The following is a 114,315-nucleotide window of genomic DNA, read 5'->3' as shown; positions in this document are numbered from 1 at the left end:
AGAACACCACCACGAGGACGCGCAGCGCATCGAGCTCCTCCGCGTATGGGGGCAGATCGCGCCGCGCGAGAAGGAATTCTTCAGAAAAGACGGGAGCCGCGTTCCCGTTCTCATCGGCTCCGCCGCGCTGCCGGGATCCCATGACGAATGGGTCTCCTACGTCCTCGACCTGACAGAACGCAAACGGGCGGAAGCCGAAGCGCGCGAGAGCGAGCGGCGCTATCAGAGAATGCAGCTTGAGTTGGCGCACGCGAATCGGGTCGCCACTATGGGACAGCTCACCTCCTCCATTGCCCATGAGGTCAACCAGCCCATCTGCGCCATTGCCATCAACGCGGGGGCGGCGCTGAGCTGGCTCGCCCGGAAGGCACCCGATATCGAGAACGCGCGGATATCAATACGGCAAATCGCCGATGACGCGCATCGCAGCGGTGAAGTGATCGGCCGGATTCGTGAACTCTTCCAAAAAGCTCCGCCGCGAAAGGAGCATGTGGATCTCAACGAGGTGATACGGGAAGTGCTCGTTCTAACCCAAAGCGAAGCGCTGAAAACCGGGACTTCGGTGAGGCTTCAACTTGCAGAGGCTCTGCCGCTGATCGAGGGTGATCGCGTGCAGTTGCAGCAGGTTCTGCTCAACCTCGTTGTCAACGCAATTCAGGCCATGACCATCGACGGGACAAGAGACTTGCTCATCACTACCGCCGCGACCGACACAAACATCGTGCTTGTCCGAGTCGCTGATTCCGGGGCAGGCCTCGATCCACAGACGCGCGAGCATGTTTTCGATCCGTATTACACTACCAAGCCTGACGGCTTGGGCATGGGACTTGCGATCTGCCGTTCAATCATTGAGGCCCACTATGGACGTTTGTGGGCAAGCGACAACCAACCTCGCGGGGCCGTGTTTCAGTTCACGTTGCCGGTTCAGCAAACGGCGACCCATTTGTAATTTTTTTGGCAAGGCGACACGGCTGGGCATCTACCCCCGGCTTAAGGGGCGATGTCGTTCTCATCCTTAGCCCTCGCCTCCGCTCCGGCTATCATGAGCTTGGCGGGGCCTTCTCGGCCCCGATTTGCTGTCGATGGCGTCCTCGGTCTACAGGCAGCAGGTCCGGCAGCTATGATCTGCTGTCCGTCAGTGCGCCGACAAATGAATCACGTTCCATGACGCCGGGCTTAGATGCGCTCGTAGCCGGCCACCTTCGATGGCACTCTCCTGTAACGGCGCCGGCTTCACCCGTTCCGGCGCGTTCTTCGTATTTGTCGCCTGGAGATCGTCGTGGCGCAATTCAATCGCCTGGGAAACAGCGACATGGCCAAACCCACGTGCCTCGACGTTCACCTCCATCTCTTGCTTCAGGTCCCGGTTGAGCAAGAAAAGCGAAAGACTGCCGTCCTCTCCTGCAACTGCCGCGACCTTCAAATACTGCACGTTGGACACCTGGAAGGTTAGCTCTTGCACACCTCGAGGATCATAGTAGGACGAATCGTAGCTGTCGCACTCAACCTGCGTGCGTAAAACCCTGCCGCGGCCGAAGCGGCTCATATGAGCGAAAGGAAAGAAGATGGTCTGGCGCCACGCTCCTCCGCCGGTCTCGGTCATGATCGGCGCGATGACGTTGACGAGTTGCGCGAGGCAGGCGACCCTGATCCGATCGGCGTGATTGAGCAAGGAAATGCAGGCACCGCCAAAGGCGAGTGCGTCCTCCATCGTGTAGATTTCCTCGAGGATCGGCGGCGCAACCGGCCAGCCCTCCTTCACCCGGTCGGCCCGGCTGCGGCGCGTTCGATACCAGACGTTCCATTCATCGAAGCTCAGCATGAGACGCTTGTTGGAGCGCCGCTTGGCCGCCACCGCATCGGCCAAGGCGACGACCTCATCGATGAAGCGGTCCATCAGGTCGGGGCTCGCGAGAAACGATGCCGTGTCCTGCCTGTAGTTGTTGAGATAGGTATGGAGCGAAATGTAGTCGACGTGATCGAAGGTGTGCTCGAGGACAGTATCCTCCCACTGGCCGAAGGTCGGCATGTTGCGCCCCGACGAACCGCATGCCGCAAGCTCGATGGTCGGATCCACCCAGCGCATCATCTTGGCCGCTTCGCTGGCGACCGCACCGTAGGCGGCGGCGCTCTTGTGCTCCATCTGCCAAGGTCCGTCCATCTCGTTGCCGAGGCACCACAGCTTGATGTCATGCGGCTGGTCCCAGCCGTGCTTGCGGCGCAGCTCCGACCAGGCCGTTCCGCCCGGATGGTTGCAGTATTCGACCAGGCTGCGGGCCGCGTCGCCGCCGCGGGTGCCGAGATTGACCGCCATCATCGGTGCGACGGCGGCGGCCTTGCACCAGTCCATGAACTCGTTGGTGCCGAAGCTGTTCGGTTCCGTGCTGAACCAGGCGAGGTCGAGGCGCGCCGGTCTCGCCTCCAGCGGCCCGACGCCGTCCTCCCAATTGTATCCCGACACGAAATTGCCGCCGGGATATCGAATAAGCGTCGGGCCAAGCTCCTTCACCAGCGCGAGCACGTCCTTCCGAAAGCCCTTCTCGTCCGCGGTCGGATGGCCGGGCTCGTAGATGCCGCCATAGACGCACCGGCCCAAATGTTCGATGAATGCACCGAACAGACGAGGATCGGTGTGACCGATGGCGAAGTCGCGGTCGATCAGAACTCTAGCTTTCCTCATGCTCTTCTCTCGGGTGCTCCGGGACTGGTGAGATCGTTCGTGCTGAGAGATACGTCTGCCGCGGCATCGGCGGCCTCAGGTAATAGCACGGCTTCACGCAATTGGCGCGTATAGGGATGCTGCGGCGCCTTCAGGACCGTTCTCGCATCGCCGATTTCCACAACGCTGCCCTTCTGCATGATCATGATGCGGTCGCTGATGTAGTAGGCTGTAGCCAAATCATGCGTGACATAGATGATCGATATCCCAAGATCGTCCCGCAGCGTCTTGAATAGATTGACGATGGATATGCGCAGCGACGCATCGATCATGGACACCGGCTCATCCGCGACAATCAGTTTCGGCTCGGCCAGAAGTGCCCGGGCGATTGCGATCCTCTGAAGCTGTCCGCCGGACAGCTCGTGCGGGTATCGATGGCGCACCTCCTTGAGCGAGAGTCCGACTTTGTGCAGCGCGTCATCAACGGTCGTCTCGGTTGCCCCCTCGCCGGCCTCACCGGAAAACCGGCGCCGCGTCACGAACAGATATCGATCGAGCCGCTTCAGCGGGTTGAAGGACTCAAACGGATTCTGAAAGATCGGCTGCACCTTGTGCATAAAGGCCATGCGACCCGCGGCATTTCGAATAGCAGCGAGGTCGATGCCGTCGAGCATCAATTTGCCGCTGGTCGGCGTTTCGATGTTCAGGATCATCCTGGCAAGCGTCGTCTTGCCGCTGCCGGATTCGCCGATGATCGCAAAGATCTCCGGTCGCCAGGTGGCAAGCTGGAAGCTCACCTGGTTCACCGCAGCAATCTTGTGCCTCGACAATAGCCCTCCCCGGACGAAGGTCTTGCTGACCCGGGAAATGTCGAGGAGCAGATCGTTCATGCTCGGCTGCCCTGATTGATGGCAAAGCAGGCAACGCGATGCCGGGTATCGGCCTCCAGCATGTCGGGGACCTGGCGCTTGCAGATCTCGCTGGCGAGCGGGCAGCGCGGATGGAAGCGGCATCCAGGCGGCGGATCGGCCAGATTTGGCGGGGAGCCGCCAAGTCCCTCGCGGGGCGCGTCATCGCCGATGCGCGGAAGGCTCGAAATGAGATGCCTGGTGTAAGGGTGAAGTGGATTGCGGAAAATCTCCGCGGTTGCGGCCTCTTCCACGAGACGCCCGGCATACATGATGGCGAGGCGATCAGTGATGTGCGCGTGCACGCCCATGTCGTGGGTGACGAACAGGACCGACGAGCCGGTCTCCCGCTGAATGCCCCGGATCATGCCGAGCACCTCCTTTTGCACCACCACATCCAGTGCGGTCGTGGGCTCGTCGGCAATGATGAAATCAGGACGGCAAATCGTCGCGAGCGCAAGCGTGGCGCGTTGACGCATGCCGCCTGAGAGCTCATGCGGAAAGGCCGCCAGCACCGAAGGGTCGAGCCTGACCCGCGCCAGATGGGCGACTACCTGCTGCTCAAACTGCTTCCGGCTACCGCCGATATGCGGATACGCGAAATCGACGAATGCCGATTCGACGCGGCGAACCGGGTTCAGCACATTCATCGATCCCTGCATGATATAGGACAGATGCCGCCAGCGAATTCGCGCCACATCCGCTGGCGGCGCGCGGTGCAATCCGCCATAGCCGGGCAGGAATGCAAACTCCACGCTGCCGCCTACGATCTCGAGCGGCGGTCTGATCGCTCCTGCGATGCTCTTGATCAGCGTGGTCTTGCCGGAGCTGGACTCTCCGGCAAGCCCATAGATCTCGTCACGACGTACAGCGAAGCTGACGCCATCGACCGCTTTGACGCCGCGCCTGACACCGGAGTGGCTGGTCCGGTAATGGGCCTTGAGGTCGCGAACCCAAAGAATCGGTTGGGCGTCTTCGGGCACGTGCGGCTGCTGAACGATGGCGCGCATCACGAGGCCTCTCCGACGCTCCAGAGGCGGCTTCGCGGATCGATGTAGGCGTTCGCCGATACCGCGAGCAGGAAGAGCCCGATAAACGCCATGATCACCGCGATGGTCGGGAAGGCGATCCACCACCAGACTCCCGCCACCATTGCGGTGTGCTGGTTGGCCCAATAGATCATGCCGCCGATCGTCGGCGTGTTGATGTCGGTAAAGCCGAGCACCGCAAGCGTCACCTCAAGCCCGATCGACCACACCATGTTGTTCATGGTCGTAGAGAACACGATCGGCATGACATAGGGCAGATGCTCCTGAGTGAGGATCTGCCATGTTCCCATACCGGAAAAAAGGCTGGTCTGGGTGAATTCGCGCACCTTCAGGCTCATGACCACGGAACGGATCAACCGGGCATCATAGGCCCAACCGAAGCAGGCCATGATCAGCGCCAGCATCAGCCAGGAGATGCGGTCGCGCATCACGAAATAGAACAGCACCAGGATCGGCAGCAGAGGAATGACGATGAAAGTATCATTCACCGACATCAGGGCGCGACCGATCCACCCGCCCTTGTAGCCGCTTATGAGTCCGATCGTGAGGGCAAACAGGCGGCTGATCAGCGCCACCGTGCATCCGAACAACAACGTATTTCGGATGGCAAAGCTCAGTTGCCAGAACACGTCCTGGCCGCGCGATGTCGTGCCGAACCAGTAGGTCAGCGACGGCGGCATATCGGGCGGCACTACATACACGCTTTCCGGCGGATAGGGCGAGAAGCACGCCAGCATGGACAGCAGCAGAACGAAGGCGAGCAGCACGGCCCCGATCCGGAATTCAGGGCTGTAGCGCAGCAGGTCGCGCAGGAGGACGGCCATCAGCTGACCTTCACCCTCGGATCGAGCAGCGGATAGAGAAGATCGATGGCGAGCACTCCGATCGACACGCCGAGGATCGAGATGCTGGTGACGCCGAGGACCAGGCCGTAATCTCCGGCATAGACGGCGTCGACCAGGAGCGAGCCGAGACCGGGATAGCCGAACACCTTCTCGGTGATCACGGCGCCGTTGAAGATTCCGCCCAGCGACATGGCGAGCCCCGTCACCTGTGGCACGAGCGCGTTACGCATCACGTAGGTTGTCAGGATGCGCCAGGATCTCACGCCGGCAAGTTCAGCGTAGACGACGAAGTCCTCGGCCAGGATATTGGATACCAGCGAGCGCATGCCGAGGAACCAGCTCCCCACGCCGATCAGGATCAGAGAGAGCGCCGGCAGGATCGCGTGCTGCAGGACGCTCAGAACGAATTCAGGCGTCCATGTCTGGGACAGGTTCATCGCCGCTCCGCCGGTGATCGGAAGCACCGGCCAAAGGAAGCCGAACACGATCAGCAACAGCATCGCCAGAATATAGTATGGGATCGGATGGAGGCCCATGGCGATCACCCCCATCAGCTTCAGACTGCGGCTCTGCCTGTAGTAACCGGCAAGCCCGCCCAGCAGGTTTCCGAGCCCCCAGGCGACGATGGTCGAAACCGCAAGGAGTCCCGCGGTCCAGGGCAGCGCACGTCCGATGAGGGTACCGACGGGAGTCGGAAACGCCGACATCGAGGGACCGAAATCGGCGCGCAGGATCCGGTTCCAGAACAGCAGGTATTGCTCAACGGGCGTGCCGCTGAGACCATAGAGCTCGCGCAAGGAGTTGCGCATCTGCTCGATCGCCCCGGGCGCGGTGTTGCCGAAGGAGGTCACCGCCGAGATCGACTGCTCGACGGGATCAATCGGCGAAGCATGGGTGACGACATAAGCGATATTGATGCCGATGAAGACGACCAGCAGAAACTGGCCGAACCGCCGGCCCACATAGGCGAGGTATCCGCTCATGGGTGCACCAGGGATGTTCGCCAAAGTCGTCCGGCCAGATGCGGCAAATGCGGTCGCTTTTGTGTCATCGCATCCTAACTTGCGGGCTTCAGCCTGACGAACATGTAGCGCGAATTGCCCCAGTTCGGCACCGGATTGGTGTAGGGATTCTCCGAGGTCGGAAAGCCGGTCCAGTAGGTCTGGTCCATTGCGGTGAATACGTTGTAAGCCATCAGCGGTATGGTGGGCATCTCCTTCGCGGCGAGCTTGACGTACTCCTTGCCGAGCTCGATAGATTGCGGATCATCGAAGCCGACCGTCCGGATCTGCTCGATGATCTTGTCGAGCGCGGGATTGGACCAGCGCTGCCAGTTGCGGAGCGGCTGCGGCTTGCCCGGCTCGGCGACGAACTGCGAATGCCAGCTGTCGAGGAAGTAGGACAAGTCCTGGTGGCCGCCCCAGGTTTCGACGCTCCATCCGATGAAGGTGTCGAAATCGCCGGCCGCCCGTCGCGTGGGCAGCGTCCCCTGCGCGACATCGATCTTGGCGTCGATACCCGCCTGCTTCCAGAGCTGCACGATCATCGTTCCGGCGCGGGTCATCACCGGACGCAAATCGCCTTCGACCATGACGCGGACGCTGAACGGCTTGCCGTCGGGCGTCATCCAGCTGCCGCCCCGCTTGCTGAAGCCGGCCTTTTCCAGCAGCTCCTGCGCGGCCTGCGGATCGGTCTTCCACCAGCCCCTGCCGAACGCCTTGGCAATCTCCGCAGGATCGGATGGGATCTGCTCGCCCATGGACGGCCGCAGCATATCGGCAATCTGCTTTCCGATCGTGGGATCGTAGGGCTTGATCCTGCGCTTCCCGGTATCGACCTCGAAGGCCTTGAGCCACTCCTCCATCGGCTCATGATAGGTTGCCGGATGCGTTCCGGTCGGCGGCACCCCGATCGCCGATATCGTGGCGGCGCCGCGATAGGCCGCCATCGCCACGGCCTTGATGTCGATCAACAGCGCCAGAGCCCATCGCACATCCGGATTCCTGAAATTCTCATTCTGGGTGTTGAAGATCACGGCCGGAAGAGTTGGATCGGGGTGACCATAGGGAAAGCCCTTGAACCACGCGCGCGTCGCCTTGCTCTGCTTCGCCAGGGCAAACATGCCTTCCGGCGCAATATCGTGGATCACGTCGAGCTCGTGATTAAGCTGCGCGATCACCCGCTTCTCGGGCGGGCCGGGATCGACATAGGCGAGGTATTTCGGACCGGGCTTGCCGAAGCGCGCCAGCGTGGTGCGCTGCCAGTCGTCCCGGAGCTGCCAAATGTACCATTTGCCTTCCGGATCGTAGCTGTGCAGCACGTAGGCCCCGAGTGAGATCGGCTTGTTGAAATCGAATTTGACGGGATCGTCGACCTTGTCGAAGACGTGCTTGGGCAGGATCCACACCGCCCCCCAGCGCACCGTGAAATTGGCGTGGAAGCGCGAATTCGGCTTCTTGAGCTTGAACACAACTGTATGGGCGTCCGGTGCATCAACGGATGCGACGTTGCTCGCCAGCACCGCACTGAAGCGCATGGCCGGATTTTTGATCTGCGTAGTCACCGTCGAGACGACATCGTCGGCGGTGAATTCGACCCCGTCGCTCCAGAAGATGCCGCTGCGAAGCCTGACCGTCATTTCGGTAAAGTCGGCGTTGTATTGCGGCTTGTCGGCAGCCAGCGAATTGTCCCAGACACCGTCGAGGCCGCGCTCGGGATCGATGTACCAGAGCGTATCGAGCGCGACCTGCTGCAGTCCGTTCGACTGCGATCCGGCATTGATTGCCCAGATGTTGAACCAGCCCGCGTTCTTGACGGTTCCTTCCGGGTTTTCCAGGATCAGCAAATCCCTTCTCGGGATGTTTTGCGGAATGCCCTGCGCATGGCTCGGCGCCCCCAGCGGGACCAGCAGCGAGCCGAGCGCGCACGCAACCAGCACCAATGCACGAACGCAACGCATCATGTCCTCTCGGCGCAGCTTGTCCCGACGCTTGTTTTGGCGCGATGCTAGAGGCGCCAAAACCGTTGAACAACAAAAATCTTGAGCCGCGGGGAAGACGGGGAGGACGCGATTTGAAACCTCCTTCGCCGCATTGGCGTTCCTCTCTGGGCGTGGCCTCCGTCGCCGCGCCCGATGGCGGCAATGAATGGCATCGGAAAGATGGCTCGCGTTCTGATCGGCACCTCGGGGTGGCACTATGCATCGTGGCGAGGCCCGTTCTTTCCCGAGGGTCTGCCGTTGAAGGAGCAGCTTCGCTACTACGCCGGTCAGTTCGAGACCACTGAGCTGAACGGCGTCTTCTATCGCACCCCCACGCCGGAGGCTGTCAAAGCGTGGCGGGAGCAGTCCGGGCGCGACTTCGTCTTCGCGTGGAAGGCTTCCAAGTTCATCACCCATTGGAAGCGCCTGTCCGATCGATCCGTCAACAGCCTCGCGCTTCTGGAGGAGCGCATCGCGTTGCTGCGTGGCAAGGCGGGACCGATCCTGTTTCAACTGCCGCCGCAATTCGAGGCGAACGCCGAGCGCCTGGCCGCCTTCTTCAAGCTGTTGCCGAAGAAGCGCCGCTACAGTTTCGAATTTCGTCATCCGAGCTGGTATCAGCCGCGCATCATCAGAATGCTGGCCGAGGAAAACATCTCGCTGTGCCTGTCGGACCATCACGACGCGCCGGCTCCCTGGACGCGCACGGCGGACTTCGTCTACGTCCGCGGCCATGGCCCGAGCGGGCGCTACCACGGTCACTACCGGCGACCGGCGCTTGCGCAATGGGCGCGGCGCATCCGGTCCTGGAAGCGGCAGGGCTGCGACGTCTACGTGTATTTCGACAACGACCAGAAGAGCGCCGCGCCGGCCGATGCGCTGGAGTTGAAAGGGCTGCTGTCACGATCGGCCTAGGGCCGACGACTTGGCCTGCGATCGCCATCACGTCTTCACTTCGGAACCGGATCCGAGAGCCCTGCCCCCGGGTCTTCGAGCCGTCCGCTTCTGGCGAGCTTCACGGCGTGGCCCAGCACGCGGGCCGTATTCGTTACCTCCGCTCGAAATTCACCGTCCTCGTCCAGCGCCTGGTGCGATGTGGCGTAGGGCTCCATGTAGCCGACATAGCCGTCGAGCTCGGCGAAGCGGCCGGCCGAGATCAGCTGCATGTCCGTCAGCCAATCGGACAGGGTTCGGCGAACGCCCTCGGCGCCGACGCTGTCGCCATGAACGATCAGGCCGAAGTGTCGGCCCGCGAGATGGCGCGGATAGGACCAGCCCTTCAGCTCCAGCGCCTTGGCCTCACTGGCCTTCTTGCCGTGCGTCGATGTCGGATCGGGATTGCCGCCGTCGGCGCAGACCAGGCGATCCATCATCGCCTTGAGTCCGCCCGGCACGTGATACCAGTTCACCGGCGTCACGATCAGGATGCCGTGCGCGGCTACCCACAGCGGGTAGATTTCGTTCATCCAGTCCGCGCCCTGCCCAAGCGAATAGTTCGGATAGCAGCTGCACGGCCAGTGACAGAGCGGCATGGCGGTGGCAACGCAGGACTTGCAGGGATGGATATTCCTGCCGAACTCCGAGGTCAGCCTGGAGAGATCGAGGATATCGACAGCGAATCCCATTTCGGTGAAGACGGGCTCGGCAAGCTTCACGATGCGCCAGGTCTTGGACATCTCGCCGGGACAGGTGTGCTCGCTGCGAGCCGAGCCGTTGACGATCAGGATGCGCGGCGTCTCGCTGGCGTCGTCATGTCGCCGCTGCGCTTCCAGAATCGCGGCGCGCGCATCGAGCCAGTCGACGGCGATCTCGTAGCTCGGATCGGCAAAGCCAGGTCCGGCCTTCCGAGTCAGCGGAGCCTTGCGCGAATGGCTGTAGGCGTCCCAGGCCGCGGCGACGATTGCGTCGAGCTCGCGCTTCAGCGGTGCGAAGGCAGGATCGATGAACTGGCGCTTGTAGCGGCTTTCGAAGGCCTCGCGCGACAGCTTGACGGGCGGCATCCCCTTGCGAATGTCCGGTTCCGTCATGGCGTCTCCTGCTGCGATGGCTGGATGATTGCAATCAACGAGAGGCTGAGCCGCCGGTTCCGATGCGGATGATGCACGCGGTAGAGGCTCCCAGGGCTTCACTTCAAGCCGGCACGGCGAGGTCTCCGCAAAAATATCGAAAACAACCCCATGCAAAGGAGTCCGATGGACGCCCGATGACGAATTACGGATTTCACGAAATCATTTGACACGTCGGGCAAATCACTGGCATAATGCCATCATTGCAGCGCATGGGTCGGCCCTTGCACCGGCGCGCGAATTCTCATGAAAAAGCCTAGACGTGAAGCTGGATCCCGCGATCAGGCACTTGCGAGACGGCTTCGAACTTGGCGATGCGCTGGTCCAGGCGCCACAGCTCGATGCGATAGAAGCTCACTAGCTCCTGGGCCTTGCGCTTGGCATCCTCCTCGCCGTCGCAGACGAGATTGATGCAACCGAAGACGCGGCCGTCGGGATCAATCTGGAATGCCCGGTAGTGTTTCATGATCTGCCCTCTCCTTGCCAGCGCTTGCGCACGGCCGGGGCGGTCAACCAATCGGTCAGATTGGAAGCCACTTCGTCCTGCTTCGCACGGCGCAGCAACATCTCTCGCTCCTTGCCGGCCGGAAGACGACGGGCACGTTGGCGGGCCTGTTCGGCCGAGATCTGCAAACGCTCCTGAAGCGAATGCGTCTGTTTGGTTCGATTACGCTTTCCGGTCATCTTCTGCATTCACGGATGATCATGCTCGAAGGGTGTCGGCCCCGGCCGGAGGCTCAACCGCCGGGGCCGATCACCTAGCCGCACCGGGGGCGGCCCGGTGCAGGAGCCGTTCGCAAGTTTCGGAGCGGAACCGAGTTCCGGCATTTCCATAGGTTAAGGTCGAGGCGATTGTTGCTGCCGCCACGTGAGGTGCTGAATTGCGATGCAACGAGGGGCGCACGCCCGCTGTTATCGCCCGCGCGGGCGCGTGCTCGAGCGCCGACTATTTGCGGCGATACAGATGCAGATAGCTCGGCGAGAACAGCGCCGCGTCCTTGAGCGCGTCGAGATCGCTGATGGTCAGCGTTCGCTCACGCAGCACGATCAGACCGGCGGCGCGCAACTCCTGCACGGTGCGATTGAGATGAACCACCGAAAGGCCGGTGGCGTCGGCCAGATCCATCTGGGTTACCGGCATGATGCAGGAATTGCCGTCGACCAATCCAACCGGGCGCAGCCGCTCGAAAATCTCGCAGAACAGATGCGCCACGCGTTCCAGCGCGACACGGCGGCCGAGATTGATGGCCCATTCTCGCTGGATCGCGCCGTTCAAGAGCGTCTCGCACCAGAACGCCTCCGCGAGCGAGCGGTCGCTCGCGACCAGGCTCTCGAAGCGCGCACGCCTGATTTCGGTATAGACCACCGGCGTCAGGGTCGCGATCGAGTGATCCATCACCGCCAGAAGGAACGCATGCGCGTCGCAGGTCTCGCCGGGAAAGATGAAGTTCACGATCTGGCGTCGCCCGTCCTCGAGCGTCTTGTAACGGCAGAGCCATCCGGACAGCACGATGCGGACGCTGTCGACGGGGTCACCCTCGGAGATCAGGTCCTCACCCGATCCGGCGCGCTGCAGCCCTTCGAGAACGGCGTGCTCCAACGATGAGGACGCTTCAGCAGACAACGGCCGCAGCGCATTCAGGCGGCGGATGACCGGATCAGTCACGCTTCGATCGAGAGTAGATACAGGCATTAGCTAGCGTCCCCCCCCCCGGCGTATGGAACGTGCGCTTGCTCAAGGGGATGATGATCGTGCATTGCAGCCCCGAACCGGTGAAGGCCATCGTCGTCTGGCCCTTGAATTCGAACGCCAGCGTGCGCTCCAGAAGCTCCGTGCCAAAACCCTTTCGCGGCGGCGGCGTAACCTGCGGCCCGCCCCGCTCGCGCCATTCGAAAACCAGCTCCGGCGGATCGGCGGTCTCATCGAAGCGCCAGGAGATTTCTATCCGCCCCGTGGGGCGGCTCAAAGCGCCGTATTTCAGGGCATTGGTCGCGAGCTCGTGGATGGCGAGCGCAAAGGTTTCCGCGGCTTTGGGCTGGAGGCGCGCCTTGGGGCCGGAGACCTGCACCTGCTCGCCTTCACGGGCGTTGTAGGCCAAAAGCTCCTCGACCACGAGATATTCGAGATCGACGCCGCCTTCGGGATCGCGGGTCACCAGCGCCTGTGTGCGCGCGAAGGCGTTCAACCGGCCGTCGAGATGGAAGGCATATTCCTCGACGGTGCCGCTCGATTCCGCCGAGCGGCGGGCGATCGAGCGCACGACCCCGAGCGTGTTGCGGACGCGATGCTGAAGTTCGGCGAGCAGCAGGCGCTGACGCTCTTCGGCGCGGGTGATCGCGGTGACGTCGATGAAGGTGACGACCACGCCGGCGATGAAATTGTCGATGCTGCGATAGGGCAGGATGCGCACGATATAGCGGGTGCCGCTGTCCGGCGCGGTCAGCTCGCGCTCGAGGGTTGCCAGGGTCCGCAGCACGCGGCGCACATCGTCATAGAGCTCCTCGATCGGGATGCGGGCCTTGATGTGACCGATCGGTCGGCCGACGTCTGTTTCGACCAGATGCAGGACCTGTGTGATCGCGGGCGTAAAATTCATCACCCTCAGGTCGTTGTCGAGGAACATGGTCGCGATCTGGGTGCTCTCGAGGAAATTCTTCAGGTCGCTGGTGGCACGGGTCAGCTCCTGAACGCGATGCGCCAGCTCGCCATTGACGGTGGTCAGCTCCTCGTTGACCGACTGCAACTCCTCGCGCGAGGTCTCGAGCTCCTCATTGGCCGATTGCAACTCTTCGTTCAGCGACTGGTATTCCTCGTTGGAGGATTTCAGCTCCTCGTTGGTGCTCTCGAGCTCCTCGATGGTCGCCTGCAACCGCTCTCGGGTTGCTCGCAGCTCGCTTTCCAGCCGCTCGACGTGCTCGGTACGCACCAGCGCATTGGGGGTGCTCTGATTGACATCGATCACCCCGAGGGGGCCGTCCTTGAACAGGACGACGAAATTGCGATGACCACCGGCGCCCTCCTGGATCGGCTCGACGGTGATGTCGACGAGCACGCGGTGGCCGTTCAGTCCGAGCTGCACCTGTTCGGCATGGGCGGCCTCGTTGGTCTCCGCGGCGCGGCTGAGCGCGGTGCGCAACTCGAGCCTGAGATCGCGATGCACGAGCTGGAGCAGATCGAGCGAGGCGGTCCCCGCCGTCGGCTCGATGTAGCGGCCGGTGCGCCCCGAAAAATGCAGGATCTGGAAATTGTCGTCGGTGATGACATAGGCGGGCGCGTAGCGCTCCGCGATGCGCTGGGCGCGGCGCTCGAGCCCAACGTCGGAGCCGAACGAGCGCACCGGCGGCACTTCGACCGGCGCCCTGCCCGCCGAGGTCGTGATCGGAAACTCCGGGGGCAGCCGCGTTCCGGTTTCGAGCTTCTTGAAGATGCGGGCGCGGCGGTCGACCGGCGCGAACAGCTTCGGGTGCCGCGTGACGTTCTCGGAATTGCCGAGAAAGAGGTAACGGTCCGGCAACAGCGCGAAATGGAACAGCGGGATCACCCGGTTCTGCAATTCGGCATTGAGATAGATGAGGAGGTTGCGGCAGGAGACGAGGTCAAGCTTGGAGAACGGAGCGTCCTTGATGACGTTGTGCTGCGAGAAGATGCACATCTCGCGCAATTCCTTCACCACGCAATAGGTGTCGCCCTCGCGCACGAACCAGCGCGCCAGCCGCTCGCTCGTCATGTCCGCCTCGATATTGGTGCGGTAGCGGCCAACGCGTGCGGCCGCCAGCGCACGACCGTCGATGTCGGTCGCGAAGATCTGGACCTGCGGCGCGGAATCCAGCCGCGCCATATGCTCGCGCAAGAGGATGCCGATCGAGTAGGCCTCCTCGCCGGTGGCGCAGCCGAGTACCCAAACGCGAACCTGCTGGCCCACGCCCTTGCCTTCGAAGAGCTTCGGGATGATCTGGTTCTCCAGCACCTCGAACTCGCGCTTGTCGCGGAAGAACTCGGTGACGCCGATCAGGAGATCGTTGAAGAGATGCCGGGCCTCGTCCTTGTCGTTCCTAAGGAAATCGACGTAGGCCGGAATCTCGTCGATCTGGACCACCTGCATCCGCCGCTGCACGCGGCGGAGAAAGGTGTTCTGCTTGTAGCCGTGGAAATCATTGCCGGTCTTGGTGCGCAGGATGTCGGCGATGCGCGAGAGCGAGGTCGCGGCCGCGGCCAGCACCTCGTCGAAGCCTTGCTTCTCCTCGAGGCGCCGCAGATGGCGGGCATAGACCTGGATGTGCTCGGGGATATCCTCCGGCGGCAGCACGTAGTCGGCGATGGAAGCTGGCGTGTTGCCGTCGAGCAGCTGCTCGGACTCGGGCCTGGCTGTCTTTTCAGCGATGGCCAGACCACCGTGGTCCTTGAGCGTGGCGGTGCCGAGCGTGCCGTCGCCGCCGGTGCCGGCCAGGATCACGCCGATGGATTGCTCGGCGCGCTCTTCGGCGAGCGACACCAGGAAACTGTCGATCGTGGCGCGCTCGCCGGGTGCCTGCTCGGCCTTGCGGATTGCGAAGCGATCGCCCTGGATGGTGGTGATCATCGCCGGCGGGCACAGGTAGATCGTACCTCCCTCGATTGTCCCGGTGTCACCGATGTCGGCGACCTTGGCGCCGTTGGAGCCGCGCACGACCTCGCGCAGCCGGGCCTTGTCGAAGGCCTCGTGATGTTGAAGCGCCAGCACGATGGCCTGATCCTCCGCCACGGTCAGCTTGGCAAAGAAACGCTCGATGCTCTCGAGGGCGCCAGGCGATGCGCCCACGCCGATGATCAGCGGGGCCCTGACTTGACGCTCTCCCTCGACCGGCTGGTCGCCGACTTCATTCATGGCTTTGGTAGCTCTCATTGGCTGGCCGGGAGCAACGGGCGCCCGGCCCCTGCAAATAGCAGAAACCGATCTTACCCCAACAGCTCAAAGGCAGAAATGTCGTCTGCGCCGTTCAATCCCGCAGCGCAAGCGTTGTCGGGCTCCAAGGGGGCATACTCGCCCTATGGCGCTGGAACTCACGATGCAAATATCCGAAGAACTGACGGCCTTGATCAAGCGGGCCGAGGGCGCCACCGCTACCACCCGCCGGCCGCTCGACGAGAGCGACCGCTGACGCCGCAGAGTCGTGTGTGCGCGGAATTCAGAAAACCGCGGGTCAGCGTCCCCCTGGCGACGCCGGATCCACCTGCTCCCTGAGATAGATGACGCGCTGCTCGATCAGGGTACGGTGGCGCTCCCACTCGACCAGGGTCTGCTGGAGGAGCTCGACCAGCCGTTCCGCCTGTCGCGTATCGTGGCCGTCGGTCCTGAGTTCACGTACCAGGTCCTCCTGGTTGCGGAGCCGCAGCCAGCCTTCCTCGATATCCCGATCGGCCTTGACGAGAAGGCGCTGCTCGGCGTTGAGCTGCTCGGTACGTTCGGCGAGGGAGAGGGCCATCGCGGTTCAAGCCTCCCGTTTGCGGACCGGAGGAGCAAGTGATTGTAGCACGACGCGCCGGATCATATCGGCATATTCGCGATATTCGGCAGCCCGCGTCTCGTACATTTCGGCGACCGCAGGCCGGCCGTTGCGCCTGCCGTCGCGAGCCATGCGCTGCACCAGCTCCGCGCGTTCCTCGATGATGCGCAGCGCAACCCGCAAGGCTTCGTCGACGCGCCCCTCCTGCTCCTTGGCGAGGGTATCGGCGGTGTAGGCATGTCCGACCTGGCAGCGGAAACGCATCGGGCGTGATCCTTTGACCTCGGACAGGACGCCACCACAACCAGGGCAGGTCAGCGCGACGGGATCGGCCAGCGCGACGAGGCTGTCGCTCCCGATCCGGTCACCGGCCGCAATCTCGACCTCGAGCTTGATTTCCGGCGGGATTGGCAACGTCGCCCCCGGAGGTTCCCTGACGAGATCGGACAGCACGTCCCCCATGGTCGCGCCGGGCACGCAGAGATCGATGGTAGTCGCCTCGAGAGCGCGCCTTGGCATTTCGTCGGCGATGGCGTCGGACGGATCCTGCACCACGGTCGTCCCGCCGCAGCGCTTGATCGCATTGAGGCCGGCCGCGCCATCGGACAACAGGCCGCTCAGGAGAACGCCGATCACGCGCGGACCGTGGTGCAGCGCTGCCGAACGGAACAGCGCATCGATCGCCGGCCGCACCATGTTTTCTCGCGGACCGCGCCCCAGCAGGCTCCCCGGCTTATGTTCCTATAGGCTTGGAGGAGCGCTGGAGGCGCCATGTCCGCATCGTCCACGTTGTCTCGTCAACCCGCGCCGCTGGCGGGCCGCCGCATCCTCGTGGTCGAGGACGAGTATTTTCTCGCCGATGACATCGGCAAGACGCTTCGTGCGCTCGGTGCCGATGTCGCGGGACCGGTGGGTCACATCGAGGATGCAGTCAAGATTTTGCACGACGGCGGCATTCTGGATGCCGCCGTGCTGGACGTGAACATCCGTGCCGAGATGATATTCCCCATCGCCCGTGAGCTGAGGACACGCCAAGTGCCATTCGTGTTCACCACGGGCTACGACAAGATCTCCATCAGTTCCGAATTCCAGGACGTGCTGCTCCTGGAGAAGCCGATCGATCTTGCGGCGATGGCCCGGAAGCTGGCTGCACTGATCGCCGATCCGCGGATCTGACACGCAACAGCGCGTGGTCTCTTGCGCCGCCGATCGTCACGAGATGAAGAGACATTGGATGATCCACGCACCCAACCACGCGCTCGACACGAAGCTGCTGGCGACGTCATGCGAGCTGGTTCGCAACGCGCTCGCGCTGCTGCGCAACAGTGAGTGCCCTGCGCCTGCGCCATGAGCTGGGACGCCCCGCACTTCCGCACAGCGAAGGTCAGCCGTCCGGACGTAACGCCGGGCCGGCGCGCTCACAGCAAGTTGACAGTTAGAGCAACAGTTAGAGCAGATGAGCGAAGGCCAGCCAAGCGGTCACCGCAAGGCACAGCGCCGCGGCGAAATAAGGTAGCGCGACGCGCAAGACGACCTCCCGCCCTCTCAGCTCAGTATCATCCAGACAATCGCGCCCGTCATCACGAGAAAACCCGTGATGGCCGTCGCGACAAAGGCCTGTTCCACGCGATCCATAGCCATGGCAGCCCCCTTTTCCAGCCGCACCAGTGTGATGGGAAGGGATGTCTTGCGCATTAGGGTATGTGAATCGACCGCTTCGACTTATGTCCGCAGATGTGAGCCAGCTAAGGCCGCGCCGCAGGAGTTGCGGCGATGCGGCGCCACGATTTCAACTATTCACGCCAAAATCTCGCCAGTTCCTCGGCCGTCACCAGATCCACCTGACCGTGGAAGCGATTGCGGTACATCGTCATGAGCGCATCGTGGCCGACGTCCGAGGAACTGCACAAAGCGTCCTCCACGATGACGACCCTGAAGCCAAGGTCCACCGCGCTCAGGACGCTCGACAAGACGCAAACGTCGGTTTCCGCGCCCGTGACGACCACCGTACCGACCCGCTTTTCGACCAGCAGGCCTGCCAAGCGGGGGTTGCTGAATGCCGAATAGGCCGGCTTGTCGATCACGTGCGCCGGAGGAACGAGCCGGGCCAGAGCCGGCACCAGATCGAGGCCGGACGGCGGCATCCGGGCGCGCGTCGCCTCTCTCCAGCGGCGAAAATAGTGCTGCCAATGTCCGGGACGATCTTCCGGATTCTCAGGCGTGATGAAGCGTGAAAAGACCGTTCGCGCCCTGTAGCGCGAAGCGATCCCGGCGATCGCAGGTAAAACCCTTTCCATCCAGGGCGTCGCCCAAAGCCCGCCGGGAGCGAAGATCTTCTGCATATCGATGCAGAGGTGAACGGCATCGCGAATCTCGGCGATCTCCGACCTGTCGTGCCTCATCGTCCTCCACCGTCGGCGTCACGCGATTGCAATGAACTGCCGACGATGTGGTTCCGTTTCGGCTCCATTTCAGGAGGGCGGTGCCGATGATCTATCTCGTCTTGCGCGCAAAGAAGTTCTGGAATGCCGCGAGCGCTTCGGGCGTGCGCATGCGCTCCGCAAAAAAATGGTTCTCCTGTCCGATCCGCCGCTCGATCTCGTCCGTCGGAGGCTTCAGGAGCTTGCGCGAAATTGCGACGGCGTCGGCCGGCAGTGCACAGATTTCCCGTGCCACCTTCTGGGCCTCGACCAAGGCGTGCCCGGGCGCCACGATCTGGTTGACGAGACCAGCCTCCCTCGCGTCCTCCACGCTCATCTCGCGGCCCATGACCAGCATCGCAAACGCGCGCTGATGCCCGACCATGTGCGGCACGAGCAGGCTGGTGGCGCCATCGGGCACCAGGCCGTAGTGGATATAGGGCGAGGAGAAGGTCGTCGTCGTGCTCGCGATCACGTAGTCGCAGTGAACCACCATCGTCATGCCGATGCCGATCGCGATGCCGTCGACCGCGGCAATGATCGGCTTGTTGTTGTTGACCAGCGCCTGAAGAAAAATCACGGAATTGCGCGGCCGCGCGCCATCGTCGGCTTCGGTCGCGGCTTTCAGGAAGTCGCCGATGTCGTTGCCGGCCGTGAAGACACCCGAACGGCCAGTCAGGATCAGACAGCGGATCGCGGGATTGGATTGTGCGGCGTTGATGGCGTCGCTCATCGCCAGGTACATGTCCTGCGTGAGCGTGTTCTTCTTCTCGGGACGCCGCATCGTGATGGTGCGGGTGGCGCCGTCGTCGGTGACGATGATGTGCTCGGCCATGGCTTCCCTCGCATCATGAGCGAATGAATCCGAATCGCAGCGGCCCAGTTCCCTGTCTTCGGACAGCCTCGCACACGGCAAGCCAAAGCAAAGCGAAAAATCGTTAAAACGAGACCGCGCGCGCTGCCAGAATGAAGCGCCTTTGGTCCGCTAAGTTATTGAAATCATTGGAGCGGGTGAAGGGAATCGAACCCTCGTATTCAGCTTGGAAGGCTGCTGCTCTACCATTGAGCTACACCCGCGTCGGGGATCACCTAACACGGCGCGCGGGGCGCCTCAACCGTCCAGACCCCGCCTTTTGGGCGTTGCGAACAGGTCCTGTCCCGTCCCGCGCCGCCCGTATCAGGATGCAGCGGCCCGCACCTCCTCCGCGCTGCCGCGACGGCCGGCCATCCCCGCGGCGAGCAGAAGCGCGGCGCGGCTGGCGCCAGTGGACGCGATCCCCTGGCCTGCGATGTCGTAGGCAGTGCCGTGCGCGGGCGTGCAGATCGGAAACGGAAAGCCGCCGAGCAGGGTCACGCCGCGATCGAAGCCCATCAGCTTCATCGCGATCTGCCCCTGGTCGTGATACATCGTCAGCACCGCATCGAAGGCGCCGTTCTTCGCGCGCAGAAACACGGTGTCGGCCGGGAACGGCCCTTCGGCGGCGAGCCCATCGCGCTGGCCGGCTTCGACCGCGGGCGCGATGATGTCGATCTCCTCGCGTCCGAAATTGCCGCCGTCGCCGGCGTGCGGATTGAGACCGGCGACCGCAATGCGCGGCCGCGCAAAGCCGGCGTTGCGCATGCAGCTGTCGGTCAGCTTCAGCGCACGATGGATGCGCTCGCAGGACAATCGCGCGGCGACGTCCTTCAGTGGGATATGCGAAGTGACCCGCGCATTCCAGAGCTCGCCCAGCACGTTGAACTCGCTGGCCGCGGACTTGAGCCCGGCGACCTCGGCGGAGAACGCGATCTCGTCGTCGTAGTCGGCGCGCGCAAGCCGCATCGCCTGCTTGTTGAACGGGGTGAAGCAAACGGCATCGACGCGGCCGTCGCGACCAAGCTCGAGCGCGTGGCGGTAGTTCGCCAGCGCGAAGGTGCCGCCGGCAAGGCCCGCAACGCCGCGTTCAACCTCCGCGGGATCGAGATGGCCGAGATCGACAAACAGCGCGTCGGCCCCCGCAGCGCGAAGGTCAGTCCCCTGCTGCACCGTCGTCAGCTCTGGAGCAACGCCGGCGACGCGCGCGCCTTCGTCGAAAATGCGGCGGTCGCCGATCACGACGAGCCGGGCACGGGCGCGGATGTCGTCGAGCGCAACGAGCTTGGCGGTCAGCTCCGGGCTGATGCCGGCGGGGTCTCCCATTGCGAGAGCAATGAGCGGCTTTGCGGTCATATGATCACCTTCTCCTGGCTTGTCGTCTCGGCGGCTGATGACGTGGGCTTGCGCCGCGTGAGCTGCAGCACAAGCGGAAGCAGCAACAGCGCGATGCCGGCCACCACCAGGCACGTGACCAGCCGGTTGGCAAAGAAGATTCCGAGCGATCCCTTGGACATCAGCATCGACTGCCGGAACGCGTCCTCCGCCTTGTCGCCGATGACGATCGCGAGCACCAGCGGAGCCAAGGGATAGAACAGCTTCTTGAAGAGATAGCCGACGATGCCGAAGCCGAGCATCATGACCACGTCGAGATAGGAGTTCGATACCGAGTAGGCGCCGACGACGCAGATGATCACGATCAGCGGCGCGATCACGACGAAGGGAATCCGCATCAGGGCGGCGAACACCGGCACGGTGAACAGTACCAGCGCGACGGCGACGATGTTGCCGACATACATCGAGGCGATCAGGCCCCAGACGAAATCCTTCTGGTCGACGAACAGCATCGGGCCGGGATTGAGCCCCCAGATCATCAGGCCGCCCATCATCACGGCCGCGGTGGCCGAGCCGGGAATGCCGAGCGAGAGCATCGGCAACAGTGCGCTGGTGCCGGCGGCGTGATCGGCGGTCTCCGGCGAGATGATGCCTTCGACCTCGCCGGTACCGAAGTGACGGCCACGGCGCGAGAAGCGCCGGGCGATGCCGTAGCTCATGAAGGACGCCGCGGTCGGACCGCCCGGCGTGATTCCCATCCAGCATCCGATCGCAGCACTGCGCAGCAGCGCAATACCATGCCGCGGCAGCCGCGCCACCGCGCGAAACACCTCGCCCCAATCGATCTTGGAAGAGACTGCGCGGGCATGAACCTCCTCTTCGACCGCGACCAGGAGCTCGCCGATGCCGAACAGGCCCATCACCGCAACCACGAAGCTCACGCCCTTGACGAGTTCGTCGACACCCATGGTGAGGCGCACGCTGCCCGAGACGGTATCGATGCCGATCGCGGCGATCGCAAAGCCGATCGCCAGCGCCACGACGGTCTTGATCGGCGCCGCACCGCCCATGCCGACGAAGCTCGCAAAGGCGAGGAAATAGACCGCGAAATATTCCGGCGGCCCGAAGGCGAGCGCGACCTGCGCCACCCATGAGGCGAGAAAGGTGATCAGGATGACGCCGACCAGCGCACCGAACGCGGCCGAGCCGAAGGCGGTGGCGAGCGCCGTCGTGGGCCGGCCGTCGCGCGCCATCGGATAACCGTCGAAGGTGGTTGCGACCGACGACGGCTCCCCGGGGATGTTGAACAGGATCGAGGTGACGGAGCCGCCGAACAGCGCGCCCCAATACATGCTTGAAAGCAGGATGATGGCGGATACCGGTTGCATGCCGAAGGTCAGCGGCAAGAGCAGCGACACGCCGTTCGGCGCGCCGAGCCCCGGCAGCACGCCGACGAGAATGCCGAGCAGCACGCCGATCACCATCAGCACCAGATGCGGCACCGTGACCGCGATGGTGAAGCCGTGCAGGAGTTCCCCGAGATTGTCCATCGTCCTCTCCGTCAGAACCCGAACGCCGTGGCGAGCGCGCCGTGCGGCAGCGTCACCTGGAACATGCGCTCGAACACCGCGTAGAGCGCCAGCGATGTCGTCGCCGCCATGGCGAGCGCACGCGGCGCGGACTGATGTCTGGGGATCGCGAGCACCGCGAAGATATAAGCAGCCGAGGCGAGATACATCCCGAGCAGCGGGATCACCGCAACGAAAATCGCGGCCGGCACGAACAGGCTTGCGAGCCGGCGCAGCTCGGTCGGTGTGATCGCGACGGGAACGCTCGCGAGCGTCACGCCCGGCAGCGCGCCACGCGCGAGATTGTAGAGGCTGCCGAGGACGATGATGATTCCGGTCAGGAACGGGAACGTGCCGGCGTCCACGCCCGCGCTCGACCATCCGATGCCGTTGTCGAGGCTGGAGACGACCACCGCGACGCCAAAGCTGCCGGTGAGGATAGCGGTCGACACTTCGAGAGCCCGGCGCGATATCATCGATGTCTTCTCTTCGGCGCGAGACGCATCATGCTTCGATGCCTCACTTGATGAGCCAGCCCTGCTCGCTCGCAACCTGCTTGAGGTGTTCCAGATCCTCCCTGATGAACCTGTCGAAGTCCGCGCCGGTCAGGAAGGTGTCGACCTGGGAGGTCTTCTCGATGTAATCCTTCCATTCCGCCGTCGCCTGCACCTTCTTCATGAGGTCGACATAGAACGCGGCCTGGTCCGGCGTGACCTTGCCGGGCAGCCAGACCGTGCGCGGCTGCTCATACTGCTTGATGTCGAGGCCCTGCTCGACGCAGGTCGGAACGTCGCTCCAGCCTTCGGTCGCTGTGATCTTCGGGCCCTGCGGCAGCCGCTTCGGGCTGAAGGCGCAGAGCGGGCGCTGCGTTCCGCCGCGCCATTGCCCGAGGCTTTCGCTGGGATTGTTGACGTGGGAATCGATGTGCCCGCCGGCGAGCTGCACAGCGGCCTCGGCGCCGCTCTTGAAGGGGATATAAGTCAGTTTGACATGACCGGCCTTCTCGATCATGCGGGTCAACACCTCGTCGGTGTCCTTCGACTGCGCGCCCCCCATCTTGAATTCGTTCGATGCCGCCGCCTTCAGATAGTCGCCCGCCGTCTTGTAGGGCGCATCCTGTTTGACCCAGAGCAAGAACTCGTCCTGCGCCATGGCCGCGATCGGCGTGAGATCGGTGTAGTTGAAGGCAACCTTGGAGACGAGCGGCTGTTGCCAGGCGTTCGACGTGCCGAAGATGACCTTGTAGGGATCGCCTGCGGAGGCCTTGCCATAGACATAGCCTTCGGCGCCGCTGCCGCCGCCCTTGTTGACGACGACGATCGGCTGCTCCGTCAACTTGTATTTGGTGATGATGTTCTGCACCGCGCGCGCCAGATTGTCGGTGCCGCCACCCGGCCCGGCCGTGGCGACGAACTCGATCGGCTTCTGCGGTTGCCAAGCCGCAAACGCCGGCATCGTGCCGGCGAGGACGACCGCGGCTGCGGAAAGCAGAAGTGTTGACGTGCTACGCATGAAGTCCTCCAGCTGATTTTTGTTTTTTGTCTGTTGTTCTTGTCCGTCGTATCGACGCCCGGTCAGGCGACTCGTTCCTCGCGCTGCGTGGACGCCGAAACAATTGCGCCCTGCTTTTCGAGCGCTTCGATCTGCGCTTCATCGAAGCCGTATTCCAGCAGCACCTCGCGCGTATGCTCGCCATAGACGGGGGCGCCGGAACGAACCCCGCCGGGCGTCTCGGAGAATTTGACGGGCAGCCCGATGGTCTTCACGGGACCGAGCGTCGAATGCTCGACCTCGACGACCATCTCGCGCGCCAGCGTCTGCGGATCGCTCAAGGCCTCCAGCATGTCGTGCACGGGTCCGCACGGCACGCCCTTCTCATCCAGCGCCGCGAGCCAATGCGCCCGCGTCCTGGTGCGGAAACGCTCGCTCAAGACCGCCTCGAGCTCCTTCAGATGCGCCATGCGATCGGCGCCGGTGATGAAGCGCGGATCGGCGGCGAGTTCGCTCGCGCCGAGCGCCTCCAGCATCAACAGCCAATGCTTCTTGTTGGCGCCGCCAACCACGAGCCAGCCGTCCGAAGCTTCAAAGGCCTGATAGGGCGCGTTGAGCGGATGCGCCGAGCCCATCGCGCGCGGCGACGTACCCGCGGCCAGCGCGATCGTCGATTGCCAATAGGTCTGCACCAGGGCTGCTTCATAGAGCGAGGTCTCGACCCACTGCCCTTCGCCGGTCTTCAGGCGATGCGCGTACGCCGCAAGGATGCCCATGCTCGCGAGCAGGCCGGCGGTGATATCGGACAGCGGCGGGCCGCATTTCACCGGCGGACCGTCGGGACGCTCGCCCGTAAAACTCATGATGCCGCTCATCGCCTGCGCGACGAGATCGAAGCCACGACGGTGCTTGTAAGGGCCGGTGCGGCCAAAGCCCGACAGCGAGCAATAGATCAGCGATGGAAACTCCCTGTGCAATTCCTCGTAGCCGAAGCCGAGGCGCTCCATCGCGCCCGGCGCGAAATTCTCGACCAGCACGTCCGCGCTTGCGATCAGCCGTCGCAGCACCTCCTTGCCGCCGGCAGTCTTCAGATCCAGCACGATGCCGCGCTTGTTGCGGTTCATCATCAGGAAGGAGGCGGCCTCCTCGCCGATCTTCGGCGGTACCGAATGGCGGGTGTCATCGCCGTTCGGCCATTTCTCGATCTTGATGACGTCGGCGCCCATGTCGGCGAGCATCAAGGTGCAGGTCGGCCCGGCCATGACATGGGTGAGATCGATGACCCTGAGGCCGGCAAGCGGTCCCGTGGGGCGAGCGGTGGCGTGCGATTGGTCCTTCTTCATCGGCTCGTCCTATTGGCCGCGCCATTGCGGGGCGCGCTTGTTGAGGAAAGCATCGAGCCCTTCGCGAAAATCCTGGCTCGTGTAGCACGTCAGAATGAGGTCTTCGCCCTCCTCCCGCGTCAGCCGCCTTTGCAGGCGGGCCACCGCCTGCTTGGTCGCATTCAGCGTCAGCGGCGCGTGGCTGGCGACGAGGCGGGCGACCTCGTCGACACGCTTGTCGAGTGCCGCAACGTCCTCAACGACCTCGCTGAGCAGGCCGACGCTTGCGGCCTCGGCGGCGTCAACGAGGCGCGCGGTGAAGATCAGATCCTTGACGCGCGCGGCCCCAATGAGCGCGGTGAGACGGCTGACATTCGACATCGACAGGCAATTGCCGAGCGTCCGCGCGATGGGAAATCCGATACGCGCGCTCGTCGTGCCGATGCGCAGATCGCAGGCCGCGGCGATCCCCGCCCCTCCGCCGGTGCAGAAGCCGTTGATCGCCGCGATCGTCGGTACCCGGCATTGCTCGAGCGTGGTGAGCACGCGATCGATCCGGTTCTCGTAGTCGAGCGCGTCCTGCGGTGTCCTGAATTCACGGAACTGATTGATGTCCGTGCCCGAGGCGAAGGCCTTGTCGCCCGCACCGCGCAGCACCAGAACCTTGAGGGAATGATCGCTGCTGGCCTGTTCGCAAATGGCGGCGAGCCGCTCATACATGGCGAAGGTGAAGGCATTGCGCGCCTGCGGGCGGTTGAAAGTGATCCGCCCGATGCCGTCCTCACGATCGAAAACGAGGTCTTCCGCCTCCGCGACCTGTCGGTCCATTTCCTCACGTCCCCTCTGTTTTTTGCATTTTTGAATGCAAAATTTTGGATTTTCAAGCTGGAACTTCCATGCTTGGGGCTATAAACTCATTTTTGCATGCAAAATCGAGCCTTGTCCCATGCTTCATGAGGACGTCGTCAGCCGCATCCGCGCCATCCTGCTCGACGGCGAAATCCCGCCGGGCGCACGGATTCCCGAGCGCGAGCTGTGCGAGCGGCTCCAGATCTCGCGCACGCCGCTGCGCGAGGCGCTCAAGGTGCTCGCCGCCGAAGGCCTCGTGCAATTGCTGCCCCATCGCGGCTCGCGCGCGGCCAAGCTGACCGACAAGGACATGCGCGACCTCTTCGAGGTCTGCCAGGGCCTCGAGGCGCTTGCCGGCGAACTCGCCTGCGAGCGCATTACGGAGGACGAGATCGAGGAGATTGCCGCCGCGCAAACCGCGATGGCGCAGCACTATCGCGACGGCGATCTAATCCAGTATTACCGCTGCAATCGCGCCATCCACGAAGCGATCGTCACCGCCGCCGGCAATCCCGTGCTCGCAAGCCTCTACAATTCAGTGACGGCGCGCATTCGCCGCGCCCGCTACGTCACGCCGATGACGCCGCTGCGCTGGGCCCTCGCCGTCAGGGAGCACGAAGCGATCCTCAATGCCTTGCAGCGGCGCGACGGCACTGGCCTCTCCCACATCCTGCGCGCTCACCTGCGCCACAAGCGCGAGGAGGTCTTGCAGGCCGGATTTGCCGAAACGGATGGCGCGGCTCTCGCCGCAGTGGACGACGGCCACGACTGACCACGCGCGACGAGATCATCAGAGGCGGAGATTTATTCCAGAACGGTGGCAAAAATTCCGCCCCTTAACAGCCGCGCGATCTCGACCTATATTGAATCTCCCGAAACCAACGAAAGGAGGTGATCCAGTGTCTTATCTCAAGCGCTGTCACCTCGCTGGGATCGCCCGCTAGGCTTTGACGTGAAGCCTGGCAACGGGGCGCTCTCAGCCCTGGACCAGCGAGACAACAGATCGGGCGCGACGGGGTCTTTCCCGCCGCGCCTTTGTCTTTCTTGCGCACATCCTGGTCTTTTGCGCTACCCGCACGATCACTACGGCAGGTTGCCGGTCAGCACGTCGCGGACCTTTTGCGACAGCTCCGACTTCCGGTACGGTTTTCTCAACAGCGCCACGCCGGGATCGAGATGACCCTCATGCACGATGGCGTCGTCGGTATAGCCCGAGGTGTAGAGCACCCTCACATTCGGACGGCGCTCGCGGATCGCCTCGGCCAAATCGCGTCCGTTCATGCCGCCGGGCATGATGATGTCGGTGAACAAGAGATCGAACTTGACGTCCTGCCCCACGAGCGCGAGCGCGGCCGCACCATCGCCGGCAACCAGCGTCCGATAGCCGAGACTGCCGAGCTGGGCGATCACATAGCCCTGCACCAGCGGGTCGTCCTCGACAACCAGAATCGTCTCGTGCCCGCGCGCCAGGCTGGGCGCGACCACGGGTCCGGCCTGGCTCGCCGTCCGGCCGATCGAGCGCGGCAGGAATAGTCTCACAACCGTGCCGCGACCTTCCTCGCTCTCGATCACGACCGTGCCGCCGGTCTGCTTGGCGAAGCCGTAGACCATGCTGAGCCCGAGCCCAGTGCCGCGGCCGACGCCCTTGGTGGTGAAGAACGGCTCGAACACGCGGTCGCGGATGTCGGCGGGGATGCCATGGCCGGTATCGGCCACTGCGATCATCACGAACTCGCCCGGCTCCATCTCGCGATCGCCGGACTCGCCCGCGCCGTCGAGCACGCGATTGGCGGTCTGAAGCGTGAGCTTGCCGCCGCCCGGCATGGCGTCACGCGCGTTGACGGCGAGATTGACGATCGCCGAGGAAAGCTGTGACGGATCGGCCATCGCGAACCACGCATCGTCGGCGAGCTCGGCGTCGATCTCGATGTGCTCGCCGAGGATCGGCTTGAGCAGACGCGCGGTCTCGACCACGAGGCCGTTGACGTCGATCTCCCGCGGGTCGAGCGGCTGGCGCCGCGCGAAGGTCAGGAGCTGATTGGTGATCTCGGCGCCGCGCGTCGCCGCGTCGTCGATCAGCTGCGCGATAGCGGCAAGCTGCGGCTTGTCGCTGAGGCCCTCCTGAAGGATCTCGATGGTTCCAGTGATGACCGTCAGCACGTTGTTGAAATCATGCGCGACGCCGCCGGTGAGCTGGCCGATCGCGTCCATCTTCTGCGATTGCCGCAGCCGCTCCTCGGTCTCGTGCTGGTCGGTGAGGTCGGTGGTCGAGCCGCGATAGCCCAGGAAGCGGCCGTCAGCGTCGAACACCGGCCGGCCGTTGACGCTGAAGTGTCTGATACGTCCGGCGGCATCGCGGCCGCGATACTCGAACTTGCGGAACGGCTCATGGCGCTCCAGTGCCGCCATGTGGTCGCGCCATTTCTGCGGCTCGGTCTCCAGATCGACTGCACCATCAGGACGCCGCCTGCCGATTGCGCGATCGGGCTGCACCCCGAAGGCGCCCGCGCGATCCGAAATGTAGGTGAATACGTGATCCGGCCCAGTCTCCCAGAACCAGTCGGACGCCGTTTCCGCATAATCGCGGAAACGCTGCTCGCTGCGCCGCGCATCGGCCTCGGCATGGCGCCGGACCTGGAGATCGCGCTCGAGATTGGAATTGGCGAGCCGCAGATCGCCATACGCTCGCTGCAGGTTCGAGCTCATGGCGTTGAATGCGTCGATCACCTTGTCGAGCTCGTCGATCTCGTGCGACGGTCCGCGCTCCAGGTGCAACGGCGGCTGCGGCCGCATCAGCGTGTATTTGCTCACGAACTCGGCGATGGCGACGAGGTGCCTGGTCACCAGCAGATGGAACATGTAGATGATGAAGAGGGAGACGAGAAACGTCTTGGCCGCCTGGCTTGCCAGGATGATCAGGGCTCGGTTCACCAATTGCTTGTAGACATCGGTCAGCGTCGCCTCGACATGCAGCGTGCCGATCCTGTGCTTCTCGCCTTGCGTGACGTAGTCGATGGGATAGTCGCGCGCCACCACCGAGCGGCCGCCGCTGTCGCCGACCGCAACGCGCATCGGCTCTGGACGATCGGCGAATTCGCGAATCTCGACGGCCTGAATGTCGGGCAGCCGAAGAATGCCGTTGAGCTGCAGCTCGAGCTGGTTCCTGTCGAGACTCCACAGGCTCTCGCCGAGGCTGCCGAGATAGCTGCGGCCGATCTCGTTGAGTCGCGTCTCGATGAGACCGACCTCGCGGTCGTAGTCCAGATAGAGCTGAAGCGTAGTCAGCGTCAGCGTCACGATCGAGGAGAACAGGAGCACGGCGGCGAGCAGGCGCAGACCGATGCCGCTGCGAAACCAGGAGAAGACGCGCGGCAGCGGAGCACCGATCGGCACCCCGATTCGCGGCAGATCCTCATTCGCAGCCGCCGGCGCTATCGCGCGGCAGCGATTGGGATCGTGCTTACCTGCGTTTCCCATGCACCACTCCCCCGAGATGGCGGCAAATCCTGCGTCGACCCGCGGTGGCCTTCCGCAGTTCGACAGTTCAGCCTCCCCTGGAAGACCAGACCCGCTCGCGCAGCCTCCCTGCCATTTCCTGGACGATTCATCGTCTGTGGGGGTCAATTTTTACGCCCAGCCGCAGGAGGCCCGCACAAATTAGCACCGTGCGTGCTAAAATGACATCAGTGAAAGTGCGGAGTCGCGTTCCGGTCGGCCGATGGCCGCCGTGATTCGCGGGGGCACAATCACCATCCGCGGTAGATCGTACCGATTCCTGAATCCAGTGGTAGCAGAGGTGAGCGGGAGACGCGTCATGTGGCGGATAGGTCTTGTCGGCGCGCTGCTGCTGCTGTTCGCCCACCCGTCGCAGGCCCAGTCCGTCATCCGGCTGGCGCGGATCGCCAACATCCCCGACCAGTATGTCGGCGGCGAGATGCTGCGCGTGGTCTATGCGCGGCTGAACATCAAGCTCGAATTCGAGGACGTGCCCGGCAAACGGGCGCTCGCGCTCTCGAGCGCAGGCGAGATCGATGGCGAGATTCAGCGCATCGGAACGCTCTCCAATGACTATCCGACGCTGGTCCGCGTCACGCCCGCGATCAACTACATCGAGCCAGCGGTGTTCGCGACCAAGTTTCGTTTTGACGTCGCCGGCTGGGATTCGATCAAGGACTACAGCGTCGGCATCGTGCGTGGAGTCGGCTCCTCGGAGAACGGCACGCGTGGATTTGGCCGCGTCACTGCGACCACGAACCTGGAGAGCTTGATCCGGATGCTGGACGCCGACCGCTTCGACCTGATCGTCACCGACCTGTTCAGCGGCCTCGTCGCGGTGCGCAAGCTGAACCTCCAGGCGCGGGTCCATCCGCTTTCGCCACCGCTCGAGCGGATCGACATCTACCACTATCTGCACGAGCGCCACCGCGACCTCGTGCCGAAGGTCGGAACGGTGATCGAGGAGATGACTGCAAGCGGCGAGCTCGCCAGATTGCGCGAGCAGCTCGTCAAGCAGGTCCTGAGCGAGTCCTGACCGCTGAGGACACTTGAAGCGCGCGATACCGCTCGTGCACCGCGACTGGCATGCCGACGACCTAGGCGAGCGCCGCCTGGCAGGAATAGTTGCCAGCGAGCACGGTGAACATGCCAGGCCGGACAATCGGGCTTCAGGACGATTTCGTTGCCCGCGCGATCACGCAATATTTCCTGATCGGCGATTGTCGTATTCATCGGCCGTCATACGTCCTAGAACCGGCAAAGATGCAAACAAGTGAGGTGACGATGCTCTACGCCATCCTGGCCTATCACGTGGAAAGCGAGGTCATGTCCTGGACGAATGAGGAGGATGCCGCCGTCATGGCGAAGCTTCGCGAGGTCCAAGACCCATTGAAAGCCAAAGGACATTTCGGGCCGGCGGCACGGCTCGACGAGACCAGGAAGGCGCGCACGCTGCGCGGCCCCGGCGCGGGCGTGGTTCTGGACGGGCCCTTTGCCGAAACCAAGGAGCAGCTGCTCGGTTTCTACATCATGGATTTCCCCGATGAAGCCGGCGCCATCGCCGCCGCGCGGAATCTGCGCGAGGCCAATCCGAGTGCCGTCTACGAGATCCGTCCGATCAAGCTTTTCGTGCCGGCCGATGGGTTTGGTGCGACAGGGGCGGAGAGTTGAGCGAGCAGGCCGCCTCTATGCGCCGCTGACTGTCGGCGCGCCGGCGAGGCGGCGGATCAGAAGTGCCCCGAAAGCGAGAAACCAGACATAGGTAGCGTATTGCGGCACGACCGCCGCCACCGCCGTGCCCGGCAGGAATACGACGAGCGGAAACAGCGCCGTACCGAATTCATGGCGCCAGCCGCCGAACACCAGCCACCACGCCGATCGTGACGTCGGTCATCTGCGCACCCCTCTCGGGACTGGAACTTTGGTCCCGACCTGTCCCCTAAATCCTAAAGCGCGCCCCGTCCAGCCGCATTGCAGATCGCCGCGGGATCGCGGAATCTGCGGCTTTCACCGGGGCGATTCGTGGCGGCTGCGACATATCTGGACACGCTGAATGCCGAGCAGCGCCGCGCCGTCGAGCATGGCGTGGCTGATGGCAGCACCGTCGGCGGCCCCCTCCTCGTCATTGCCGGAGCCGGCTCCGGCAAGACCAACACGCTCGCCCACCGGGTCGCGCATCTGATCGTCGCGGGCACCGACCCGCGCCGGATCCTGCTGATGACGTTTTCGCGCCGCGCCGCCGCCGAGATGGCGGCCCGCGTGGAGCGTATCGCCAGAAAAGTGCTGGGCGAGAACAACGCCGCGATCATGCGCGACGCCTTGAGCTGGGCCGGCACCTTCCACGGCATCGGCGCGCGGCTCCTGCGCGAGTATGCCGAGCGGATCGGCGTCGATCCCGCCTTCACCATCCACGACCGCGAGGATTCTGCCGATCTGATGAATCTGGTCCGGCACGACTGCGGATTGTCGCGGACCGAAAGCCGCTTTCCCGCGAAGGGCACCTGCCTGTCAATCTATTCGCGCTGCGTCAATGCCGAGATGGAGATCGAGAAGGTGCTCGGCCAGCATTATCCGTGGTGCGCGGGCTGGGCTTCCGAACTGAAGCGGCTGTTTGCGGCCTATGTCGAGGCCAAGCAGACGCAGCACGTGCTCGACTATGATGACCTCCTGCTCTACTGGGCGCAGATGATGAGCGACGCGCTGATCGCCGAGGAGATCGGCGGCCGCTTCGATCACGTGCTGGTCGACGAATACCAGGACACCAACCGCCTGCAATCCACGATCCTTCTGGCGCTGAAGCCGGAAGGCCGCGGCCTCACCGTGGTCGGCGACGATGCGCAGTCGATCTATTCCTTCCGCGCCGCCACCGTACGCAACATCCTCGAGTTCCCGCAAAGTTTTTCGCCGCGGGCCGAGATCATTACGCTGGACCGCAACTACCGCTCGACGCAAGCAGTGCTGGCGGCCGCCAATGGCGTGATCGGCCTTGCCCGTGAGCGCTTCACCAAGAATCTCTGGACCGACCGCACCTCTTCGCACAAGCCGCAGCTCGTCGCCGCGCGCGACGAGGCCGAGCAGGCGCGCTACATCGTCGAGCAGGTCCTGGCCAATCGCGAACAGGGCTCGCGGCTCAAGCATCAGGCGGTGCTGTTCCGCACTTCCTCGCACTCGGGCCCGCTGGAAATCGAGTTGACCCGCCGCAACATCCCCTTCGTCAAGTTCGGCGGGCTGAAGTTCCTCGACGCCGCGCACGTCAAGGACATGCTGGCGCTGCTGCGCTTCATCGAGAACCCGCGCGACCGCGTCGCGGGCTTTCGCATCCTGCATCTGTTGCCCGGTGTGGGACCTGCAACCGCGCAGCGCGTGCTCGACTACATGGCGGAGAGCCCCTCGCCGCTTGCCGCGCTCTGCAAGCTTCCCGCGCCGCCGCGCACCGGCGACGACTGGACCGCCTTCATCCGCACGGTCGAGAACCTCAGTTATTCCGAATGGCCGGCCGATCTCGAGCGCGCGCGCCTCTGGTACGAGCCACATCTCGATCGCATCCACGAGGATGCCGAGACGCGCCGCGCCGATCTCGTGCAGCTCGAGCAGATCGCGAGCGGCTATGTCTCGCGCGAAAAATTCCTCACCGAGCTCACGCTCGATCCGCCGGATGCGACGTCCGACCAGGCCGGCGTTCCCCTGCTCGACGAGGACTATCTGATCCTCTCCACCATCCACTCCGCCAAGGGCCAGGAGTGGAAGTCGGTGTTCCTGCTCAACGTCGTCGACGGCTGCATGCCGTCCGACCTCGGCGCCGGCACGAGCGCTGAGCTCGAGGAGGAGCGCCGCCTGCTTTACGTCGCGATGACCCGTGCCAAGGACGACTTGCATTTGATCGTGCCGCAGCGTTTTTTCACCCACGGTCAGGCTGCCTCGGGCGACCGGCATGTCTATGCCTCGCGCACCCGCTTCATTCCGGAAGCACTGGTGCCGCTGTTCGAGCGGACGACCTGGCCGAAGGCAGAAGCCGGTACGGCACGGACCGCGGCGCAGGGGCCGAAGATCGATATCGGAGCCAGGATGCGGGGCATGTGGCGCTAGTGCGGGACACGCGCACGAAGCCGCACGAATTCCAAGGGAGCATGGAGATGACGACAGCAGGAAGGAACGCGATCAAGGCGGAGCTCGACGCGCTGCGGAAGCTCGCACGCGAAGTGATCCAGACGACGAAGGGCAAGAGGCCCCTTCCCGTCAAGGACCAGCGCACCCTGCGCCAGCAGCAGAAGAGGGCAGTCGACGCCATCGTCGCCGAAATCAAGGAGTTGAAGCAGTTGAAGCGCCGCGTTCTCCAGGCGCGCGCCCCCGAGGCCATGATGGAAAAATTCGTGCCTTGATGCGAGCGCTTCGGCACCAGCGCAACGAAACCGTGCCCGCGCAGCGATGGCTGCGTGAGACCCTGGTCGGGATGTTCGCGAAGACAGATTGAGCGAACCGGGCGTCGGCACGATGAAGAATCGGAAACCGTGCATTTCCGGAAAGCAGTCTTGTGATAGCGCGGCCGGCGACTAGATGACCGGCTTCTCCCCACAGAGACCTGATCAATGACTGCACCGCTCGAATTCGGACTGGATACTTTTGGCGACGTCACCAAGGACGCAAGCGGCACGCCGCTGCCGCACGCGCAGGTGATCCGCAACGTCGTCGAGGAGGCGGTGCTGGCGGACGAGCTCGGCATCGACTTCATCGGCCTCGGCGAGCATCACCGCGCCGATTTCGTGATCTCATCGCCGGAAGTCGCGCTCGCGGCGATCGCGGCCCGCACCAAGCGCATCCATCTCGGATCCGCCGTGACGGTGCTCTCCTCGGACGACCCCATCCGCGTGTTCCAGCGCTTTGCGACGCTGGACGCGCTTTCGAACGGTCGCGCCGAGGTGATCCTCGGGCGCGGCTCGTTCACGGAATCCTTCCCGCTGTTCGGCTTCGACCTGCGCCGTTACGAGGAGTTGTTCGAGGAAAAGCTCGACCTGTTCACCGCACTTCTGTCCCAGAAGCCGGTGACCTGGGAAGGCAAGCTGCGACCGCCGCTGAAGAACCAGCTCGTCTATCCGCCGGTCGAGCACGGCCAACTCAAGACCTGGATCGGCGTCGGGGGCAGCCCGGAATCGGTGGTGCGCGCCGCGCATTACGATCTGCCCTTGATGCTCGCGATCATCGGCGGCGATCCCAAGCGCTTTTCGCCCTACGTCGATCTCTATCACCGCGCCTACAAGGAATTCGACCGCGCGGTGAAGCCGATCGGAGTGCATTCGCCTGGCTACGTCGCCGAGACCGACGCGCAGGCGCGCGAGGAGCTGTGGGCGGACTACAAGACCATGCGCGATCGCATCGGCAGGGAGCGCGGCTGGCCGCCAATGGGCCGCGACGAGTTCGTGCACGAGGCCGATCACGGCTCGCTCTATGTCGGCTCGCCCGAGACGGTCGCGCGCAAGATCGCCGCGACCGCGAAGGCGCTCGGCATCTCGCGCTTCCAGCTCAAATATTCCGCGGGTCCCCTGCCCCATGACAAGCTGATGCGAAGCATCGAGCTCTACGGCAGCAGGGTGATCCCGATGGTGAGCGAGATGATGGCTGGGGACTGACCCTCAGCCCTTGAGCGCGGTGACGACGACCTCGATCAGGGCGCTGCCACCGAGATCGGCGACACCAACCGTGGCGCGCGTCGGCAGATTGTCGCCAAAGAACTCGGTCCAGACCGCATCCATCTCCTTCTTCTTGGAAAGATCGGTCACGAAGATCGAGGCGCTGACGACGCGCGACGCATCGGTCCCCGCCTCCCTCAGATAGCCTGCGATCTTGCCGAGGATGTTGCGGGTCTGCTCGGCCATCGACACGCTGGTGTCGTCGGCGATCGTGCCGCCGACGAAGACGAAGCCGTTGGCCTCCACGGCGCGGTGCATGATCGGCGTGCGGATGTTGCGGGTGATGGTCATGACGTCCTCTTGTTCGTTCTAAAGTGTGATGAGATTAAGTACGATCAGTCGCATGGGGACACCTCTCCCCAGCAGGGAGAGGTGAATCTCGGCATCGATTCAACCATTCATCCAGCTTTGGGGGTGGAGGAACGGAAACGGTCGATGCTGAGATCGCCGATCCGGGTCTGTGTGCCGCCACCCACGATCAACTCCGCCATGACGGCGCCGGCGCCGGGGCCGAGCTGGAAGCCATGCAGTGAGAAGCCGAACTGGTGATAGAGCCCGGCATGGCGGCCGCTCGGACCCAGCACGGGCAGATCATCCTTTGTCTTCGCCTCGATACCGGCCCAGGCGCGCATGATGGTGGCGTCGCGCATGACCGGAAACAGCTCGAACACGGTGCCGGCGCTGATCGCAAGGCTCTGCCAGTCCAGCACCGTCTCGTTGCGGTCCTGGTCCGCCGTTGCCAGATGGCCGCCGCCGATCAGCACGGTGCCGTTCTTGAACTGCTTGAAGGACAGCTTGCGGCCGCGCAGGATCACCACGGGATCGATGAAATGCGGCACGCGCGAGGTGATCATCAGCATCGGCGCCACCGTATCGACCGGCACCGGCTCGCCGAGCGCGGCGGCGATGCGCCCCGCCCACGCGCCGGCGGCGTTGACCAGCACGGGTGCGGCATAGGTGTCGGCGCCGACATCGACGCGCCAAAGAGCGCCCTCGCGGCGCACATTGCTTGCCGCCACGCCCTCGCGGACCGTGGCGCCGAGCTGCTCCGCCTTGCGCCGGAACGCCGTCGTCGTCTGGGCGGGATTGGCGGCTCCATCGCGGCGCGAGACCACGCCGCCGGGACAGGTGTCAGCCACCGCAGGCACCAGCCGCCGCAGCTCTGCGCCGTCGATCAGCTCCTCATGGGTGAAGCCCAGCGCGTTCAGCTCGGCGACGCGCGCGCGGTATGCCGCAAGCTCGGTCTCGTCCTCCGCGACCAGAACCTGGCCGTGACTCTCAAAGCTGCAATCATCGTCGAGCAGCTCTTCGATCCGCTCCCAGATCCCCATCGAGCGGATCGAGAGCGGGATCTCGGCGACGTCACGCGCGAGCTGGCGCACGCCGCCGGCATTGACGCCGGAGGCGTGGCGGCCGGCATAGTCCTTCTCGATCAGCACCGGCTTCATGCCGGCGAGCGACAGGTGCAGCGCCGTCGAGCATCCGTGGATGCCGCCACCCACGATGATGGCATCCGCAAGCCTGGTCATCCGCGCACCACCGCCTTGACGTCGTCTTCCGTCTTCGGCATCGCCGCGAGCTCGGCCAGCGTGATCGGCTTCACCGGTGCGCGCAGCCGGTAGTAGCCGATCTCCTGCGGGGTCTTGCCCCGCGCCTCGGCCATCAGCTCGGTGACGGTGAGACCGCACAGGCGACCCTGGCAGGGGCCCATGCCCGTGCGGCGATAGGCCTTGAGTTGGTTCGGACCCGTCGCGCCGATCGCGACGGCATCGACGATATCCCTGGCCGTCACCTCCTCGCAGCGGCAGACGATGGTGTCATCCGCGGGAATGCGGAATTGCCGCGCCGGGCGGAACAGCGTGTCGAGGAAGGCGCGGCCGCGCTCGGCCTGCGCCAACGCGGCCTTGAGCGTAGTCATCGACGTGAGCTTCGCAGCAGCCGCGGGCGAAAGCGCCTCGAGGGCGGCGCGCGCGGCGATCCGGCCGCGAACCACCGCGGCGTTTGCGCCGCCGATACCGGCGCCGTCACCGGCAATCGCGATGCCCTCGATCGACGAGCCGCCATCGCCGTCGAGCACCGGCGACCAGCAGAGTTGCAGATCATCCCAGCGATGCTCGATGCCCGCCGCCATCGCGAGATTGACGTTGGGCACGACGCCCTGATGCAACAGAAGAAGGTCCGCAGGGATCGCCTCGCGACGGCTGCCTGCGACATAGCTCACGCTGGCGAGCTGCCCCTCGCCGGTCGCGGCAAGCTCGGTGACACCAGTCGTGACCGGCACCTTCGCCTTCACCTCGCGCATCATCGCAAGGCCCTTCGTAAAGTAACGCGACGTCACGAAGGCGAAGGCGTGCGGCAACGCGGCAAGATAGTTCTTGCGCTCGGTCGTATCGAGAATGCGATCGATGCGGCCCCCGAGGCGCAGGATCTGCGCCGCGAGCAGCCACAGCAGCGGCCCCTGCCCCGCGATGACAGTGCGTCCGTCGGGAACCAACGCCGACGATTTCAGCATGGTCTGCGCAGCGCCCGCGGTCATCACGCCCGGCAGCGTCCAGCCCGGAATCGGGAACGGCCGCTCCAGCGCGCCGGTCGCTAGGATCACGCGCCGCGCCTTGACGAAGGCTGACGCGCCACCGACAGAAATCCCGATCTCGAGATGACGATCGAGGCTCCAGACCGTCGCGCGGTGGATGATCTCGGCCTTGCTCGCTCGCACCTCGCCCACGAGATCGGCGCCCGCCCAATAGTCGGCGCCGAGCTGGTCGCGCGCCGTCACGGGCGTCGACGCAATCGCGCGCCAGACCTGACCGCCGGGGCCCGGGTTCTCGTCGAGAAGCAGCGTCGACAGGCCGGCTGCCGACGCGGTCGCCGTTGCGGCAAGACCTGCGGGCCCTGCCCCGATCACAACGACGTCGTAGGCGTCGCGCTGAGGAGCCGCGTTCATCGGCCGATCTCCCTCTTGCCTTTCTGGATTTCGATCTGCATACCCGCGGCGACCGGCACCAGGCAGCCCTGGCGGTTGCCGACGCCGTCGATGGTGACGAGGCACTCGAAGCACACGCCCATCATGCAATAGGGCAGCCGCGGCGCGCCGCTGACCGCGGTCGCCCGCCGCACGTCGCGCCCCGAGGCAAGCAGTGCGGTGGATACGGTGTCGCCCTCGCGCGCCTCGACGGCAACGCCGTCGACGAAGATCTGCAACGATGGACGCTTGTCCTGATCGGATCGTCTGAACATTGGATGCCTCTTGGCTCCTTCTTGAATGTCGCTAATAGCCGCTGTTGTTCGCTGCGCCCTCGCTTCCGAAGCGGCGCGCCGAGAACGCGCCGACCAGTTCCGGCTCGAGCGCACCGCTTGCGACCATGCGCGCGATTTCGAAAGCGTGGTTGGAAGCGAGCGTCACGCCGGAATGGCAGCAGGCGACGAAGGCGCCGGGATGCGTCTCAGACTGGTCATAGATCGGGAAGCCGTCCTGCGGCATGACGCGGATGCCGGCCCAGCTCCTGACCACGTTGAGCCGCCCCAGATGCGGAAACATCCGCAGCGCGCGGTCCGCCATCACCGCGCTGATCGGATGCTTCAGCGCACGATCGTCGAGCTCGTCCTCCTTGCTGTCGCCAATCATCACCGTGCCCTCGTCGGTCTGGCGGATCGTCGTCAGGGGATGCGGCAGGAACGGCATGGTGCGTTCGGTCACCACGATCTGGCCGCGCGTCGGCCCCATCGGCGCAAAGAGGCCGACCATCGGCGCGAGCGTCTGGTTGGCATTGCCCGCCGCGAGCACAACCTTGTGGGCACGGATCTCGCCCTGCGGCGTCATCAGGCGGAATCCGCCGCCGCTCCTTGTGATCGCCGAAACGGGCCGCTCCGGAAAATAGCCGACGCCGAATGCCTTGAAGCCGGTATGGAACGCGCGGAAGGTGCGCAGCGAATTGACGTGGCCGTCGAATGGACAGAAGCTGCCGCCGGACACCTCCGGCCCAATCAGCGGCAGCATCTTCCTCACCTCGGATGCCCTTAGCATCTCCATCCTGTAGTCGGCCGCGCCGACCTGGTTATGCATGCGCGTGACGAGCTGGGTGCGCTGCTCGTACTCATCCTCACCGAGCGTCAGATGAAAGCCGCCGTTCTGCTGGAGGCAGACGTCGAGGCCGGTCTGGTCCTTCAGCTCGGCGGCGAGGCCGGGCCAGGCCTGCGATGCGCGCACGGTCCATACGGTATAGGCGGGCATGCCGAGCCCCTTGCTCTGCACCCACACCAGCGCAAAGTTCGCGCGCGAGGCGCGCTTGGCGATGTCGCCCTCGTCGAGCACGGCAACGCGCTTGCCGAGCCGTCCGAGCCCCCAGGCAATGGCGGAGCCGAGCAGTCCGCCGCCAACGACGGCGACGTCATAGTCCCTGTGCATGCCTTCTCCTATCGCCCGGGATCGCCTTTGCCGGCGAGCACGCGATCGAGCCCGTAGAAGCGGTCGAGCAGGATCAGGGCAGTCATTGTGATTGCGATGACGCTCGCCGAGACTGATGTCACGAGCGGATCGATGTTGTCCTGGATGTAGAGGAACATCCTGACTGGCAGCGTTTCCGTGCCGGGTGCGGCCAGAAAGACGGTCATGGTCAAGTCGTCGAAGGACTGAATGAAGGCGAGTGCCCAACCGCTGATCACGCCGGGCAGGATCAGCGGCAGGGTCACGCGGCGGAATAGGGTGAAGCCGCCGGCGCCGAGCGAGACCGCAGCCATCTCGATCGAGCGGTCCATGCCGGTCGCAGCCGCGAGCGTCAGGCGGAGCGCGAAGGGAAACACGACGATGACATGCGCGATCAGCAGCGCCGCGAACGTGCCGCCGAACCCGAGCGAGGTGAAGAAGCGCAGGAAGGCGATGCCGAGCACCACATGCGGAATCATCAAAGGCGACAGGAACAGCGCCGCGAGCACATCGCGGCCGGCGAACCTGTAGCGCGCAATCGCGAGCGCCGCCGGCACCGCGAACAGCAGCGCGACAAAGGACGACACCATGCCGAGCCCGAGGCTGACCCAGAAAGCGTGCACGAATTCGGGATAGCTCGCGATCGTCCTGAACCAGCGCAGCGAGAAGCCGTTGATCGGCAGCGACAGAAAACCCTCTGGCGTGAAGGCGACCAGGCAGACCACCACGATCGGCGCCAGCATGAAGACGACGAAGAGCGCGTGGAAGGTGAGCGCGAGCGGGCCGTTCGTCCTCATCGGAACACCTCGGCATAGCGACGCTCGATCAGCGCATTGCTGCCGACGACGATCAGCACCAGCGCGAGCAGCAGCAGCACGGCGACCGCCGCACCAAGCGGCCAGTTCAGCGTGTTGAGGAACTCGTCATAGGCGAGCGTCGCCGCGACCTTCAGCCTGCGGCCGCCGATGATCGCGGGCGTTGCGAACGCGCTCGCCGACAGCGAGAACACGATGATCGCACCCGACAGCACGCCGGGCATGATCTGCGGCAGGATGATGCGGCGGATGATGGTGAAGGCGCCGGCGCCGAGCGACATCGCGGCGTTCTCGATCTGCGGGTCGACACGCTGCAGCGCGGCCCAGACCGACAGCACCATGAACGGCATCATGACATGCGCGAGCGCAACAACCATACCGGTCTCGGTGAACATGAAGGGTAAGGGCGAACGGATCAGGCCGAGCGACATCAACAGCTTGTTGACGAGGCCGTTGTTGCCGCCGAACAGCAGCGCCCAGCCGAGCGTCCGCGCCACCACCGAGATCAGGAGGGGCCCAAGGATCAGGAGCAGAAAGAAGCCCCTCCAGCGTCCGCTCATGCGGTTCAGGATATAGGCCTCGGGCGCCCCGAGCACCGCGGTGATCAGCGTTGCCAGCAGCGCGATGCGGAACGTCCGCCAGAACATCTCGGCGTAATAAGGATCACTGGCGATCTCCCGCCAGTTTTTGAGGATGAAGACCGGCTCGATGCCCTTGTACTGTCCCCAGTCGTGAAACGAGAGCATTATGGTCATGAGAAGCGGGATCACCAGGACGCCGACGAACAGCATCAAGGCAGGCAGCGTCAGCGCCCAGGACGCGCGCGTCTCGGTAGATTGGGGCGATGTATCGGCGGCCGCGGTCATGCAGCGCCTCCGCTCGCGCGCAGGCTCATGTCCTCCACGCGCCATGCAAGACGGACCGCCTCGCCTTCTGCAGGCTGCGGCGTGCCGTCATTCTGCCGGATCACGATTGCCGGTCCGCACTCGGTCTCGCATTGGAACAGCCAGTGATTGCCCTGGAAAATCCGCGTGACGATTTTCGCAGCAAGCCCAGCGTCAGCAAAGCTGATCCGCTCGGGGCGGAGACTGATCGTCACCGGACCGGTCACGCCGACCGGCGCCGGCGCGTGCCAGGAGCCCGCGACCAGCCGCGCAGGCTGGGCCGACCGGTCGATCGTCGCGGCGAAATCGTTGGTCTTGCCGAGGAACTGCGACACGAAGGCGGAGGCCGGCCGTTCATAGGTCTGTTGCGGCGTGCCGATCTGCTCGATCTTGCCCTGGCTCATCACAACGATGCGGTCGGACAGCGACATCGCCTCGTTCTGATCGTGGGTGACGAGAATCGTGGTGGTGCCGATGGTGCGCTGGATCTGGCGCAGCTCGATCTGCATCTCCTCGCGCAGCTTGGCATCGAGGTTCGACAGGGGCTCGTCGAGCAGCAGCACGCTCGGCTGGATCACCAGCGCGCGCGCCAGCGCCACGCGCTGCTGCTGTCCGCCCGACATGCGCCGCGGATAGCGCTCCTCCAAGCCCTTGAGACCAACCATTGCCAGCGCCGCGCGGACCCGCTCCGCGCGTTTGTCCCTGGGCACGCTTCGCATCTCCAGACCAAAGGCGACGTTCTCGGCTGCGGTCATGTGCGGAAACAGCGCGTAGCTCTGGAACACGATGCCGAGGCCGCGTTTCGCCGGATGCACCTTTATCATATCGCGGCCCTCGAGCCGGATCGCGCCGCGCGACGGCTCGAGAAAGCCCGCGATCATCTGCAGCGTCGTGGTCTTGCCACAACCGGAGGGGCCGAGGAACGAGATGAACTCGCCCCTCTCCACCGCCAGGCTGAAATTGTCGACGACGGTTTGCGGGCCGAACTGCTTGCCGACGCGATCGAGCTCAAGGAAGGACATCGCGCTAGCGCTCGACCTCGCGATTCCACCGCTTGGTCCACTCCTCGCGCTTCTCGTTGATGACGGTCCAATCGGGGTTATACAGCTTTGCCGCGCGTTCGCCGATCGGCGCCATCTTGCCGAGCTCCGGCGGAACGACGAGCGATTTCAATACCGGGCCGTAGCCGTAATCCTTCAACATCACGAGCTGGATTTTTGGATCGAGCAGCATCTTGATAAAACTTCCCGCAAGCGGCGAAGCGTTGGGCTTGGCGATCGGACAGGCGGTGGTCAGAAGCGTGGCCGCCCCTTCCTTGGGATAGACGAAGTCGACGGGGAAGCCGGTGTTGGCAAAGCTCTGCACGCGGCCCGTGCCCCACACCGCGATGACGGCCTGGCCGGACTGGAACAGCTCGGTCATCTTGCCCGGCGACGGCTCATAGGCAAGCACGTTCGGATTGATGTCGTTCTTGAAGATCTTGAAGCCCGCATCGACATTGGCCTCGCCGCCGCCATTCATCTTGGCGAGCATCACCAGCGCCTCAAGGCCGTAGGTGTTGTTGATCGGCGGGATGACGAGCTGCTTTGCATATTTCGGATCTTTCAGATCGTCCCACGAGGTCGGCGGCGCCCAACCCTTCTCCGCAAACACCTTGGTGTTGTACATCAACCCGGTCGCGACGAGACCGATCGCCACCGCGCGATCGTCCTTGAAGCGCGCGGCGTCATAGAGATCGGCCGGCAGGCCATCGAGCTTGCCGCAGAAGCCAAGCTGGATCGCCTGGTACATCGGACCGTCGTCGACGATCGCGACGTCGATCTGCTGATTGCCCTTCTGCGCCTGGAGTTTTGCCAGCGTGTCGGTGGAGTTGCCAGCGACGTATTCGACCTTGACGCCGTTCTCCTTCTCGAAACCGGGGATCACCTCGTCGCGGATCGTCTTCTCGAACGAGCCGCCATAGCCGGCGACATAGAGCGTCTTCTGCTGTGCCGAGACGATCGACGGCGCCGCGGCAAGCGCCGCAATGCTGACCGCTGTCAGAAGGCTGAGAGTCTTCATAAGGACCAATCTCCAATACCGGGATGAGGTGACGTGTCGACGATCAGACGGCCAAAGCGCACACGCGTTCCCCTTGGCGCAAATCCCCATCCGACCAGGGCTCCGGCCTCTGCTCTGCGGGATTTTGGCGGCAATCGGGGGATCTTGGCCCCGACCTGCCGGAAAAACGGGCTGACTCCAGCACTGATGAAAAAGATCTCAGAGCTCTACTTCCATCGTCCAATGAATAATGGCACCCTCTGCATGCCGAAATGTTATGAACAGAAAACGCGATGGCGCGGATCAATTCGCGGCAGGTGGAAGCCTTCCGCGCGATGATGCTGACCGGCAGTGTGACCGAGGCCGCAAAGCTGATGGCCGTGACGCAGCCGGCGGTCAGCCGTTTGCTCCGCGACTTCCAGGCGCTCTTGAAAATGGAGCTGTTCGAGCGGCGCGGCACCGGGCTGGTGCCGACCGCGGCCGCAATGGCGCTCTACACGGAAGTCGAGCGTTCCTTCGTCGGCCTCGAACGTATCACCTCCGCTGCCGAGGAGATCCGCGGCCGCCGCACCGGCTCACTGCGGATCGCAGCGCTCCCGGCGCTCGCGAACGGTTACCTGCCGCGGCTCGCCGGGCATTTCCTGAAAGAGCGCCCCAACCTCAACCTCGCCTTCTTCGGCGTGATCTCGCCGATCGTGGTCGACTGGGTGCTGAACAATCAGTGCGACATCGGCTTTGCCGAGGTGCCCATCGCCCATTCCGGCCTGCCGAGCCTGCGGCTGCCGGCGCTGGCGCGAGTTGCGGTGCTGCCGGCCGGACATCGTCTCGCAGACAAGGAAGTGCTGGAGCCGCGCGATTTCGAGGGCGAGACGTTCATATCGCTGTCGGCGGGATCTGCGAGCCGGCACCTCGTCGACCAGGTCTTCCACCGCAGCGACGTCCGCCGCGTGCTGCGCGTCGAGACCACGCTGTCGGAGATCATGTGCGGAATGGTGTCGTCGGGTCTTGGGGTCGCGATCTGCGATCCCTTCACCGCGCAGGAATTCGCAACCCGCGGCGTCATCGTGCGCCGCTTCCTGCCGCGCATCGACTTCGAATTTTCCGCCGTCTTTCCCGCCCAGCGCAGCCCCTCGCCGGTGGCGCTCGATCTGGTCGAGGCGCTACGGCGCGCATTGGGGGAGATGGAGGGGTAATCTGGGAGAGACGGGATGTGAGCTTCAGTCCGTCTTCGCTTTCGCTGCGCTCCAGCTCCGCCGGACACGCTTCGCCCTGACAGGCTATGCTCGGCTGCGCCACGCGTAGCCCGTCAGGGCGAAGCGTGGTGGCGCTCGATCTGGTCGAGGCGCTACGGCGCGCATTGGGGGAGATGGAGGGGTAATCTGGGAGAGACGGGATGTGAGCTTCAGTCCGTCTTCGCTTTCGCTGCGCTCCAGCTCCGCCGGACACGCTTCGCCCTGACAGGCTATGCTCGGCTGCGCCACGCGTAGCCCGTCAGGGCGAAGCGTGGTGGGGGAGGCAGGACTCGAACCTGCGAAGCCATGAGGCGGCTGATTTACAGTCAGATTTTTCCCATAGCGCCCCCGGACAAATCAGGACACCCACACACTACTTTTCTCTCATATTTCTTGAATTTCAGTCATTTGTCTGGCATTGTCGCTGACAAAGGGTAACAGTAACAGACGGCGGGTAACCGTTACCCGGCTGTTACCCCGAGGGAGACTGATTATGACAAAAGCCCTCAGTGACAAGCGGCTGGAAGCGCTTGAGAAGGCGGCAGCGCCGGCCTCACGGCAGGAGATTCCAGACGGCCTGCTTCCTGGCCTCTACCTCGTACGCCAACCGTCCAAGGCCTTAAGCTGGGCCGTGCGATACCGGAACGCCGGTAAGACACGCAAGGTGACGATCGGTCCCTACCCCGCGATCGGCCTCAAGGCCGCACGCGAACTCGGCGGCAAGGCCTTGCGGGCGGCAGCCGAGGGGCGCGACCCGGCGCGTGAGAAGCAGGACGCCAAGGCCGAGGCCAAGCGGCAGGCGGCCGAGGAGAAGCGCGCCGAGCGCGATCTCTTCGAGAACGTAGCAGCCGAGTTCATGAAGCGGCACGCGGTGAAGAATACCCGCGAAGGCAGCTTCCTCGAGACCGCGCGAATCCTCGGCATGAAGCGAACCGATGCAGGCGAGTGGGAGGAAACCGGCAATGGCGTGATCGCCGAGTGGAAGGGCCGGAAGGTGCAGGACATTACCCGGCGCGACGTCGTCATCATGGTAGACGCGATCGTCGACCGCGGCGCGCCTGTGATGGCAAACCGGACGTTGGCCGCGGTGCGCAAGCTATTTAACTGGTGCGTCGGACGCGACGTGATCAACGCGTCGCCAGCCACATTGATCGAGCCACCCGCCAAGGAGGACAGCCGTCGACGCGTCCTAAGCGACGACGAGCTCCGCCTCATCTGGAACGCCGCCGACACCGACGGGTGGCCGTTCGGTCCGATCGTCCAGCTGATGCTGCTCACCGGTCAGCGCGAGAACGAGATCGCGCGCATGCGCTGGAACGAGCTGGATCTCGACAACGCAGTTTGGACGCTGCCAGCGAACCGCACGAAGAACGATGAGCCGCACACGGTGCCGCTCTCCGACGCTGTCGTGTCGATTATCAAGGCGTTGCCGAAGATCAAATCTAAGGATGACTTCGTGTTCGTCGGTCGTCACGGCAAGGCGCCGACCGCGTTCTCGCATGCCAAGGTCAGGATCGACGATGCAGTTACGACAGCCAACAACGGCAAGGAAGTTCCGGCGTGGGTGTTCCACGATCTTAGGCGCACCATGGTGTCCGGTATGGCGCGGCTTGGCATCGCCCTGCCTGTGATCGAGAAGGTCATCAATCACAAGTCTGGAACGTTCCGCGGCGTCGTTAGTGTGTATCAACATCACGATTTCGCGGCGGAAAAGCGTACCGCCCTCACCGCCTGGGCTTCGCATGTTGATGGCATCATGTCCGGCAAGGCGCCGGCATCCAACGTCGTGCCGATGCGGGAGCGCGCGTGATGTACGAGTTGGAGGATCAATGGATAGAGGCATTTCAGGCCCTGCCCAACACGAAACCACTAGTCGACATGCTCCGAAACAGGTCTATGCCGATGCCGTTTGGCGCGCGCGATCAACTGGCCGAGATGATCTCACCAGGGAAGCCGGCGCTTGAGCCGTTCGTTTTTGAGCTAAAGCCGAACAAGGACTACGACATCGGAAAGATGTTGGAAAAGCTCGAGGTAGCGTACCTTTATGGTGCAGCGCGAGCAGATGGCGAGAAGTCGCAGCAGGCCGCCGATGAGGTTGGGCATGAATACGCGCGTCTAGATGGACGCACCGTGTACCGCTGGCTCCAAGTGGTGAAGGAATTTGGGCGCCGGCTGCGGGGGAACTAGTACTGACAGCAGGAAGGCATTTTGCGTGTCAGTGACACACGCGCCTACCTGACGGTATCTCTGGCGTGTCTCAACCGACTAGCGCCGTCAAACAACGTCAATGGCGCTCAGTCAACACCAAAATGGAGAGCGCCAACATGGCATTAATCCCTACCCGGCAGGTCGCCGCGCGGTACAACGTGACATTGCGTTCGATCGACCGCTGGATCCGTGATCCCGAACTCGGATTTCCGAAGCCGATCCAGATCAATACCCGAAACTATTTCGACGAGGTCGAGCTCGACGACTTCGACCGTCAGCGCGCGCTCGCTCGCAACAACAAAGTGTCGGGGATCGCTTGAGCCATGGCCCTCCCCATATGCGCGGGGCCCGATCACCACTGCGATGGTGATGGGCCCCAGATAGTTGATCGGCTTCCCGGCGCGATCGATCCCACAAGTAGTCGCAAATTTCGGCGTGCGCAAGCCCGCGATCGGCACCGTTCAGCTGTGCACGAAGCAGGCCACATCGTCATCGCACAGTGGCGCTGGGGCCCCTGTCGCCAAGCTCTGATTACGACGTCTCGACAGCTAATCCATGACGCGCGGAGGTACCTGTGACAGCCTCCGTTCTCATTAAGGGCGCGTTGTTTCGCTCGCCGGAATCCAAAATCTCGGCGGGCGGCAAGCGCTATGCGCGCGCGACCCTCAAGGTGAAGGCCGCAGCCGATGATGGTGTTGAGTGGTGGTCGATCATGGTGTTCGGCGACACCGCCGCCGAGCAGCTACTCGATCTTCGTGACGGCGATCATCTCGCCGCTCAAGGCCAACTCCGGACCGAGCTCTACCAAGGCAAGGTCCGGTACACCTGCTTCGCCGACCAGATCTTGCCGCTCCGGATGAAGAAGAAGCGCAAGGAAAAGCCGGAGCCGTCGAAGCCAGGTCCCGTGTCGGCCGATGCCGATCTCAACGACGCAATTCCGTTCTGAGGGGCAACGATGAGCGACACGGAGGATGACGACGACTGCCCATGGGACGAAAACTTCGAGCCGTTGCCGGACGCCGAGGCGCCGTCGATCGAGCCGGCGGATGTCGACCTGGACGTCGACCTTGGCGACGGTCAGCATGAAAAGCCTCACAAGCCGCTGCAGCTAGACTTGGCGCCGTATGCTTTCCCGGACCCTGCATCGATCCCGCCGAGACAGTGGCTCTACGGCCGCCACTACATTCGCGGCGTCGTCGGCGCGAGCATAGGAGCACCCGGGCGCGCCAAGAGCACGGCGGTGCTCACCGAGATCATCAGCATGGCGGTTGGCCGCGACCTGATGAGCGGCGAGACCCTGCCGTCAGGACCACTACGTGCCGCGTACCTCAACGGCGAGGAGACCCAGGACGAGCTCGACCGCCGGGTCGCGGCCATCTGCCAGCGGTTCGGCATCACGCCGAGCGACTGCCACGACCGGTTGTGGGTGATCTCGACCCGAAACAGATCGATCCGCATCGCCGTCAGTGACGACCGCGGCAATGCCGTGGTCGCCCAGAAGGTTGTCGACACTCTCAGGAGCCTGTGCGACGACAACATGATCGACGTGCTCGCGGTCGACCCCTTGATCTCATTCCATCGCATCAGGGAGTCCTCGAACGAGGCGATGGATCTGGTAGTTAAGGAGGCGTTCGGCCACATTGCCGGCGCGTCCCGCTCCGTCGAGCTGGTCCATCACACCAGGAAGCTCGGCCCCGGCGAGAGCATCTCTACCGTAGATGATGCCCGTGGCGCCTCGGCCATCCTCGGCGCCGTGAGGTCCGCCCGGACGTTCAATTTCATGACGCCGCCGGAGGCCGCCAAGCTCGGCATCAGCGACGACGAGCGCAGGAGGCACATCAAGATTGAGAACGGCAAGAGCAACCAGGGGCCGATCGGCGCTGCGCACTGGATCAAGATCGAGGTCGAGAAACTACCGAACGGCGACGATGTTGCGTGCTCCACCTTGTGGATTCCGCCGAACCCCTTCGATGGGGTCTCCGTCAGCGATATCGAGGTGGTACAAAAGGTGGTGCAAGGTGGAGCTTTCCGCGCCGACAGCCAGTCGCCCGAATGGCTTGGTTGGTGGATGGCTGAGAACCTGCCTCACCTCAACATCAAAACCCGCCACAGCGACAAGCCGCGCGACAAGGCCGAGGTCGCAAGGCTCAATTCAATCCTGAAAATATGGGAGAAGAACAAGGTCATCGCGATCGAGCCGCGCAAAGACGAGAAGCGCCGCGAGCGCCGCTTCTACATCGTCGGCGAGGCGATCAAGGTCGAGACTGCGACGCTCGAAGACGCAGCCTATGACGACTCATAAGGTGGAGCAAAAGGTGGAGCAAAGGTGGAGCGCTCCACCCCTCCAAAAGGCCGCTTTTTGCTCCACTGCTCCACTTGCTCCACCCTCTTATAGGGTGAGCAGGTGGGGCGGAGCAGCGGCCCCGCTGTTTTGGAAGCGCCGCCGAGCACACGCGAGTGGCGCGCGTGCCAACCTAGTCTTTTGGGGTGACAGGTCGGCGAACTGCGCCGTCGGCTTTCCTGATGTACTCGATGGCGTACCGGCGGCATGAAAAGGCGCCCGCCAATGCGATTGTTATGGCGGCGTAGTAGTGCAGTGCCTCGGATGACAGCGGCGACGCGTTCGCCGTCCTCTCGGAGTAGATCCAAACCCAGATCACTGGGATGAAAACACCCGTCAGGAAAAGTCCTACCGACAGGTTGTTCCAAAACGTGGCTCTAAGCTTCAATTCCTCAACGCCCATGTGCGCACCCTGGTGTCAAAAAATCACACAACATCAAAAAATCACACAACAACGTCCGATTTTTTCGCGCCTCCCTCTCACCTTCGCCACGTCCTCCTCGGACCGGCCGAACGGCGCCACCATCAGCCGTGCCTCTATCACAACCGTGCGAGCGACGCAGACAGGCACAGACACCTGATACCTTATCAGGAATCCAAGGCTTGATTCCCCTATACGCTAACAATCACTTTCGATGGTCTAGCGAGCAGCGGGGTAACACCCGGGTATCCTTCAGTCGAAAATTCGAGCCGATTGATGTCAGAACACGCCATGGTCACGCAACAGTCTCCGCCACCTCGTGCTGCAATAACGCGCAAGCCCCTGACGCGTTTCGACGACCGTAGCGCCGACGGCCGCCGGCTTGCCGATCTCTATCGCAGCTACCGTGCAGCTTGGAATCAATTCCATAGGAATTACTCAACTGTACGGATATCGCCCCTGCCGTCTCGTGTATTGAGGTTCTCAGGAACAGGATGCCGGCATCACGTTCGTCGGCTGCTCGTCAGGTGCTTGCCGGCCTTACCGCAGCTCCGCACTTGGCGGTGCCCCTACCGAGGAGACAAAAGCGATGGTCAAAACAATAGCGCCGGACGACATCCGAGATCTTCTCGGCGGTTTCGCCGCGGCAATCGAACTCGATCAGCTGCGGGTCGACGCGTTGCCTCTGGAAAAATTTCATCCCTGGTACAGCGACAGCATGTGGCGCGCGTGGCGTCGCGATCACATCACTTACATCAATAACTTGCTCACGACCGTATCTGCCGTCTCGCCTGCCGTACTAGAAGAATTGACCCAGATAGCGATCACTTGTGAACCCGCAGTTGTCGGGCAAATCGCCATCGATCTCTTTGCCGAACGGGCCAGTGAAAGTTGCCTGCAGGAAAACCTTGATACAGCGGCGCTTTTCTTTCGCTGGTTGATTGAGCAGGTCGGCGACAGGTCATGTGAAGGCAAACCGATCGATCGAGACCCTAGACCTTTCATGTTCCGGTGGCTGCCTGTCACTGATCCGCTGCGCATCGCTCAAGATCCTGAATGCGCTTATGGCCAACCTGCCGGATTCGTCAGTTGAGATGGTGGACAATGCTCAACCCGTCAATTTGGGTGAGTTGCGCGGGTTAGTCCTCCCGCAGCGGCGACGGGTCGTGGGTCCTTGGAAACGGTCCGCTAGTGCGGGGAGACGCGAGTATCGATCGAAGACTGATGCTGCAGCGATGATGGAGTTCGTCGCCGTCGCGGAGCACCGCCCGCTGGCGTGTCTGGCGAGATGCCAACTTCGATTTCCGACGCGCGCGCCGCGCCGATCGGGCAGAAGGCGAAGGGGAAGTAACGCGAACCCAGGGCGATCTACTCCTCGATCGGACGCTGCCCGATCTTCGCGGTGAGTTCGGCGATCTTCTTATTGTCCTTTGCCTTTATCGCCTTTCGTAGCTCCTTTAAATCGTCTTGGCTGAAACCCCGTGCTGCTTGGCGCTTGCGCGATTGGGCCGTCGGTTCGGCACTTCCTAAACGCTGACCAAGCACTCGTTTGGCCTAGCATTACAGTTGCTATTTTCGGTGAGTTCTGAATCCATGGGTGACCATGATTCGGGATCTGATGATTGGTGGTGCGTCGGTTGAAGATACGCTGACGCTATGGGCTTCCTCGGTGCGAGATGCCAAGCAACGCATCCGTCCGCTGTTTACGCAGGAGCGGGTCGCGGCCTCGGCGTGGCAGTTTCTCGACGGACTGTTGGGCAACGAACCGCGCAAGACGGGTTGGATGCGGGCGGAGGCGGCTGGCGATCCAGGCCCGTGGCGCCAGCAGGCGATTCTGGGCCGAGGGCATTGGGACGCCGACGCGCTGCGCGACATTGTGCGCGAGTACGCGCTGGAATCGCTTGGCGATGAGGACGCGGTCCTGGTCATCGATGAGACCGGCTTTTTGAAACAGGGCAAGGCCTCGTGCGGGGTCGCGCGCCAGTACACTGGCTCGGCGGGCAAGATCACCAATTGCCAGATCGGAGTGTTCGCCTCCTATGTGTCGCGGCATGGCCATGCCTTCGTCGACCGGGCGCTCTACCTGCCAAAGGAATGGACGGACGACCCCGCTCGCCTGAAGGCAGCGCATGTCCCGAGCGGTGTGGGCTTTGCGACGAAGCCCAAGATCGCGCGTCGAATGATCGCTCGCGCGACCGCCGCAAAGGTGCCGTTCTCGTTCGTGGCGGCGGATTGCGTGTATGGCACGGGCGAGATCGAAACCCTGCTGCGCAAGGCGGGCAAAGGCTATGTTCTGGGTGTTGCGTCCAATCATGTGTTCCGTTCCTGGGGCAAGCAGCAGCCTGTCGCCGGCACCGCCGCCGCGATCGCGCAGAGTCTTCCCAAGAAGGCCTGGCACCACCTGTCGTCCGGCGAAGGGACCAAAGGTCCGCGCTGGCACGACTGGGCCTATCTCGAGTTGGCCGATCTCGAAGCCAGTGAATACAACGACGACCTTGCCGGGGAATGGACGCGGGGTCTTCTGATCCGCCGCAACATTGCCGACGGCAGCTTGGCCTTCTTCTCCACATGGTGCCCCAAGGGCACCTCCATCCAGAAGCTGGTGTCGGTGGAAGGCCATCGCTGGGCCATCGAGGACAGCTTCGAAACTGCCAAGAACGAGTTCGGTCTTGATCACAACGAAACTCGCTCCTGGCATGGCTGGCATCGCCATGTCTCACTCGTCATGCTTGCCTTTGCCATGATGGCCGTCATCCGTCATCGGGCCAACGCTGAGCCAGCACTCAAAAAAACACGACGCCGGCGCACCAAACATCGTTCCTGATCCGCTGGTCGATCCAGGAAATCCGTCGCATCGCTATCAAGCTCGCTCAACGGCGCATCTCGATCGACCGTGTTCTCGCATGGTCGCTTTGGCGGCGAGCTCACCAGGCCGACGCTCGCCGCGCTCACCTCAGACGAAAAATGCAACTGTCATGCTAGTTCTCCTTGGATCTCCCGTTGATGGGAGAGGACCGCCCCCTCGGTGTCCGATCCCGTCGAATTGACCAAGCTTGCCTCCGCAAAGGCCGATTGCCAAGGTAGGACCGAGCGCTAGATTGATCGAGCGCAGACTGCTTCGGCCGCGCTGACGGCGCGAACGTCGTTGGAAATTGTGTCGGGCGCACTTGGGAACGTGATCGGGATCAACGGCATGGGGCGACTACTCTCCGGGCCGCTTCCGTTTGCGCCGGCGCCAAGGGCGTGCAGAGCTGCGGCCAGGGCAGCGGCAACTTCACGAGAAGGCGCAGAGCGTGATGCCAGCATTTTTCTCCTGACAAGCTCGATGCACGCGACAGCGTTGGCTACCTCCGTTTGCTCTGCGACCTGCCGTAACCGGTCCATTTCTCCAGCGTCGATCCGCCTTGCGTTGCCATACCAAATATCTTTCGTTCGATTGAAGGACAATTCCAGACGTCGTGAGACGCGTAGGATCGCCGCCTTGACGCTGTCGCCGACAGGCCTTGGCTCGGCGCACCGATGCACTAGGTTCCGTGCTTCATCGATAGGTGAGCCGCAGGACGAGCGAGATAACGCCGGGCGCGAGGGTTCAATCGCCGCATCGTAAGTCGAGTACATCTGTTGATACCTGTTCCTTATTTTTCTCTTTCCTGCCGGGCCATTGCCTCGGCATTGATGTCCTCGGCTGTTTCTTTAATCCACTCGCCGGCTCCAACGTGGGATTCGGCGGCACGCTGTGTCATAAAGCCGTAAAGGCGGCGATCGCGGATCGCGCTAACGACTTTTTCCAGATACTCAGCCGCTTCTGCAGCTGACAGGGCGTATTCAATGGCAGCAGTCGTATCGAAAGGTGGCGGGTCGCTCGATTTGGGGTTGGGTTTCGCTCGAAACTCAAGTGACACGGTTACGATCATAAAATCGTCCGGATGGGGCTTGGGCCGTTCTTTTCTTTCAGCCATTCACGTTGTCTCCTTGAGGTTGTTGACCGCAGAGGTCGGAGGGGTCGGACAGGGCATAGCTCCGCTGTTCACCGGCAAGGTGCATTGGGTTGCTCACGGATTGATTGTTTGATAGAAAATCTATTAACGCGCCTGAAAACGGAAATCAATAGAAATTCTATCAATGGGGCAAAATGGTTTCGGTTCGTCAGCTGAAAGCCGCACGCGTGCTATTGGCATGGTCGCAGGGGGATTTGGCTCAAGCCTCGGGAATATCTGAGCCGACAATTGCTCGTCTTGAATCGACTGATGGACCTGTTCGGGGGAGGCCAGATACGGCCGCGGCCTTGGTCGGCGCCCTCGAGAAGGCCGGCGTCGAGTTCATCCCGGAGAACGGAGGCGGAGCCGGCGTGAGGATGAGGAAGCGAAAGCGCTGATTTTTTATCCCGAAGTACCCCACCCATTTTGGGGCCCCAGCCTTCCTACTTTCGATCTCCAAAAGAGCCCTTCCGCGGTTCGGCCGAATGGAAATCCCTCCAGATCTTACCCACGCCATAAAAGGAAGATTTTTTTGACGTCAGAATCGCTGCAGAGCCCTGATTTCAAAGGACAAAAAATTCCTCCGAAATCCCCCAAAAGTCGGATTTTGACACTCGTGCTGGCAATTTCGGTTCTGCCGGCTCTCGCAGCCCGTGCGGACGACATAGTCGGGCAGGCCAGCGTGATCGACGGCGATACGATCGAGGTCCATGGCCAGCGCATCAGGCTCTGGGGTATCGACGCCCCGGAGAGTGATCAGCTCTGTCGAAACGATGACAGCAAGCTGTACCAGTGCGGACGCGCTGCCGCGACGGCGCTCGCAGGTCTGCTCTGGGCCATCAAGCGGCCCGTCACCTGTTCCCCGGTTGATCGAGACCAGTACGGGCGCACGATAGCAGCGTGCTCACTGGGAACGCCCGGCCCCGATATCGGACACTGCTTGTCGCGAACGGCCATGCGCTCGATTGGCCGAGATACTCCAAAGGCAAATATGAGGACGCGCAGCGCAGCGCAGAGAAGACCAACCGTGGGATCTGGGCTGGAAGCTTCGCCGAGCCGTGGCAATACCGCGCTTGCATGAAGGCCGGCGGCAGACCGGCCGCGTGCTCTGACGAGGCCAACGATCGCCGTTGATCGGACTGCCGGCTATTTGGGGTCCTCGAAACCGGGCCGGCCAATCTTTGCCGTCAGCTCGGCAATCCGCTTATTGTCCTTCGCCTTGATTGCCTTTCGAAGCTCTTTCAGATCGTCTTCATCGAACGCAGCGCGTCGGCGGGGTGGCCGTTGGGCAGAGGCCTTGGGACCCGGCCCCAGGCGCTCGCCGAACCTATGTTTGGGTTTCTCTACAGTTCGACTGAGGACAAGATCATCCCAACTGCCGGCTAGGTCCTTTGTTTGCCTCGAGCGTGGGGTAGGTGGCGGTGGCGGTCGTTTCAGCTCTTCGAGAGACTTCATTCCCCGCTCGATTACTCTCACGGAGTGCATCCCGCCAAATGCTGGCTCCTCGCCAAGAAGCTTATGTGCTGCCAGGCGGAGCGCGCCCTTCACGATATCGTCGAAGCCATCCTCGCGGCGCCAACGACGATAACGCCAATCATCGTCCACTGAATAATCCATTTCGGCTTGCGGCAAGCACAACGCCTCCTGCAACTCTACAGCCGACATACCCCGATCCGCCTGTTTTTCGAACTTGTTGATTGCCTCCACGACGAGAGCCAGACGACGGATGAGATAGACCGCTTCCGTGTCGTTGCCCGCCATCGTACGAAGCAACGCGGCGGCGAATTGAGACAGTGCACTCTGGACTTCGATCTTAACCTGCTCAAGCTGCCGATCCGCGCGAGCATTCGGGTTGCCGCTGACGAGCCTCAACTTCGGAGGCTTATCCCCCTCGTCATCCTCGCCGGTTGCCACCAAACTTCTCCCTTTTTCCGGGCTCAGAATGAAGCTTATGACCTGGACATCCTGCTTGCCAACCCTCCGCACGAGACTAAGCGCACCTCAACTCGCTCACCAGATTGATTTCAACCGGTCCGATGCACCTCACATCTAGCTACCGAGGCGCAACCGCGGGACCTAAGACTTGGATGGCAGCAAAGCCAGAATTAGGACCGGTCGTACCCGATGTATTACTACACCAGGGCAGCTGAAGCCGTGGCATATAGGTATGCCGCCAATCACATATGTTGTCAGGTCCACTCCGCTTCAAAGCTATCTTCACGGGTTCTGCTTGGCTAATCAGTATGTGCGCGACGATCAACCCTGCGCCGATTGGAAAGGCCCACGGCTGGAAGCGGAGGTGGCTCATTCGATCGAGAAGCAACATACCCGCAAGTATGATGAGAGGATCGGTAAAAACGAAATACTCTACCTTTAACCCTCGGCGCACGCCCAGCGAGTCGATGGCGATGGCCGCAAGCATTAGGAGACCCGCCTGATACGATACTTGCTTCTCTCCACACCTCCTGGCGTAAAGGATCCCCGGTATGGAGGCCTAGACTGAAGCAGCGGAGCAACGAGATCCGTTGCCGCTTGTTCCTAAAGACCCGGCTTACAGGCGATGGGAAAGCTTCTGGACTACCCCGAGAAGCACGCCTCGCCTTCCCGCTCTTTGACGGTACGATGTGCCGGCCGTCCAGCGTGGGGAATCGGCATGAAATCGCCCGTCGTCAAGCGATCGATCGTCGTCGCCGGCCACAAGACCAGCGTCAGCCTGGAAGAGGCCTTCTGGAACGGCATGAAGGAGATTTCCAGCCAGCGCAACATCACGCTGTCGGAGTTGGTTGGCGAGATCGATAGCAACCGCCCGCACGGCAATCTGTCGTCCGCGATACGCCTGTTCGTCCTCGACTACTTCAAGAAACGCGCCGCGGCTGATGCGATCGCGCACAAGGCCAGCGGCAACTGAGACCGCCTCAATTCAGCTTCCGGCGGAGCTTCCTGATGATCTCCCGGAGGTCGGCCACATACGCCTCGATGATCCGACGCGCCTCCTCTGAGCGTGACGGCTTGGGCTTCGTCGATTTCTTATCCGGGGTTGGTTCGTCGGAGGAGTTCATGGCCTGATGCAGCGGCGAGGAAAAACGGCCCGGCACGGACAAGCCAAGTCGGGCCAAAGTTGCAGACCCGGGAGCTCCGCCAGGAGCAAATACCCGGAAAACGGTTAGGTAGGCTCTCATTGCCTGGTTGATCTAGATCAAAGGCCCGAGCTGGGGCTGAAGGCGAAGGAATAAAAATGAGACTTTGGCTAAGAGTGCTCGGACCCGTGGTCGGCGTCGCCGGGTTTTTCGCCGCCTTCATACTTATTCCGGGCCTCTGGGGCTACGCGGTTGGATTTGCGGTCTTCTTCGGATGCTCGGCTATTTGCGATTGGATTTGGCGACGCAATGCGAGCCGCGAGGAAATTCAGCGAGATCTGGAGGACCGAGCACGAAACACGTCACCATAAAGGCTGAAGACCCCGAAAAAGACCCGGCCTCAGGCAGGGGAAGAAGCCCGAAGCCGGGTGAAGTTTACCTTGTTCGCTCCGAACGAGGCACACGAAACCTCATCCGAAGCACGGACGAAACAACGGTCGGGACAGGGTGTTCCAAGGAGCCCCGCGCGCGGCTCATGACCGGCGCGAGATCCGGCCAAGAGCACATCAAGCAGCCGCTCGATGATGCTGGGGACAGCTAAAGTGAGGCTACGCGCCCCTAGGCGAAACGAATAGCCCCCATACCGAGAAGTATGCGTCGGTCATTACCGTGAAGAAGATGAGTAGCATCATCGCGCGCACCCTCCCAGCGCCGAGCGAGCTAACGCTGGCGCACACACTTTGCGTTCAAAGTTCAAAATGCAATCACCACACCCGCGGCCGCCAAGGCTCCTTGCAAACACCGACAAACCATTGAGGGCTCAAGGCTAGGGAGGCGTCCCCAAATTCATATCAGGACACGCGCACAGCATACGACGAGTCGCGCTCCTGCACTGTTGCGCGACCGGCACTGTGGCCAAGAAAGAATGGCCCAGGCTACGATAGACCTGACTTGGACCGACGAGGCCCCCGGTGATGGACTGGACAACAACACCGCCTGTTCACGCTGTGGCGGATAGAAGCGGTACCCCTAATTTGACGACAGGCTATTCATATTTGTGCTAGCTGGAACCCGATGGTGCCGGGAAAACTCGGCAACCCTGGGATGTCAACTATTCAGAACTCATCAGCGGGATCATATGGGACCCTTCCTAGCATGACAGTTGCATTTTTCGTCTGAGGTGAGCGCGGCGAGCGTCGGCCTGGTGAGCTCGCCGCCAAAGCGACCATGCGAGAACACGGTCGATCGAGATGCGCCGTTGAGCGAGCTTGATAGCGATGCGACGGATTTCCTGGATCGACCAGCGGATCAGGAACGATGTTTGGTGCGCCGGCGTCGTGTTTTTTTGAGTGCTGGCTCAGCGTTGGCCCGATGACGGATGACGGCCATCATGGCAAAGGCAAGCATGACGAGTGAGACATGGCGATGCCAGCCATGCCAGGAGCGAGTTTCGTTGTGATCAAGACCGAACTCGTTCTTGGCAGTTTCGAAGCTGTCCTCGATGGCCCAGCGATGGCCTTCCACCGACACCAGCTTCTGGATGGAGGTGCCCTTGGGGCACCATGTGGAGAAGAAGGCCAAGCTGCCGTCGGCAATGTTGCGGCGGATCAGAAGACCCCGCGTCCATTCCCCGGCAAGGTCGTCGTTGTATTCACTGGCTTCGAGATCGGCCAACTCGAGATAGGCCCAGTCGTGCCAGCGCGGACCTTTGGTCCCTTCGCCGGACGACAGGTGGTGCCAGGCCTTCTTGGGAAGACTCTGCGCGATCGCGGCGGCGGTGCCGGCGACAGGCTGCTGCTTGCCCCAGGAACGGAACACATGATTGGACGCAACACCCAGAACATAGCCTTTGCCCGCCTTGCGCAGCAGGGTTTCGATCTCGCCCGTGCCATACACGCAATCCGCCGCCACGAACGAGAACGGCACCTTTGCGGCGGTCGCGCGAGCGATCATTCGACGCGCGATCTTGGGCTTCGTCGCAAAGCCCACACCGCTCGGGACATGCGCTGCCTTCAGGCGAGCGGGGTCGTCCGTCCATTCCTTTGGCAGGTAGAGCGCCCGGTCGACGAAGGCATGGCCATGCCGCGACACATAGGAGGCGAACACTCCGATCTGGCAATTGGTGATCTTGCCCGCCGAGCCAGTGTACTGGCGCGCGACCCCGCACGAGGCCTTGCCCTGTTTCAAAAAGCCGGTCTCATCGATGACCAGGACCGCGTCCTCATCGCCAAGCGATTCCAGCGCGTACTCGCGCACAATGTCGCGCAGCGCGTCGGCGTCCCAATGCCCTCGGCCCAGAATCGCCTGCTGGCGCCACGGGCCTGGATCGCCAGCCGCCTCCGCCCGCATCCAACCCGTCTTGCGCGGTTCGTTGCCCAACAGTCCGTCGAGAAACTGCCACGCCGAGGCCGCGACCCGCTCCTGCGTAAACAGCGGACGGATGCGTTGCTTGGCATCTCGCACCGAGGAAGCCCATAGCGTCAGCGTATCTTCAACCGACGCACCACCAATCATCAGATCCCGAATCATGGTCACCCATGGATTCAGAACTCACCGAAAATAGTTCGCGGTAGGGACGCTCATTGCTGAGCGCCCCCCGCACAGATCCGGACGGGCCCAATTAAGGCATCCGGCTCCTACCTTGGGTGTGTGACGGCGAAGCGCTGTTGCGGCCAGGGATGCAGGATACGGGGTTGAGGAAACCAGTCATCTGCCAACTTCGTCATACGATCCCAAGTGAAGCCGTCTCGTTGGCTACGCCGCCGAAGCGTTCGTCGCCAGAGGTCGGTCACATAATAGCGGAAGGCTGAAAGCGCCCGTCCGTTTGCAGGAACCGCATAGTAGGCGAAGTGGCCGGTGATGACCTGTCTCAGCCATTTACCCTGGACGGGGATCGGTTGGTGCATTCGATACCGCAGCTCTGCCTTGATATCCTGAAGCTTCGTCCGCAGACGATCGCGACGGGTCTTCCTTTCGAGCAGGAAGTTCCCCGGCGTGACCTGCCGCAGATGTGGGTGAAGCCCAGAAACATGAAGGTCTCCGGTTTGCCGAGCCCGCGTTTCTTGCGAGCGACCGCCGCATGGCGACCGAACTCAATCAGGCGGGTCTTGTCCGGGTGGAGCGACAGCGCGAATGCCTCAAACCGTTCACGCATCGCATCAAGGAAACGGCGAGCGTCGTCCTCATGCTCGAAGCCGGCCACCAGATCATCGGCATAGCGCACGATAATCATATCGCCGTGAGCCTCATGCCGTCGCCAGCGTTCGGCCCAAAGATCGAATGTGTAGTGCAGGTAAACGTTGGCGAGCAGCGGCGAAATCACCGATCCTTGCCCCGTGCCCCTGTCATCCACGGTTACGACCCCGTCTTCGAGGATGCCCGCCTTCAGCCATTTACGGATTAGGCGGATGATGCGCTTGTCGCCGATGCGGTGCTCCAAAAACCGGACCAACCAGTCTTGGCTCACACTTCCGAAGAAGTTTTGCACGTCGGCGTCAAGTATCCAGTTCACCTTCCGGGAGGTGATCGCTACCGCCAAGGCATCCAACGCGTCATGTGGCCCCCGGCCGGGTCGAAACCCGTAGGAGAAGCCGACGAAGTCGCCTTCGTAGATGGCGTTGAGCACCATGACGGTTGCGCCCTGAACGATTTTGTCTTCCAGAGCCGCGATCGCCAACGGTCTCTCCCGGCCGTCCGCCTTCGGGATATACGTCCGGCGTGACGGTTGGGGCCGATACGCTCCTCGATGGACCCGACGATGCAGATCCTCAAGCCGAGGCTCCAGGTCTGTCTCGAAGTCCTGCCATGTCACACCGTCCACGCCGGGGGCTGCTTTGCGCTTGAGCGCGTAGAACGCCAACCGGAGCGTGTCAGTGTTGATCTGGTGGAGAAGCGCAGTGAACCGCTCTTTCTTCCCAAGCTTTGCAGCTTGCCGTACGCGGTCCAGCGCCTGGGTCACGCGAGCCCGGGTCTGCGTCCGGTGCGTGCTTTGCTGTCCCGCGTTCCCCTTGGTCCTAGCCCTTGGCTCCATCGCCTCTGCCACCGGAGCTCCGGCTTTATTCGGCGACTTCGTAGCTACTACGGCCGAGTCAGACTTCTCCTGATCGTTCATCGGCGGCTACGGCTCCTCGCCTTCCCACCGCGGGCCAGGCTGCTCAGCGAGCATCTGGCCAACCAAGAGATCTCCCGGTTCCCGTACAAGAAGCTTCCGCACATGCCAGGGTCTGCGACCACGCCGAAACGACTGGGCGCTCGCGATATCGCACCCCTTCGTGTTGCCTTCCGCTCAGTTGACAGCGTCGGCTCTCGGAAAAACATTCTTTCGCGGCTCAATGGCTGGCCTATGCGCTCCCCTGCCGACGCTTCGCCGACATCCTCGCGGATGCCCGCGCACGGCTCGGGGCCGATGTGGATCGCTATTCCTTCATCGTAGTGGACTTCCACCACCTACTCCTTGCCGGTCTCCCGGCGCACCAACTGTAATGCTAGTTACTGTTGTCGCATTGATCGCGAGTGTCGCGGTGTGTTCTTTAGTGGCGCTCGGAAAGCCGAATTAGAAACAGCATTGGTCGCAGGACCGTCTGTGGGGACTAAGGGCGAAACGTTCGCGCCGTTGCGGCAAATCCAAGTTACGCCGACTGCCCAATCGCATGCAGGGCGACCGCGAGGCATTGTTGTCTGGCCTGAGCTTACGGTACGGTTTGCCCGGCAAACTTGGGCCTCAGCCCTGCGAGCTGGGGCCCAATTTTGAAGATCGCCCCTCACTTGGATACTTTGATTTCGATGCGCGGTGCGGCGGCGGACGTGGGACGGCTCCGGCGTTTCTGCCAGCCCCGAGCGCCGGGGCCCGCTCCTCAGACAGAAGCAAAAACGCCGGGCGTAATCTCTTCGTCTTCGCCCTCCTCGCGCAATGCTTGCCGTATTCACACCGATCCAGCCAATAGCCCGCCGAGCGTCATTTACGCTGCTTGGCCTCCGCCAGAGGTGCCTCCCCGCGCGGCGAAGCTTCATCATCAGGGGGGTCGAAAGCGACTTCAGCATCGTGGGCCTGCACATCTTCAGGTGAAGAGGTTCGGATCGAACGGTCCCCGCGCGCCTTCAGGGCAATCCCGGCAAATACCCACGCGATACTCCAGCAAATGGACCACAGCAGAAAGCCGAAACCCTTTCCGGCCAGTAGGGCGGCCAAAAACGAAAACACGTACGAGAGGAATGGCCATTTGCGGGGCCCTCCAGCCGAGAGCACCGCTCCAACCGAGACCAGAAATGGGGCGAAAGAGATGGCTATGACCCCAATCAGCTCGATCGTGTCCATGGTAAGCACCGCCTTGATAATAGGAGTTTTTCCTCAGCCTATTATTGAGCTGGACGTGAGCGAAGCTGGATCCCGAGTTAACCTTGATGGTCGCAATGCGAGTTAAATCGGTAATTTTTGATCCACTCCGCAACCTTGCTCGTCACGCTCAAAACGGCAGCGTCACACGATTGTGGCATGGCCATTGAACAGTGCTATCAACTGGGATTTCAGCGCCCGGTTTGAGACAGACCGCTGCCGGGGGGACAGGGAGTTTCGAGCCCGGCAGGTCCTGTTTCGCGACTACGTAGGACAGCCCGGCGATGTGTCGCCAGCCGCTGCCGGTTTCGCTTCCTGTCGATCGGAGCAAGGGAAAACGATGATGAGGATGTCCCTGATTCTCACTGCCGCCATCATTGGCTTTTCGGCAACCGCCTACGCTCAAACCGCAGCGCCCAAGGCTACCGCCTCGTCCAAGGCTGCCAACAAGCCGCGCAAGCAGCCGCCGCCCCCGATGGGCTGTAAGCTCTTAGGAACAGTCAAAGGGACCAAGCTTTGGGCCGGCGATTCAGAAGGGGGCAGCACACCAGCCGCCGAACCCACTGCGCCAGCAGCACCTGCCGAAGAGCCCGCCAAACAATAGAATGGCGACGCCCGCGGCCGTTTTGAGCGGCCTAGAAACGACCGCGCCGCGAGGCGGGCATAACAAATAACCCCCAGCGCTCGCACGCTGGGGGTGGATGCTAAGTATGACCTAGGTAAAGCAATGGACCGTCGATAGCAGACGATCCCTTGGTGCATTTGTGAAGCAGTTCACACATGGCAGAAAAAGCCCGCCAGCGTGAACCGGCGGGCCCCCTTATTGGGGCGGAATGGACGACCGACTAGGCGAACTGCTCTCGAAGCTCCTCGGCGGGTTCGCCGCCGACAAACTCGATCATCAGCCTTCGGGCTAGCTCGATCTCCCAGTCCGCCTCTTTGTCGGCGACGGTCCAGCCGCCTCGCAATACGCAGGCAAGCACCACCAGCACTTTCGACTTTCGGCCAACCTCCGTACGCGCCGGGATTGCCCACATTTTTTGGATCAGCTTATCCATGCGCTCGAAGTCTTGCTCACTCTGGACGACGAGCCGATCGTGCTCGATGAACTCCGGCATCGCCCAGATTCGAGCCCAGCGCTCAGCCTCAGTGAGCACGCCCTCGTTGATAAATCGCTTGCCCTCGGCGCGCCAAATTTTCTCAAGTCGTGGGATTTCTCCGTCCCCGTCATCGTAATCGTAATGGGCGACGGCAGCCCAATAGGCGTCGAAGATTTCCTCTTCCAACTGCACCAGTGCGGCGGCGTCCGCGGCGCTGGGGGCCGATACGGCCGGATATGCGACGGCCGTGGCTCCGACCAGGGCGGCGCTACCGGCGGCAACGCCGGCAGCCTGGGAAAGGAACGACGCCGCGTCTGAGCGACGGATACACCTGTGCTATTCTCGGAATTAACCTGAGCCATGACTTACCTCGTGGTTTTGGGCCAGCCTGACTCGGCTATTGCCTCTTGGTGCAGACTCAGTTTTCATCGCATCCATTGCTGTCAGACTGCTTTTTTGAGGAATTTTTAACGTGAACGGCGAAGCCGAATGCACGCTATGCTACCAAGCTCGGGTGCTCAAAAAGCTCATTCCCGTGGCTAGGGGCTACGGTCTGAAAATTTATGAGTGCGCCGGCTGTAGCAGCAATCTATTGCTCGTTACCAGACTGAGGATGCCCAATAAGATGCGGGCGAAACCTTCTCGCACGAGAAAGTTCAAAGCGGCCATTGATGCAGCGCTGAGGCAAGCGGCTGCTCTAAAACCCGCGCGCGGATCGAAGAACTCCAAACGCGCAGAGCGGGGCATTACGGAAAATCCGAGGTAAGTCAGTTGCACCATGGCGTGGCGCTCTGCCCCATCTTGAGCGGATTATCCTATTGCGACGCGGCTGAAAGACCCCGAAAAAAGACCTGGCTTTAGGGGAGCCTGAAGCCAGGTGAAGTTCACTACCTTAGCTCCGAACGAGTACGCGAGCGCCCATCCGAAGCACGGACGAAACAACGGTCGGGACAGGGTGTTCCAAGCGGCCCCTGCGCGCTGGTACCACATTAGGAACGAAGGCTTCGGAAGCAGGTTGCCGGTTCGGTGCTTGAACTTGACCGTCAGGTACCATCTCTGCGTGACATGGCCCCAGCTTTCCCCCCTGAGCTGGGGCCTCTTCATTGGCCGTCCATCCGGGGCAGCGCGATTTGCGGCAAATCCGAGGTAAGCCGATTACCCAATCGCATGAGGGGGCGACCGCGCATGTTGTTCATGCCTGGGCCATGGTTGGCTCGGCCACTTGGCCTCAACTTCCGAACCCCCCTTGGAGTTGGTGCCAAATTTTGAAGAACGCCCGCGGCGACATACGCGGACGGCTCCGGCGTTTCCGCCAGCCCCGAGCGCCGGGGCCGCTCCTCAGACACAAGCAAAAACGCCGCCCGCTAGCCGCGCGCCATTTATTTACGCTGCTTGGCCTCCGTGTTTTTTCGTGATGCTGGCCGAGATTTACCGCTCGTTGATGTATGTCCCTGCTTTATAGGTCAACAGTTGCGGCCTGGTTCTAACGGTGTACCGTTCCATTGGGGGAACGGAGAACGCCCGCGATGAAAGACAATGCAGGCCCAGCTAGACCTAATTCGGTCGCAGATTGCCGAATGCGAGAGGCTCCAGAGTACGGCGGTTGGAATAATGGTTAGTCGCCCTCGCCCGGCCTTTTTTCGTGCGTATGCGCTGATGCGCAAGCGACCTCCGCGTGGGGACGCAGAGGCCGCCAACCTTGGGGAAGGTTTGCTCCCGATTGGGGGGCATTTGACTTGGGGTTTGGTCGGGAGCTTCGATTCAACTCGGTAGGTCGGGAGTCGTTCCGCTCCCATCGTGGAAAACGGCCTCAGTCTTAAGGTGGCTGGGGCCGTTTGCATTTTCGAATGCTGCTCCGAGCAGGGGGGTCATCGGAGCAGTTTTGAAACGCACTCCCTTGCTGCTTGTTCCTGATTCGTAAAATGCAGCCGGAAACCTTATCTTCGGCCCATACGCATGGCATACGAGCTTTGCCTGGCGACCGCCGGCAAGCAGGTCCCATCGGGACCGGACTGGATCCACGAAGTGAAGCACGACGGCTACCGGATGCTGGTCATCCGGGAAGACCAGCGCGTGCGCCTACTGTCGCGCAACGGCAGCGACTGGACCAAGCGCTATCCCTGGATCGCCGAGGCCGCGCTGAAGAACCGCCAGAAGCATTTCGTCATCGATGGCGAAGCGGTGATCCTCGGCGTCGACGGCATCTCCGATTTCAACGCCCTGCACTCGCGCAAGCACGACCACGAAGTGCAGCTCTACGCTTTCGACACTCTCGCGATGGGCGGCGACGATCTGCGCCCCCTCCCCTTGCACTTGCGCAAAGCCAACCTCGAGCAGCTGCTCGCGCGTCGGCCGGACGGCATCACCGTCGCGCCTTTCGAGCGCGGCGAGATCGGGCCAGACTTGTTTCGGGCCGCCTGCCGCATGGGGCTCGAGGGCCTGGTGTCAAAGCACCGCGATCGGCCGTACCGCGGCGGCCGACAGAAGTTCTGGATCAAAGCGAAAAACTGCAGCCATCCGGCGATGGAGCGAGAGCTATGACTGTCTTTGTCTACGTCAACACGGCCGAACAGGTCGGCGACGCTGGGCACATCAAGGTCTTTGGCACGGTAGATGCCGCGGAAAGATGGTTCGAAGAGAACGACCCGGAAGGCGTCGCCTTCGAATACGAGGTTCTGGAATGAGAGCGCGCTACCGCGCCGTTGAGATTGATCAAAGGAATTAGGCCCGCCAGCGTGAACTGCCGGGCCTTCTCTCCGATTTCACTTTTTCAGGCAAAGACCAATTGTCGGTGAAGTGCCACACTTCCCACCATCTGCGCTGCCACCACTAGGACAGAACACCGACACTAGCGTTTCGCTGTTGTCGCAATTGACGGCGCCGTCAGCCTGTACCGCTCGGATATTGACCGACGCCGGATCGCCCTTGTCTCCCTTGTCACCTTTCGGCCCCTGCGGCCCTTGTGGTCCTTGCGCGCCGGCTGGGCCCTGGGGTCCTGGCACACCCTGAATCCCTTGCGCGCCCTGTGGGCCTGCCGGGCCCTGCGGTCCTGGGTCGCCCTTTGGTCCGGGCTCCCTGCCACATGCTGCAAGTACAAGCACGGCGATCATGACGGCCACCGTAATCACTTTTTGCATTGCGATCCTCCCAATGATCGAGACCATTAAACTGGTCACCGGAGAGAGCCGCAATAGACGCAATAAAGAAGCCTGCCAGCGTGAACCGGCCGCCAACATGTCACCCCGCCTCAGCGATGCGGCAAACCAACCCCAGCGGCCTCAGCACCTAAGCATGAGGGGCACGCTCGGAAGCGAAACGACCCCAGCGCGGTCGCGCGCCGAGGTCGCCGTTTCCCTAAACACTCCCAGCAGTCGGGGGAAGGAATGACCGCAGGGTGCAAACAAGAAGATTCCTGGCCTTACCACTCGTTCCCGCCCATTCCGCGACGAAACCATTTTTCAGCGCCGCGAAGCTGTCCAGAAACAAACCCGGCCTAGCCTCTCCCCATTGGACCAAAGGGGAAACGGTTATGTCAGCTTTCATCAACGCCTTGTCTCGTAATGCGCGCACGCTCGTGATCGTAAATTCGTTGGCCGGCGCCGCTCTCCTGTTAGCGATGGCAGCTCCCCAGCCCGTCTCAAATGCTGCGCTCGGTAATGAATGGCAATGCAGCAAGACGGCGTTTGTTTTAACAACGTGCCGCCAGACCCCCTAGTCACGCGGAAGCTCCGGCGGGCCTCGTGGCACAGGCATTGCTCTTATTCGAATGACTGGGATTGTAGAGCCCCAGTTTGAAACAGGGCGCCGCCGGGACAATGTATTTCGAGCCTGGCGGCGTATCTTTTTGAGACCGCGCGTCTACAGCCTCAGATTCAAAGCGGGTAAGGGCGCCTAAGTTGCCGGCGCAGAACCTCACCCGAGGAAGGCCGGCTCCGCCGGGACCTTCGGCGATACTTGCTTCGCCCGAGAAGCGAACTCTCCCTCAACTTTATCGATCTCAGCTTGGTTGCGCTCGATGAAGCAGCGAGCTCGTCGCGGGACATCTCGGATAGCGCCTTCTGTTGAGAAGCCGGAGCTTCCGAGTGGGCGCGATGTGCCCTGCCCGGTCCAGGACCTTGATCGATAGATCTGGCCGCACGCGCGCTCACGCTGTAAGACCGACTGCGAGCGACCCGAGGCTAACCACAGCGTCCTGGCGACGACACCTAATCGGCCATCTAAGCCGATTGCCTAGCGTCTAGACGAGAACGACTCCTTCGACAGCAAACCGTGGTTCACCACCGTAGCTCTACGACGTGATCGCTGCGACAACAGCGAGAACCGCATAGCTTTTCAAAGCCATTTCAATGTTGGTTCGGAGGAGTGGATATCCGCATTCAACGGATAGTCCACGCCTTGAGGGCACCAAGTTGTCCATTCATGACCGGTGAGTTCGTAGCGCATTCGAGGCTCCAGTTTGGAGCTTGAATCACGCGTGGGCGCCATCATCAACCTGCCGCGCCCGCCATGATAGACACCAATATCCTGATTTTACTTCCGCTATCGGAGCTACAGCCGACCTAGCCGCACATGCTGCTGGCCGTCCCGGTCGAAGATGACCCATCTGCGATATACCCTGCTCAGATCTCTTGCAGTGCAAAATTGACCATCAAGCCCGTTTCAGTGGTCGCCAATTCCTGTTTTGATGGCCTGAGTTGAACGACAGCACGACGCGCTGCCGAGCCTAGGTAAGGCAATGCAACGACGTTATTTCATCAGCTTGTTCGGCGGCGCGGCGGTCACGTGGGCACTGGCGGCACTTGCGCAGCAGGCATCGAAGGTACCCCGGATAGGCATCCTATCACCTGGCCGCTCCGAGCTTCCCGATCCAACATTCAGCATGCTCAACGCCTTCCTGCAAGGACTGCGCGACCTTGGTTACACGGAGGGACAGAACCTCGCCATAGAGCGCCAATATGCCGATGGGAATTCGGATCGGCTCCGCGAGCTGACTGATGAATTGGTTGGGCGCAAGCCCGATGTCATTGTCGCGTTAAGTACGACAGCGGCGCGACCCGCCAAGCAAGCCACTGGCACAATCCCCATCGTCGCGGTAGCTATGGCCGATCCGGTCGCTGACGACCTAGTTGCCAGCCTTGCACGACCAGGCGGGAATGTGACGGGGACGACCTTTCTTGGCCCAGAGCTGGCCGCCAAGCGTCTACAGTTGCTCCGAGAGGCCTTTCCTGGGCTCACCCGTGTTGCGGCCCTCTGGCATCCCAATGCATACAGCGAACGCACGATGGCAGGCCTATTGAATGAGATTGAGGTCGCGGCCCGGACTTTGGGATTACAGCTTCAACTCGTGCCCGCGGTTGCCCCGGACGACATTGTCAGCGCATTCGCCGCGATGGCCAGAGATCATGCCGACGCTCTCATCGTAATGCCCAGCCCGATGCTGTTTGGCGAATACCGACGCATCGCGAGCATTGCGGCGAACAGCAGGTTACCAGCAATGGGGGCGGCCAGGGAATTCGTAGATCTCGGGGGCCTCATGTCCTACGGAGCGAACTTGCCCGATCTTGCCCGGCAGACCGCCACGTATGTGGATAAAATCCTGAAAGGGGCAAAGCCAGCAGAGTTGCCTGTGGAACAGCCGATCAAATTCGAGCTGGTGATCAATCTAAAGTCGGCGAGAGAGTTGGGGCTGACGATCAGCCGCGAGCTTCAGCTGATTGCCGACGACGTGATTGAATGAAGACGCTGTTGGCTGCAGTGCATGAGTCCGGTCCTGTGACATCGCGACACATTGCACCGCCACAAGACCTCGGTCGCGAACGGGGCATAGCGGAAGTTGACAGACCGCCGAGTGTTCCAAAGGGCGACGCTCGTGGACCCGGAGCGGTAATCAGCCGCTCAGTTTTGTTGTGATGCACAACGTGGCGCACACTTAACGATGTGGTAGCGTGTCGGTCTGGCTTGGAGAGGGGCCGCATGAGGCGACGCGATTTCATGACGCTGGTCGGCGGCGCGGCGACTGCGTGGCCGCTCGCGGCGCATGCGCAGCAAGCTCAACGCACGCGGAGCGTCGGCGTGCTGATCGGCTTTGCGGAGACCGATCTGGATGTGAAGTCTTGGTTCGCGGCTTTCCGCGGCGCGCTCGCGAAGCTGGGGTGGACGGAAGGCAGCAATTTTCAAATCGAACTTCGCTGGGCCAGCGATGATCTGAATAGGATGAAGGCATTCGCAAAGGAGCTTGTCGATCTGCGACCCGACGCAATCCTCAGTGTGACCACCCCCGTGACCAACGCTCTTGTCCGCGAGACGCAGACAATTCCAATCGTGATCGTGAGCGTAGCCGATCCGATTGCCAGTGGTTTCGTCGCGAACGTCGGACGTCCGGGCGGCAATGTTACCGGGTTCGCGCTTTACGAGCCCTCGATGGGCGGGAAATGGCTGGAAATGCTCAAGCGTATCGCGCCGGGCGTGACGCGAGTGGCGCTGCTTTTCAACCCGACGACAAGCGTCCCGATCAAGTTCTACATGGCTTCAATTCAAGGCGCCGCATCATCGTTTACCGTCCAGGCGAGTGCTGCTCCGGTTCACGCCCAGGATGAGATCGAAGGCGTTATCGCCGCGCTAGCGGCCAATCCGGGTGCCGGCATTATCGCAATGCCGGACCTATTCAACACGATAAATCGTGACGTGATTATTGCGTGGACGGCCCACTACCGCATCCCCGCGATCTATTTCTTTCGCTCTTTCGCGGACTCAGGCGGCCTGATCTCTTATGGGCCAGATTTCGCCGAACAGTATCCGCGGGCAGCAGGGTACATCGACCGCATCCTCAAGGGCGAGAAGCCTGGGGACCTTCCGATCCAAATGCCAGTCAAAGTACCGCTGATCATCAACTTGAGGACGGCAAATGCACTCGGCCTCGACGTGCCGCTGGGCCTGCTGAACGCTGCCGACGAGATTATTGAATAGGTGCGTTGTTTGCCGCAATTGCTCACAGCCGGTTCTGGCCCAGGCTGTTCTCTAATTCCGGGCCTGCGGTCAAGACTCTCCAAACACATCCTTGCCGGGTTCATGGTTCTCTCCGCGGTAGGGGCATGCCCTCCGCATGATGGCGTAGGATGACGCTGGCGGATCAATGTGTGAAGCGCGCTTGCCTTTTGAGCATCGCAAAGCCTGGGGCGATCGCACCAACGCCAACGTCCCGGCAGGGACCTTGGATCCCGCCGGTGCTCGGCGGGAATTCGCTATCTGCTATGCTGTTTGCACGGCGGTCTCCTTTGACGACCATCTAAATTCGGTACCATCGATCCACATCCGATGCAGAATGACCGCGAGCTTTCGCGCGACCGCAACTTTGGCCTTGCGTAGCCCAGTTCGCTTTGCAAGCCGAATGCCCCAGGCTTTGAGCGCTGACCATTTTGCTACGCGTGTGAGCAGCACATTGGCTGCCTCATAGAGATAGCCGCGCAACATTTTGTCGCCGCACTTCGAGATTCGACCCGTCCAGTCGATCTCGCCGGATGCGTAGCGTCGGGTCGTTAGTCCGACATAGGCTCCGACGCTTCTTGACCTTTTGAAGCGCGTAGGGTCGTCGATCGTTGCAAGAAAGCAAAGAGCCGTAACAGGGCCGATGCGGCGATCGCTTCGGGGTCGGAACGAACAACGCCTTCGTGCTCAATCTTTCCCGTCCGATCAACGATGCAGATCGCTGTTAGCTTCAAAGAAACGTCAAGTCCGACATAGCGCTCCATTGCAGCTCTCCTATCATTGCAAGGCCCAAGAGGTGAGCCTCATCGATTCTTGGAGAGCTGATTCTCAGAGCTTCAGTATGGCTCCGGCCCGGAATTACCCCATGTGTGAAAAGCCACGAGTCAGGTACGATTCCTCCGTCAGCCGGTTCAAAGTTCAAGTCCAACTTGAGAGTTTTCCTGATGGGGGATACGGATGGGACGCTTCGTTGAAGGCGCGGACAGATCCCAGCTGACGCTCTTGCCGGAATGCCTGGAGGATTGGGTAAGCGAGGACAACACGGTCCACGTGATCGATGTGTTCGTCGAGGCGCTCGACCTGCATGGACTGGGGTTTGAGCGTGTGATCGCCAAGGAGACGGGCCGGCCCTCCTATCATCCGGCAGTCCTTCTGAAGCTTTACATTTACGGTTATCTCAATCGGGTACAGTCCAGTCGCCGACTGGAACGTGAGGCGTGCCGCAACATCGAGGTGATGTGGCTGATCGGCCGCCTGGCTCCGACCATAAGACGATCGCCGATTTCCGGAAGGACAATGGTGCGGCGATCCGGAAGGTTTGTGCGAAGTTCATTGCACTATGCCGGCAATTGGGCCTGTTGCAGTCCCCAAGCATCGCAATCGACGGCAGCAAGTTCAAGGCGGTGAACAACCGCGACCGCAACTTCACGCATGCCAAGATGGCGAGGCGGATGGCGCAGATCGAGGAAAGCGTCGGTCGATATCTGCGTCAACTCGATAGCGCCGATCGGCAGGAGCCATCGGAAGCGATCAGCATCAAGACGACGAGGATCAAGGAAAAGATCGCTCGGCTGAAGCAGGAGATGAGCCGCCTGGAAGTGCTTGATGCGCAAATGCGCAACACGCCGGATCAACAGATATCGCTCACCGATCCGGACGCCCGTTCGATGGCCACCAGCGGACGCGGATCGGGTATCGTCGGCTACAATGTCCAGGTCGTGGTGGACACCGAACACCATCTGATTGTTACGCACGAGGTCATAAACGTCGGCAACGACCGTGGGCAGCTTGCTCGGATGTCGAAGCAAGCCAAAGAAGTGCTCGAAGTGGACAAACTCGAGGCGGTGGCCGACCGTGGCTACTTCGATGGAGGGGAGATATTAGCCTGTACAGAGGCTGGCGTTGCAGTCACCTTGCCCAAGCCCATGACGTCGAACGCCAAAGCGGAAGGCCGGTTCGGCAAACAGGACTTTGCCTACCTGCCTGATGAGGACGTCTACCGCTGCCCATCCGGCCAGCTGCTGCCCTATCACTACACCAACATCGAGCATGGAATGACGCTGCGCCGTTACTGGTCGACAGCGGCGTGCCAAGGCTGCGCGATCAAGAGCCAATGTACGCCGTCCAAGGAACGCCGCATCACGCGCTGGGAGCATGAGCATGTGGTCGAGGAGGTCCAGAGACGGCTGGATTCCAATCCTGACGCCATGCGGACGCGACGCGAGACGGTCGAGCATCCCTTCGGCACGATAAAAGCCCGTATGGGTGCGACCCACTTCTTGATGAAGCGCCTACGGAACGTTGCCGCCGAGATGGCGCTGCATGTTCTCGCCTATAACCTCACACGGGTGATGAACATCGTCGGCAAACCGAGCCTGATTGCAGCCATCCGCGCCGTCTGAAGGCCGGAAAGTGCGTCCAAAAGCGCAATACCGCGTCGCGATACCTACTTTGGCCAGTCAGTGGATGATCCAACGCGAGAACATCGGCCGCCTGCAGTGATTGGCGACCACGGCCGCGCGCCGACCTATCCGTTTGCACACAACCAAGACCCAAACCGGACTACTCGGGGAGCTCACAACCTCTCTTTAGGCTACCCACTTTAGCCAGTATGATCTCCATTCTCAGTCCGTGGGGGACCTCATGAGGCGACGGGAGTTTATAGCGGGCCTGGGTGCTGCCGCAGCTTCGCCTCTTCCGGTGCGTGGGCAGCAGGCACCAAAGCGGGTGCCGCGGGTCGGTGTTCTCATTGGTTTCGCGGAACAGGATCCGGCCACCCAGCGTTTGGTTGCTACTTTCGTCAAGAGTCTCGGCGATCTAGGTTGGGCGGTAGATCGCGACGTCTCCATTGAACTTCGTTATGGTGGTGGGAATTCTGAGAAGAATCGGGCTCTTGCGAAGGAGCTGGTTGCGCTCAAGCCCGACGTGATTTTTGTCAATTCCACATCGGCCACTCTCGCTGTGCAAGGCGCGACGAGCACCGTGCCGGTGGTCTTCGCCACAGTCTCCGATCCAGTCGGCAGCGGCATTGTGGCCAGCTTGGCGCGACCTGGCGGCAACATCACCGGGTTTGTAAATGTGGAAGGATCAATTGCCGGAAAGTGGCTCGGGTTCTTGAAGGAGGTGGCGCCAAACGTCAAGGCCGCCGGTCTAATGTACAATCCCACGACTGCAACCTATTTCGAATATTATCTGAAGCCATTCATGGCGGCAGCTGAAGCTACCAATGTAAGGCCGTTTACTCTTCAAGTCGGCAGCGCTGCAGATATTGAGCGAGCGTTCAGGGAAAGGACGCCCGGCGAAGGTATCGTGGCGATGAGCGATCCATTCCTCACCGTGAACAGCGCCTTGATCCGCGAGATGGAGCTACAGTTTCGCATTCCGGTCGTTTCTGGAGTTTCGCGAAGCGGTTCTCTCCTGTCCTATGCTCCGAATACGGAAGATCTGTTTCAACGCTCTGGCGCTTATGTTGACAAAATATTACGCGGGGCGCGGCCCGGCGATTTACCGGTGCAACTACCCACCAAGTTCGACTTGATCATCAACCTGAGGACAGCAAAAGCGCTCGGTCTCAAAGTGCCCCAGACCATCATCGCTGAAGCCGATGAGATGATCGAGTAACCCTACTTAGGTCCAGTGTTGTGCCCAAGGCGACGAAGCTGGAAACGCTGCGCCGGTCCGCTGTCAGGGTTAGACCGGACGTGTGCCTCGTGATCCTCGACCGGCGCTTTTGGACCCGAGGCCGACATGCGAAGAACCGCGATTAATTCATAGCGTTCTCCGATCGAGGGCTGCGGCGCGCCAATTGGTTTGTTAATGTAACGCTCTTGTTGCCGTACGAACGAACTCGATGGAGGTAGCCAATGTCTCATCTTGGAAGCTGCTTTTGCGGAGCAGTCAAACTGGAGGTCATGGGGTCACCGGAGGCGATGGGCTATTGTCATTGCAGTTCTTGTCGCTCGTGGTCCGGCGGACCTGTAAATGCCTTCAGCCTCTGGAAGCCAGAGGCGGTACGGATCACATCGGGAGCCGAGCATGTCGCGATGTTCCAGAAGACTGAGCTCAGTCAGCGTCAGTATTGCGTGAAATGCGGCGGGCACCTGATGACCAACCATCCGCCGCTGGGGTTGGTTGACGTTTTCGCTGCGACACTACCCACATTGGAATTTGCGCCCGGTGTACACGTAAACTACGCCGAGACAGTTCTGCCGATGCGAGACGGCCTTCCCAAGCTAAGGGATTTTCCGAAGGAGTTTGGCGGCTCAGGAGAGCTCGTCCCGGAATAAAGACGGCGAACGCTGCATAGCGCGCGACTGACAGAGATAGCCGGAGCGTTCGCTCGTTCCGCAAAAAAGAGCGCCCCGACAAGAACCTTAGGCGCGACCGAACCGTGCGGCTCTACGAGTGCAGAGGTCTGATGTTCTGGTTCATGTGGAAGAAGTTCGTCGGGTCGTACTTGGCTTTCAAGGCGGCAAGGCGGTCGTAGTTGTCGCCGTAAGTGGCCCTAAGTCTGCTGTCGTCCCCATCCTCCATCATGAAATTCACATAGCCGCCGTCCGCGGAGTAAGGATGCACGGCCTCCCAATAGCCCTTGGTCCAGCGCGTGATTTCACCTGCTTTTTGCGGATTGGGATCGATGCCGGCAATGACCATCGACCAAGTCGCTTCGCGCGTGTTCCAGGCGGTGTCGCTCTTGCCAACGCGATGGACGGCGCCATCGATTGGATAGAGGTGCATGAGCGAAAGCGCGCTCGGTGCATTCCGCGCCTGCTCGATATGGGCGTCAATTGCTGCGTCTGTCAGTTCTTTTACGAAATCGCCGCGCCAGTACCATTGCAGGCCTTTCGGGAAGAACGGGTCGAACATGGATTGGAGGGCCGGATAGGGCATTTCGCCCATCCAGTTGAAGAGCGGCGCGGGCAGCTCACCGAGCAACCTGGCCATGACGGTCTGGCCATCTTCTGTCGGACCGTTGTAGCAGCCAATGATGGCGCAGGCGCGCTTGCCCTGATGTTCCGCCGGGAACGGGTCCACCGGTGGAACGGTCTTCAAACCGACGAAGACCCCGAGTTCTTCGGGAGCGCTAGGCAGGAAATCCCTGTACCTCTGCATGACGGTCCGGGCGTTTTCGAGATCCCAAAAGATCGGACCGGCATAAACCATGTTCACCGGATGAGCCTGGAACAGGAAGCTCGTGACGATGCCGAAATTGCCGCCGCCGCCCCGCAAGCCCCAGTAAAGGTCTGCATTCTCCGACTTGTTGGCGGTGACGATGCGTCCGTCAGCGAGCACGACATCCGCCTCGAGGAGATTGTCGATGGTGAGGCCATGCTTGCGGGTGAGGTATCCGGTGCCGCCGCCGAGCGTAAGCCCGGCGATCCCGGTGGTCGATACAATGCCGGCCGGCACCGCAAGCCCGTAGACATGCGTAGCGTGGTCAACATCACCTTGCGTGCAGCCGGGACCGACGCGGACGGTGCGCGCGGCCGGATCGACCCGCACGCCTTTCATCATCGACATGTCGATCATCAGCCCGTCCTCGACACTGCTAAGGCCAGGCCCATTGTGCCCGCCTCCGCGGATCGCGACCTGGAGTTCGTTCGCCCTTGCAAAATTGACCGCGGCCACGACGTCAGCGACGTCGGCGCATCGCGCAATCATCACGGGACTCTTATCGATCATCCCGTTGTAGAGGCTCCGCACAGCGTCGTAATCGGCATCCATTCGCCTGATAACCGGGCCGCGCATGTTGCCGATGAAGGTTTCGGTGGCCATGGCCTGCATGATGTCCTCCCGTTCCACCCACGATCGGTCATTGGGTCGGAGATCACTCATGAGGCCCCCGAGCGTTCTCCGCCCGTTGGGCAACGGTAGATCAAGTGCGGCGAGATAGCCATCACAAATCTGCAACACGTATACTTCCGGGCAGTCGGACGACGAACCGCGTGCCGGCTCCAGGGCGCCGTGCCGCACTACCGCCGCCTTGGAGAGCGGCGACCGGACAGTGCGCGCCTTTCACGTCAGAGAGTCCGATCATGACCCTCAACAGGCACTCATACCAAGATGAGCGAACGGGTTACCCGCATGCTCGCAACTACTTCGTCGAGAAGCCAACCATTGTTAAGTTCGCGGGTGCGGCCCCCTCGGCGACCTTTGGGCGCGGAGCCAAAACGGTCACCTGATGGGGCGACGCAGGCATGCCAGCAGACGTCAGCGTTGGGCCGGGCGACTGCTCCTCAACACCGGAGCTCCCAATCAGCGCAACCTGGAGCGACGTAATCGGAAAGCCCATGACTTCAAACGTTGGCAGTTCTGCAGCAACGGCGGCGCCTCCGCACACCATGAGGGCGGTGGCGGCGGTAATCGGCAATAATTTCTTCATGGTGATTCTTTCTCGGTCAGAGGTGTTTAAATTCAGCTTCGGTGACCTTTTGTTTTGTTCTTGCTTATGAGTGTTTTGTTCTTGCTTATGAGCTTCAGCGCCCATCGGAGGGCTTACGGTAGCAGGATAGCCGGCATGGTTCTTGGCCGGTGACGAACAGCGGAGCGAAGGCTCGGTTCGCAAATTGCCCACAATTTCTAAATGTAGTATCAACCATTATTCGCTCGCATGAATGGCGAGGGGAGCCTTCGGAGATGCTCGTAGTTTTCGATTCCATTCGAGAATGGCGGGAGCGATCCGTGTGGCGCAGGGCTGATTTCAAGCCGCTGTCGAACTGGCCGTTTCGTGCGTCGGTCGATCCGATTTTTGAAGGACTGCATATCGCACGAACCGCGTTAAGTCCCGGCGTCGCGATTCGCGACAGGGAAATGGTCCGGGATGGCGACGACAGTTTCTGGCTTCTGATCTCTCAATCGTGTCTTGAGATAGAACATCTAGGCTGCGATTTGCGGCTCGGCCGTGGCGACGCCACCCTGACGCATCTCTGCGAGACAGGGAGCTTCAGTTCAGGTCGGCACTTTGGCTATATCGGGGTGCTGCTTCCAAGCTCGGCAATCGCGGGACGCGGCGTACGCCTTGACGGCGGGCTGATGCGATACCTGCCTCGGCAATCGGACGCATTGCAGCTGCTCCGAGGTTACATCCAGACGCTTGAAAACAGTAAGATTCGCCCTTGTGGTGAAACACGCGAGACGATCTGCCGACACGTCATCGACCTCGTTGCCCTCGCTGTTGCCTCGGATCGAGCCATCGGCGAGAGCAGTTTGAGCGCGGTCGCAGCCGCCCATCTCAACGCCGCGCTCGATCATGTTGCCGCACGCTTTTGGGATCCCGAACTCAGCGTCGCGGCGGTCGCACGGCAGGTGGGAATTTCACCGCGCTATCTGCAGCGGCTACTGGTGACTGCCGGACCATCCTTCACTGCCCGCGTCACCGAGTTGCGCCTGCAACGGGCCCTCACGCTGTTGACGAAACCACGCGACAACAAGCGTCCGATTTCCGATATCGCCTTCGAGGCTGGCTTTACCGATATTTCGCACTTCAACCGCCTGTTCCGCTCTCGCTTTGGCGACACGCCCCGTGGTGTCCGCGGACTAGGTTGACGTAGGAGCGCTGAAAGCCTCGAAACTCACCATTCCGCAGACGCTGCTCGCGACAGCGACTGATTGGTTGAATAGGATACGACTTGCTGCACCGCATGAGTCCGGAAGTGGCCCATCGCGTCATTTCGCTGCGCGGACATCGAGTAAGCCGCACCAGTCAAACTCGATTTAAGAGACGCGCTCTGATATTCAGCGCAGATCGCGGCGAGCGCATTGCCTTGCGGCGATCGATTGGGATTGCTCGCCTCCCGCGGCTTGGTCGACTTGGCGATAGCGCGCTCGACGATCCCGAATTGCTCCCCGTACAGAATGAACGTCATGTCGCGGAATGGCGACCGATCGCCGTCCGGCAATTCGGGCATCTGCTCAAGCTCGCCGACCCGACGGACAGCCGCGAGAGCTCGTCCTCTGTTATACCGGTCAGCGCGATCTCGAAACCGCCCTCCACGAGGTCGGTCAATTCGAGCCGCAGCGTCTCGTCATCCCAATCGCTGGCGTCGGTCAGCCGATTGTCGGCGATGACATAGGCGCGTTTCTGCTGATCGCTCCACCCGCGAGCGACGATAACGGGGACCTCGGTCATTCCTAACAGCTTGCCGGCGGCCAATCGGCCGTGCCCGGCCAGCACCATCCCATCATCGGCGGCAAGGATCGGCATGGTCCAGCCCCATTGCCGGATTGACGCCGCGATCTGCTCGATTTGCTCGGGGGCGTGCCGGCGCGAATTGCGCTCATAGGGCCGTAGCCGCTCAATCGGCCATGTTTCCATGGCCGGTTTGCTCGCCAGTGCGTTCATGATTTGCCGCCTGTGGGGCCGTTTACGGTTCGGAACGAGACTTGGAAAAGGAACACCGCCATGTCGGTCTGCATTGAGGAACCATCAGATGCGTCGATGGAGGACCGCCCGTGAACAGAAGAACGCTGAACAGTCTCGCAACCGCATGCGTCGCCCTTCCGCTCGCCCTCGCCATGGCTCCGGCCACGGCTCAGCAGGCCGGGCGAACGCGGGTCGGCACACTCACCTGCAACATATCGCCCGGGGTTGGCATGATTGTCGCGGGACAGCGGCAACTAAGCTGCATCTATGCATCGGCGAGAGGCAGGGCGCGTGAGGCTTATGAGGGCACCGTCAGCACGCTTGGGCTCGACATCGGCGCCACGTCTGGCGGCCAGCTGACGTGGGCCATTTTTGCGCCGACCACGCTGCGCCGGGCGGCGTTGGCGGGAACCTATACGGGTGCGACCGCCGGCGGCACTGTTGGCGCCGGAGCGGGTGCCAACGTCCTGGTCGGAGGCTCGGATCGCACGGTCACCTTGCAGCCGTTGTCCGTGCAGGCGCAGACGGGCATGAATATTGCGGCGGGCGTATCCAGCATGGAGCTGCGGCCGGCCACTGCGCCCGCACGTCGCAGGGCCCCGTGATGACATCATCCCGGTAAGGGTATCGAGATTGTCTAGCGCCAATTGAGACGGCCTCTATTTGTTCTGTGCGGCTATTTTACTTGATCTCGATCAGGGGAATTGACCGCTCAAGAACGGATGGAGGCCAAGTGAGGCGGCCTCGGAGACCTGCGGGGTTTCTCGCGCCCGCGCTCGCCTTCTAGCCAACGCTTGGTGATCTCCGATTCCGGATTTCCGAGGAACCAAAAGGCCAAAACACGGTCCCGAAAAACGCAAAAGGCGGGCGGTCCCCGCGATCCCGCGCCCTGCGACCTAGGGGAACCGCAAATTGCGCGGGCAACCTAACTTACTGCACGATTTGACGACAGACTGTCGTCCCGGCGCGTGGAGCCGAGTACGCCGTTTGTGTGGGGATCGGCATGATCTTCTTGTTGTTTGCCGTAGCCATTGCCGCCGCCTTTTTTGTCGGTTCGCTCATCTTGCTGCGGCTCGGTCAGCAATTGGGGTTGCGGCATCGCAAACGGAGCGGCGCCGAGGGTACGGCGGGATTGGCGACTGTCGAGGGCGCGATATTCGGCTTGATGGGCCTGCTGCTGGCTTTCACAATCTCGGGCGCGCTTCAACGGTTCGATGACCGCCGACAACTAGTCATTCAGGAAGCGACGGCGTCGACCACGGCGTATGATCGCCTCACCATCTTCGGCGGCGACGATGCTCGCAAATTGCAGGGCATACTGAAAGCATACGTTCAGGCTCGCGTCGATCTATATCGGATGCCCCACGACTTCCTGCTCCTGCAAAGAGCCGAGGATTTTTCCGACCAACAAGAGGCCAAGCTACTCGACCTGAAGAGCCAGTTGTGGGACGCCGCCGTTGCCGCGTGCCCGCAACCGAACTACCGTCCTGCATGCGCGTTGTCGCTCCCGGCGCTGAACAGCCTATTTGAAGTCGCACGGCTGCGTGCGGGCGCGTCCGAGAAGCATCCGCCGCAGATCATCTTCTTCATGCTGTTTGGGCTTGGTCTCGGCTGCTCGCTGCTCGCTGGCTTCGGCATGGCTGCGAGCGCGGGGCGCAGTTGGATACACATGGTGATCTTCGCCGGAACCCTGGCCGTCGCACTCTACATCGTCACCGATATGGAATATCCGCGCCTCGGCCTCATCCGGATCGAGAGTTTCGATCATTTCCTTGTCGACGCTTACGAGCAAATGCGCCCGGTTCCAGTCGGGCCTTAGAATGCGCCTCGGTCAGCCGCGCGATCATCACCTTAGCAATCGAGGGGCGGCGGGCCGCCCTCGCGCGCATCAATCGACCCACGAGGCCCGCCAACCCTTGCGGTCGGCGTATCCGAGCACGCGCTGCCGATCCCAGCCGATCATGTATCGGAGGATTGGCGCCGCCCGGATAACTCGGTTGGTCTGACCGATGACCACGGCGGCGTAGAAGTGGGGTGCGTCGATGATGATCACGTCGATGATGATCATCAGCCGTTCCCTTGCTGGGCGCGGGCCTTGTCCAATTCGAGCGGTTCGATCTTGAGTGCTTGGTCCCGGTAGCCGAGGGAGACCAGCGCATTGTGGGCGTCAGCCCATGACATCGCGCGAGCGACGTATCGCTCGCCGACGTTGCGGTACTAGGCGCGCCATTGCGCGAGGTACTCGGGATCGAGCCGGTTGACCGCCCGATCTCGCGCAACCGCTCGATCAGCACGGCCTAGTCCTTGTAGGGCGGGACGCCGGGCGGGGGATCTTCCGGCTTGTCCGCTGTCGACTGCTCGTGTTCGGACGTGTCCGCAGGCGGCTTGTCCGCATGGCGCCGGTCCTCGTGCTCGTCCTCTTTCGGCTTGCCTGCCATGGCACCCTCCGTGTTAGCGGCGCCGGGTCGACATCGCCCGGATGACCGCGATTGCGAGGTTGAGCGACATCTCCTGCCGCATCACCTCGGCGAAGTCCTTGTAGAGCGGCACGTCTTGCCGGATCGGGACCGACGGCCGCAGCGAATACATCAGCTTGATGCGGCCCCTTCGCCTTGCGTGTCGATCGGCCCTGGCGTTGGAAGATGAAGCGCCCGCGCTTGAAGCTGTTCCGCAAATTCCTCGGCTGCTGCTGCGTCCGCACGGCACCGCCGCTCGTCCGCTGCACGTTGACCGACGACGGGATCGAAAGGTTGCCGCCCTTCGCCCGGCGCGTGCCGCCCTTGGCATGCAGAAACAGGTTCGCTCGACCGATCTTGTCGTAAATCTCGACCGTCAGATCGCCCTTCGTGGCGCGCGAGCCCTTGGTGGTCAGCGCGGCATTCATTCGCCATGATGTAGGGGATTTGATCAGCGGTCGCGCCGAGGTCCATGGCGCGCTGCTTGGTCTGCGAGAAATCGAAATCAACCCCGAGCGTTGGCATAGGTAGTAGATGCGCTCCATAAGGCGTAGATGTCAGCTTCCGACGGCCAAGCGAAATCTTACGCTCAATCAGAGCATTACTGCTCGTGACCCCGGAGCAGACATTCGCTGCCTTTCGATGACGAACGGGATTGATCGGATCTTCGATCGGGATGTAGGCTCGATCCCTCACGAAGGGAACCAACCATGTATGCGCGTCTCTACGTCGGCGTGGCCGTCATTGCCGCACTCACTGCGCCCAATGCCGCCACAGCTCATGAACTCATCGTCAAGCCAACCTTGATGAGCGCCGCCGCAGGAGCACAGCTCGACTTTGCCGTACTTTCTTCGCACATTTTCATCTCAAGCCAAGAACTTGAAGCGCCGGAGGACATTCGCGCCGGTTTTGCATTCGATGGCAAGCGAACGGATGTGCCAGTCAAGCCCGACGAGGGCTCGCTCGCCTATTTGGGAAGCATCAAATCACCAACCGACAGACCGTTCTTTCTGACTGCAACTCGTCTTCCGCAGATTTGGGCGACCACGCCCCAAGGAAGCAAGCAGGCGACAAAGAAGACGCCAGGCGCGACTAATGCATTTAAGATCGACAAGTTTGAAAAGACATTGATCAACGCCTCGGCAAACGCTGCCGGTTTCGACGCCACCATCGGCGATCCGCTGGAGATCGTGCTGACGACCAACCCGGCAACAGCAAAGGTTGGCGAGGCTGTCGGCGTCAAGGTGCTCGCCAACGGCAAGCCGATCGCGGTGACCGTCAACGCGACCTACGACGGTTTCTCCAAGCAACCTGACACCTACGCCTATACGACCCAGAGCAAGACAGATGGAACGGCGGTTGTGAAGATCACGCAACCGGGTCTATGGATGGTGCGGGTACAAAACGCTGTCCCGGAGATCACCGATCTCTATGACCGTCACTTGACGCGTGCCGTAACGGTGTTCTCGATCAAATAGGTCTGCCACGCGCGTCATTTGGCGCGCCTTGTCTCCCCGACCCCGACCTCTGGTGAGGTCCGCTATCATGCCGCTATCAGGGGGTGCAGCGGACCTCAGCTCATATGCACCCTAAATCTGCTATGATTAGTACACGCCCAAAAAACCGATCCCGCCGCCGGGATCGGTCGAACAGTCTTGCGTTAGTGGGAAACAGCACGGCGGCCCCCATCAAGCGCGTGGCTTTGGCTTCGGGCGCGTGCGCGAAGAAAGCACCCGTTTTTTCGAGCCGTCAACGTAAATTTCTGCGGCCTCTATCGGCAGTTTGGGAAAGATGTCGGGCAAGAGATCAGCATCCAAATCGATTACGTCGAGAGTAATCAGCCGCTTGGTCACGGCCTTGCGCAATCGCGCCAACGCCTCGGCGTAGCTCATCACACGCCCAATTTTTTTTGCTTCGATCCGCCAGGATCGATAAGCGGAGTTGAACCAACCGAGATCACCGCTCGCGTTTGCTTCGTTGATCTTCTCCTGCACATGTCGCACCGCCGCACGTACGCGCGACATCGCCGCGTCGTGATTGGTCAGCGTCATATTCCATCGCTCGGCGACGGCCTCGATTTGGCGCCGCGCAAACTCGGCCCGAACCGCAAGCCGCCCGTCGGGATCGCGCGGCAGCACCTCGATCGCCTCCGCCACGATCGCCTCGGCGGTGTCGCGATCCTTCACCCAGAAGGCGCAGCCGATCGCGGACAACCGCCAATTGTCGCGGATGCCATCTAAGGTCTGGCCGAGGTCGCGCGAGACGCCGAGATGCACGGCTCGCCGCGCGGGATCGTCGCGATATAGATAGCAGCCACGCCGAAAACGATCAGGTACTCCCGATCGGCACCATGGGGGATTTCAAAATCCATCATCGCGGCGGGGACTCCTAGACGACGCCATGATCCGGCTTGTTGACCCAATGCGCGGAGCCGTCGATGTCGTACAGCGAGGGTGTGCGCAGTTTACCGCGCTCGAAAACGTCCTTGGTCGGGTGCGCCAGGACGATCACCGCGACCTCGTATTGCCGTCCGAACCGCTTCAACATGCGGATTGCGCGCCCGATATACTCGGACATGGTTTCGTCGCGGCGCCGGGCGTGCTCGATCTCGTTCCATGGGTCGATGACCAGCACGCCGATACCATCGCGCAGCACGGCGTCGCGGGCCTTCTCGATCACCCAATCCAACGTGATGTCGTCTTCGTCATCATCGTTCGGGTCGTTGTCGATGAAGACGCAACTGTCCTCGATGAACCGGTCGGTCGCGGGGTCGGGCGCGTCACTTCCCGAGATGATGCGGCGCAGCTTGTCGTGCAGGTACGGCACCGTCGGCATTTCGGGCGAGAAGATCGCTGACCGCCACCCATGCAGCCGCGCAAGGTTCGTGAGCAGATTGGAAATCCACGTCGATTTGCCGTGGCTGGGGATGCCGGTGACGACCATGAACTCGCCCGGGAACAGTTTCATCCAGCCGTTGCCAGCAAGCCGTCGAAGATCGGCCAGCCGATCGAGACCGGCACGAGCGGCGCAAGCTTGGGATACTCGGAAAGCCGATAGAGCCCGCGCACGGGATACGGTTTCGCCTCGCGTATCAATTCGCTGACCGCCTCGGCGCGTGCTGGCGACGCACGTCGTTCAAGTCCTTGCAGCCGGGCCGATAGGTGACGAACTGGCAGCGCCCGGCGCCGAGACGCCGCACCAATTCGGCGGCGAGCCGCTGACCGGGCCCATCATCAATAGGATCGCTCGGCGCTCGGTGAACCCCCTGAGCGTGCCGACCTCACCCGCGTCCATCGGACGGCTGTAGCCTTTGAAATCCGCTGAAGACTGCGACGAGGCGTCGGCTCACTGCTGTAGGGTCTGACATGCGTGCCCCAATGCCAACCTGTGGCGACCAGTGTGTGGCCGGGTGCTCGTCGCGTCAACTGACGAACGTCAGCCCTCTGGGACCCCGGCCATTTGCATGCCCTTGTAAATGCGTTCGCGCTGGGCAAGAAAGGTTGGATTATCGCTCGACGAGCCAGCGCGGAAGCCGTTGATTGTATAGGTTGGGTTGACTGCAAGCCCTGTCATAACCGCGGCGTGCGCTTCATTGACCTGACCGAGATTGGCTAGGGCGGCGGCGAGATAGAAATGGGCGTTGGGAAGATTTCGGTTGATTTCAATCGCGCGGCGGAGCCACGCAACCGCCTCCTCGTCGTCACCGAGATATAGTTTGGCAACGCCAGCTGTCGCTACCCAACTGAAGGCGAAGGTGTCACGAGGACTGAGACGGAGCGCTTCGCGAACGTGAGCCTCGGTTTCATCGCTGCGACCGATGAAAAGCTTGGCCATACCGATTGTAGCATGAGCGGCAGCCAAATTCCGGTCCAGGACCAATGCCCTCTCGCATTCGGCGATGGCTTGGTGTCCGTGCTTCGAGAAAATTAGCAGACGCCCTAGGAACAGGTGGGCCAACGCATGACTGGGTGCCAGTGAGAGAGCCTTGGTTAAAGCTGCCCTGGCCGCTGCAAGTCGAGTGGCTCGATCATCGGTGTTATACGCGCCTGCCAATGTTATTTCGACCCCAGCGGCGCCGATGAGTGCCTCAACATTATTGGGGTCGAGCGCCAGAGCGCGCTCGAAGAAAACACGAGCTTGTGCCAGATGGTCAGGGGTTATTCCCTTGTTCGTCCACGCCATGCCTTGAAAGTAGAGATCTGTTGCGTCGGGTCGTGGTGATTGCTCGGCGCGGCGCGCCTCAGCGGCGATTAACGCGGTGTCGAGTTGCCGTGCCAAGTGCGCAGCGATTTCGTCCTGCATATCGAACAGATCAGCGACGGGCTTATCGAAACGCTCGGCCCATAAGTGATTGCCAGTTTCGGCGTCGATCAGCTGCACGTTGACCCGAAGCCGGTTGCCGCCACGCTGCACCGAGCCTTCCAGAACATAGCGGACGTTCAACTCGCGCCCGACCTGCTTCACGTCAACAGCCTTCCCCTTGAATGTGAACGCGGTGTTGCGCGCGATCACGAAAGATCCGGCAATGCGCGACAAGTCCGTGGTCAGGCTCTCGGTCACGCCATCGACGAAATAGTCTTGCTCGGGATCGCCGCCCAAGTTCGCGAATGGTAGAACTACAATGGAAAGGCGCGGAGCCGATTGTGGGATCGGCGTCGTGACACAGTTGTACGTTTTCCCGCCAAGCCCATCCCGAACCACGGCATAGGCGCGTATCGGACGAGCGATATTCTTCAGGCTCTGGTCGCCCAGATCGGCGAACTCGACCGCGACCTTGCCGCGGACCTGATCGTAAGCCGAAGCCGAGATACAGATGCCACTGGGTTCGGCCATGCCCTCAAGCCTCGCCGCGATATTGACGCCGTCACCTAGAATATCGTCGCCCTCGACCAAGATATCGCCGAGATTGATCCCGATCCGAAACAGCATACGCCGATCCGGCGGGACGCTCGCGTTGCGCGCGGCCAACACTGCTTGCATCGCGACCGCGCATTCCACCGCATCGACGACCGACGGAAACTCAAGCAGCAAGCCATCACCCGTGGTCTTGACGATACGGCCGCCATGCTTGGCGACCAGCCCGCCGCAGACGGCGCGATGTTCGCGCAGGATGCCGGCGGTGCCCACCTCGTCGAGGCCCATTAGGCGCGAATAGCCGGCGACGTCGGCCACAACTATCGCCGACAACCTGCGCTCGACCCGGCTTGGAGGCTCTTGCGGCATGGCACGCAAATCCCGCCCAGGATACTGTACGACGGATCAGACAACAGTGCCAAACGCGTTTTGACGGGATGCCCACCGGCTAATGTCGGTTGTTGGCCCTTCGCGACAAATTGCGCCGCGACGCGACCTCGGTCGCTGGAAGCTGTCGAGCAGCCGCCATTTGAAAGGACGACGCTCGTGCCCCCTTGCGGACCTTCCCGACCGGGAGGACAATGCCACTCGTAAAGGAATGTTGGAGCTGCTGCCTGCTGTTGGTGCTTGGCTGCCAGCGGCTTGGTCCGGTCCGCCTTTGAATCCCTCGCTCTTGCAATGCGGGGACGCAATGAAACGCCGCGATTTCATTTGGCTTCTTGGGACTTCCGCGATATGGGCGACCGAAGCTGAAGCGCAACAGCCGCTTCGGACGATTGCGCTCATTGGAAACACGCCGGCGGCGTTTGGTCCCTGGCAAGCCGCTCTTGTTGAGCGACTTGGCCAACTTGGCTGGATTGCGGGCCGCACGCTGCAAGTCGAGTATCCGTGGTCCGAGGGGCGCCGAGAGCGTGTCGTCGAAATTGCCGCAGAGCTAGTCAGCAAGAAGGTTGACCTCTGACTGCGCGCCTCAACGACGTCGACCCCAAGGTCTGGCTCGCCGACGTCTTCAGACACATCGCAGAAATCGCGCAATCCCGCCTGCACGAACTGCTCCCGTGGGAGTGGAAAGCAAAAGGCGCCGCTGCGGCTCAGGCCGCCTGAAATCCTCGGCATCATCATAGCCGGCAACGACTATCCGCACGCCCGGGAATCCCGCGGTATTGGTCGCATGCTTACGCTACAGCGCGAGATCGAGCGCCTGCAAGACGCCAAGCGCCGTGCCCTGCAAATCGCCGATGAGCGGGCCAAGGAGGCGGCCGCGCTGCGGCAGGACCCTATCGTCCAGATGGTTCGAATCTGGCGCGAATGCCCCGAGGAAAAGCGACCGTCCGTTGAGGCGCTGTTAGACCGCATCAGGACGGAGCTCGCATCGCCCAACCGCGGGGATGCATCATGAAGCGCCGTCGCCGATCTCACAGGACCCGCAACCGGCAGCGGCTGGCGGCTCACGCCCGCCGGCTGAGGCGGTAGTTATCCACAATCTTGGCGGCGCTGGCGTTTTGTTCGGCGCCGCTGGGATCCGGATCAAATCATTTAGCGGCTGGAATGCTACAGACCTAGCCGACCAGATGTCTGCAACCAAGAATTCGAAGTTGATCACCCGGGTGGCGGCGGTGGCTCTGATTCTGTAGTGCGCTTCGGTCCTCGCATAGCTTGCAATCTATGCGTAAGCGACCGTGAATATGAAGATATCCGCTTATCAAAATCAAAAAGCCATCGTCGTTGTCGCAATTCCTCCAAAGTGTCTTCATATCTCTGCAGAACAGCTTCGTACCCCTGTCGGACGTCCCAGTAGAACGCAGACGGATAACCAGGAACTTTAATGTTAGACACCTCCAGTCCGTCTCCCTTTAGATTCCAATATGCCTTCTGAGTTGCGTAATGTTCGAAGTACTCGGTAAAGCTCACCGGGACGATGGCGCCTTCCAACAGGTGAACTTTAGTTTTCAGAATTTCGTTGATCTGCTCGTGAATCGGAAGAAAGAAGCGAGTGTAAAATACACCTTCAAGCTCGTGTCTCTCCTCACCCGATTTGCCTTCGCTGACCTCGTCAAAAACGGCCGCTAGACTATTTAGTTGGTCGGTTAGAGCTACTAGCGGCGCATAAAATTCCTTCGCCTGGCTCGAGGCATGCTCCAGCTCAAGCTGTAGCCGTTTGGTGCGGTCTTCACGCCATCCTGTTAGGATATAAACTGCGCACCATCCCAGCGCAGCGATCGCCGCCGTAGTTATAGCTCCTGCAAGGGAGAAAGTTTCGTGCTCAGCCGGCATATGCAAACTCCAGCAATCTTGCCGCTTACCCGCTGCTGCTTCACACAGCCATCTAGGCTTTCGAGGTTCCTCAAAAAGGTAGGACGCGGATTCCACTCTAAAGTTCAAATGGTGCGCCGCGAGATGCGTCCGGTAGCAGGGCGCGGGGCTTCGGTCCGCGCCAAGCACGTAAGAAATCTATCGGCCGCAGCAAGGGCACCCCTGCCCGACTGGGCCCATGCCGATGTCGGTTTTCTTTATATCTCGCTCCTCTTTGAGCACGCCACTTTTTGGTAACGACTTTCTTGGACGCTCGTCAGCAGCCGGCTCTTGAGCTCGTCCAATGAGACGAGATCGTCTGCCGCTCTAAATTTCTGCATCGCTTTGGCGGCTTCATCGATCTCGCGACTCAGGCGGTCGATGAACAGATGCATGAATCGTGGGTCGTCAGTCGGGAAATTCAGATTTCGCCATTCCAGGTCCCTCGCGGCGATTATGATGTGAAGACGAGGATTGTCGACCAGCCAATCGCACACCCGGTCCAGGTCGCCGAAGTCCTCGGCCCGGTCGATCAGCATATCCCAAAGGCTCGGTGCGGTGCTGCGCGTGCAGCCGGAATCGGACGCGCGCCGGGCTAGGTAAAGCTTGAACGCCGTTTGCCACCTCAATCCTCGGTAATCTTCCCAAGCTGAAAATACTACCAATGCGTGCGGCGATCGATACCAAAATGGGGCTCCTCGGAAGCCCCTTTTGAACGTGGAGCAGAGAGCGGTCGCTCCCTGCTTCACCCTCGTCATCTTACCGTTGCGATGCACGAGTCCGTTCACGGGAGCCTGATCGGGATTATCGATATTGAGTGGTAAGCGGACCACCCGCAACATCGGGGGGATCCACGGCGCGTAGTGCCAAATGGCGGAGCATCGCAGACTTGCCAATTGGAGCGCATTACAGGCTGCAGCATCATAGGGGAATCGCGAGGGAGTAGTGCCCATCTTCATCGGCCATGGCGCGCCAAACCCTACAAAGAGCAACATCACGTTCCTGAACGATTCGGGAATCCGGGCCGCAGCATTATGCCACCGTGTGCTCGCGACATGCCTGGATCCGCTTCCTCGTCTTGATCGGCCCCGTATTGACGTCGCGTATCGACAATTGCTCGACGAACCAACCTTTTTCGCGCTTGAGTTGCTGTCGTTCCGACTAACCTTTGGTTGCGATCTTCCGTGCGCCCCACTATCATTCCCGGATATTGATGTGATGGTGAGTTATTATGGCGACAAATTATTCTCCCCTGACCATCAACCGCCATCTCGATGCCCGCCTCCGCAGCATTCAGACGGCCGCTATCCAGGGCGATGCCGCGCGCCAGGAACTCGGCGGGCTGCTGCAGCACGCCTTACAGCTGGAATTTGCGACGATCCCGACCTATTTGTCGGCGGTTTTCAGCCTGACGCCGGCAAATACCAAGATCTCCGAGTTGATCCTGCGGGCGGCCATTGAAGAGATGCTTCATATGACCGCGGTGGCCAATCTCATGAACGCCATCGGCGTCGCGCCCGACATCGTGGCCGCGGTGCCCGACTACCCCTGTCAGCTGACCATTCTTGACCCGCCGCTCAAACTCGATCTCCGTTCCTTTTCGTATGATCTCGTCAAAGATCTTTTCATGCAGATCGAAACGCCGGAGGAACCAGTCCATTATCCGATGGCCCTCGCCGCAGGTCGGCCCAGAACGATCGGGCAATTCTATGAGGGCATCATCGAGATCATCGATCGTGACACCATTCCCGGCTTGTTCGGTAACGCCACGCGCGACGCATACAAGCAAAGGGAGGTCGTTCCGAATTTCAGACCGATCGCCTATATCAGCAACCAGGACACCGACACCTACCCGCTGAAGAACGACATCAACTTCAGAATCACGGACAAGGCATCCGCCGTCCGGCATCTGCGCTGGGTCGTCGGTCAGGGGGAGGGCACGGCCCCCTTCAACCCGCTCACCGCCGAGGGCATTCCCGCGCACTTTTACCGGTTCGAGTCGATCATCAAGCAGCGTTTTCTCGTAAAGGACGAAAGGGTCAAGACACTCGGATATTCCTTTTCGGGCGGTGATCTGCCGTTTGATGAGACCGGCGTACATGAATTCGTAACCAACACTAAAGCCGCAGACTTTGCCGGCAATCAAGCCGTCAGCCGGCAGATGAAGCGTTTCAACGACTCCTACACCAGCATGGTCAACTCGTTGCAGCAGGCCTTCAACTGCCCGGCTCCGGAGCAGAAATCGCAGGCGGACGTGGCCTTCGCCGACGCGATGGGCACCATGCAGACCCTACCCAACCGTGCCACGGCCATCATTCAAACCGCACAGCAGCAAAACGTGAAGGCCGGTATTCCATTCGAGTTTCCCAAGCCGCCGATCGCCTGACGGCGCCCATCGATCCCAAACTGGAGGTATGAATCCATGGCATTTCCAGACGATCTAGCAGATGTCGTAGCCTTCAAGATTCATCCGGCCATCGGCTGTGCCAGGCTCGCCAGCAATGAGGATTATTACGAGTTCTTCGATTACGAGGAAAAGCGGAAGACCGCAGGCCCGCAAAGCGTGAAGTACATGTCACTGCGTAACGGCAAGCACTGGATCATGCGGCAGGCAGTGAGGTTCAGGATATTCGCGTACGGCGCCGATGGCCGCGAGATCGGGGAATTGACGGGCGACGTCATGACCAGGCTCGGGCTACGCGCGACCTGGACCGCGAATGTGGCCAATCGAAAGCTCAATGTCTGGTCCCAGGGAGCAACGCCCGCGGTCGAGGCGCAGGCTTCCGCCACCGCGGGTGAGAGCAAGCGGCTTGAGGGCAACAATCCCTGGCGTCCGGGCAAGGTCTGGCTCGGTGACATTACGGGCGATGGCCTGTTCATCCCACCGATGGGAGGGGCGTACCGCAAGACCGCCAACACCTCCATTCCACCTTACGGCAATCACAGGAAAGACAATGGCATCCTCGACACCACATCCGATGGCTCGATTAATGTCAGCCTGGCCGGCGCCAACAACATTCCCGTCGTGCCCGCCTGCGTCATCGTCGCGCCGCAGGATCATTCTCCCGATGTCGGTCCGGGCCAGATCAACAATTTCCAGAACAAGGATTTCGTGCAGCAGACGCGGACCCTTCTAAACATACCGCAAAATGCCAGCCTTTCCGGCGTCGGCTACGCCATGGACCTTGCAATGATGAAAACCATGAACGCCGACTACAACCCGGGCATGGAGATCTGTCTCGACGGCGGACCCGCATTGACCAATCCCGCCGGCGCGTTTTTTCCGCGGGGACAGCAGCACATCAACGCCAACGAGATCCGGCCAAGCTATGCGACCACAAGGCCGGGCCAGTTGACCGCGGGACTTTGCTCGGCCTGGCAGACCGATCTGAGCGCCTGCCTGAACTACTGGACGTCGACCTATCCCGATGAATTGACGTTCGACACGGCACCGGAGACGCGAGTTCTCGCGCGACAGCAGTTTGCAGCCAACGGCCCGCGAATCAACAATCCCGATTGGCTCAACGCCAACATCGACATGATGGAAATCGGCCGCGACGTGGAGAATGACATCAATGACCTGCACGGAACGGAGCGAGACGCCAATGACAACGCCGGCAACGTGCCGGTGGCGCCATTCCCGCTGGAGGCCGAGAAGCTGCCGCCGGAGACGTCGTGATGGCGATCGCCGGTCCTGTCGAGGAGATTGATCGCCACGCTCACACGCGGCCGCGCTCGGCAAAGCTCCATCTGTTCGAGAGCGAGGCGGGGCACTTCGCTCTCGATGTCGAGAGCGGACATATCCATCCGCTGCCCGCGGGGCATGCCGACGTCCTGGACGCAACATTGCGTCTGGGCGATCCCGGTCGTGCCGAGTTGACGGCTCTCGCATTCGGTATCATGACGCCGGTGGCGATGCAGACCCGCGCGCCCGCAAACGTGCCCGTCAAGGCCATATCGCTCGCGGTCGCGCAGACGTGCAACCTCGGCTGCACCTATTGCTATGCGCAGCAGGGAACATTCGGGGGGACGGCAAGCAGCATGCCCCCCGATGTGGCGAGGGCCGCGATCGACCGGCTGGTCGGAGAGGCCGCTTCAGGCGAAAGCCTGACCCTGGCGTTCATGGGCGGAGAGCCGCTGGTCAGCCGCCAGACGCTGCACGCATCGACCCGGTATGCCGCTTCCGCTGCCGCCGCGCGCGGCATCCGCATCGGCTTCACCATGACGACCAATGCCACCTTGCTGAACGACGAGGACATCGCGCTGTTCGAGGAATACGGCTTTACGCTGACGGTCAGCCTGGACGGCCTGCAGGCAACACATGACAATTTGCGGCCGTACCGCTCGGGCAACGGCAGTTTCGAGCAAGTGGCAAGGAATGTGAAAGCCCTGCTGGCGGCCAAGCGGCGGCGCTATCGCGTATTGGCCCGCGTCACCGTGACGCCGAAGAACCTGGACCTCCCCGAGATTATGTCCGGCCTGCTTGATATGGGTTTCGACGCCATCATGTTTTCGCCGATGGTCAGCGCGCCCAGCGGCAAGGATGAGATGGACGCGGCTGATCTCGATCGGATGCTCGAGCAATTGATCAGGTGTGGCGACATTTTTCGTGACAGCTTGCGACAGGGCCGCATACTGCCGTTCTCGAACGTCATCACGACCCTTCAGCGCATCCATTTTAAGCAGCGGGAACAGTATCCCTGCGGCGCCGGCGGCGGATATATGGGCGTGTCGGCGGAAGGCGGACTGTATGCCTGCCATCGCTTCGTCAATGACGAAGATGGTCTGATGGGCGATGTATTCACCGGCGTGGATCAGAGCAGGCAGTCCAACTGGCTCGATAGCCGCCACCTTCAGAAGCAATCTCCCTGCAGCGCGTGCTGGGCGCGCTACCTCTGCTCCGGAAGCTGCCACTACGAGTCGATCAAGCGCGGACGCCCGGCCTGCGACTACATTCGCGGGTGGTTGAATTACTGCCTCGTCCTTTACACCGAACTGTTACGGTCGAATCCAGACAACTTGCAGCGTATCCTGACGGTCCATTGATTTCTCTTGCTGCGGACGAAGCATGGAATTTGCCGCCGAGCATGATGTCGTGATTCTGGGGGCGGGGCCGGCGGGAGCCTCGGCCGCCATCCGACTGGCGCAAATGGGCCTGGATGTTGGGCTGGTCGAGCGCCTTCACTTTCCGCGCAGTCACGTCGGCATTTGCATATCGGATGAAACAGTCGCGCTGATTGATTACCTCGGCCTTGGCCGCGAATTCGACAGCGCGCAATTCTGGCGGCGCCATCTCACGGCCGTGAGGTGGGGAGACCAAGAGGCAAGGCTCGTTCCCCAACAGGGATATCATGTGGATCGCGCCGTGCTCGACGAACTCATGTTGCGCCAATCACGTTTGGTAGGCGTGAGGATTTATCAGCCGGTCCAGGTCCAGGAGGTGAAGCGGCTGGAAGATTTTGGCTGGGGCGTAACGATCGCTGCGAACGCACGACGACAGCGCCTGAAGGCGCGATTCATCGTCGATGCAGCCGGACGGCGTCCCGCCATATCAGGCGCTCGCATCAAGGATGGTCCGCCGCTGGTATCGATCCATGCGAACTGGGCGCTTACAGGGATTATCGCGTTCGACGGATTGATCGAAGCCGGCGAGGATGCCTGGCTCTGGTACGCCCAGACGGCGCACAATCAGGCGGTGGTATCTGTCTTCTGCGATCCGCGCAGCCTTAGAGCAAGCAAGGCAGATGGCATGCAAGCGCAGTACGCCGGCGTGCTTCGGCAATTCCGCGCCTTACGGCCGGGGCAATTAGGAGAACAAAGTTCCGCTCCGCAAATCTGCGATGCCACCAGTCACCACGCCAAGGATCCGGTCGGCGATCGTTACATCCGGCTCGGGGATGCGTGTTTCAGCGTCGACCCGCTGTCATCGCAAGGCGTCCATCTGGCGTTGCAGTCCGGCCTGCAAGGCTCAATTGTCGTCAACACCATCCTTCGAAAGCCGGAAAACACCGAAGTAGCCCGGCAATTCTTTTTCATGCGCACCCGCGAACGGATCGGTCGTTACACCGGCAGGACGAAGCAGGAATATGCGCGGGTCGCGGCCATCTACCCGAATGCATTCTGGCGCGCGCGTGCGAGCGATGCCTCCGCAGCAATGGCCGTAGGCGGCCCCGATTCATCCGTGGAATCGCCGCCGCGCGCAGCATCCGACCAGGTCGCCGTGTCGCCCCATGTTTCGCTCGGCGCAGCGCCTGTGATCGATGGCGTCTTCGTGCAGGTCCGGCAGGTTGTCAGGCACCCCAATATCGACGGTGACGTTGCTTACGTCGAGGGCGCCGATCTGGCTCGCTTGCTTTCAGCTCTGCCGCAGCGGTTCGCGTATTGCGACATTCCGAGCTTTTGGCGAGATCACGTTCCGTCGGCTACCGGCGACAGGATCGCGTCATGGCTATGGAGCAAGCACGTCCTCGTGCGTGCCGTCTGAGAACTGCAACTCACCGCACAACGTCCGCGATCTGCTCGTCGCGCCGCGGCAGGCTCCCCCTCGCCGATCGATGCCAGGATCGCGCTGACCAGATCCGCTCTCCCGAAAAGTAACAAGCAGAGCAAGCTCGACGAAGTGAAACGAGCACCTCGCCTTCCGAAAGGCTATCCATCCCAACCGCAGCAGCGATCACTCAGGAGGCAGTTGCACATCGCTTCAGCGTGTATTACAATGCTATAAATCATTTAGATTGTGCGTCGCGGAAGCCCCAAGGCTCCGCCCGATATTGTAAATTGTATCTCGAAGCTTCCGGCTAACGAAATAGCGTGCCTTTTCTGCCAGCCAGAGAGGAACGGCTATGAAGCGCCTCCTAGTTATCGGATTCGTCCTCGCGATGACCTGCAACGTAGCTGCAGGTCAGCAGAATACAGCAATTATCGAATATTCGGATATGTGCGATGCATCGGCTGCAGTCGCCATATCAGCGGACATGTTCATTGTCGCAAACGATGAAGACAACCTCTTGCGTGACTACCGCCGCGGCGAGCCAAAAGTCGCGCAGGCATTTTCGCTTGATCAGTTCCTGAGACCCGCCCCCGACGAGCCAGAGGCCGACATCGAAGGCGCGGCGCGCATAGACGATCGAATTTATTTGGTTACGTCGCACGGGCAGAACAAAAACGGCAAGAACCGCCCTAGCAGGCATCGATTATTTGCGACGACGGTGGCGGTCCAAGATGGCGAAGTCACACTCACACCTGTGGGCACTCCCTACAAGCGTAATTAGCGATGATGGTGGTCGCAGGATCAACGGCAAGGATTGCAAGAAAGTCGACCGGAAAGCGCAAAGCTTTAGAGCAATGTCTCTGATTGTTCCCTAGCTGGAGGCACGACTTTTTAGCCTTCGATTCGGGCCGATAGGAGTAAGTCTATTCACATTAGGAGGGATTTATGGCCAAGCGATCGGCACGCCGAACTGCTAGCGAGCAGGCTGAAGGTACGCCACGCCTCGGCACCGTGGTGCGGTTTACGCCGCAGGCGGCTCGCGCGGGTGTCAGACAACTCGAAGGAAGTGGTTTTCGAGTGGCATCATCGAAGGATTTCCGCTCAGCCAAAGCAGTGCCAAATGATTTCGATGGCGCTGATGTACAGTACTTCGAACGCTTTGGAATCGCCATCGTCAGGCGGGACGGCGAACGGTTGAAGCCCATGGTGGAGAAAGCCATGCAGCAGAAAACAGTAAGCGCTGTTCGGCCTGAGCGGACGTATCGCGCTCTTGGTGCGGCCGGAATGCAAAGAGCTGAGATTCCGCAAGCGTCATTCGCTGGCGTCGCATCATTGGATCAAGATTACCTGCGGGGCTATCGTGATGGCATTAATGAATTGATTGATCGCCTGTTGGGCAGCGAAGCGGTGGAGGGCGAGCGGGCGGCCATGCCGCGCGTTGACGAGACAACGGCCACTTGGGGACTGCAAGCGACAAAAGTCATTGGCAGCAGTCTGACGGGCGCCGGCATCAAGGTCGCGGTACTCGACACCGGCTTCGATCACACTCACCAGGATTTTGTCGGTCGTGCCGTCACCAAGAAGCTGTTTGCCAGCCACAGCAGCGAGGATGATATGGTCGGCCATGGCACACACTGCATCGGTACCGCTTGCGGTCCCATGCGTCCGACCACGGGCCCGCGCTACGGCATCGCCTACGAAGCAGAAATCTACGCGGGAAAAGTCCTAGGTGATGACGGCGTCGGCACCGATCGCTCGATCATCGCTGGCATGGAATGGGCACTGGATCAGAACTGCCAAATCATTTCGATGTCGCTCGGCGCCGCAACGCGACTTGGAGACCAGCCGAGCGACGATTACGAGCAGATCGGACAGGTCTGTCTGGACGCCGGGACACTGGTGATCGCTGCCGCCGGCAACGAAAGCACTCGTCCGCAGCGGATCGCCCCAGTCGGTTCGCCGGCGAACGCGTCCACGATTCTGGCGGTGGCAGCCGTGGATAGTGCCTTCCGCATTGCCTCGTTCTCGTGTGGTGGAATGAATCCCAACCAGGAGGTGGACATTGCCGCACCTGGTGTTGCCATACTTTCGAGCCTGCCTGGAAACAAGTATGATCGCTGGGATGGAACCAGCATGGCGACACCCCACGTAAGTGGGATTGCAGTTTTAATAGCGCAGTCCAATAATGCATTTCGAGGCTGGGCGCTATGGGCGCGCCTGCTTCAGATTTCAAGGCGACTACAGCTTCAACCGCGGGACATTGGCAAAGGATTTGTCCAGGCGCCACCTTCGTGAGCCGCAAATCTGGGTGATGTATGTATGGTAGAAAAAGTTGACGTCACGATCCGAATAGAGAAGTCGGAGCAAAATCGAATGGACGAGATCGTCGACGCTCTCAAGGTGAGCGGGCTCGGCGATGTGGAAAGCCATAAGCGGTTCATGATTGTCAACGGTAGCGTCAACGCAGATGGCCTTGACGAACTCCGCAAAGTGAAGGGCGTTGCGTCGGTTCGTCAAGATAGCACCTATAAGACGCAGGAGCGCTGAGAAGCACCCGCGTTGCGCTTCCCCTATGTTCGGGCTGCTCGACCACGTGTGTGACGTAGTTGGGCGATTTCGGTGCTCAGCGACGCCGGCGCTATTCGCGAATGCGAGCAGCACGGCTGGATGCAGAACTGCGAAAGATCCGCATGCCCGCGGGAGCGCATTCCAGATCGCTCGGACGGATCCGCCAGCCGGCACGTTCATCGAAATGGCTGCTGCCGAGTTCGCCAAGGTGCTGGACTCGATCAGTGATACCTGTCCCCTGCCCAGCGACGGATCGAAGCCGACTTGGGACCGTTCTGAACGTCTGGATCGGTTTTGGCGGCTGTGAAGGGCCGACTGGACGGTGGAAAACTCCGCCACTCGCATGAAGGCCGCATCCCATTCCTTCGGGGTTCAGCCTCGTTATCGTCACGCCCCCGTCGCCGGATAGGCGACATCGACACCATGCGCCGGTGCCTCCATTCTTCTTAATCACCGCTCCTCCACTTGCCGGTAGTGTGCGGAAAGTTCTGCAAAAGCTGAGAGGCTAAAGCGGTCATGGTAAGTCCGGTGATTGCGAAGATCACCGCTCGTAGAGGAGCAAGGACCACCATGACCGTGACGAAGATTAGGACGGATGTATCTGCGGTCAAACGACTTTTGGCCTCGGATAAGGAGTTCCTCAAGCCGCTGATTCAGGCCGCTGTGCAGGAGACGCTCGAAGCCGAGATGACAGAGACGCTGGCCGCGGAGAAAGGGGAGCGGACCGGGGGACGGCTCGGCTATCGCTCCGGCTACTATCCACGTGCGCTGATCACCCGGGTCGGCAAGATCGAGCTGCGGGTGCCGCAGGATCGCCAGGGCCGGTTCTCGACTGAGCTGTTCGAGCGCTATCAGCGCTCGGAGAAGGCGCTGGTGGCCGCGCTGGCTGAGATGTACGTGCAGGGCGTCTCGACGCGGAAGGTCAAGCAGGTCACCGAGGAGCTGGTGGGGCATGCGTTCTCGGCTTCGGCGATCAGCGCCATCAACAAGCGGCTGGATACCTCGCTGAAAGCGTTCTGCGAACGCAAGCTGAAGGAGCCATTTCCCTATCTGATCCTGGACGCCCGGTACGAGCGCGTGCGGGACAATGGGATCATTGCCAGCCAGGCGGTGCTGATCGCGATCGGGATCGACTGGGAAGGCCGCCGCCAGGTGCTCGCGGTCGAGCTCGCCAACCGGGAGAGCCGATCGAGCTGGAAAGAGTTTTTGGAAGCCCTGAAGGCCCGCGGCCTGCATGGTGTCGAGTTCGTCGTCTCCGATGATCATCCCGGCTTGAAGAAGGCGATCGCCGAAGTCCTCGCCGGGGTGTTTTGGCAGCGCTGCTATGTGCACTTCCTGCGCAATGCACTCGACTATGTGCCGCGCAAGGTCGACGACGATTGCTGCTGGAGCTCCGCTGGATGTATGACCGACGCGACCTCGGCGAGGTGCGGCGCGATCTGGCGGCCTGGCTCGGCAAATGGGGCGGCAAGTATCCCAAGCTCACCGGCTGGGTCGAGGAGAACATCGAGGAGACCTTGACCTGCTTCCGGCTGCCTAAGCACATGAAGTCGACCAATATGCTGGAGCGTCTCAACGAGGAGATCAGGCGACGCACCTACGTCGTGAGAATCTTCCCCCACGCCGAGAGCTGTTTAAGGCTGGTGCGGGCGCTGACCGTCGAGCGCCACGAGGCTTGGCTCGAAGACCACCGCTATCTGAACATGGATCTGTTGAAAGAGCACAAGAAGGAGGCGCTACGCCAGGCGGCCTGACCACAGGCCCACCAAAGGGATGGACGCCACTCCTCTCCGCCGCCGTCGCTCGCCAACGCTTGCGCTCTGGGTGAGCGAGCGACGGCGGCTCCGAGGGGATGGCTCGCCCGGACCCCATGATCGATTTTGCTGAACTTGATCACAGAACTCACTTGCCGCCCAACGGACTTTGGCTGCGACGGCATCGGGATATCGCACTGAACTCCGAAAATGGAACTTTCGGATATGGCGCTTTGGGTCCCCTCCTGTAGGGCTCCAAGGTCAGGACGCACTCAACTAACGCCGGAAGGTTCTCGGCGGTCAGTTGTGTGGAGGGATAGCGGTCGAACTCTCGTTGCGGCTACCTACCCAGAAGCTCGCGAGCCCCCAAGCATTCGTGCTTCCGGGCGGGAGACGGTCCCCACTGGAGCACCGGCTGAACAATATGAGTGCCATTCGCATCCTGCAGTCCATTGAACAAATAGATCGTCTGACCGTTTGCGACGGTCGGCGCTACCGGCTCGGTCCACTGGGTTATGAACGAGACGACCGGATGTGAGTATTGGTTTGTCCAACTAGACCAGGACCGCCATCCCCCCGCCTCCGCCGCCACTTCGACCGCCGGCTCCTGGTCGATGGACGCCCAAGCGTCGCTCTTGAGTGTCCGCATTTCCCAACCGCGGTCAGTCTGGCGTACGCGCGTTCCGCCCTCAACTTGCCGAACTTGCGATCCTCTCTGTGGCCCTTTTGAAGTGAAAAAGACATCATTCATCGACTGATCCTACGCGACGTCGTCACCTAAGAGGACGTATCCCCGACAGCTGGGTTGTTAGCTGATTGATATTGATCTGCTCAATGAGACGATCTGCTTTCAGCCTTCCAGACGCCCGAAACGGCGTTCCAGCTTTGTCGCCCCGCGCGAACGCGAAAGTCAGCTTGTCCGTATTGACCTCCGAGAAGGATCCCAGATTGCTTCCAGGTCCGATGAAACTTGTAAGCGTCCAAGTGGGACCACCGTTCACATTCTTCGTAACGACGAAATTGACGTATCCGCCGAAGACGCCGTCGTCGGAAAGCTTCTTGCCCCAATCCACGTGTTGCGAGGTGAAAGCGAGCTCGACCGTTCTTTTAAGACCCAGTTCGCCTGCGAGATTTGTATCGGTCGGCCAGCATTCCGCCAGATCGCCCCCCAACTTCCTCACGGCCTGGGCCTCCTTCTGCAAGGCCCGCATTGAATAATAGAACTTCTGTGTAAAATTTTGCTCTCGCGATTGGCTGAGCGTGCCACCCAATTCGAACGCAAAGGGCGCGTTGACGTATGTCAGCGATGGGCTGAGGCCACCGGTATCGTTGACCGTCAGATTCAACTGGACTGCGACGTCGATGTCGTCACCGAGCAAAGCATCAGAAATTCCGTCACCTCGCTCGATTAGTTGGATCAGCTCGCAAGAGACCCGCCGCGAGATGGAATGTATCGTTGGCCCGTTTTCATTGGCGGGGATATCGAAGTTAGGAACGACCGCCGCGCATCCGGAGAGCAAAAAGGAAGAAAGCGAGATCCAGAGCGAGACGGTTCGCATTCGTACGACCTCACTCATCTCGAACCCTCCCGCAAACTCCTGCAAAAGCCCACCTCGTGTGGCACAGTGTTCACGTCGGGCCTCAGCTCGCCCAGCGCCTCGCAGACCGACCTTTTTCTTGTCTTGCATTGAATGGTGGTTGAGTTCGCCAAGACCTGGCAATCGCACAATGGATCGTTAGCCGCGATCGTCGCCTCCTGCTCGAGTTTTTCGAACGCTGCGTCGATCTCTGCAGACGTTGGCGGCGTCTTACCGAAGTAGTACATCATCGAGTAAAAGCGGCGCTGGATGCCTTTCCACATCTGTCCCCCCAAAAAATGACTTTGTCCAAAGGCAGATATTGGCTGCATCCCAAGCGAGAAACAATGGCCTCACGCCCGCGCTGATCGATTATCCCCCACCGGTCCTGCGCTCAATTCACTTCGCTGCATCGCACTCACGGCTCGGCGAGACCTTCCTCGTCCGCTCAAGGCGGTCCCTTCGTGCGGATGGTACTGCTCGTGGGCAGCCACCCCCGGCCTGCGGCGCGGGCCGCCGGCTGGATGCCGAAATGCTCCTGAAGTCGCGCGGCAAAGCAGCCATTTCGATAAGCCGGCCGACAAACGTGTTCCGGGCGCCTGTCTCGCGCTAGCCGTTGCTACTGGCCCGAAGCAGGCCTGCATATCATCCTGCGCCTTGCGGATTTGGTTAGCTATCGCCTTTGCACGAACAGCTACCGGGTGCCTATCGATGTTGTAATCGTAAGCCGAGAAGCTCTCACTCGAGGTGACCCGCATCGCCGGCACCTGGATAACCACAGAACTCAAGTGAGCACATTGCTGAGTGAACTTCTCCAAGACCGAGTTGCCCATGGTCCGATCAGCTTCAGGAAGCTCGGACATCTTGCTCTGGAGCGTTTTGAGGTATGATTGCCACGGCCTGACCGTTTGCGCAGGTACGCCCTTGTCGTACCAGTCGCCTTGGGTCTCGCCCGTTTCAGGCGAGGGCATCGTCTTCGGGAGATTTCCTGTCTTCCTTGCCATGATCACTTCTCCTTAGACGACACAACAGCGAATTGGGTCACCGCCACGGCCAGGGCGCAAAAGGGGGACTCAAAGCCAGGCTATAGGCCGTTCGAAAGGCGGCATGACCACCAAAATCCTGGCGCTGACCGATGCGGTGGGCAATCTGGTGCGCTTCGTGCTGCTGCCGGGACAGCGCTTCGACACCGTTGGCGTTCCCCCGCTCATCGAGGGGCTGACCTTCGAGGCGCTGATCGACGACAAGGCATTCGACAGCAACGCCATCATCGCCGAACTCGACGCCCGCGGCGCCAAGATCGTCATCTCCCAGCATCCGCGCCGCGCAAGACCTCTCGCCATCGACCAAGAAATGTACAAATGGCGCCATTTGATCGAAAACTTCTTCGGCAAGCTCAAGGAGTTCAAACGCATCGCGCTACGCGCTGACAAAACCGACCAGAGCTTCGCCGCAATGATCCAATCTCGCCGCAGCCGTGATAAACTCCCGATGAATCCAAACAGACCCTAGCCAAGCGCGTGCCGCTCGGCACAGGGATCAGCCGCTCGCTGAATGGGACATCCAAGCTCGCTTTCATCGAGGCTGGCCGCACGGTCGAAACCGAGGTCGAAGTTCCGGGACGCTGCATCTATTGGGTCGCCTTCATCGACAAGAAGCGTCTTCTTGGGGCTGAAGAAGGTCTCGCAGAAAGGCGACTCGCATCGCGCATCGGTTTCCAAAGCACTGCAATGGCGGCGACCATGAATGGCCTGAGGCCAGAGCTGGTACGGAACGATCATCTGTCGAATTTGTATTTGGAATCCTGGGCGATGCAGGCGCTCGTGCTGCTGCACAGGGCCCTGGACGAGGCGGCGCCACGAGGACTCGATGCTCGAATCGGGAAGAGTGCCTTATCCAAAGTGATCGACTTCATGGAGGCAAATGTCGGAGAGGATCTAACTCTGCAGACTATCGCAAAACTGGTCGACCTCAGCCCGAGACAATTGAGACGCGCCTTCGTGGCCGCCACGGGGTCGGCCCGAACGAAATGTTCATGAACATCCGGCTCGAACGCGCCGCGCGGGACCTGCGGGAAAGCGCTAGAAGCGTGATGGAAATATCTTTGGGCTGCGGATTCAGCCACGCGCTGGCGAACTAGGGAGTTCCGACCGCTATGGATAGCGCGGTCCCGTCCTTACCGGTCGCCACAAACTCCTTTCCCTTCCGGAATACTCGCACCGTCAGGGACCGATCCGGAAGAGGAAGTTTTCCGACAGCACTAGATGTCACGACGACCTTACCGTCCGCCTCGCTCGCTCGATAAGTGGTGAGCCGGTAGCCATCCTTCAGATAGTCGAAGCCGTCTCCCGCATCTTCGTAGAGGCTTCCGCTTGCCTTGCCTTGCTCGTCAAGAGAAACGAGTAGCGTGAGCGGATCAAGCGGTTTTTCATCAGTATGTTGCATCGATGGTCCCGTCGGGATGACTGAGCCGGGACGCTGGTAAAGCCGCGGAAGATTGGGGGCGTCAATATCGGTGTTTCCGGGCTTTTCTTCCTCGAGCGGAAGTCCAAATCGATGCCAGTCACTCTTTGGCAGCGTCGGCTCCTTGACAGCAGTGGGATCGACCTGCGCAGCGACCAGAAGATCTGATCCCACCAAGAAGCTGTCATCGACGGATCGTAGCTGCAGATCTTTCGGATCTGCAAAAAACACCGGGCTCATAACGGGCAGCCCGCTGCTGCTGGCTTCGTGAAAAACAGTGTAAAGATAGGGCAACAGCCGATAGCGCCTATCAATCGCAGCGCGGTTACTGCGAACTACATCCGAGCTGAAGGCCCACGGCTCGCGTGCCCAACCAGGAGCTGGCGTTCCCTTTGGGCCGAAATTTCGTTCGTAATGTGCCCGGCTAAATGGATACATAGCACCAATCCCAAACCAACGAGCGAAGAGCTTGGCGTCCTCGTCCTTTGAGAGTGGCTGCTTTTCGTCTTTGGAATACCTGTAACCGCCAATGTCGGCGCCGGCGAATGGCTGCCCCGAGAGCCCCAGATTGAGGATCATCGGAATGGACATTCGCAGATGCTCCCAATTGGCTGTATTGTCGCCCGTCCAAGCCGCGGCATACCGTTGTCCACCAATGTAGTTGGCGCGTGCGAGCACGAACGGACGGTGATCGAGTGCGGCCGAGGCCATCCCCTCACGTGTCGCTCTTGCCATCAGCATTCCGTAAACATTGTGATAGCGGATATGAAGGCCTGCTGCCCGGCCATTTCCCTGCGGATGGCCGTCGTAGCCTGTCAGCGCGGGATCACCGAGGTGACGGTTATCATCCGGCATCGTGTGAGAGGGCACAAACACTGCCGGTTCATTCATGTCGTTCCAGACGCCCTCCACGCCTTTGGCCCGAAAATCCTTGAAGAGAGTTCCCCACCACGTCCGAACAGATGGAGAAGTGAAATCCGGAAACAGTGAATATGTCCTCATGGTCTTGTCAGGATCCTGGATCGGCCATTGGTTACCTCGAAAAGGCCCCTTGCCATCCGCGGCCTTGACCCAAACGTTCTGAGCCACGCCGGTGTCGAACACGGGACTTGCACCGGACGAGGTCTCCGCTCGCACTGCTGGATCGATCATCCAAACATTATGCACCCCAAGAGCCGCCAGATCGCGGTTGAGGTCCGGCGCGTCGGCGAAGGTTTTCGGAGAGAAACTGAAGATCCGATAGTGATCCATGTAATCGATGTCCATGTAGATGGCATCGAGCGGAATGCGCGCCTGTCGCGCCTTAGATGCTTCCGCGAGGACCTTAAGCTCGGGTGTGTAGGAGAAATGGGACTGGTGATATCCGAGGGCCCACTTCGGGGGGAGAGGCATATAACCTGTCAGTTTGGCAAGCTCGCGCAGAACGTCCTGCGGCGAATTCCGGTCAATGACGATCAATGGGAACGGCGTGTCAGAGCGGAAGGTGATATCAGTGGTCGTATCTATGACGACCTTCCGCGTGGTATCGGCCAGCACTCCGTACGCAGATCCATCCGCGCGAACCGCAAGTATCCAAGGATGGGATTCGTAGAGGTTTGTAGCGTGATCGTTGTAGTAGGGATACCCGTAATTATCCATGTTCCACGCGGTGGTGGATTGGCCATTGCGTAGCAGATGACCGAAGACCATGCCGGTCCCGTAAAGTGATGTCCCGGGTTCGATGTGGATCGAAGCTGCGCCTTGGCTGAACTTCGGTACGACTGGGAAGTCCTTCGGCGCCGGGCCAGTACCCGCAAAATCCTTCTGCAAGGCGTAGGATGGTTCGGCTTGTTCGCGTGACTTACTATCCGCAAAGAAGCGCACCACGCCAGTATCGATCGTCTCGTTGAGTTGAGATTCTTTCGGAGGGGCTTGGAGCAGGCCGTAGGCGATTAGTTCAGCCGAGGCGCCGGTCGGGGTGCGGTCCGGATTTTCTGGGGCAAAAGTCGAGAGGTAGACATGGCCGTCAGCGATAGTGGGTGGTGAGAATTTGGCGAAGAACCCGCCCCCATCCTTTTGCCTGTTGGTCCATATCGGTTCGGCGCCAGCTATGTTCGCTGCATCATAAGCTTCAAGTATGCCCGGCACGTTGTGCCGGTTTGCGTCTGCATTCAGGGGTCGCGATGCCCAGAGGATCCCGGTGCCTGGCTGATCGCCATTTGCGGACAGCGAGAGAGAGGCACCTGGCATGCCCATAGCGGCGGTCGTTTTTCCTTCAACAAGTTTTCCGAGCTTGGATTGCTCAAAAGAAAATGCCTTGAGCTTGTCCATCTCGGGCCAGAGGTAAAGCATAGGTCCCTTTGGACCCTTCCAATAGACAGGGGTACCGTGGAGATGGTGCCAGTCGTTTGGACCATGGTAGCGCGGCGGTCCTTTATAGTGAGGTGGCGCAGGCAAAGGCTTCGGCTCGGGCGTAATCCGGATCGCTTGTACAACTGCGGATGCAGTAGTCGCGCGTCCTTGCCCGAGGGCTGACCGCTTCAGGACATACAGGATGCCGTCTTTGCCACCGGTAATCACAAGGTCCTTCACATCCGGTCCGAGCGGCACAGTTGGACCTGACGACCCGAGATCAAGATCCCAGGTGTTCAAGAAATCCGTGTTGTCCGGCGTGAACCAACCATCGAGCTTCATTACGGGCGCGGTCGAAAAATCTAGAACGCTGTTTCCGTAACTACCCGCGATATCGGGGCCGTTACCGGTGACCGTGAGCAGATGCCCGCTCTCGTCCGCCGCCAGCCCCCCGCCCGATTGCCAAATTCCCGCCTGCTGACTCGTCGGCGACGTGCAAAAGATCCAAGGATCCTTTTTCAGGTCATGTGTGTCGAAACCAAATATCCATCCGTGAAATCGCCGGATCGCTTTGTCCTCCACGTCCCCCTGCGACGCAAACGCCACGTAAAGACGGCCATTCAGGAGCAAGAGCGCCGACCTGTTCAGCGCCAAGAATGGATCGAAATCGATAGTCGCACTCCCCGCCGAGGTAACAGTCCCATCCGGCTTGATGTGGGCGTCGATCTTAATCGGGCCGCCGCTCTTTTCGGATCCATCGCGGAGATCCAGCGCGTGAAGGTAGTAGTTATAGGAGGGCTTGCCGTCTTTGACTTCCTTGGATTTCGCGACCACGAATAGGGTTTGGTTCTGAGTGTCGATCACTGGGGTCGAAGTAATTCCAATGTTCGGATAGAGATCATAGTACGGGGGGACATAACTCGGCATGTGATCATGGCTATACGCGCTCACATCGAGACGAGGTATTGGGCTGCCCAGATTGATGTGCCATACGGTCGTTCCCGTGTGGGCGTCGATGCCATAGACGCCATTACTGGAAGTCGCCACATACACCATGCTCCTGGCTGCACCTCCGATCTCGACGGAGGTCACGTAGAGTGGCTGGCCGAATGAGTTGCCGTCCAAGGGAACCGAAAACAGCTTTCCAAAGCTCTTGGTATTGACGTTGGATGTATTGAGAATCGTCTCCTTAAGATTGGCCCCCGTCCGTTGCACATCGTTGTGAAACGTCAAAACGTTCGTGGCGTTCTGAGAAAGGCATGGGCCAGAGATCGCAGCTGTTCCGAGCGTCAGCGCGGCAAACCACAACGTCGCTCTGCGGCACAAACCGACAGGACGGCTAGTCACCCTCGTCGCGAGTAAAAAGTAAGACCGAGTTCGCAGGTACGACCAATGATGCGCTCGCCGAGAATCCATGAAGTCCCCTCCCCTCAGCAAAAATCTGGCCACCATTGCCGACGATCCATGGATTTTCCCAATGATCGTAGGCATCGGAATTGAAGGCTTCGAGCCAGCGGCCCGCACTTGGAAATCCAATTTCGTAGTCGTAGTAAGTTGAATCGCTAAGACTGGAGACAACTACGACATCACGCCCAACCGCCTCGATCCATCGATGAACGGCAATCACGCGATCTTTCTCACACACATAAAACGGTCTTGCCTCGAAGCCTCGAAGGGCGGGATGTCGTCTGCGCTTCTCGACGGCATCCTGCATAAAGTGAAGATGATCCTTCATCGAGCGGTCGCCGCTCTCAAGGCCGGCCCACCAAATATGCAGCGGCGAGTTCGGGACTTCGCTCCACTGCTTATCTTCAAGGAATTCCTGCCCCATGAATATTTGCGGGATTCCGGGCAAAAACAACAGCAGAGCGGAGGCAACCCGAGCGCGGCTGCGCGCATACCAGGAGCGCGCGTTGGAGCCATCGGCCAAAGCAGGAATCCGAAGTTCTTCGCCCTGCTTGACGATGTCGTGGTTCTCAACGCAGGTGACCGCCTTCCAGGGAATAGAAACGGAAGACGGATTGACGTTCGAAGCGACCGCTAAGAGAGGCAAAGGAAAGTTACCCCCATAGGAGGCCTGCTGGATTGCATTCCGCAAACTGGTGCGAAGACCGTCGTGCTGAATCACGTCAAATCCCGCTCCTGCGGGTGGCGTTTCCGTGATGGCAGAGGTGACAGGCCAGTGCTCAGCATTCTGTAGCGCACGAGGCTTCTTCCACCGAACCGTATTTGTAAGATCCTGGCAGAATGCGAAGCCGGTGCTTTGATTCAACCGCAGCAACGCACTGGTCTCATCATACCGAAATCCATCAACATGATATTCGTCGAGATAGTACCCTGCACTGTTGATTAGAAACTGACGGACGTCCCGATTCCATAGGGCGAAGGACAGGCCTCCGGCCATTGGCTGGTCCGTGAAATAGAGAGAATTGTTGTTATTGCTGTCAGTGAAGCGATCGCCGAAATAGATCGCCTCATCATCTCCGATGAAGCCGCCCGCATGATTGTAGACGACATCAAAGATGACCGCTAAACCGTACAAATGGCAAAGGTCTATAAGGACTTTCAGTTGGTTCGGGCCCGGCACGAGATCCGTCGCGCTGGCTAGCGGCTGCTGGCCACGCGCGGTGAGGAGCCTGTTCACCGTCACAAAATGCGAAAGAAGCACTTGCCTGTCATAGACAACATAACCCCAGTCAGGCGAGAAATAGTCCGAGCCGTTGTAGCCCATGGTGGGATCGGTTTCGGCTTCATCGATCGGAAGCAGTTGCAGGACGTTCACGCGAAGCGCAGCCAGATGCTCGATCTTAGATAGTACGTCGAGGAAGGTACCTCTGGCACCAACTGAAGGGGGCGCATAGGCGCCCACATGCAACTGGTAAATGATCATGTCGGAAAAATCAGGCGTCACAAACGCCTGGTCGTGCCAGGTGTAAGATGACGGATCTCGAATGATGCAATTGCAGTGGGGAAATGGCGGATCGATGCTGAGATCCCGGGCGTACGGATCGCGCTTGTATCCGCTACTTCCCATGCCTACGACATAGAACTTGTATAGATCTCCGTCTTTGGCATTGGGTACAAATCCCGTCCAATACCCGCTTTCATCCCGCATGAGATTGTCAGGTTGCGGGTCCCATTGAGCAGCGCCGTTGAACTCACCACACACGTGAACCGCAGTCGCGCGCGGAGCCCAGACCCGAAAGGTCGCGCCCCCTTGGGTGAGCGTGGCACCCATGGGTGTATCTAGACTGATCCAGTCTTGCGAGATCAACTCGTGCTCCTACTTGGAGGCCAAACCAGCTTGCCGCCGATCGAGCCGGCATCAATGAACGAATTAGAAAGAACAGCCGCAAGTAGAACAGGCGATTTCCGGGCGCGCAAGAAAATTCGGACAGATCGAACAGAGCGACAGAGAGCATGACGATGCCTAGGGAAACGGCACCCACTCTGAAAGCGGAGCCAGCGCGGCGCTGTCTGGCGTATCGACGTTCACCGCGACACAGACGGCACGTGGATTGACCGGAGAGTTCCCGGTCTTGGCGACGAATGTCGCTATCTGAACCCGGTAGTACAAGTAGGTCTGGCGACCGTAACGGGTTTGGCCTTTCTCGACCGACATGATCGCCTCTTCATCGGAAAGGGAGGGAGCTAGAGCATCGAGGCAGGCGCGCACAAATCGGGTGTCCATGTCAGCCATGTGTTTGCTTCCTTTTCCAGTCCAGCCGCAGTTTACGGCAAATTCGAGTAGACCAAAACATCACATCCGAAGGCATCTCTGTCGAAACTGCGGGCAAACTGGTGGCGCGAAGATTCGCGAGGTTGGGCGTCGAGGCCGGAACGTCCAGTTTTGAGAGACGCTGCGAACTTCATCACTCGCCAAAGAAATTGCGCTCGGCAGCCGAGGCGCGTGCTTCAACAATGCTAAATCTTTAGTTGAGTGCCCTTTGGGGGGAAGGGATATGCGGGGGACATCAAACCCGGCCGCGATGGGATTTCGCGCGGCTTTGGGAATATTGAGAACGGAGCGCATCATCGCTGTTTCCAATCGAGCGTTACCACCCAGGCATGTGGTTCGGCCGTTATTCTTTGTTGCTCCAGGGGTGCACGACCACGCCTTCAATCGAGACGGAGACGAGGCAAGTACCCGTTTCCGAAATCGTCGAGCGCGTGAAATGCGAAATCAGGCTAGCGACCAAGGGTCGGTTAGCTGATCCCTACTTCGCTTTTCTGAAGAAGTGGGACGCGACGGTCGATCTGACGCTTATCGTCAACGAGCAGTCCGGCCTTAGTCCCGGAGTCTCCGTGATTGAGCCTTTGAAGACCGTCACGTTGGCAGGAAAAGGTACATTTAGTCAGTCCTTCTCGGCCGGCTTAGGCGGCGGTGTCACGGGACAGGCCAATCTGTCGGACACCGTCATTGAACGAACTGGCCTACGTCGATCCCGGGCTAAACAACGCGTACCTGAGAAATCAATATTACCGGATGTGCGTTCCGCCTCAGGGGAACGACCAGAGGTTGTGCAGAAACCTGCACGACAGCTTTGCGTAGGTTGCAATGTGCAAACGCGCAAGTTGTTCGCGGGCGCCTTTTCGCGTATGGTTCCAACCAAAGGCCAAACGGGGCGCGTCATGAACAGGATGCCTGCGTGATCGACGCGAGCCTGGAGCCGACACCCGAGCCTCATGCCGACCTTACACCCTTTCGACCACACCCCACCAGTTCGAACCGATGCACTGGCGCAAAGTTAATGGCGACGTGACTAGCGCCACGGGACGAACTGATGGCGTTCTGAATGGCCGAAGAGAGGCCCCGTTCTATTTGTTCACAGGATGCGGCGACTGCGGCGTCTCGAGTTCCAAGCTATGCGAACTGGACATCTGAAGCGCTCGTACACAATCCAGTACTGATGATGGCCATCCACGGCTACGTAGCGAGTCGCAATCAATCTTGGCTGGATCGGCTTCCGGATCATAGGCTTCTACATTCTTAGCAAGACTCGTGATCATCCTTCGCTCCATTTTTCATACCAAACGGGCCTAGGCGGCGACCGCTTTCGGAAGGTAAGCCTGCCAGCAGTGACTTGCAACTGTGCGCTCGGTCTGTACCCGCGATCACGCTTGTACCGGCGAATTGTTGGCCGGCGCATTATCATACACACTACCAGCTATTGCTTCACTTCATGTTTTTCGAAACCTGACGACAATCCGCACCGGCCCAGTCCTCGAGGCGGCGGTCTCTCGCTATCTCAATTATCAACCACCGTTCTGAGGAAAGCGTTAACGATCAATAGCGGGCTGTTATGGGGTTGGACGGGAATTGGGCACCGACTGCCGCGAAAGGCGATGCAACATCGTGGTCACGACGGCCTGGGCGCTGAGCTGAAGGTCCGCTCGGCGCTTAACAGCTTCCGCGGTCTCACCACAACAGTCGGCGATTTGAGATCCGACAGAGTCAGAAGCAACGGTCACTACGCCGATCACGGCGCCTGTCTTGATCACCAATTCGTTCTGTCCGATGTAGAAGATCGGCAGCGCCAGAACGTATTGCGGGTCAAGACCGGGCAGGGGCTTTGGCCTTATCAGGCTCTTGCTGTCGGGCGCCTTCCCCCAAGCTATTACCTTGTTTTGGAGAAACGCCGCTCCGGCGATGCCTCCTCCCAGAGGTACAGCAAATGATTGTGGCGGTTCGATTGACCATGAGAGGCAGGAGCGCACCGCATGGAGCTCCAAATTGGAGCTATCGTAGACCATGAGGAAGACTGCCTGACGTTCGGATGGGTCAACGCCAGCGAGGTCTTGCATCAACGTTGCGGCAAAGTCCTTAAACAAATTACAGCATTCCCTGTCCACTTCAGCCAGCTTGGGGCTACCGGCCCCGCTTTTCTCGGCTTCGCTGTATTCCCGGATCCGGTCGCGGAAATCACAAAGTATTTTTTGCCGCACAGTGGTGCCGTCGCGTACGGGAACGTCGGCTATGTTGCCCTTGGGTACCTTCCAGCGCAGCTCGTATACGTAGCCGGGCACCGGGTTTTCGATGTCAAGCTCCCAAGCCAATTCCTGCGGGATGTACCGTAGCTTGTGCTGTTCTTCCCCCTGTAAATCGTCGTCGATCTCGAAGTGATCAAAGGTCCTGAACCTGGGATCGGCCGTCGCGGTCTCCATCGCCACATCTGGCAGGAAAGTGAGCGGAAACTCAGGGTACCGAGGAGCTCGGCGGCAGCGAAGCTCTGGATGGACATCGGCGAGGCTGGGCGGCAAAACCAATCGGAACAACAGCCGATCGGCGGGATAAGCAACATAGCGTCGGACACTTTCGTGGTCTCGCCCCTTTAGACGGGCATCAAGTCGTGCCCGCTCGGCAAGCTCCCAGCTGTTCATGGCAATGCTGTTGGTGACGGCATGGTGGATTCGGTAGTCAATAGCTCGCGACGATCCGGGCTCGAGTGGTTGTTTCAGTTGGATCCAGCAATATCCACGCTGACCTTGCGGAACATCGTCCAATGCGTAGAGGTTATTGTCCTCGGCCCGCCACATCAATTCCATGGCATCTTGATATTGTCGATCGAGCTGGATCAGGTCATTAAAGCGTTGCCCATGGGATGGAATGGTTACCAGAAAGGGAAAGCCTTTCACAACTTCCGCGCCATGTAACAATCTGATCTTGCGTACCTCGGTCGTCATATTGACGTTCCCGACAGCATCGATTCGAGTTTCCCAGCGCAGAAGGCCGGCAGTGCGCTTGGTGAGCTCCCGTGCGCGGCTGAATGCGCGCTGTTTGAGCTTAGGAAGTTCCTCCCTGTACGGTTCTTCGTCGTCGCTCCAAATCTCGCCGCGCTCTATGGTGCGTACTGCAAGGCGTCCGTTGGGTTCGGTCTCAAGCAGCCGCAGGGTGTTGTTCGCCTTGTCCTCGTCGGCCTTCGCTGTGCTGCCGGCTGCGAGCACCGTTAAGGGGTACGGATCCGCTCCATCGGTGTTTAGTTCAAGTCGCGCGAACTGAGGTCTATGCTTATGGCCATGTAACACCAGGTCGAACTTGTGGTTCTGGAGCTGCTGGAGAAGGTCTCCGCTGTTGCGAAGCACGAGATAAGGTTCGAGCTTCGCCTCACGAGCAATCGTTCGGAACGACGCAGCGGAAACTGCAATCGGTAGCGGATGATGATGCAGAACGGCTATGCGAAGCAGAACGGCGTCGGTATTTTTTGCTTTACACGTTTTTGGGCACGCCTGGCTCTGCTCCGCTCTGAGACCGTGATCCAATCGTGTGATTTGACTTTGGCCAACCTCGCCAGACGCAAACGCGCGGCCGCGTCCCTTCGCCGGGTTTGAGTCGAAACATACGATTGTGATGCGGCGATGTAAGCTCTCGGTCGGCCAAATACCCCCGTTGCGGCACCTATCGCAGCTTTGGACACGCCCATCGCATGTACTCGCTTTGACGTAGCGGCGGATCCAATTGCCGGGCTTTAGCCCTTTGAGTCTGCGTCTCCACGTCAACTTCTTGCAGTTCTCGTTTAACCCGAGCGAGATGCCAAGCTCGGCTTCGATTTTCTCCTTCGCCTCATTTATATCGCTGAACATAATCCGTTCGAACCATTCCGGGAGGAGGATACGTTCGAGCCACCTCGGCCAAACCCGGAGACGCAAATTTCCCCAAAGCCGGACATCGTGATTACCTGGGACAATGAACAGCTCCGGTTCCGAGGAGCAGCTCGCGCAGACGTCTAACAGTTCGGCCTTTACGGCCATCATTTGAAACGGCCGCGGGTGATCAACGACGTCGCCAGAAACTATAAGGAGATCGGGGTTGAATTCTTGGATCCGCCTGCGCACGTTTCTCCAAACGTCTACGTCAAAGGTCTTGCCGAAGTGGATATCAGAGATGTGCGCGATCTTGGGCATGGAAAGCGATCACTCCTGCCGAGTGGTCGGCTCAGCTGTTGTGGCATCATGGGCCTACATGTCGCCGGTTGTAAAGAGGTCGACTTGACTCGCCGCGGCGCGTTTGGAGCCGCCAGTCAACAGCTTTGCGCCAGCGGCGCCTAAGCGCGAGTTGCCGGCTGCTTGACAAAGCGGCGACGATGCGGCGAGCCCCCGACATCCGCGCTTACGTTCGTGCGGTCAAACCGGCCTTCCGGACGGCGATCGAAGCTCAGGACGACGAGGTTGAGCGTTGGGCGCAGTGGGCGCGGCGCCCCCCGAGGCCGATCGGATTGACCCGGTCAAGAGCGGCCGGTTTCTCCAGGCACGTGACGCCAAGGACAGCGAACAATAGTCGTGGGGTAAGATGTTGGGCTTCGCGCGCTTCCCTGACCGCATCGCTTATACCCAGCCCAGAGGGCGCGCTCGAAGCAGCAATTGAGGGCATGCGGAGGCGTGCCGCGACGCGCGGCTTTCTTACCCCAAAGCTTCAGAAAGCAGATCCGAAAGCTCTCCAGCTTTGCTGGCCGCACCGGCTAGCTTTTGTTCCGAGCCGCGAGTGCCCTTCCGGCGGCGAGTGCGTTCGCGACTTCCTCATAGCCCTCACGTCCACTGAGCTGCTGGTCAGCGGTGTCCAAGGCGAGAGCCGGCCGCAACTGTAGGATATACTTTCTGCCGTCTTATTGCGCTCGTCGTCACCAAACCGTGCACCGATTACTGCTCAGTGGCGACGTATACGTTGCTGCAAAAGTCGCTCGATCGCCCCTTCCAGTACCGTCGACGAGGATGGATGGACCCGAGTCACTCTCACCTGTCCTTTTCTTCAGGAACAGCGATGTCCCGTTCCCGAGCCTCCGCAGTACGCTCGTCGACCAACCACAGCGCCGCCTGTCGCTCGCTGGCCAAGGACCCGCTGCACCACGCTTGTGCCCACCCCCACAGTGCGGCCAATCTTGAGAATGCCCATCCCCTCAGCCTTCAGTTCGCGAATGCGGGCCTCAATGGCCGGCTTCACCGGACGCCGACCGAGTTTGACGCCGCGCTCCTTGGCTCGCGCGAGACCCGCGTTGACGCGCTCCCGGATCATGCCGCGCTCGAACTCGGCGAAGACGCCGCACATCTGGAACATCGCCCTGCCCGACGGCGTGCTGGTATCAAGCGCTTGCTGGTGCAGGTAGAGATCGCATCCAAGCGCCTGCAAGTCGGTTAGGAAAGCCACCAGATCCTGAAGACTGCGGCCAAGCCTATCGACCGACCAAGCAGCGATCATGTTGATCTTGCGCACGGTGGCGTCCTTGAGCAGTCGATCGAACCCCGGGCGCTTGTCGCGCCCTTTGGCGCCCGAGCTCGCGATATGGAAAGTTGCCCATCTGCTTGCCGACTTAATCAGAATAACCTCCTGCCTA

General features: G+C 61.2%; 104 protein-coding genes, 2 tRNA genes and 7 pseudogenes (1 of these 113 only partly in view). 45 read left to right on the top strand and 68 right to left on the bottom strand.

Annotation, left to right across the window (positions count from 1 at the left end; genetic code table 11):
• On the top strand, positions 1 to 949 hold the 3' end of the coding sequence (locus QA640_RS18405) for an ATP-binding protein (protein ID WP_283042822.1). 2,279 nt of this gene lie to the left of the window's left edge; only the last 949 of its 3,228 coding nucleotides appear in the window; its start codon lies off the left edge, out of view; it ends in the stop codon at positions 947 to 949.
• A gap of 186 nt (positions 950 to 1,135) precedes the next feature.
• Here QA640_RS18405 and QA640_RS18400 read toward each other — a convergent pair whose 3' ends face one another.
• The 6 genes from QA640_RS18400 to QA640_RS18375 form a co-directional block, all read right to left on the bottom strand.
• The gene (locus tag QA640_RS18400) at positions 1,136 to 2,680 is read right to left on the bottom strand and encodes an alpha-N-arabinofuranosidase (RefSeq protein WP_283041989.1); all 1,545 of its coding nucleotides are present in this window, start codon (positions 2,678 to 2,680) and stop codon (positions 1,136 to 1,138) included.
• Complete coding sequence (locus QA640_RS18395) at positions 2,677 to 3,549, bottom strand: ABC transporter ATP-binding protein (RefSeq protein ID WP_283041987.1); 873 nt, start codon at positions 3,547 to 3,549, stop codon at positions 2,677 to 2,679. The genes QA640_RS18400 and QA640_RS18395 overlap by 4 nt, the downstream gene beginning before the upstream one ends.
• Positions 3,546 to 4,577, bottom strand: coding sequence for an ABC transporter ATP-binding protein (locus tag QA640_RS18390; RefSeq protein WP_283041985.1), 1,032 nt, complete (start codon positions 4,575 to 4,577; stop codon positions 3,546 to 3,548). Before QA640_RS18390 ends, QA640_RS18395 begins: the two co-directional genes overlap by 4 nt.
• Positions 4,577 to 5,440, bottom strand: coding sequence for an ABC transporter permease (locus QA640_RS18385; RefSeq protein WP_283041984.1), 864 nt, complete (start codon positions 5,438 to 5,440; stop codon positions 4,577 to 4,579). The genes QA640_RS18390 and QA640_RS18385 overlap by 1 nt, the downstream gene beginning before the upstream one ends.
• A complete protein-coding gene (locus QA640_RS18380) occupies positions 5,440 to 6,444 on the bottom strand; it encodes an ABC transporter permease (protein WP_283041983.1) in 1,005 nt (334 codons plus the stop codon). The genes QA640_RS18385 and QA640_RS18380 overlap by 1 nt, the downstream gene beginning before the upstream one ends.
• A 74-nt stretch (positions 6,445 to 6,518) precedes the next feature.
• Positions 6,519 to 8,420, bottom strand: coding sequence for an ABC transporter substrate-binding protein (locus QA640_RS18375; protein WP_283041982.1), 1,902 nt, complete (start codon positions 8,418 to 8,420; stop codon positions 6,519 to 6,521).
• A gap of 201 nt (positions 8,421 to 8,621) precedes the next feature.
• Between QA640_RS18375 and QA640_RS18370 the strand changes: the two genes are divergently transcribed.
• Positions 8,622 to 9,356, top strand: coding sequence for a DUF72 domain-containing protein (locus QA640_RS18370; RefSeq protein WP_283042821.1), 735 nt, complete (start codon positions 8,622 to 8,624; stop codon positions 9,354 to 9,356).
• A gap of 35 nt (positions 9,357 to 9,391) precedes the next feature.
• Here QA640_RS18370 and QA640_RS18365 read toward each other — a convergent pair whose 3' ends face one another.
• The 7 genes and pseudogenes from QA640_RS18365 to QA640_RS18335 all read right to left on the bottom strand — a co-directional run.
• The gene (locus QA640_RS18365) at positions 9,392 to 10,468 is read right to left on the bottom strand and encodes a flavodoxin family protein (RefSeq protein ID WP_283041980.1); all 1,077 of its coding nucleotides are present in this window, start codon (positions 10,466 to 10,468) and stop codon (positions 9,392 to 9,394) included.
• Positions 10,469 to 10,763: 295 nt separating this feature from the next.
• On the bottom strand, positions 10,764 to 10,973 hold the full coding sequence (locus tag QA640_RS18360; protein ID WP_283041979.1) for a hypothetical protein: 210 nt from the start codon (positions 10,971 to 10,973) through the stop codon (positions 10,764 to 10,766).
• Positions 10,970 to 11,191, bottom strand: coding sequence for a hypothetical protein (locus tag QA640_RS18355; protein ID WP_283042820.1), 222 nt, complete (start codon positions 11,189 to 11,191; stop codon positions 10,970 to 10,972). The genes QA640_RS18360 and QA640_RS18355 overlap by 4 nt, the downstream gene beginning before the upstream one ends.
• Positions 11,192 to 11,453: 262 nt before the next feature.
• Positions 11,454 to 12,200: a Crp/Fnr family transcriptional regulator gene (locus tag QA640_RS18350; RefSeq protein ID WP_283041978.1), complete on the bottom strand. Its 747-nt coding sequence runs from the start codon at positions 12,198 to 12,200 to the stop codon at positions 11,454 to 11,456.
• Complete coding sequence (locus QA640_RS18345; protein ID WP_283041977.1) at positions 12,166 to 15,372, bottom strand: CheR family methyltransferase; 3,207 nt, start codon at positions 15,370 to 15,372, stop codon at positions 12,166 to 12,168. The genes QA640_RS18350 and QA640_RS18345 overlap by 35 nt, the downstream gene beginning before the upstream one ends.
• A gap of 316 nt (positions 15,373 to 15,688) precedes the next feature.
• Positions 15,689 to 15,970 carry a hypothetical protein gene (locus QA640_RS18340; protein ID WP_283041976.1) on the bottom strand — a complete coding sequence of 94 codons (282 nt, stop codon included), beginning with the start codon at positions 15,968 to 15,970 and terminating at the stop codon, positions 15,689 to 15,691.
• Between the two features lie 6 nt (positions 15,971 to 15,976).
• Positions 15,977 to 16,711, bottom strand: a pseudogene (locus tag QA640_RS18335) (chemotaxis protein CheB); the annotation flags it as partial.
• A gap of 51 nt (positions 16,712 to 16,762) precedes the next feature.
• Here QA640_RS18335 and QA640_RS18330 point away from each other — a divergent pair.
• A complete protein-coding gene (locus QA640_RS18330; RefSeq protein ID WP_283041975.1) occupies positions 16,763 to 17,167 on the top strand; it encodes a response regulator in 405 nt (134 codons plus the stop codon).
• Positions 17,168 to 17,536: 369 nt separating this feature from the next.
• Here QA640_RS18330 and QA640_RS18325 read toward each other — a convergent pair whose 3' ends face one another.
• The 10 genes from QA640_RS18325 to QA640_RS18280 all read right to left on the bottom strand — a co-directional run bounded on the left by QA640_RS18325 (position 17,537) and on the right by QA640_RS18280 (position 25,808).
• Entirely contained in the window at positions 17,537 to 17,686 is a 150-nt protein-coding gene (locus QA640_RS18325; RefSeq protein WP_283041973.1) for a hypothetical protein, read from the bottom strand.
• 98 nt (positions 17,687 to 17,784) lie between these two features.
• Positions 17,785 to 18,393, bottom strand: coding sequence for a cysteine hydrolase (locus QA640_RS18320; RefSeq protein ID WP_283041972.1), 609 nt, complete (start codon positions 18,391 to 18,393; stop codon positions 17,785 to 17,787).
• A gap of 91 nt (positions 18,394 to 18,484) precedes the next feature.
• Entirely contained in the window at positions 18,485 to 19,246 is a 762-nt protein-coding gene (locus tag QA640_RS18315; RefSeq protein ID WP_283041971.1) for an enoyl-CoA hydratase-related protein, read from the bottom strand.
• A 168-nt stretch (positions 19,247 to 19,414) separates the two neighbouring features.
• Positions 19,415 to 19,488: transfer RNA gene (locus tag QA640_RS18310), tRNA-Gly, on the bottom strand.
• Positions 19,489 to 19,588: 100 nt separating this feature from the next.
• Complete coding sequence (locus tag QA640_RS18305) at positions 19,589 to 20,620, bottom strand: 4-hydroxythreonine-4-phosphate dehydrogenase PdxA (protein ID WP_283041970.1); 1,032 nt, start codon at positions 20,618 to 20,620, stop codon at positions 19,589 to 19,591.
• The gene (locus tag QA640_RS18300) at positions 20,617 to 22,149 is read right to left on the bottom strand and encodes a tripartite tricarboxylate transporter permease (RefSeq protein WP_283041969.1); all 1,533 of its coding nucleotides are present in this window, start codon (positions 22,147 to 22,149) and stop codon (positions 20,617 to 20,619) included. Before QA640_RS18300 ends, QA640_RS18305 begins: the two co-directional genes overlap by 4 nt.
• Positions 22,150 to 22,160: 11 nt before the next feature.
• Positions 22,161 to 22,643 (bottom strand): tripartite tricarboxylate transporter TctB family protein, encoded by a 483-nt coding sequence (locus tag QA640_RS18295; protein ID WP_283041968.1) that lies wholly within the window; start codon positions 22,641 to 22,643, stop codon positions 22,161 to 22,163.
• 43 nt (positions 22,644 to 22,686) lie between these two features.
• Complete coding sequence (locus QA640_RS18290; RefSeq protein WP_283041967.1) at positions 22,687 to 23,679, bottom strand: tripartite tricarboxylate transporter substrate-binding protein; 993 nt, start codon at positions 23,677 to 23,679, stop codon at positions 22,687 to 22,689.
• 62 nt (positions 23,680 to 23,741) lie between these two features.
• Complete coding sequence (locus QA640_RS18285) at positions 23,742 to 25,001, bottom strand: CoA transferase (protein WP_283041966.1); 1,260 nt, start codon at positions 24,999 to 25,001, stop codon at positions 23,742 to 23,744.
• A 9-nt stretch (positions 25,002 to 25,010) separates the two neighbouring features.
• Positions 25,011 to 25,808: an enoyl-CoA hydratase/isomerase family protein gene (locus tag QA640_RS18280; RefSeq protein WP_283041965.1), complete on the bottom strand. Its 798-nt coding sequence runs from the start codon at positions 25,806 to 25,808 to the stop codon at positions 25,011 to 25,013.
• Positions 25,809 to 25,926: 118 nt separating this feature from the next.
• On the opposite strand from QA640_RS18280, the gene QA640_RS18275 reads away from it, so the two are divergent.
• Complete coding sequence (locus tag QA640_RS18275; protein WP_283041964.1) at positions 25,927 to 26,601, top strand: GntR family transcriptional regulator; 675 nt, start codon at positions 25,927 to 25,929, stop codon at positions 26,599 to 26,601.
• A 311-nt stretch (positions 26,602 to 26,912) separates the two neighbouring features.
• Here the strand turns inward: QA640_RS18275 and QA640_RS18270 are convergent, their stop codons facing one another.
• Positions 26,913 to 29,306 carry an ATP-binding protein gene (locus QA640_RS18270; RefSeq protein ID WP_283041963.1) on the bottom strand — a complete coding sequence of 798 codons (2,394 nt, stop codon included), beginning with the start codon at positions 29,304 to 29,306 and terminating at the stop codon, positions 26,913 to 26,915.
• 337 nt (positions 29,307 to 29,643) lie between these two features.
• On the opposite strand from QA640_RS18270, the gene QA640_RS18265 reads away from it, so the two are divergent.
• Positions 29,644 to 30,360: a transporter substrate-binding domain-containing protein gene (locus QA640_RS18265; protein ID WP_283041962.1), complete on the top strand. Its 717-nt coding sequence runs from the start codon at positions 29,644 to 29,646 to the stop codon at positions 30,358 to 30,360.
• Between the two features lie 248 nt (positions 30,361 to 30,608).
• A complete protein-coding gene (locus QA640_RS18260) occupies positions 30,609 to 30,995 on the top strand; it encodes a YciI family protein (RefSeq protein WP_283042819.1) in 387 nt (128 codons plus the stop codon).
• 15 nt (positions 30,996 to 31,010) lie between these two features.
• On the opposite strand, the gene QA640_RS18255 is transcribed toward QA640_RS18260, so the two are convergent.
• Positions 31,011 to 31,187, bottom strand: coding sequence for a hypothetical protein (locus QA640_RS18255; RefSeq protein ID WP_283041961.1), 177 nt, complete (start codon positions 31,185 to 31,187; stop codon positions 31,011 to 31,013).
• Positions 31,188 to 31,346: 159 nt separating this feature from the next.
• On the opposite strand from QA640_RS18255, the gene QA640_RS18250 reads away from it, so the two are divergent.
• From QA640_RS18250 to QA640_RS18240, 3 genes are all read left to right on the top strand, one after another.
• Positions 31,347 to 33,410 carry an ATP-dependent helicase gene (locus QA640_RS18250; protein WP_283041960.1) on the top strand — a complete coding sequence of 688 codons (2,064 nt, stop codon included), beginning with the start codon at positions 31,347 to 31,349 and terminating at the stop codon, positions 33,408 to 33,410.
• 47 nt (positions 33,411 to 33,457) lie between these two features.
• Positions 33,458 to 33,703: a hypothetical protein gene (locus QA640_RS18245; RefSeq protein WP_283041959.1), complete on the top strand. Its 246-nt coding sequence runs from the start codon at positions 33,458 to 33,460 to the stop codon at positions 33,701 to 33,703.
• Positions 33,704 to 33,910: 207 nt separating this feature from the next.
• Positions 33,911 to 34,948 (top strand): LLM class flavin-dependent oxidoreductase, encoded by a 1,038-nt coding sequence (locus QA640_RS18240; RefSeq protein WP_283041958.1) that lies wholly within the window; start codon positions 33,911 to 33,913, stop codon positions 34,946 to 34,948.
• A gap of 3 nt (positions 34,949 to 34,951) precedes the next feature.
• Here QA640_RS18240 and QA640_RS18235 read toward each other — a convergent pair whose 3' ends face one another.
• The 9 genes from QA640_RS18235 to QA640_RS18195 all read right to left on the bottom strand — a co-directional run bounded on the left by QA640_RS18235 (position 34,952) and on the right by QA640_RS18195 (position 43,191).
• Positions 34,952 to 35,299: a RidA family protein gene (locus QA640_RS18235; RefSeq protein WP_283041957.1), complete on the bottom strand. Its 348-nt coding sequence runs from the start codon at positions 35,297 to 35,299 to the stop codon at positions 34,952 to 34,954.
• Between the two features lie 107 nt (positions 35,300 to 35,406).
• A complete protein-coding gene (locus QA640_RS18230) occupies positions 35,407 to 36,537 on the bottom strand; it encodes an FAD-dependent oxidoreductase (RefSeq protein WP_283041956.1) in 1,131 nt (376 codons plus the stop codon).
• Positions 36,534 to 37,952, bottom strand: coding sequence for an FAD-dependent oxidoreductase (locus tag QA640_RS18225; protein WP_283041955.1), 1,419 nt, complete (start codon positions 37,950 to 37,952; stop codon positions 36,534 to 36,536). Before QA640_RS18225 ends, QA640_RS18230 begins: the two co-directional genes overlap by 4 nt.
• Positions 37,949 to 38,245, bottom strand: coding sequence for a (2Fe-2S)-binding protein (locus QA640_RS18220; protein ID WP_283041954.1), 297 nt, complete (start codon positions 38,243 to 38,245; stop codon positions 37,949 to 37,951). The genes QA640_RS18225 and QA640_RS18220 overlap by 4 nt, the downstream gene beginning before the upstream one ends.
• 31 nt (positions 38,246 to 38,276) lie before the next feature.
• A complete protein-coding gene (locus QA640_RS18215) occupies positions 38,277 to 39,413 on the bottom strand; it encodes an FAD-dependent oxidoreductase (RefSeq protein ID WP_283041953.1) in 1,137 nt (378 codons plus the stop codon).
• An 8-nt stretch (positions 39,414 to 39,421) separates the two neighbouring features.
• Complete coding sequence (locus tag QA640_RS18210) at positions 39,422 to 40,228, bottom strand: ABC transporter permease (RefSeq protein ID WP_283041952.1); 807 nt, start codon at positions 40,226 to 40,228, stop codon at positions 39,422 to 39,424.
• Complete coding sequence (locus QA640_RS18205) at positions 40,225 to 41,112, bottom strand: ABC transporter permease (RefSeq protein ID WP_283041951.1); 888 nt, start codon at positions 41,110 to 41,112, stop codon at positions 40,225 to 40,227. Before QA640_RS18205 ends, QA640_RS18210 begins: the two co-directional genes overlap by 4 nt.
• A complete protein-coding gene (locus QA640_RS18200; RefSeq protein ID WP_283041950.1) occupies positions 41,109 to 42,152 on the bottom strand; it encodes an ABC transporter ATP-binding protein in 1,044 nt (347 codons plus the stop codon). The genes QA640_RS18205 and QA640_RS18200 overlap by 4 nt, the downstream gene beginning before the upstream one ends.
• A gap of 4 nt (positions 42,153 to 42,156) precedes the next feature.
• Positions 42,157 to 43,191, bottom strand: coding sequence for an ABC transporter substrate-binding protein (locus tag QA640_RS18195; protein ID WP_283041949.1), 1,035 nt, complete (start codon positions 43,189 to 43,191; stop codon positions 42,157 to 42,159).
• 272 nt (positions 43,192 to 43,463) lie between these two features.
• Here QA640_RS18195 and QA640_RS18190 point away from each other — a divergent pair, with 272 nt between their 5' ends.
• Entirely contained in the window at positions 43,464 to 44,363 is a 900-nt protein-coding gene (locus QA640_RS18190) for a LysR substrate-binding domain-containing protein (protein WP_283041948.1), read from the top strand.
• Positions 44,364 to 44,674: 311 nt separating this feature from the next.
• On the opposite strand, the gene QA640_RS18185 is transcribed toward QA640_RS18190, so the two are convergent.
• Positions 44,675 to 44,752, bottom strand: a tRNA-OTHER gene (locus QA640_RS18185).
• Between the two features lie 143 nt (positions 44,753 to 44,895).
• On the opposite strand from QA640_RS18185, the gene QA640_RS18180 reads away from it, so the two are divergent.
• The 5 genes from QA640_RS18180 to QA640_RS18160 all read left to right on the top strand — a co-directional run bounded on the left by QA640_RS18180 (position 44,896) and on the right by QA640_RS18160 (position 48,912).
• A complete protein-coding gene (locus QA640_RS18180; protein ID WP_283041947.1) occupies positions 44,896 to 46,212 on the top strand; it encodes a site-specific integrase in 1,317 nt (438 codons plus the stop codon).
• Positions 46,212 to 46,589, top strand: a complete 378-nt coding sequence (locus QA640_RS18175; protein ID WP_283041946.1) for a hypothetical protein — start codon at positions 46,212 to 46,214, stop codon at positions 46,587 to 46,589. The genes QA640_RS18180 and QA640_RS18175 overlap by 1 nt, the downstream gene beginning before the upstream one ends.
• A gap of 137 nt (positions 46,590 to 46,726) precedes the next feature.
• The gene (locus tag QA640_RS18170) at positions 46,727 to 46,930 is read left to right on the top strand and encodes a DNA-binding protein (protein ID WP_283041945.1); all 204 of its coding nucleotides are present in this window, start codon (positions 46,727 to 46,729) and stop codon (positions 46,928 to 46,930) included.
• Between the two features lie 254 nt (positions 46,931 to 47,184).
• Positions 47,185 to 47,556: a single-stranded DNA-binding protein gene (locus QA640_RS18165; protein ID WP_283041944.1), complete on the top strand. Its 372-nt coding sequence runs from the start codon at positions 47,185 to 47,187 to the stop codon at positions 47,554 to 47,556.
• Between the two features lie 9 nt (positions 47,557 to 47,565).
• Positions 47,566 to 48,912, top strand: coding sequence for an AAA family ATPase (locus QA640_RS18160; protein WP_283041943.1), 1,347 nt, complete (start codon positions 47,566 to 47,568; stop codon positions 48,910 to 48,912).
• A 172-nt stretch (positions 48,913 to 49,084) separates the two neighbouring features.
• Here QA640_RS18160 and QA640_RS18155 read toward each other — a convergent pair whose 3' ends face one another.
• The gene (locus tag QA640_RS18155; protein ID WP_283041942.1) at positions 49,085 to 49,354 is read right to left on the bottom strand and encodes a hypothetical protein; all 270 of its coding nucleotides are present in this window, start codon (positions 49,352 to 49,354) and stop codon (positions 49,085 to 49,087) included.
• Between the two features lie 607 nt (positions 49,355 to 49,961).
• Between QA640_RS18155 and QA640_RS18150 the strand changes: the two genes are divergently transcribed.
• The gene (locus tag QA640_RS18150; RefSeq protein ID WP_283041940.1) at positions 49,962 to 50,465 is read left to right on the top strand and encodes a hypothetical protein; all 504 of its coding nucleotides are present in this window, start codon (positions 49,962 to 49,964) and stop codon (positions 50,463 to 50,465) included.
• 510 nt (positions 50,466 to 50,975) lie between these two features.
• On the top strand, positions 50,976 to 52,196 hold the full coding sequence (locus QA640_RS18145) for an IS701 family transposase (RefSeq protein WP_283042818.1): 1,221 nt from the start codon (positions 50,976 to 50,978) through the stop codon (positions 52,194 to 52,196).
• Between the two features lie 811 nt (positions 52,197 to 53,007).
• On the opposite strand, the gene QA640_RS18140 is transcribed toward QA640_RS18145, so the two are convergent.
• Positions 53,008 to 53,331 (bottom strand): hypothetical protein, encoded by a 324-nt coding sequence (locus QA640_RS18140; protein WP_283041939.1) that lies wholly within the window; start codon positions 53,329 to 53,331, stop codon positions 53,008 to 53,010.
• Between the two features lie 173 nt (positions 53,332 to 53,504).
• Here QA640_RS18140 and QA640_RS18135 point away from each other — a divergent pair, with 173 nt between their 5' ends.
• Positions 53,505 to 53,747, top strand: coding sequence for a helix-turn-helix transcriptional regulator (locus QA640_RS18135; protein ID WP_283041938.1), 243 nt, complete (start codon positions 53,505 to 53,507; stop codon positions 53,745 to 53,747).
• Between the two features lie 134 nt (positions 53,748 to 53,881).
• On the top strand, positions 53,882 to 54,430 hold the full coding sequence (locus QA640_RS18130) for a thermonuclease family protein (protein WP_349253730.1): 549 nt from the start codon (positions 53,882 to 53,884) through the stop codon (positions 54,428 to 54,430).
• 65 nt (positions 54,431 to 54,495) lie between these two features.
• Here QA640_RS18130 and QA640_RS18125 read toward each other — a convergent pair whose 3' ends face one another.
• Both QA640_RS18125 and QA640_RS18120 read right to left on the bottom strand, forming a co-directional pair.
• On the bottom strand, positions 54,496 to 55,263 hold the full coding sequence (locus QA640_RS18125) for a hypothetical protein (protein WP_283041937.1): 768 nt from the start codon (positions 55,261 to 55,263) through the stop codon (positions 54,496 to 54,498).
• A gap of 139 nt (positions 55,264 to 55,402) precedes the next feature.
• A pseudogene (locus QA640_RS18120) lies at positions 55,403 to 55,837 on the bottom strand (hypothetical protein); the annotation flags it as partial.
• 165 nt (positions 55,838 to 56,002) lie between these two features.
• On the opposite strand from QA640_RS18120, the gene QA640_RS18115 reads away from it, so the two are divergent.
• Positions 56,003 to 56,257, top strand: a complete 255-nt coding sequence (locus QA640_RS18115) for a ribbon-helix-helix domain-containing protein (RefSeq protein ID WP_283041936.1) — start codon at positions 56,003 to 56,005, stop codon at positions 56,255 to 56,257.
• Between the two features lie 1,477 nt (positions 56,258 to 57,734).
• Here QA640_RS18115 and QA640_RS18110 read toward each other — a convergent pair.
• From QA640_RS18110 to QA640_RS18095, 4 genes are all read right to left on the bottom strand, one after another.
• Complete coding sequence (locus tag QA640_RS18110) at positions 57,735 to 58,955, bottom strand: IS701 family transposase (RefSeq protein WP_283042818.1); 1,221 nt, start codon at positions 58,953 to 58,955, stop codon at positions 57,735 to 57,737.
• A 340-nt stretch (positions 58,956 to 59,295) separates the two neighbouring features.
• Positions 59,296 to 60,537 carry a group II intron reverse transcriptase/maturase gene (gene ltrA, locus QA640_RS18105; protein WP_349253729.1) on the bottom strand — a complete coding sequence of 414 codons (1,242 nt, stop codon included), beginning with the start codon at positions 60,535 to 60,537 and terminating at the stop codon, positions 59,296 to 59,298.
• Between the two features lie 843 nt (positions 60,538 to 61,380).
• Entirely contained in the window at positions 61,381 to 61,740 is a 360-nt protein-coding gene (locus tag QA640_RS18100) for a hypothetical protein (protein ID WP_283041935.1), read from the bottom strand.
• Between the two features lie 863 nt (positions 61,741 to 62,603).
• A complete protein-coding gene (locus QA640_RS18095; protein ID WP_283041934.1) occupies positions 62,604 to 63,050 on the bottom strand; it encodes a hypothetical protein in 447 nt (148 codons plus the stop codon).
• A 1,764-nt stretch (positions 63,051 to 64,814) separates the two neighbouring features.
• Between QA640_RS18095 and QA640_RS18090 the strand changes: the two genes are divergently transcribed.
• The 5 genes from QA640_RS18090 (at position 64,815) to QA640_RS18070 (ending at position 69,824) form a co-directional block, all read left to right on the top strand.
• Complete coding sequence (locus tag QA640_RS18090) at positions 64,815 to 65,399, top strand: RNA ligase family protein (RefSeq protein WP_283041933.1); 585 nt, start codon at positions 64,815 to 64,817, stop codon at positions 65,397 to 65,399.
• Complete coding sequence (locus QA640_RS18085) at positions 65,396 to 65,542, top strand: hypothetical protein (protein ID WP_283041932.1); 147 nt, start codon at positions 65,396 to 65,398, stop codon at positions 65,540 to 65,542. The genes QA640_RS18090 and QA640_RS18085 overlap by 4 nt, the downstream gene beginning before the upstream one ends.
• An 845-nt stretch (positions 65,543 to 66,387) precedes the next feature.
• Positions 66,388 to 66,573, top strand: a complete 186-nt coding sequence (locus QA640_RS18080) for a hypothetical protein (protein ID WP_283041931.1) — start codon at positions 66,388 to 66,390, stop codon at positions 66,571 to 66,573.
• Between the two features lie 1,020 nt (positions 66,574 to 67,593).
• A complete protein-coding gene (locus QA640_RS18075) occupies positions 67,594 to 68,595 on the top strand; it encodes an ABC transporter substrate-binding protein (protein WP_283041930.1) in 1,002 nt (333 codons plus the stop codon).
• A gap of 236 nt (positions 68,596 to 68,831) precedes the next feature.
• Positions 68,832 to 69,824, top strand: coding sequence for an ABC transporter substrate-binding protein (locus tag QA640_RS18070; RefSeq protein ID WP_283041929.1), 993 nt, complete (start codon positions 68,832 to 68,834; stop codon positions 69,822 to 69,824).
• A 282-nt stretch (positions 69,825 to 70,106) separates the two neighbouring features.
• On the opposite strand, the pseudogene QA640_RS18065 reads toward QA640_RS18070, so the two are convergent.
• A pseudogene (locus tag QA640_RS18065) lies at positions 70,107 to 70,487 on the bottom strand (transposase); the annotation flags it as partial.
• The gene (locus QA640_RS18060; protein WP_283041928.1) at positions 70,394 to 70,606 is read right to left on the bottom strand and encodes a hypothetical protein; all 213 of its coding nucleotides are present in this window, start codon (positions 70,604 to 70,606) and stop codon (positions 70,394 to 70,396) included. The gene QA640_RS18060 and the pseudogene QA640_RS18065, both read right to left, overlap by 94 nt.
• 193 nt (positions 70,607 to 70,799) lie before the next feature.
• Between QA640_RS18060 and QA640_RS18055 the strand changes: the two are divergent.
• The 3 genes and pseudogenes from QA640_RS18055 to QA640_RS18045 all read left to right on the top strand — a co-directional run bounded on the left by QA640_RS18055 (position 70,800) and on the right by QA640_RS18045 (position 74,128).
• Positions 70,800 to 72,244 (top strand): annotated as a pseudogene (locus tag QA640_RS18055) (IS1182 family transposase).
• Positions 72,245 to 72,485: 241 nt separating this feature from the next.
• Entirely contained in the window at positions 72,486 to 73,463 is a 978-nt protein-coding gene (locus tag QA640_RS18050; RefSeq protein WP_283041927.1) for an ABC transporter substrate-binding protein, read from the top strand.
• Positions 73,464 to 73,705: 242 nt separating this feature from the next.
• Complete coding sequence (locus tag QA640_RS18045; RefSeq protein WP_283041926.1) at positions 73,706 to 74,128, top strand: GFA family protein; 423 nt, start codon at positions 73,706 to 73,708, stop codon at positions 74,126 to 74,128.
• 112 nt (positions 74,129 to 74,240) lie between these two features.
• Here the strand turns inward: QA640_RS18045 and QA640_RS18040 are convergent, their stop codons facing one another.
• Both QA640_RS18040 and QA640_RS18035 read right to left on the bottom strand, forming a co-directional pair.
• Positions 74,241 to 75,626: an FAD-binding protein gene (locus QA640_RS18040; RefSeq protein ID WP_283041925.1), complete on the bottom strand. Its 1,386-nt coding sequence runs from the start codon at positions 75,624 to 75,626 to the stop codon at positions 74,241 to 74,243.
• A gap of 310 nt (positions 75,627 to 75,936) precedes the next feature.
• Positions 75,937 to 76,329, bottom strand: coding sequence for a hypothetical protein (locus QA640_RS18035; RefSeq protein ID WP_283041924.1), 393 nt, complete (start codon positions 76,327 to 76,329; stop codon positions 75,937 to 75,939).
• A gap of 149 nt (positions 76,330 to 76,478) precedes the next feature.
• Here QA640_RS18035 and QA640_RS18030 point away from each other — a divergent pair, with 149 nt between their 5' ends.
• Positions 76,479 to 77,387 carry an AraC family transcriptional regulator gene (locus QA640_RS18030; protein WP_283041923.1) on the top strand — a complete coding sequence of 303 codons (909 nt, stop codon included), beginning with the start codon at positions 76,479 to 76,481 and terminating at the stop codon, positions 77,385 to 77,387.
• 26 nt (positions 77,388 to 77,413) lie between these two features.
• Here the strand turns inward: QA640_RS18030 and QA640_RS18025 are convergent, their stop codons facing one another.
• Positions 77,414 to 77,707 carry a hypothetical protein gene (locus QA640_RS18025; RefSeq protein WP_283041922.1) on the bottom strand — a complete coding sequence of 98 codons (294 nt, stop codon included), beginning with the start codon at positions 77,705 to 77,707 and terminating at the stop codon, positions 77,414 to 77,416.
• Entirely contained in the window at positions 77,704 to 78,183 is a 480-nt protein-coding gene (locus QA640_RS18020) for a ParB/Srx family N-terminal domain-containing protein (RefSeq protein WP_283041921.1), read from the bottom strand. Before QA640_RS18020 ends, QA640_RS18025 begins: the two co-directional genes overlap by 4 nt.
• Positions 78,184 to 78,293: 110 nt before the next feature.
• On the opposite strand from QA640_RS18020, the gene QA640_RS18015 reads away from it, so the two are divergent.
• Positions 78,294 to 78,809 (top strand): DUF992 domain-containing protein, encoded by a 516-nt coding sequence (locus QA640_RS18015; RefSeq protein WP_283041920.1) that lies wholly within the window; start codon positions 78,294 to 78,296, stop codon positions 78,807 to 78,809.
• Between the two features lie 386 nt (positions 78,810 to 79,195).
• Positions 79,196 to 80,023, top strand: coding sequence for a hypothetical protein (locus QA640_RS18010; RefSeq protein ID WP_283041919.1), 828 nt, complete (start codon positions 79,196 to 79,198; stop codon positions 80,021 to 80,023).
• A gap of 69 nt (positions 80,024 to 80,092) precedes the next feature.
• Here QA640_RS18010 and QA640_RS18005 read toward each other — a convergent pair whose 3' ends face one another.
• From QA640_RS18005 to QA640_RS17990, 4 genes are all read right to left on the bottom strand, one after another.
• Positions 80,093 to 80,272, bottom strand: a complete 180-nt coding sequence (locus tag QA640_RS18005) for a hypothetical protein (protein WP_283041918.1) — start codon at positions 80,270 to 80,272, stop codon at positions 80,093 to 80,095.
• Positions 80,273 to 80,501: 229 nt separating this feature from the next.
• The gene (locus QA640_RS18000) at positions 80,502 to 80,642 is read right to left on the bottom strand and encodes a hypothetical protein (RefSeq protein WP_283041917.1); all 141 of its coding nucleotides are present in this window, start codon (positions 80,640 to 80,642) and stop codon (positions 80,502 to 80,504) included.
• A gap of 13 nt (positions 80,643 to 80,655) precedes the next feature.
• Positions 80,656 to 80,793, bottom strand: a complete 138-nt coding sequence (locus QA640_RS17995; RefSeq protein ID WP_283041916.1) for a hypothetical protein — start codon at positions 80,791 to 80,793, stop codon at positions 80,656 to 80,658.
• Positions 80,793 to 81,368, bottom strand: a complete 576-nt coding sequence (locus QA640_RS17990) for a hypothetical protein (protein ID WP_283041915.1) — start codon at positions 81,366 to 81,368, stop codon at positions 80,793 to 80,795. Before QA640_RS17990 ends, QA640_RS17995 begins: the two co-directional genes overlap by 1 nt.
• A gap of 2 nt (positions 81,369 to 81,370) precedes the next feature.
• Here QA640_RS17990 and QA640_RS17985 point away from each other — a divergent pair, with 2 nt between their 5' ends.
• The gene (locus QA640_RS17985) at positions 81,371 to 82,138 is read left to right on the top strand and encodes a DUF4198 domain-containing protein (protein WP_283041914.1); all 768 of its coding nucleotides are present in this window, start codon (positions 81,371 to 81,373) and stop codon (positions 82,136 to 82,138) included.
• 210 nt (positions 82,139 to 82,348) lie between these two features.
• Here QA640_RS17985 and QA640_RS17980 read toward each other — a convergent pair whose 3' ends face one another.
• The 5 genes from QA640_RS17980 to QA640_RS17960 form a co-directional block, all read right to left on the bottom strand.
• Positions 82,349 to 82,816: a hypothetical protein gene (locus QA640_RS17980; RefSeq protein ID WP_283041913.1), complete on the bottom strand. Its 468-nt coding sequence runs from the start codon at positions 82,814 to 82,816 to the stop codon at positions 82,349 to 82,351.
• An 80-nt stretch (positions 82,817 to 82,896) separates the two neighbouring features.
• The gene (locus QA640_RS17975; protein WP_283041912.1) at positions 82,897 to 83,034 is read right to left on the bottom strand and encodes a hypothetical protein; all 138 of its coding nucleotides are present in this window, start codon (positions 83,032 to 83,034) and stop codon (positions 82,897 to 82,899) included.
• Positions 83,035 to 83,048: 14 nt separating this feature from the next.
• On the bottom strand, positions 83,049 to 83,627 hold the full coding sequence (locus QA640_RS17970; protein ID WP_283041911.1) for an AAA family ATPase: 579 nt from the start codon (positions 83,625 to 83,627) through the stop codon (positions 83,049 to 83,051).
• Positions 83,624 to 83,755 carry a hypothetical protein gene (locus QA640_RS17965; protein WP_283041910.1) on the bottom strand — a complete coding sequence of 44 codons (132 nt, stop codon included), beginning with the start codon at positions 83,753 to 83,755 and terminating at the stop codon, positions 83,624 to 83,626. The genes QA640_RS17970 and QA640_RS17965 overlap by 4 nt, the downstream gene beginning before the upstream one ends.
• A gap of 340 nt (positions 83,756 to 84,095) precedes the next feature.
• A complete protein-coding gene (locus QA640_RS17960) occupies positions 84,096 to 85,883 on the bottom strand; it encodes an adenylate/guanylate cyclase domain-containing protein (protein WP_283041909.1) in 1,788 nt (595 codons plus the stop codon).
• Positions 85,884 to 86,205: 322 nt separating this feature from the next.
• Between QA640_RS17960 and QA640_RS17955 the strand changes: the two genes are divergently transcribed.
• Positions 86,206 to 86,475, top strand: coding sequence for a hypothetical protein (locus QA640_RS17955; RefSeq protein ID WP_283041908.1), 270 nt, complete (start codon positions 86,206 to 86,208; stop codon positions 86,473 to 86,475).
• A gap of 210 nt (positions 86,476 to 86,685) precedes the next feature.
• Positions 86,686 to 86,913, top strand: a complete 228-nt coding sequence (locus QA640_RS17950) for a hypothetical protein (RefSeq protein ID WP_283041907.1) — start codon at positions 86,686 to 86,688, stop codon at positions 86,911 to 86,913.
• Between the two features lie 200 nt (positions 86,914 to 87,113).
• Here QA640_RS17950 and QA640_RS17945 read toward each other — a convergent pair whose 3' ends face one another.
• Positions 87,114 to 87,788, bottom strand: coding sequence for a hypothetical protein (locus QA640_RS17945; RefSeq protein ID WP_283041906.1), 675 nt, complete (start codon positions 87,786 to 87,788; stop codon positions 87,114 to 87,116).
• A 236-nt stretch (positions 87,789 to 88,024) separates the two neighbouring features.
• Positions 88,025 to 88,648 (bottom strand): hypothetical protein, encoded by a 624-nt coding sequence (locus QA640_RS17940; RefSeq protein WP_283041905.1) that lies wholly within the window; start codon positions 88,646 to 88,648, stop codon positions 88,025 to 88,027.
• A gap of 389 nt (positions 88,649 to 89,037) precedes the next feature.
• Here QA640_RS17940 and QA640_RS17935 point away from each other — a divergent pair, with 389 nt between their 5' ends.
• The 9 genes and pseudogenes from QA640_RS17935 (at position 89,038) to QA640_RS17895 (ending at position 98,618) form a co-directional block, all read left to right on the top strand.
• On the top strand, positions 89,038 to 90,192 hold the full coding sequence (locus QA640_RS17935; protein WP_283041904.1) for a ferritin-like protein: 1,155 nt from the start codon (positions 89,038 to 89,040) through the stop codon (positions 90,190 to 90,192).
• A gap of 36 nt (positions 90,193 to 90,228) precedes the next feature.
• A complete protein-coding gene (locus QA640_RS17930; RefSeq protein WP_283041903.1) occupies positions 90,229 to 91,485 on the top strand; it encodes a LodA/GoxA family CTQ-dependent oxidase in 1,257 nt (418 codons plus the stop codon).
• Positions 91,485 to 92,852 carry a radical SAM protein gene (locus QA640_RS17925; RefSeq protein ID WP_283041902.1) on the top strand — a complete coding sequence of 456 codons (1,368 nt, stop codon included), beginning with the start codon at positions 91,485 to 91,487 and terminating at the stop codon, positions 92,850 to 92,852. Before QA640_RS17930 ends, QA640_RS17925 begins: the two co-directional genes overlap by 1 nt.
• Before the next feature lie 589 nt (positions 92,853 to 93,441).
• Positions 93,442 to 94,290: a hypothetical protein gene (locus QA640_RS48330; RefSeq protein ID WP_349253728.1), complete on the top strand. Its 849-nt coding sequence runs from the start codon at positions 93,442 to 93,444 to the stop codon at positions 94,288 to 94,290.
• A 358-nt stretch (positions 94,291 to 94,648) separates the two neighbouring features.
• Positions 94,649 to 95,077, top strand: coding sequence for a DUF3616 domain-containing protein (locus tag QA640_RS17915; protein ID WP_283041900.1), 429 nt, complete (start codon positions 94,649 to 94,651; stop codon positions 95,075 to 95,077).
• Positions 95,078 to 95,241: 164 nt separating this feature from the next.
• Positions 95,242 to 96,591, top strand: coding sequence for a S8 family serine peptidase (locus QA640_RS17910; RefSeq protein WP_283041899.1), 1,350 nt, complete (start codon positions 95,242 to 95,244; stop codon positions 96,589 to 96,591).
• Between the two features lie 78 nt (positions 96,592 to 96,669).
• A complete protein-coding gene (locus tag QA640_RS17905) occupies positions 96,670 to 96,843 on the top strand; it encodes a hypothetical protein (RefSeq protein WP_283041898.1) in 174 nt (57 codons plus the stop codon).
• Positions 96,844 to 96,909: 66 nt separating this feature from the next.
• Positions 96,910 to 97,171: pseudogene (locus QA640_RS17900) on the top strand (hypothetical protein).
• 263 nt (positions 97,172 to 97,434) lie between these two features.
• Positions 97,435 to 98,618 (top strand): annotated as a pseudogene (locus QA640_RS17895) (IS256 family transposase).
• Between the two features lie 773 nt (positions 98,619 to 99,391).
• Here the strand turns inward: QA640_RS17895 and QA640_RS17890 are convergent.
• The 3 genes from QA640_RS17890 to QA640_RS17880 all read right to left on the bottom strand — a co-directional run bounded on the left by QA640_RS17890 (position 99,392) and on the right by QA640_RS17880 (position 101,199).
• Complete coding sequence (locus QA640_RS17890; RefSeq protein WP_283041897.1) at positions 99,392 to 100,195, bottom strand: hypothetical protein; 804 nt, start codon at positions 100,193 to 100,195, stop codon at positions 99,392 to 99,394.
• Positions 100,192 to 100,479, bottom strand: coding sequence for a hypothetical protein (locus QA640_RS17885; RefSeq protein ID WP_283041896.1), 288 nt, complete (start codon positions 100,477 to 100,479; stop codon positions 100,192 to 100,194). Before QA640_RS17885 ends, QA640_RS17890 begins: the two co-directional genes overlap by 4 nt.
• 69 nt (positions 100,480 to 100,548) lie before the next feature.
• The gene (locus QA640_RS17880) at positions 100,549 to 101,199 is read right to left on the bottom strand and encodes a hypothetical protein (RefSeq protein ID WP_283041895.1); all 651 of its coding nucleotides are present in this window, start codon (positions 101,197 to 101,199) and stop codon (positions 100,549 to 100,551) included.
• A 38-nt stretch (positions 101,200 to 101,237) separates the two neighbouring features.
• Here QA640_RS17880 and QA640_RS17875 point away from each other — a divergent pair.
• Positions 101,238 to 101,690, top strand: a pseudogene (locus QA640_RS17875) (IS5 family transposase); the annotation flags it as partial.
• Between the two features lie 25 nt (positions 101,691 to 101,715).
• A complete protein-coding gene (locus QA640_RS17870) occupies positions 101,716 to 102,234 on the top strand; it encodes a hypothetical protein (RefSeq protein ID WP_283041894.1) in 519 nt (172 codons plus the stop codon).
• Between the two features lie 97 nt (positions 102,235 to 102,331).
• On the opposite strand, the gene QA640_RS17865 is transcribed toward QA640_RS17870, so the two are convergent.
• The 5 genes from QA640_RS17865 to QA640_RS17845 all read right to left on the bottom strand — a co-directional run bounded on the left by QA640_RS17865 (position 102,332) and on the right by QA640_RS17845 (position 114,212).
• Positions 102,332 to 106,297 carry a TIM-barrel domain-containing protein gene (locus QA640_RS17865; RefSeq protein WP_283041893.1) on the bottom strand — a complete coding sequence of 1,322 codons (3,966 nt, stop codon included), beginning with the start codon at positions 106,295 to 106,297 and terminating at the stop codon, positions 102,332 to 102,334.
• A 31-nt stretch (positions 106,298 to 106,328) separates the two neighbouring features.
• The gene (locus QA640_RS17860; RefSeq protein WP_283041891.1) at positions 106,329 to 108,227 is read right to left on the bottom strand and encodes an alpha amylase C-terminal domain-containing protein; all 1,899 of its coding nucleotides are present in this window, start codon (positions 108,225 to 108,227) and stop codon (positions 106,329 to 106,331) included.
• A 192-nt stretch (positions 108,228 to 108,419) separates the two neighbouring features.
• Positions 108,420 to 108,689, bottom strand: a complete 270-nt coding sequence (locus QA640_RS17855) for a hypothetical protein (protein ID WP_283041890.1) — start codon at positions 108,687 to 108,689, stop codon at positions 108,420 to 108,422.
• A 1,601-nt stretch (positions 108,690 to 110,290) separates the two neighbouring features.
• On the bottom strand, positions 110,291 to 112,891 hold the full coding sequence (locus QA640_RS17850) for a metallophosphoesterase (RefSeq protein WP_283041889.1): 2,601 nt from the start codon (positions 112,889 to 112,891) through the stop codon (positions 110,291 to 110,293).
• A gap of 841 nt (positions 112,892 to 113,732) precedes the next feature.
• On the bottom strand, positions 113,733 to 114,212 hold the full coding sequence (locus QA640_RS17845) for a recombinase family protein (protein ID WP_283042817.1): 480 nt from the start codon (positions 114,210 to 114,212) through the stop codon (positions 113,733 to 113,735).
• Between the last annotated feature and the right edge of the window lie 103 nt (positions 114,213 to 114,315).

Origin of the sequence: Bradyrhizobium sp. CB82 (genome assembly GCF_029714405.1) — a bacterium.
GTDB lineage: Bacteria > Pseudomonadota > Alphaproteobacteria > Rhizobiales > Xanthobacteraceae > Bradyrhizobium.
This window is presented reverse-complemented; position numbering and strand designations above follow the sequence as displayed.

Bases quoted from the DNA above. Each gene is read 5' to 3' on its own strand.
- QA640_RS17935 (WP_283041904.1), top strand. From the start codon at position 89,038: ATGGCGACAAATTATTCTCCCCTGACCATCAACCGCCATCTCGATGCC.
- QA640_RS18210 (WP_283041952.1), bottom strand. From the start codon at position 40,228: ATGAGGACGAACGGCCCGCTCGCGCTCACCTTCCACGCGCTCTTCGTC.
- QA640_RS18260 (WP_283042819.1), top strand. From the start codon at position 30,609: ATGCTCTACGCCATCCTGGCCTATCACGTGGAAAGCGAGGTCATGTCC.
- QA640_RS17850 (WP_283041889.1), bottom strand. From the start codon at position 112,891: ATGCCCAAGATCGCGCACATCTCTGATATCCACTTCGGCAAGACCTTT.
- QA640_RS18050 (WP_283041927.1), top strand. From the start codon at position 72,486: ATGAGGCGACGGGAGTTTATAGCGGGCCTGGGTGCTGCCGCAGCTTCG.
- QA640_RS18290 (WP_283041967.1), bottom strand. From the start codon at position 23,679: ATGCGTAGCACGTCAACACTTCTGCTTTCCGCAGCCGCGGTCGTCCTC.
- QA640_RS18320 (WP_283041972.1), bottom strand. From the start codon at position 18,393: ATGAGGCACGACAGGTCGGAGATCGCCGAGATTCGCGATGCCGTTCAC.
- QA640_RS18245 (WP_283041959.1), top strand. From the start codon at position 33,458: ATGACGACAGCAGGAAGGAACGCGATCAAGGCGGAGCTCGACGCGCTG.
- QA640_RS17970 (WP_283041911.1), bottom strand. From the start codon at position 83,627: ATGAAACTGTTCCCGGGCGAGTTCATGGTCGTCACCGGCATCCCCAGC.
- QA640_RS18150 (WP_283041940.1), top strand. From the start codon at position 49,962: ATGGTCAAAACAATAGCGCCGGACGACATCCGAGATCTTCTCGGCGGT.
- QA640_RS18285 (WP_283041966.1), bottom strand. From the start codon at position 25,001: ATGAAGAAGGACCAATCGCACGCCACCGCTCGCCCCACGGGACCGCTT.
- QA640_RS18380 (WP_283041983.1), bottom strand. From the start codon at position 6,444: ATGAGCGGATACCTCGCCTATGTGGGCCGGCGGTTCGGCCAGTTTCTG.
- QA640_RS18240 (WP_283041958.1), top strand. From the start codon at position 33,911: ATGACTGCACCGCTCGAATTCGGACTGGATACTTTTGGCGACGTCACC.
- QA640_RS18045 (WP_283041926.1), top strand. From the start codon at position 73,706: ATGTCTCATCTTGGAAGCTGCTTTTGCGGAGCAGTCAAACTGGAGGTC.
- QA640_RS18140 (WP_283041939.1), bottom strand. From the start codon at position 53,331: ATGGCTGAAAGAAAAGAACGGCCCAAGCCCCATCCGGACGATTTTATG.
- QA640_RS18070 (WP_283041929.1), top strand. From the start codon at position 68,832: ATGAGGCGACGCGATTTCATGACGCTGGTCGGCGGCGCGGCGACTGCG.
- QA640_RS18110 (WP_283042818.1), bottom strand. From the start codon at position 58,955: ATGATTCGGGATCTGATGATTGGTGGTGCGTCGGTTGAAGATACGCTG.
- QA640_RS18175 (WP_283041946.1), top strand. From the start codon at position 46,212: ATGTACGAGTTGGAGGATCAATGGATAGAGGCATTTCAGGCCCTGCCC.
- QA640_RS18195 (WP_283041949.1), bottom strand. From the start codon at position 43,191: ATGAAGACTCTCAGCCTTCTGACAGCGGTCAGCATTGCGGCGCTTGCC.
- QA640_RS18365 (WP_283041980.1), bottom strand. From the start codon at position 10,468: ATGACGGAACCGGACATTCGCAAGGGGATGCCGCCCGTCAAGCTGTCG.
- QA640_RS17855 (WP_283041890.1), bottom strand. From the start codon at position 108,689: ATGGCTGACATGGACACCCGATTTGTGCGCGCCTGCCTCGATGCTCTA.
- QA640_RS18200 (WP_283041950.1), bottom strand. From the start codon at position 42,152: ATGTCCTTCCTTGAGCTCGATCGCGTCGGCAAGCAGTTCGGCCCGCAA.
- QA640_RS18330 (WP_283041975.1), top strand. From the start codon at position 16,763: ATGTCCGCATCGTCCACGTTGTCTCGTCAACCCGCGCCGCTGGCGGGC.
- QA640_RS17955 (WP_283041908.1), top strand. From the start codon at position 86,206: ATGAAACGCCGCGATTTCATTTGGCTTCTTGGGACTTCCGCGATATGG.
- QA640_RS18385 (WP_283041984.1), bottom strand. From the start codon at position 5,440: ATGGCCGTCCTCCTGCGCGACCTGCTGCGCTACAGCCCTGAATTCCGG.
- QA640_RS17915 (WP_283041900.1), top strand. From the start codon at position 94,649: ATGAAGCGCCTCCTAGTTATCGGATTCGTCCTCGCGATGACCTGCAAC.
- QA640_RS18300 (WP_283041969.1), bottom strand. From the start codon at position 22,149: ATGGACAATCTCGGGGAACTCCTGCACGGCTTCACCATCGCGGTCACG.
- QA640_RS17885 (WP_283041896.1), bottom strand. From the start codon at position 100,479: ATGTGGAAAGGCATCCAGCGCCGCTTTTACTCGATGATGTACTACTTC.
- QA640_RS18145 (WP_283042818.1), top strand. From the start codon at position 50,976: ATGATTCGGGATCTGATGATTGGTGGTGCGTCGGTTGAAGATACGCTG.
- QA640_RS17975 (WP_283041912.1), bottom strand. From the start codon at position 83,034: ATGATGGATTTTGAAATCCCCCATGGTGCCGATCGGGAGTACCTGATC.
- QA640_RS18355 (WP_283042820.1), bottom strand. From the start codon at position 11,191: ATGACCGGAAAGCGTAATCGAACCAAACAGACGCATTCGCTTCAGGAG.
- QA640_RS18390 (WP_283041985.1), bottom strand. From the start codon at position 4,577: ATGCGCGCCATCGTTCAGCAGCCGCACGTGCCCGAAGACGCCCAACCG.
- QA640_RS18400 (WP_283041989.1), bottom strand. From the start codon at position 2,680: ATGAGGAAAGCTAGAGTTCTGATCGACCGCGACTTCGCCATCGGTCAC.
- QA640_RS17905 (WP_283041898.1), top strand. From the start codon at position 96,670: ATGGACGAGATCGTCGACGCTCTCAAGGTGAGCGGGCTCGGCGATGTG.
- QA640_RS18030 (WP_283041923.1), top strand. From the start codon at position 76,479: ATGCTCGTAGTTTTCGATTCCATTCGAGAATGGCGGGAGCGATCCGTG.
- QA640_RS18190 (WP_283041948.1), top strand. From the start codon at position 43,464: ATGGCGCGGATCAATTCGCGGCAGGTGGAAGCCTTCCGCGCGATGATG.
- QA640_RS17995 (WP_283041916.1), bottom strand. From the start codon at position 80,793: ATGTATTCGCTGCGGCCGTCGGTCCCGATCCGGCAAGACGTGCCGCTC.
- QA640_RS18340 (WP_283041976.1), bottom strand. From the start codon at position 15,970: ATGGCCCTCTCCCTCGCCGAACGTACCGAGCAGCTCAACGCCGAGCAG.
- QA640_RS18220 (WP_283041954.1), bottom strand. From the start codon at position 38,245: ATGTTCAGACGATCCGATCAGGACAAGCGTCCATCGTTGCAGATCTTC.
- QA640_RS18345 (WP_283041977.1), bottom strand. From the start codon at position 15,372: ATGAATGAAGTCGGCGACCAGCCGGTCGAGGGAGAGCGTCAAGTCAGG.
- QA640_RS18275 (WP_283041964.1), top strand. From the start codon at position 25,927: ATGCTTCATGAGGACGTCGTCAGCCGCATCCGCGCCATCCTGCTCGAC.
- QA640_RS18005 (WP_283041918.1), bottom strand. From the start codon at position 80,272: ATGATCATCATCGACGTGATCATCATCGACGCACCCCACTTCTACGCC.
- QA640_RS17940 (WP_283041905.1), bottom strand. From the start codon at position 88,648: ATGTTGCGGGTGGTCCGCTTACCACTCAATATCGATAATCCCGATCAG.
- QA640_RS18160 (WP_283041943.1), top strand. From the start codon at position 47,566: ATGAGCGACACGGAGGATGACGACGACTGCCCATGGGACGAAAACTTC.
- QA640_RS18155 (WP_283041942.1), bottom strand. From the start codon at position 49,354: ATGGGCGTTGAGGAATTGAAGCTTAGAGCCACGTTTTGGAACAACCTG.
- QA640_RS18135 (WP_283041938.1), top strand. From the start codon at position 53,505: ATGGTTTCGGTTCGTCAGCTGAAAGCCGCACGCGTGCTATTGGCATGG.
- QA640_RS18020 (WP_283041921.1), bottom strand. From the start codon at position 78,183: ATGAACGCACTGGCGAGCAAACCGGCCATGGAAACATGGCCGATTGAG.
- QA640_RS18215 (WP_283041953.1), bottom strand. From the start codon at position 39,413: ATGCACAGGGACTATGACGTCGCCGTCGTTGGCGGCGGACTGCTCGGC.
- QA640_RS17950 (WP_283041907.1), top strand. From the start codon at position 86,686: ATGCTTACGCTACAGCGCGAGATCGAGCGCCTGCAAGACGCCAAGCGC.
- QA640_RS17860 (WP_283041891.1), bottom strand. From the start codon at position 108,227: ATGGGTGCCACGCTCACCCAAGGGGGCGCGACCTTTCGGGTCTGGGCT.
- QA640_RS18280 (WP_283041965.1), bottom strand. From the start codon at position 25,808: ATGGACCGACAGGTCGCGGAGGCGGAAGACCTCGTTTTCGATCGTGAG.
- QA640_RS18360 (WP_283041979.1), bottom strand. From the start codon at position 10,973: ATGAAACACTACCGGGCATTCCAGATTGATCCCGACGGCCGCGTCTTC.
- QA640_RS18270 (WP_283041963.1), bottom strand. From the start codon at position 29,306: ATGGGAAACGCAGGTAAGCACGATCCCAATCGCTGCCGCGCGATAGCG.
- QA640_RS18395 (WP_283041987.1), bottom strand. From the start codon at position 3,549: ATGAACGATCTGCTCCTCGACATTTCCCGGGTCAGCAAGACCTTCGTC.
- QA640_RS18225 (WP_283041955.1), bottom strand. From the start codon at position 37,952: ATGAACGCGGCTCCTCAGCGCGACGCCTACGACGTCGTTGTGATCGGG.
- ltrA (WP_349253729.1), bottom strand. From the start codon at position 60,537: ATGAACGATCAGGAGAAGTCTGACTCGGCCGTAGTAGCTACGAAGTCG.
- QA640_RS18085 (WP_283041932.1), top strand. From the start codon at position 65,396: ATGACTGTCTTTGTCTACGTCAACACGGCCGAACAGGTCGGCGACGCT.
- QA640_RS18080 (WP_283041931.1), top strand. From the start codon at position 66,388: ATGTCAGCTTTCATCAACGCCTTGTCTCGTAATGCGCGCACGCTCGTG.
- QA640_RS17910 (WP_283041899.1), top strand. From the start codon at position 95,242: ATGGCCAAGCGATCGGCACGCCGAACTGCTAGCGAGCAGGCTGAAGGT.
- QA640_RS18090 (WP_283041933.1), top strand. From the start codon at position 64,815: ATGGCATACGAGCTTTGCCTGGCGACCGCCGGCAAGCAGGTCCCATCG.
- QA640_RS18035 (WP_283041924.1), bottom strand. From the start codon at position 76,329: ATGGGCGCTGAAGCTCATAAGCAAGAACAAAACACTCATAAGCAAGAA.
- QA640_RS18325 (WP_283041973.1), bottom strand. From the start codon at position 17,686: ATGCGCAAGACATCCCTTCCCATCACACTGGTGCGGCTGGAAAAGGGG.
- QA640_RS18315 (WP_283041971.1), bottom strand. From the start codon at position 19,246: ATGGCCGAGCACATCATCGTCACCGACGACGGCGCCACCCGCACCATC.
- QA640_RS17925 (WP_283041902.1), top strand. From the start codon at position 91,485: ATGGCGATCGCCGGTCCTGTCGAGGAGATTGATCGCCACGCTCACACG.
- QA640_RS18230 (WP_283041956.1), bottom strand. From the start codon at position 36,537: ATGACCAGGCTTGCGGATGCCATCATCGTGGGTGGCGGCATCCACGGA.
- QA640_RS18295 (WP_283041968.1), bottom strand. From the start codon at position 22,643: ATGATATCGCGCCGGGCTCTCGAAGTGTCGACCGCTATCCTCACCGGC.
- QA640_RS18305 (WP_283041970.1), bottom strand. From the start codon at position 20,620: ATGACCGCAAAGCCGCTCATTGCTCTCGCAATGGGAGACCCCGCCGGC.
- QA640_RS17960 (WP_283041909.1), bottom strand. From the start codon at position 85,883: ATGCCGCAAGAGCCTCCAAGCCGGGTCGAGCGCAGGTTGTCGGCGATA.
- QA640_RS18370 (WP_283042821.1), top strand. From the start codon at position 8,622: ATGGCTCGCGTTCTGATCGGCACCTCGGGGTGGCACTATGCATCGTGG.
- QA640_RS18180 (WP_283041947.1), top strand. From the start codon at position 44,896: ATGACAAAAGCCCTCAGTGACAAGCGGCTGGAAGCGCTTGAGAAGGCG.
- QA640_RS18170 (WP_283041945.1), top strand. From the start codon at position 46,727: ATGGCATTAATCCCTACCCGGCAGGTCGCCGCGCGGTACAACGTGACA.
- QA640_RS18075 (WP_283041930.1), top strand. From the start codon at position 67,594: ATGCAACGACGTTATTTCATCAGCTTGTTCGGCGGCGCGGCGGTCACG.
- QA640_RS18205 (WP_283041951.1), bottom strand. From the start codon at position 41,112: ATGACCGCGGCCGCCGATACATCGCCCCAATCTACCGAGACGCGCGCG.
- QA640_RS17930 (WP_283041903.1), top strand. From the start codon at position 90,229: ATGGCATTTCCAGACGATCTAGCAGATGTCGTAGCCTTCAAGATTCAT.
- QA640_RS18025 (WP_283041922.1), bottom strand. From the start codon at position 77,707: ATGACGTTCATTCTGTACGGGGAGCAATTCGGGATCGTCGAGCGCGCT.
- QA640_RS17890 (WP_283041897.1), bottom strand. From the start codon at position 100,195: ATGAGTGAGGTCGTACGAATGCGAACCGTCTCGCTCTGGATCTCGCTT.
- QA640_RS18000 (WP_283041917.1), bottom strand. From the start codon at position 80,642: ATGGCAGGCAAGCCGAAAGAGGACGAGCACGAGGACCGGCGCCATGCG.
- QA640_RS18100 (WP_283041935.1), bottom strand. From the start codon at position 61,740: ATGGACACGATCGAGCTGATTGGGGTCATAGCCATCTCTTTCGCCCCA.
- QA640_RS17985 (WP_283041914.1), top strand. From the start codon at position 81,371: ATGTATGCGCGTCTCTACGTCGGCGTGGCCGTCATTGCCGCACTCACT.
- QA640_RS18115 (WP_283041936.1), top strand. From the start codon at position 56,003: ATGAAATCGCCCGTCGTCAAGCGATCGATCGTCGTCGCCGGCCACAAG.
- QA640_RS18060 (WP_283041928.1), bottom strand. From the start codon at position 70,606: ATGGAGCGCTATGTCGGACTTGACGTTTCTTTGAAGCTAACAGCGATC.
- QA640_RS17945 (WP_283041906.1), bottom strand. From the start codon at position 87,788: ATGCCGGCTGAGCACGAAACTTTCTCCCTTGCAGGAGCTATAACTACG.
- QA640_RS18350 (WP_283041978.1), bottom strand. From the start codon at position 12,200: ATGCCTGTATCTACTCTCGATCGAAGCGTGACTGATCCGGTCATCCGC.
- QA640_RS18040 (WP_283041925.1), bottom strand. From the start codon at position 75,626: ATGCAGGCCATGGCCACCGAAACCTTCATCGGCAACATGCGCGGCCCG.
- QA640_RS18375 (WP_283041982.1), bottom strand. From the start codon at position 8,420: ATGCGTTGCGTTCGTGCATTGGTGCTGGTTGCGTGCGCGCTCGGCTCG.
- QA640_RS17880 (WP_283041895.1), bottom strand. From the start codon at position 101,199: ATGGCAAGGAAGACAGGAAATCTCCCGAAGACGATGCCCTCGCCTGAA.
- QA640_RS18235 (WP_283041957.1), bottom strand. From the start codon at position 35,299: ATGACCATCACCCGCAACATCCGCACGCCGATCATGCACCGCGCCGTG.
- QA640_RS18265 (WP_283041962.1), top strand. From the start codon at position 29,644: ATGTGGCGGATAGGTCTTGTCGGCGCGCTGCTGCTGCTGTTCGCCCAC.